Annotated in this window: 110 protein-coding genes (1 of these 110 running past the window's edge); 68 read left to right on the top strand and 42 right to left on the bottom strand. The window is 57.7% G+C overall.

Annotated features, from left to right (window positions below):
- The first annotated feature begins 527 nt into the window (after positions 1 to 527).
- The 4 genes from GOW93_RS16160 to GOW93_RS16175 all read left to right on the top strand — a co-directional run bounded on the left by GOW93_RS16160 (position 528) and on the right by GOW93_RS16175 (position 4,469).
- Positions 528 to 1,334, top strand: coding sequence for a glycosyl transferase family 90 (locus GOW93_RS16160; RefSeq protein ID WP_170386599.1), 807 nt, complete (start codon positions 528 to 530; stop codon positions 1,332 to 1,334).
- Positions 1,335 to 1,514: 180 nt separating this feature from the next.
- Entirely contained in the window at positions 1,515 to 2,036 is a 522-nt protein-coding gene (locus tag GOW93_RS16165) for a hypothetical protein (protein ID WP_174819129.1), read from the top strand.
- A gap of 113 nt (positions 2,037 to 2,149) precedes the next feature.
- Positions 2,150 to 2,881, top strand: a complete 732-nt coding sequence (locus GOW93_RS16170) for a metallophosphoesterase family protein (protein ID WP_170386601.1) — start codon at positions 2,150 to 2,152, stop codon at positions 2,879 to 2,881.
- Positions 2,882 to 3,020: 139 nt separating this feature from the next.
- A complete protein-coding gene (locus GOW93_RS16175) occupies positions 3,021 to 4,469 on the top strand; it encodes a mannose-1-phosphate guanylyltransferase/mannose-6-phosphate isomerase (protein WP_170386603.1) in 1,449 nt (482 codons plus the stop codon).
- Positions 4,470 to 4,576: 107 nt separating this feature from the next.
- Here the strand turns inward: GOW93_RS16175 and GOW93_RS16180 are convergent, their stop codons facing one another.
- The 4 genes from GOW93_RS16180 to GOW93_RS16195 all read right to left on the bottom strand — a co-directional run bounded on the left by GOW93_RS16180 (position 4,577) and on the right by GOW93_RS16195 (position 9,963).
- A complete protein-coding gene (locus GOW93_RS16180; protein WP_170386606.1) occupies positions 4,577 to 5,743 on the bottom strand; it encodes a nucleotide sugar dehydrogenase in 1,167 nt (388 codons plus the stop codon).
- Between the two features lie 122 nt (positions 5,744 to 5,865).
- Positions 5,866 to 7,281 carry a polysaccharide biosynthesis/export family protein gene (locus tag GOW93_RS16185; protein ID WP_170386609.1) on the bottom strand — a complete coding sequence of 472 codons (1,416 nt, stop codon included), beginning with the start codon at positions 7,279 to 7,281 and terminating at the stop codon, positions 5,866 to 5,868.
- Complete coding sequence (locus tag GOW93_RS16190; protein ID WP_254443630.1) at positions 7,271 to 7,930, bottom strand: YjbF family lipoprotein; 660 nt, start codon at positions 7,928 to 7,930, stop codon at positions 7,271 to 7,273. The genes GOW93_RS16185 and GOW93_RS16190 overlap by 11 nt, the downstream gene beginning before the upstream one ends.
- The gene (locus tag GOW93_RS16195) at positions 7,909 to 9,963 is read right to left on the bottom strand and encodes a YjbH domain-containing protein (protein ID WP_174819130.1); all 2,055 of its coding nucleotides are present in this window, start codon (positions 9,961 to 9,963) and stop codon (positions 7,909 to 7,911) included. The genes GOW93_RS16190 and GOW93_RS16195 overlap by 22 nt, the downstream gene beginning before the upstream one ends.
- Positions 9,964 to 10,339: 376 nt before the next feature.
- Here GOW93_RS16195 and GOW93_RS16200 point away from each other — a divergent pair, with 376 nt between their 5' ends.
- Entirely contained in the window at positions 10,340 to 10,585 is a 246-nt protein-coding gene (locus GOW93_RS16200; RefSeq protein WP_170386614.1) for a hypothetical protein, read from the top strand.
- 72 nt (positions 10,586 to 10,657) lie between these two features.
- Here GOW93_RS16200 and GOW93_RS16205 read toward each other — a convergent pair whose 3' ends face one another.
- A complete protein-coding gene (locus GOW93_RS16205) occupies positions 10,658 to 12,760 on the bottom strand; it encodes a GumC family protein (RefSeq protein WP_254443633.1) in 2,103 nt (700 codons plus the stop codon).
- A gap of 129 nt (positions 12,761 to 12,889) precedes the next feature.
- A complete protein-coding gene (locus GOW93_RS16210) occupies positions 12,890 to 13,576 on the bottom strand; it encodes a sugar transferase (RefSeq protein WP_170386620.1) in 687 nt (228 codons plus the stop codon).
- Between the two features lie 439 nt (positions 13,577 to 14,015).
- On the opposite strand from GOW93_RS16210, the gene GOW93_RS16215 reads away from it, so the two are divergent.
- From GOW93_RS16215 to GOW93_RS16245, 7 genes are all read left to right on the top strand, one after another.
- The gene (locus GOW93_RS16215; protein WP_170386623.1) at positions 14,016 to 15,596 is read left to right on the top strand and encodes an ABC transporter substrate-binding protein; all 1,581 of its coding nucleotides are present in this window, start codon (positions 14,016 to 14,018) and stop codon (positions 15,594 to 15,596) included.
- Positions 15,597 to 15,698: 102 nt separating this feature from the next.
- Positions 15,699 to 17,264, top strand: a complete 1,566-nt coding sequence (locus tag GOW93_RS16220) for an ABC transporter substrate-binding protein (protein ID WP_170386626.1) — start codon at positions 15,699 to 15,701, stop codon at positions 17,262 to 17,264.
- A gap of 83 nt (positions 17,265 to 17,347) precedes the next feature.
- Positions 17,348 to 18,325 carry an ABC transporter permease gene (locus GOW93_RS16225; protein WP_170386629.1) on the top strand — a complete coding sequence of 326 codons (978 nt, stop codon included), beginning with the start codon at positions 17,348 to 17,350 and terminating at the stop codon, positions 18,323 to 18,325.
- Positions 18,322 to 19,272 carry an ABC transporter permease gene (locus GOW93_RS16230; protein ID WP_170386631.1) on the top strand — a complete coding sequence of 317 codons (951 nt, stop codon included), beginning with the start codon at positions 18,322 to 18,324 and terminating at the stop codon, positions 19,270 to 19,272. Before GOW93_RS16225 ends, GOW93_RS16230 begins: the two co-directional genes overlap by 4 nt.
- Positions 19,273 to 19,276: 4 nt before the next feature.
- Positions 19,277 to 20,986 carry an ABC transporter ATP-binding protein gene (locus GOW93_RS16235; RefSeq protein WP_170386634.1) on the top strand — a complete coding sequence of 570 codons (1,710 nt, stop codon included), beginning with the start codon at positions 19,277 to 19,279 and terminating at the stop codon, positions 20,984 to 20,986.
- 117 nt (positions 20,987 to 21,103) lie between these two features.
- A complete protein-coding gene (locus GOW93_RS16240) occupies positions 21,104 to 24,367 on the top strand; it encodes an adenylate/guanylate cyclase domain-containing protein (RefSeq protein ID WP_170386637.1) in 3,264 nt (1,087 codons plus the stop codon).
- Positions 24,368 to 24,383: 16 nt separating this feature from the next.
- Positions 24,384 to 25,547, top strand: coding sequence for a hypothetical protein (locus GOW93_RS16245; protein WP_170386639.1), 1,164 nt, complete (start codon positions 24,384 to 24,386; stop codon positions 25,545 to 25,547).
- Here the strand turns inward: GOW93_RS16245 and GOW93_RS16250 are convergent.
- On the bottom strand, positions 25,544 to 29,125 hold the full coding sequence (locus tag GOW93_RS16250) for a flavoprotein (RefSeq protein ID WP_170386642.1): 3,582 nt from the start codon (positions 29,123 to 29,125) through the stop codon (positions 25,544 to 25,546). The genes GOW93_RS16245 and GOW93_RS16250 overlap by 4 nt on opposite strands.
- A 427-nt stretch (positions 29,126 to 29,552) precedes the next feature.
- On the opposite strand from GOW93_RS16250, the gene GOW93_RS16255 reads away from it, so the two are divergent.
- Positions 29,553 to 30,659, top strand: a complete 1,107-nt coding sequence (locus GOW93_RS16255) for a saccharopine dehydrogenase family protein (protein WP_170386645.1) — start codon at positions 29,553 to 29,555, stop codon at positions 30,657 to 30,659.
- A gap of 18 nt (positions 30,660 to 30,677) precedes the next feature.
- Positions 30,678 to 32,174, top strand: a complete 1,497-nt coding sequence (gene amaB, locus GOW93_RS16260; protein ID WP_438826199.1) for an L-piperidine-6-carboxylate dehydrogenase — start codon at positions 30,678 to 30,680, stop codon at positions 32,172 to 32,174.
- A 36-nt stretch (positions 32,175 to 32,210) separates the two neighbouring features.
- Here the strand turns inward: amaB and GOW93_RS16265 are convergent, their stop codons facing one another.
- Entirely contained in the window at positions 32,211 to 33,788 is a 1,578-nt protein-coding gene (locus tag GOW93_RS16265) for a DUF5928 domain-containing protein (RefSeq protein ID WP_170386650.1), read from the bottom strand.
- Positions 33,789 to 33,930: 142 nt separating this feature from the next.
- On the opposite strand from GOW93_RS16265, the gene GOW93_RS16270 reads away from it, so the two are divergent.
- Positions 33,931 to 34,749 carry a sulfotransferase family protein gene (locus GOW93_RS16270; protein WP_170386653.1) on the top strand — a complete coding sequence of 273 codons (819 nt, stop codon included), beginning with the start codon at positions 33,931 to 33,933 and terminating at the stop codon, positions 34,747 to 34,749.
- 196 nt (positions 34,750 to 34,945) lie between these two features.
- Here the strand turns inward: GOW93_RS16270 and ilvD are convergent, their stop codons facing one another.
- Complete coding sequence (gene ilvD, locus GOW93_RS16275) at positions 34,946 to 36,778, bottom strand: dihydroxy-acid dehydratase (protein ID WP_170386654.1); 1,833 nt, start codon at positions 36,776 to 36,778, stop codon at positions 34,946 to 34,948.
- A 107-nt stretch (positions 36,779 to 36,885) separates the two neighbouring features.
- Between ilvD and GOW93_RS16280 the strand changes: the two genes are divergently transcribed.
- From GOW93_RS16280 to GOW93_RS16295, 4 genes are all read left to right on the top strand, one after another.
- The gene (locus tag GOW93_RS16280) at positions 36,886 to 37,449 is read left to right on the top strand and encodes a helix-turn-helix domain-containing protein (RefSeq protein ID WP_170386657.1); all 564 of its coding nucleotides are present in this window, start codon (positions 36,886 to 36,888) and stop codon (positions 37,447 to 37,449) included.
- On the top strand, positions 37,427 to 37,723 hold the full coding sequence (locus GOW93_RS16285; RefSeq protein WP_254443634.1) for a CBU_0592 family membrane protein: 297 nt from the start codon (positions 37,427 to 37,429) through the stop codon (positions 37,721 to 37,723). Before GOW93_RS16280 ends, GOW93_RS16285 begins: the two co-directional genes overlap by 23 nt.
- A gap of 78 nt (positions 37,724 to 37,801) precedes the next feature.
- Entirely contained in the window at positions 37,802 to 38,656 is an 855-nt protein-coding gene (gene sseA / locus GOW93_RS16290) for a 3-mercaptopyruvate sulfurtransferase (protein ID WP_170386660.1), read from the top strand.
- On the top strand, positions 38,656 to 39,840 hold the full coding sequence (locus GOW93_RS16295) for an aromatic amino acid transaminase (protein ID WP_170386663.1): 1,185 nt from the start codon (positions 38,656 to 38,658) through the stop codon (positions 39,838 to 39,840). Before sseA ends, GOW93_RS16295 begins: the two co-directional genes overlap by 1 nt.
- A 67-nt stretch (positions 39,841 to 39,907) precedes the next feature.
- Here GOW93_RS16295 and GOW93_RS16300 read toward each other — a convergent pair whose 3' ends face one another.
- Positions 39,908 to 41,233, bottom strand: a complete 1,326-nt coding sequence (locus GOW93_RS16300; protein WP_170386666.1) for an ammonium transporter — start codon at positions 41,231 to 41,233, stop codon at positions 39,908 to 39,910.
- Positions 41,234 to 41,266: 33 nt separating this feature from the next.
- Positions 41,267 to 41,605, bottom strand: coding sequence for a P-II family nitrogen regulator (locus GOW93_RS16305; protein ID WP_170386669.1), 339 nt, complete (start codon positions 41,603 to 41,605; stop codon positions 41,267 to 41,269).
- 257 nt (positions 41,606 to 41,862) lie between these two features.
- On the opposite strand from GOW93_RS16305, the gene GOW93_RS16310 reads away from it, so the two are divergent.
- Entirely contained in the window at positions 41,863 to 44,046 is a 2,184-nt protein-coding gene (locus GOW93_RS16310) for a transglycosylase domain-containing protein (RefSeq protein ID WP_170386672.1), read from the top strand.
- A gap of 58 nt (positions 44,047 to 44,104) precedes the next feature.
- Here the strand turns inward: GOW93_RS16310 and leuB are convergent, their stop codons facing one another.
- A complete protein-coding gene (leuB, locus tag GOW93_RS16315) occupies positions 44,105 to 45,208 on the bottom strand; it encodes a 3-isopropylmalate dehydrogenase (RefSeq protein ID WP_170386675.1) in 1,104 nt (367 codons plus the stop codon).
- Between the two features lie 91 nt (positions 45,209 to 45,299).
- On the opposite strand from leuB, the gene GOW93_RS16320 reads away from it, so the two are divergent.
- The gene (locus GOW93_RS16320; RefSeq protein ID WP_170386678.1) at positions 45,300 to 45,827 is read left to right on the top strand and encodes a redoxin domain-containing protein; all 528 of its coding nucleotides are present in this window, start codon (positions 45,300 to 45,302) and stop codon (positions 45,825 to 45,827) included.
- 119 nt (positions 45,828 to 45,946) lie between these two features.
- On the opposite strand, the gene GOW93_RS16325 is transcribed toward GOW93_RS16320, so the two are convergent.
- From GOW93_RS16325 to leuC, 5 genes are all read right to left on the bottom strand, one after another.
- Positions 45,947 to 46,990 carry an endonuclease/exonuclease/phosphatase family protein gene (locus GOW93_RS16325; RefSeq protein ID WP_170386681.1) on the bottom strand — a complete coding sequence of 348 codons (1,044 nt, stop codon included), beginning with the start codon at positions 46,988 to 46,990 and terminating at the stop codon, positions 45,947 to 45,949.
- Positions 46,987 to 47,817, bottom strand: a complete 831-nt coding sequence (locus tag GOW93_RS16330; RefSeq protein ID WP_170386684.1) for a hypothetical protein — start codon at positions 47,815 to 47,817, stop codon at positions 46,987 to 46,989. Before GOW93_RS16330 ends, GOW93_RS16325 begins: the two co-directional genes overlap by 4 nt.
- A 330-nt stretch (positions 47,818 to 48,147) precedes the next feature.
- Positions 48,148 to 48,753 (bottom strand): 3-isopropylmalate dehydratase small subunit, encoded by a 606-nt coding sequence (gene leuD, locus GOW93_RS16335; RefSeq protein WP_170386686.1) that lies wholly within the window; start codon positions 48,751 to 48,753, stop codon positions 48,148 to 48,150.
- Positions 48,754 to 48,795: 42 nt separating this feature from the next.
- The gene (locus GOW93_RS16340) at positions 48,796 to 49,350 is read right to left on the bottom strand and encodes an HdeD family acid-resistance protein (protein ID WP_170386690.1); all 555 of its coding nucleotides are present in this window, start codon (positions 49,348 to 49,350) and stop codon (positions 48,796 to 48,798) included.
- A 37-nt stretch (positions 49,351 to 49,387) separates the two neighbouring features.
- Positions 49,388 to 50,791 carry a 3-isopropylmalate dehydratase large subunit gene (gene leuC, locus GOW93_RS16345; protein WP_170386693.1) on the bottom strand — a complete coding sequence of 468 codons (1,404 nt, stop codon included), beginning with the start codon at positions 50,789 to 50,791 and terminating at the stop codon, positions 49,388 to 49,390.
- A gap of 242 nt (positions 50,792 to 51,033) precedes the next feature.
- Here leuC and GOW93_RS16350 point away from each other — a divergent pair, with 242 nt between their 5' ends.
- From GOW93_RS16350 to GOW93_RS16365, 4 genes are all read left to right on the top strand, one after another.
- Entirely contained in the window at positions 51,034 to 52,386 is a 1,353-nt protein-coding gene (locus tag GOW93_RS16350; protein WP_170386695.1) for a mechanosensitive ion channel family protein, read from the top strand.
- Positions 52,387 to 52,551: 165 nt separating this feature from the next.
- The gene (gene rsfS / locus GOW93_RS16355; RefSeq protein WP_058276550.1) at positions 52,552 to 52,911 is read left to right on the top strand and encodes a ribosome silencing factor; all 360 of its coding nucleotides are present in this window, start codon (positions 52,552 to 52,554) and stop codon (positions 52,909 to 52,911) included.
- A 44-nt stretch (positions 52,912 to 52,955) separates the two neighbouring features.
- Entirely contained in the window at positions 52,956 to 53,426 is a 471-nt protein-coding gene (rlmH, locus tag GOW93_RS16360) for a 23S rRNA (pseudouridine(1915)-N(3))-methyltransferase RlmH (RefSeq protein ID WP_170386698.1), read from the top strand.
- A gap of 1 nt (position 53,427) precedes the next feature.
- A complete protein-coding gene (locus tag GOW93_RS16365) occupies positions 53,428 to 53,913 on the top strand; it encodes a flavodoxin family protein (RefSeq protein ID WP_170386701.1) in 486 nt (161 codons plus the stop codon).
- Between the two features lie 3 nt (positions 53,914 to 53,916).
- Here the strand turns inward: GOW93_RS16365 and GOW93_RS16370 are convergent, their stop codons facing one another.
- A complete protein-coding gene (locus GOW93_RS16370) occupies positions 53,917 to 54,264 on the bottom strand; it encodes a hypothetical protein (protein WP_170386866.1) in 348 nt (115 codons plus the stop codon).
- A gap of 35 nt (positions 54,265 to 54,299) precedes the next feature.
- Positions 54,300 to 55,010: a DUF599 domain-containing protein gene (locus GOW93_RS16375; protein WP_170386704.1), complete on the bottom strand. Its 711-nt coding sequence runs from the start codon at positions 55,008 to 55,010 to the stop codon at positions 54,300 to 54,302.
- Positions 55,011 to 55,090: 80 nt separating this feature from the next.
- Between GOW93_RS16375 and GOW93_RS16380 the strand changes: the two genes are divergently transcribed.
- The 8 genes from GOW93_RS16380 to GOW93_RS16415 all read left to right on the top strand — a co-directional run bounded on the left by GOW93_RS16380 (position 55,091) and on the right by GOW93_RS16415 (position 63,009).
- Entirely contained in the window at positions 55,091 to 56,539 is a 1,449-nt protein-coding gene (locus tag GOW93_RS16380; RefSeq protein WP_170386706.1) for an FAD-linked oxidase C-terminal domain-containing protein, read from the top strand.
- Between the two features lie 25 nt (positions 56,540 to 56,564).
- A complete protein-coding gene (locus GOW93_RS16385) occupies positions 56,565 to 57,665 on the top strand; it encodes an FAD-binding protein (RefSeq protein WP_170386708.1) in 1,101 nt (366 codons plus the stop codon).
- A 4-nt stretch (positions 57,666 to 57,669) separates the two neighbouring features.
- Complete coding sequence (glcF, locus tag GOW93_RS16390; protein WP_170386710.1) at positions 57,670 to 58,992, top strand: glycolate oxidase subunit GlcF; 1,323 nt, start codon at positions 57,670 to 57,672, stop codon at positions 58,990 to 58,992.
- 118 nt (positions 58,993 to 59,110) lie between these two features.
- Entirely contained in the window at positions 59,111 to 59,902 is a 792-nt protein-coding gene (locus GOW93_RS16395; RefSeq protein ID WP_254443636.1) for a trypsin-like serine peptidase, read from the top strand.
- Complete coding sequence (locus GOW93_RS16400; RefSeq protein WP_170386713.1) at positions 59,899 to 60,714, top strand: trypsin-like serine peptidase; 816 nt, start codon at positions 59,899 to 59,901, stop codon at positions 60,712 to 60,714. The genes GOW93_RS16395 and GOW93_RS16400 overlap by 4 nt, the downstream gene beginning before the upstream one ends.
- Positions 60,715 to 60,836: 122 nt before the next feature.
- Entirely contained in the window at positions 60,837 to 61,304 is a 468-nt protein-coding gene (locus tag GOW93_RS16405; RefSeq protein ID WP_170386716.1) for an Hsp20 family protein, read from the top strand.
- Positions 61,305 to 61,498: 194 nt separating this feature from the next.
- Entirely contained in the window at positions 61,499 to 62,203 is a 705-nt protein-coding gene (locus GOW93_RS16410) for an SDR family NAD(P)-dependent oxidoreductase (RefSeq protein ID WP_170386735.1), read from the top strand.
- A gap of 134 nt (positions 62,204 to 62,337) precedes the next feature.
- On the top strand, positions 62,338 to 63,009 hold the full coding sequence (locus GOW93_RS16415; protein WP_170386737.1) for a hypothetical protein: 672 nt from the start codon (positions 62,338 to 62,340) through the stop codon (positions 63,007 to 63,009).
- A gap of 258 nt (positions 63,010 to 63,267) precedes the next feature.
- On the opposite strand, the gene GOW93_RS16420 is transcribed toward GOW93_RS16415, so the two are convergent.
- Positions 63,268 to 64,743, bottom strand: coding sequence for an NAD-dependent succinate-semialdehyde dehydrogenase (locus tag GOW93_RS16420; RefSeq protein ID WP_170386739.1), 1,476 nt, complete (start codon positions 64,741 to 64,743; stop codon positions 63,268 to 63,270).
- A gap of 270 nt (positions 64,744 to 65,013) precedes the next feature.
- Here GOW93_RS16420 and GOW93_RS16425 point away from each other — a divergent pair, with 270 nt between their 5' ends.
- From GOW93_RS16425 to GOW93_RS16455, 7 genes are all read left to right on the top strand, one after another.
- A complete protein-coding gene (locus GOW93_RS16425) occupies positions 65,014 to 66,093 on the top strand; it encodes a hypothetical protein (RefSeq protein WP_170386741.1) in 1,080 nt (359 codons plus the stop codon).
- Between the two features lie 248 nt (positions 66,094 to 66,341).
- Positions 66,342 to 67,460 carry a hypothetical protein gene (locus GOW93_RS16430; protein WP_170386743.1) on the top strand — a complete coding sequence of 373 codons (1,119 nt, stop codon included), beginning with the start codon at positions 66,342 to 66,344 and terminating at the stop codon, positions 67,458 to 67,460.
- Between the two features lie 55 nt (positions 67,461 to 67,515).
- On the top strand, positions 67,516 to 69,447 hold the full coding sequence (locus tag GOW93_RS16435; RefSeq protein ID WP_170386745.1) for an AAA family ATPase: 1,932 nt from the start codon (positions 67,516 to 67,518) through the stop codon (positions 69,445 to 69,447).
- On the top strand, positions 69,444 to 70,202 hold the full coding sequence (locus tag GOW93_RS16440; protein WP_170386747.1) for a hypothetical protein: 759 nt from the start codon (positions 69,444 to 69,446) through the stop codon (positions 70,200 to 70,202). The genes GOW93_RS16435 and GOW93_RS16440 overlap by 4 nt, the downstream gene beginning before the upstream one ends.
- Complete coding sequence (locus tag GOW93_RS16445; RefSeq protein WP_170386749.1) at positions 70,199 to 71,536, top strand: DUF6638 family protein; 1,338 nt, start codon at positions 70,199 to 70,201, stop codon at positions 71,534 to 71,536. The genes GOW93_RS16440 and GOW93_RS16445 overlap by 4 nt, the downstream gene beginning before the upstream one ends.
- Position 71,537: 1 nt before the next feature.
- Entirely contained in the window at positions 71,538 to 71,804 is a 267-nt protein-coding gene (locus tag GOW93_RS16450; protein WP_170386751.1) for a hypothetical protein, read from the top strand.
- 10 nt (positions 71,805 to 71,814) lie between these two features.
- Positions 71,815 to 72,459, top strand: coding sequence for a DUF1523 family protein (locus tag GOW93_RS16455; protein WP_170386752.1), 645 nt, complete (start codon positions 71,815 to 71,817; stop codon positions 72,457 to 72,459).
- A gap of 29 nt (positions 72,460 to 72,488) precedes the next feature.
- On the opposite strand, the gene GOW93_RS16460 is transcribed toward GOW93_RS16455, so the two are convergent.
- The 6 genes from GOW93_RS16460 to GOW93_RS16485 all read right to left on the bottom strand — a co-directional run bounded on the left by GOW93_RS16460 (position 72,489) and on the right by GOW93_RS16485 (position 79,711).
- Complete coding sequence (locus GOW93_RS16460; RefSeq protein WP_170386754.1) at positions 72,489 to 73,583, bottom strand: flagellar basal body P-ring protein FlgI; 1,095 nt, start codon at positions 73,581 to 73,583, stop codon at positions 72,489 to 72,491.
- Complete coding sequence (locus GOW93_RS16465; protein ID WP_254443639.1) at positions 73,580 to 74,590, bottom strand: flagellin; 1,011 nt, start codon at positions 74,588 to 74,590, stop codon at positions 73,580 to 73,582. Before GOW93_RS16465 ends, GOW93_RS16460 begins: the two co-directional genes overlap by 4 nt.
- Positions 74,590 to 76,041, bottom strand: a complete 1,452-nt coding sequence (flgK, locus tag GOW93_RS16470; protein ID WP_170386756.1) for a flagellar hook-associated protein FlgK — start codon at positions 76,039 to 76,041, stop codon at positions 74,590 to 74,592. The genes GOW93_RS16465 and flgK overlap by 1 nt, the downstream gene beginning before the upstream one ends.
- 33 nt (positions 76,042 to 76,074) lie before the next feature.
- Positions 76,075 to 77,370 (bottom strand): flagellar hook protein FlgE, encoded by a 1,296-nt coding sequence (locus tag GOW93_RS16475; protein ID WP_170386758.1) that lies wholly within the window; start codon positions 77,368 to 77,370, stop codon positions 76,075 to 76,077.
- Positions 77,371 to 77,468: 98 nt separating this feature from the next.
- Positions 77,469 to 78,305, bottom strand: coding sequence for a flagellar motor protein MotB (locus tag GOW93_RS16480; RefSeq protein ID WP_170386760.1), 837 nt, complete (start codon positions 78,303 to 78,305; stop codon positions 77,469 to 77,471).
- 86 nt (positions 78,306 to 78,391) lie between these two features.
- Positions 78,392 to 79,711, bottom strand: coding sequence for a FliI/YscN family ATPase (locus GOW93_RS16485; RefSeq protein WP_438826198.1), 1,320 nt, complete (start codon positions 79,709 to 79,711; stop codon positions 78,392 to 78,394).
- Between the two features lie 105 nt (positions 79,712 to 79,816).
- Between GOW93_RS16485 and GOW93_RS16490 the strand changes: the two genes are divergently transcribed.
- From GOW93_RS16490 to GOW93_RS16530, 9 genes are read left to right on the top strand one after another with little or no spacing between them, the layout of a single operon-like run.
- A complete protein-coding gene (locus GOW93_RS16490) occupies positions 79,817 to 80,203 on the top strand; it encodes a FlgB family protein (protein ID WP_170386764.1) in 387 nt (128 codons plus the stop codon).
- A gap of 10 nt (positions 80,204 to 80,213) precedes the next feature.
- Positions 80,214 to 80,600, top strand: a complete 387-nt coding sequence (gene flgC, locus GOW93_RS16495; protein ID WP_170386765.1) for a flagellar basal body rod protein FlgC — start codon at positions 80,214 to 80,216, stop codon at positions 80,598 to 80,600.
- A gap of 11 nt (positions 80,601 to 80,611) precedes the next feature.
- Positions 80,612 to 80,902, top strand: coding sequence for a flagellar hook-basal body complex protein FliE (gene fliE, locus GOW93_RS16500; RefSeq protein ID WP_170386767.1), 291 nt, complete (start codon positions 80,612 to 80,614; stop codon positions 80,900 to 80,902).
- A gap of 4 nt (positions 80,903 to 80,906) precedes the next feature.
- The gene (locus tag GOW93_RS16505) at positions 80,907 to 81,179 is read left to right on the top strand and encodes a flagellar biosynthetic protein FliQ (RefSeq protein WP_170386768.1); all 273 of its coding nucleotides are present in this window, start codon (positions 80,907 to 80,909) and stop codon (positions 81,177 to 81,179) included.
- Positions 81,179 to 81,889 carry a flagellar hook-basal body complex protein gene (locus GOW93_RS16510; protein ID WP_170386770.1) on the top strand — a complete coding sequence of 237 codons (711 nt, stop codon included), beginning with the start codon at positions 81,179 to 81,181 and terminating at the stop codon, positions 81,887 to 81,889. Before GOW93_RS16505 ends, GOW93_RS16510 begins: the two co-directional genes overlap by 1 nt.
- A gap of 22 nt (positions 81,890 to 81,911) precedes the next feature.
- Positions 81,912 to 82,697: a flagellar basal-body rod protein FlgG gene (flgG, locus tag GOW93_RS16515; RefSeq protein WP_170386772.1), complete on the top strand. Its 786-nt coding sequence runs from the start codon at positions 81,912 to 81,914 to the stop codon at positions 82,695 to 82,697.
- Positions 82,697 to 83,113, top strand: coding sequence for a flagellar basal body P-ring formation chaperone FlgA (gene flgA / locus GOW93_RS16520; protein ID WP_170386774.1), 417 nt, complete (start codon positions 82,697 to 82,699; stop codon positions 83,111 to 83,113). The genes flgG and flgA overlap by 1 nt, the downstream gene beginning before the upstream one ends.
- Positions 83,113 to 83,844 (top strand): flagellar basal body L-ring protein FlgH, encoded by a 732-nt coding sequence (gene flgH, locus GOW93_RS16525; protein ID WP_170386776.1) that lies wholly within the window; start codon positions 83,113 to 83,115, stop codon positions 83,842 to 83,844. The genes flgA and flgH overlap by 1 nt, the downstream gene beginning before the upstream one ends.
- A gap of 12 nt (positions 83,845 to 83,856) precedes the next feature.
- Complete coding sequence (locus GOW93_RS16530) at positions 83,857 to 84,375, top strand: flagellar basal body-associated FliL family protein (RefSeq protein ID WP_170386778.1); 519 nt, start codon at positions 83,857 to 83,859, stop codon at positions 84,373 to 84,375.
- Positions 84,376 to 84,403: 28 nt separating this feature from the next.
- On the opposite strand, the gene GOW93_RS16535 is transcribed toward GOW93_RS16530, so the two are convergent.
- The 7 genes from GOW93_RS16535 to GOW93_RS16565 form a co-directional block, all read right to left on the bottom strand.
- A complete protein-coding gene (locus GOW93_RS16535; protein ID WP_254443641.1) occupies positions 84,404 to 84,790 on the bottom strand; it encodes a hypothetical protein in 387 nt (128 codons plus the stop codon).
- Positions 84,787 to 85,875, bottom strand: a complete 1,089-nt coding sequence (gene flhB, locus GOW93_RS16540; protein ID WP_170386780.1) for a flagellar type III secretion system protein FlhB — start codon at positions 85,873 to 85,875, stop codon at positions 84,787 to 84,789. The genes GOW93_RS16535 and flhB overlap by 4 nt, the downstream gene beginning before the upstream one ends.
- Positions 85,872 to 86,645, bottom strand: a complete 774-nt coding sequence (locus tag GOW93_RS16545) for a flagellar biosynthetic protein FliR (RefSeq protein WP_170386781.1) — start codon at positions 86,643 to 86,645, stop codon at positions 85,872 to 85,874. Before GOW93_RS16545 ends, flhB begins: the two co-directional genes overlap by 4 nt.
- Positions 86,642 to 88,669, bottom strand: coding sequence for a flagellar biosynthesis protein FlhA (flhA, locus tag GOW93_RS16550; RefSeq protein ID WP_174819136.1), 2,028 nt, complete (start codon positions 88,667 to 88,669; stop codon positions 86,642 to 86,644). The genes GOW93_RS16545 and flhA overlap by 4 nt, the downstream gene beginning before the upstream one ends.
- Before the next feature lie 69 nt (positions 88,670 to 88,738).
- Entirely contained in the window at positions 88,739 to 89,431 is a 693-nt protein-coding gene (locus tag GOW93_RS16555; protein WP_170386783.1) for a lytic transglycosylase domain-containing protein, read from the bottom strand.
- Positions 89,432 to 89,504: 73 nt separating this feature from the next.
- Positions 89,505 to 89,933, bottom strand: a complete 429-nt coding sequence (locus GOW93_RS16560; protein WP_170386784.1) for an Lrp/AsnC family transcriptional regulator — start codon at positions 89,931 to 89,933, stop codon at positions 89,505 to 89,507.
- A gap of 36 nt (positions 89,934 to 89,969) precedes the next feature.
- Positions 89,970 to 91,199 (bottom strand): MFS transporter, encoded by a 1,230-nt coding sequence (locus GOW93_RS16565; RefSeq protein ID WP_170386786.1) that lies wholly within the window; start codon positions 91,197 to 91,199, stop codon positions 89,970 to 89,972.
- 197 nt (positions 91,200 to 91,396) lie between these two features.
- Between GOW93_RS16565 and GOW93_RS16570 the strand changes: the two genes are divergently transcribed.
- The 7 genes from GOW93_RS16570 (at position 91,397) to GOW93_RS16600 (ending at position 96,180) form a co-directional block, all read left to right on the top strand.
- Positions 91,397 to 92,011 (top strand): ribonuclease D, encoded by a 615-nt coding sequence (locus GOW93_RS16570; protein WP_170386788.1) that lies wholly within the window; start codon positions 91,397 to 91,399, stop codon positions 92,009 to 92,011.
- Positions 92,008 to 92,970 carry a KpsF/GutQ family sugar-phosphate isomerase gene (locus tag GOW93_RS16575; RefSeq protein WP_170386790.1) on the top strand — a complete coding sequence of 321 codons (963 nt, stop codon included), beginning with the start codon at positions 92,008 to 92,010 and terminating at the stop codon, positions 92,968 to 92,970. Before GOW93_RS16570 ends, GOW93_RS16575 begins: the two co-directional genes overlap by 4 nt.
- A gap of 15 nt (positions 92,971 to 92,985) precedes the next feature.
- A complete protein-coding gene (gene lptC / locus GOW93_RS16580) occupies positions 92,986 to 93,585 on the top strand; it encodes an LPS export ABC transporter periplasmic protein LptC (RefSeq protein ID WP_170386792.1) in 600 nt (199 codons plus the stop codon).
- A gap of 3 nt (positions 93,586 to 93,588) precedes the next feature.
- Positions 93,589 to 94,080 (top strand): LptA/OstA family protein, encoded by a 492-nt coding sequence (locus GOW93_RS16585; RefSeq protein WP_170386794.1) that lies wholly within the window; start codon positions 93,589 to 93,591, stop codon positions 94,078 to 94,080.
- The gene (gene lptB / locus GOW93_RS16590; protein WP_170386796.1) at positions 94,080 to 94,838 is read left to right on the top strand and encodes an LPS export ABC transporter ATP-binding protein; all 759 of its coding nucleotides are present in this window, start codon (positions 94,080 to 94,082) and stop codon (positions 94,836 to 94,838) included. Before GOW93_RS16585 ends, lptB begins: the two co-directional genes overlap by 1 nt.
- 252 nt (positions 94,839 to 95,090) lie before the next feature.
- Complete coding sequence (hpf, locus tag GOW93_RS16595; RefSeq protein WP_170386797.1) at positions 95,091 to 95,654, top strand: ribosome hibernation-promoting factor, HPF/YfiA family; 564 nt, start codon at positions 95,091 to 95,093, stop codon at positions 95,652 to 95,654.
- A gap of 61 nt (positions 95,655 to 95,715) precedes the next feature.
- Positions 95,716 to 96,180: a PTS sugar transporter subunit IIA gene (locus GOW93_RS16600; protein ID WP_170386799.1), complete on the top strand. Its 465-nt coding sequence runs from the start codon at positions 95,716 to 95,718 to the stop codon at positions 96,178 to 96,180.
- A 65-nt stretch (positions 96,181 to 96,245) separates the two neighbouring features.
- Here the strand turns inward: GOW93_RS16600 and GOW93_RS16605 are convergent, their stop codons facing one another.
- Positions 96,246 to 96,761, bottom strand: coding sequence for a CAP domain-containing protein (locus GOW93_RS16605; RefSeq protein ID WP_170386801.1), 516 nt, complete (start codon positions 96,759 to 96,761; stop codon positions 96,246 to 96,248).
- A gap of 169 nt (positions 96,762 to 96,930) precedes the next feature.
- Here GOW93_RS16605 and GOW93_RS16610 point away from each other — a divergent pair, with 169 nt between their 5' ends.
- Positions 96,931 to 97,530: a L,D-transpeptidase gene (locus tag GOW93_RS16610; RefSeq protein ID WP_170386803.1), complete on the top strand. Its 600-nt coding sequence runs from the start codon at positions 96,931 to 96,933 to the stop codon at positions 97,528 to 97,530.
- A 140-nt stretch (positions 97,531 to 97,670) separates the two neighbouring features.
- On the top strand, positions 97,671 to 97,853 hold the full coding sequence (locus tag GOW93_RS16615; protein WP_010442520.1) for a hypothetical protein: 183 nt from the start codon (positions 97,671 to 97,673) through the stop codon (positions 97,851 to 97,853).
- A gap of 90 nt (positions 97,854 to 97,943) precedes the next feature.
- Here GOW93_RS16615 and hemH read toward each other — a convergent pair whose 3' ends face one another.
- Together hemH and GOW93_RS16625 are read right to left on the bottom strand one after the other, a co-directional pair.
- Entirely contained in the window at positions 97,944 to 98,993 is a 1,050-nt protein-coding gene (gene hemH, locus GOW93_RS16620) for a ferrochelatase (RefSeq protein WP_170386806.1), read from the bottom strand.
- A 56-nt stretch (positions 98,994 to 99,049) separates the two neighbouring features.
- On the bottom strand, positions 99,050 to 99,880 hold the full coding sequence (locus tag GOW93_RS16625) for a methyltransferase domain-containing protein (protein WP_170386808.1): 831 nt from the start codon (positions 99,878 to 99,880) through the stop codon (positions 99,050 to 99,052).
- Between GOW93_RS16625 and GOW93_RS16630 the strand changes: the two genes are divergently transcribed.
- From GOW93_RS16630 to GOW93_RS16645, 4 genes are read left to right on the top strand one after another with little or no spacing between them, the layout of a single operon-like run.
- Complete coding sequence (locus GOW93_RS16630) at positions 99,861 to 100,625, top strand: double zinc ribbon domain-containing protein (protein ID WP_170386810.1); 765 nt, start codon at positions 99,861 to 99,863, stop codon at positions 100,623 to 100,625. The two genes, GOW93_RS16625 and GOW93_RS16630, sit on opposite strands and share 20 nt — an antisense overlap.
- Before the next feature lie 35 nt (positions 100,626 to 100,660).
- Positions 100,661 to 100,918: a glutaredoxin 3 gene (grxC, locus tag GOW93_RS16635; protein ID WP_170386812.1), complete on the top strand. Its 258-nt coding sequence runs from the start codon at positions 100,661 to 100,663 to the stop codon at positions 100,916 to 100,918.
- On the top strand, positions 100,918 to 101,748 hold the full coding sequence (locus GOW93_RS16640) for a carbon-nitrogen hydrolase family protein (protein ID WP_170386814.1): 831 nt from the start codon (positions 100,918 to 100,920) through the stop codon (positions 101,746 to 101,748). The genes grxC and GOW93_RS16640 overlap by 1 nt, the downstream gene beginning before the upstream one ends.
- 14 nt (positions 101,749 to 101,762) lie before the next feature.
- Positions 101,763 to 102,203, top strand: a complete 441-nt coding sequence (locus tag GOW93_RS16645; RefSeq protein ID WP_170386816.1) for a MarR family winged helix-turn-helix transcriptional regulator — start codon at positions 101,763 to 101,765, stop codon at positions 102,201 to 102,203.
- A 151-nt stretch (positions 102,204 to 102,354) separates the two neighbouring features.
- Here GOW93_RS16645 and GOW93_RS16650 read toward each other — a convergent pair whose 3' ends face one another.
- Both GOW93_RS16650 and ubiG read right to left on the bottom strand, forming a co-directional pair.
- Positions 102,355 to 102,939 carry a hypothetical protein gene (locus tag GOW93_RS16650; protein WP_170386818.1) on the bottom strand — a complete coding sequence of 195 codons (585 nt, stop codon included), beginning with the start codon at positions 102,937 to 102,939 and terminating at the stop codon, positions 102,355 to 102,357.
- 21 nt (positions 102,940 to 102,960) lie between these two features.
- Positions 102,961 to 103,707 carry a bifunctional 2-polyprenyl-6-hydroxyphenol methylase/3-demethylubiquinol 3-O-methyltransferase UbiG gene (gene ubiG, locus GOW93_RS16655; RefSeq protein ID WP_170386820.1) on the bottom strand — a complete coding sequence of 249 codons (747 nt, stop codon included), beginning with the start codon at positions 103,705 to 103,707 and terminating at the stop codon, positions 102,961 to 102,963.
- 48 nt (positions 103,708 to 103,755) lie between these two features.
- Between ubiG and pip the strand changes: the two genes are divergently transcribed.
- The 6 genes from pip (at position 103,756) to infB (ending at position 111,044) form a co-directional block, all read left to right on the top strand.
- On the top strand, positions 103,756 to 104,733 hold the full coding sequence (gene pip, locus GOW93_RS16660) for a prolyl aminopeptidase (protein ID WP_170386822.1): 978 nt from the start codon (positions 103,756 to 103,758) through the stop codon (positions 104,731 to 104,733).
- Complete coding sequence (locus GOW93_RS16665) at positions 104,730 to 105,551, top strand: ABC transporter substrate-binding protein (protein ID WP_170386824.1); 822 nt, start codon at positions 104,730 to 104,732, stop codon at positions 105,549 to 105,551. The genes pip and GOW93_RS16665 overlap by 4 nt, the downstream gene beginning before the upstream one ends.
- Positions 105,552 to 105,711: 160 nt before the next feature.
- Positions 105,712 to 106,302, top strand: coding sequence for a ribosome maturation factor RimP (gene rimP / locus GOW93_RS16670; protein ID WP_170386826.1), 591 nt, complete (start codon positions 105,712 to 105,714; stop codon positions 106,300 to 106,302).
- Entirely contained in the window at positions 106,302 to 107,915 is a 1,614-nt protein-coding gene (nusA, locus tag GOW93_RS16675) for a transcription termination factor NusA (protein WP_170386828.1), read from the top strand. The genes rimP and nusA overlap by 1 nt, the downstream gene beginning before the upstream one ends.
- Before the next feature lie 22 nt (positions 107,916 to 107,937).
- Positions 107,938 to 108,561: an RNA-binding protein gene (locus tag GOW93_RS16680; RefSeq protein ID WP_170386830.1), complete on the top strand. Its 624-nt coding sequence runs from the start codon at positions 107,938 to 107,940 to the stop codon at positions 108,559 to 108,561.
- Between the two features lie 8 nt (positions 108,562 to 108,569).
- A complete protein-coding gene (gene infB / locus GOW93_RS16685; RefSeq protein WP_170386832.1) occupies positions 108,570 to 111,044 on the top strand; it encodes a translation initiation factor IF-2 in 2,475 nt (824 codons plus the stop codon).
- On the opposite strand, the gene GOW93_RS16690 is transcribed toward infB, so the two are convergent.
- The 4 genes from GOW93_RS16690 to tdh all read right to left on the bottom strand — a co-directional run.
- Positions 110,972 to 112,585, bottom strand: a complete 1,614-nt coding sequence (locus GOW93_RS16690) for an adenylate/guanylate cyclase domain-containing protein (RefSeq protein ID WP_170386834.1) — start codon at positions 112,583 to 112,585, stop codon at positions 110,972 to 110,974. The genes infB and GOW93_RS16690 overlap by 73 nt on opposite strands.
- A 193-nt stretch (positions 112,586 to 112,778) precedes the next feature.
- Positions 112,779 to 113,603: an alpha/beta hydrolase gene (locus GOW93_RS16695; protein ID WP_170386836.1), complete on the bottom strand. Its 825-nt coding sequence runs from the start codon at positions 113,601 to 113,603 to the stop codon at positions 112,779 to 112,781.
- A 3-nt stretch (positions 113,604 to 113,606) separates the two neighbouring features.
- On the bottom strand, positions 113,607 to 114,488 hold the full coding sequence (locus GOW93_RS16700) for a tryptophan 2,3-dioxygenase (protein ID WP_170386837.1): 882 nt from the start codon (positions 114,486 to 114,488) through the stop codon (positions 113,607 to 113,609).
- A 63-nt stretch (positions 114,489 to 114,551) separates the two neighbouring features.
- Positions 114,552 to 114,617, bottom strand: partial view of an L-threonine 3-dehydrogenase gene (gene tdh / locus GOW93_RS16705; RefSeq protein ID WP_170386874.1) — the 3' portion only. Its footprint extends 963 nt past the window's final position; only the last 66 of its 1,029 coding nucleotides appear in the window; its start codon lies beyond the right edge, outside the window; the stop codon is at positions 114,552 to 114,554.

The following is a 114,617-nucleotide window of genomic DNA, read 5'->3' on the forward strand; positions in this document are numbered from 1 at the left end:
GAGCAGCCCGGTAGCTCGTCAGGCTCATAACCTGAAGGTCAGAGGTTCAAATCCTACTCCCGCAACCAAAATAAACTATATAATATCAGATAGTTAGACCTGTAGCGCGCGGAGATTGCTGCGTTTGTAGTTCCAATACCCAGCGCTACTTCGGTGCTACCCGGTGCAACAAAAAACATGAACCCTAGAAGATTGGAAACTTGCCGTCATTGTACGCAAGTACTCGCTCAGGACAAAAACCAATGCGGTTGGCCCAAGGAAGAATGTTTACTTGCAATGCTCGAGTAGATCTCATGATCTGCCTAAGATTGACCAATTTCTTCGCTGTAAGTAATTGGGGCAAATAAAACTCAGTTTTACGGAAAACGGATGAAGCATCGCTGCAAAGTCAATTACTTAATGGAATGGTCGCGCCATGCGGATCGTCTCACCTATTGCGCGCGTGGCATTTTCCATTGGATGACGCCTTATGCTCTGTGCAGCCGGCAAACAGAAAACTGTTAAGGGACGTAAAGTCGCGGCCTGATTTGGACGACATTGAAGAACGTGTTGCCTATTACAACAAGTTGTCATTGCACTTTGGTGCCTCCGATGCCCCCCTTGTGTCAGAAATAGAGAGTGAACGAGGTCGATATTTTCTGGATCTCATTGAGCACGCGAAAGGTTTTGGCGCGGATCGTCGGCTGAACTATCTTTTCGGTGACATCAAACTGGTCCCACCCGTGCCGAAGATTGTCAAATCGAGACCGATCTCCGACTCCAATGAAAATTCCGTAGTCCTCAATCTGAACAAGAACAGGCATTTTTCGTGGACGCCCGACCCTATTCCATTTCGTGACAAAAAGCCGGCAGCAGTTTGGCGCGGGACGGCGCGAACAAAGGCTCGCCGAATTCTGGCGGATAAGTTTTATGATCACCCTGAATTCGGTATCGGCCACACGGGCAAAGAAGTTAGCGGTCGTCGGCCCAAGGGCGCTTTGACACATGGGCAGCAAAAGCAGTTCAAATATTTCATTTCTCTTGAGGGCAATGAAGTCGCCACGAACCTAACATGGGGTATGGCATCGAATATGTTGGTGATGTCGCCTCGGCTGCACTACGAAACTTGGTTCATGGAAGGGCGGTTACAACCGGACAAGCACTTTGTCTTGTTGCGCGACGATTTCAGCGATCTTGAAGACAAAGTTGCATATTATAATGACAACCCGGAAGCGGCAGAGGCCATAATATCCGAGGCCCATAGGTGGCTTGACCAATTCTCAGACCCATTGAAGGAGAGAATGATAGGTGCCAGAGTGCTGCAGAAGTATTTCCTCCTGTCCGGCCAGATTTGACGTACCAGATTGCCACCAAAGACATTAGAGATGTTCCGTGCGAGTTGGGACTAAGAAGATAAATAGAAACACCTTTAAATCGTAGGTTTATTCCCAATTTTCAACACAAGTAGCGCATAGCCGAGGCATTGCGGGTCCCCAAACCTAATCCAGACCATCACTGGATCTGGAGAATGGACTATGCCAACTTTCGTCAACTGTATTTTCAAAACACAAGTTAATGTTTGGAGCGTGCTTACCGGTTCGACCCATTGGTTTTTGGCTATCGTCTGGGTCTTAGCTGTATTGAGTTGGACGCTTTTTGTACCCTTACGCGCGGACGCTCAGCAGTTCTACATCATTGGCAACGACCGTGGTGGTTATTTGCATGATCGCCTAAACGAACTTGAGGAACTGAAGCGAAATGGTGTTCAGGTCGAAATTCGTGGGCGCGTCTGTTATTCCACTTGCACAATGTTTCTGGGGTTGCCCGAGACTTGTGTAAGTCCAGATACAATTTTTGGGTTTCACGGCCCGTCGCGCAGTGGCCGCCGCCTGAACGAAGAAGATTTTGATTACTTTAGTCAGATTATGGCCGACCACTACCCGGAACCTCTGAAAACTTGGTTCATGAAAAAAGCCCGCAATCGAATCAATGGCGTATTCAAGGTAAAAGGCAGCGAGCTAATACGAATGGGTGTGACCGCTTGCCAAACCGCCTGAGCCAGGTATTGCCCAGAGTTCAGCCCAAAGGTAACACTTGTTGAACTGACATCAGAACCGTACTGCGGACAACAGTTTGCATCGCGGCCAACTGAGCAGGAGACCAGCCTATTGTGTTTACCTCGCTTTTCAAACGTTTTCGGCAGCGCGGCTCTTTCCTGCCGCCGAACCCGGACAGTCCACTTTACGTAATCGGTGACGTTCACGGCTGCATATATCAACTGGAAAAGCTTTTGGCCTTGGCCCCGCAGGATCATCGCATTGTTTTGGTAGGTGACTATGTGGACCGAGGGGAGCATAGCGCAGAGGTATTGCGCCTGATTAGCGCGCGCTCTGATCTGACTTGCCTAAAAGGCAATCATGAAGAGATGATGCTGCGCTTTCTGAAAGACCCAAGGGAGCAGGGGGCCCGTTGGTTGCGCTATGGCGGGCTTCAAACTTTGGCATCGTTCGGCGTGCGCGGGGTCCGGGCCGAGATGGGCGGGGATGAGTTGACAGACTGTAGAGACAGAATCCAAGAGGCTATTGGTGACCCGTTGTGCGCATGGATGGAAGAGCTAAGCACTTGGGTCCTCTCCGGTAACATTCTTGTGGCACACGCTGCCGCCGATCCCGAGATTCCGGCTGACCAACAATCTGACGATACTCTTATCTGGGGCCATCCGTCGTTCCAATCCAAGGTCCGGCGCGATGGCGTGTGGGTCGTTCATGGCCATACAATCGTCGATACCGCCCGCGCGCGGCAGGGACGGATTTCCATTGATACCGGTGCTTTTGCAACAGGAGTAATGAGCGCGGTTTGCCTCGATGGAGCCGAACCCAGGTTTCTGACCGCACAAGCCTGAACTTCGTAGCCCGGTGCTGTCAGCTTTGATGTGGCGTGGTGGCGTGGCTTCGTTATTCTTGGTAAATCACCGCAATACCTTGCCACGGTACTTTGCTTTTAATAGGACTTTTCTAAATAGATCGGATGTCGAGCTTACTATGTTGATTACTCCCATTCTCCTGTGCGGAGGGTCTGGCACGCGTCTCTGGCCGTTATCCCGAAAGAGTTATCCCAAGCAATTTGTTCCCCTTGTTGGGGAGGAGACTCTTTTTCAGGCGTCTGCGCGTCGGTTGTCGGGCGGGTCTGATGGCTTAGACTTTGCGTCACCTGTGGTTCTGACCAATTCTGATTTTCGATTTATCGTAGTGGAACAGTTGCAAGCCGTTGGAACTGACCCCGGTGCCATTTTGATTGAGCCCGAAGGGCGCAACACTGCGCCTGCGATATTGGCAGCTGCGCTGCGCGTTGCGGCCAAGGACCCAGGCGCGATCCTTCTGGTTGCTCCTTCCGACCATGTTGTGCCTGATACAGCGGCTTTTCATGAGGCGATCGCCCGCGGGCTTGAGGCTGTGGCGCAAGGGCAATTGGTAACGTTCGGGATTACCCCGACACACCCGGAAACTGCTTATGGCTATCTTGAACTGACGCATGCGGCAGGTAAAGACAGCGCTCCTGTTCCGCTGAAACAATTTGTTGAAAAACCGGATTTGGCGCGGGCAACTGAGATGCTGGAGGCCGGAAATTTCAAGTGGAATGCGGGGATTTTCCTGTTCCGCGCCTCGGACATGATTGCCGCTTTCCAGGCACATGCACCCGCGCTGATAGCACCGGTAGAAGCGGCAGTTCAAACAGCCACGCCTGATCTGGGCTTTTTGCGTCTGAACCCGGAACCCTGGGCACAGGCCGAAGATATCTCGATCGACTATGCCGTTATGGAAAAGGCGACGAACCTATCGGTTGTTCCCTTTGATGCAGCTTGGTCCGATCTGGGCGGCTGGGATGCGGTCTGGCGCGAAAGCGGGCCGGATTCCGATGGCGTCGTGACCAGCGGCGGCGCGACAGCGATTGAGTGTCAGAATACGCTTTTGCGGTCGGACAGCGATCAGATGGAGCTTGTTGGGATCGGACTGGAAAACATTATCGCCGTGGCGATGAACGATGCCGTTTTGGTGGCGAATTCCACACGCGCGCAAGACGTCAAAAAGGCTGTGGCGGCGCTGAAGGCCAAGGGCGCCTCTCAGGCCACCGATTTCCCCAAAGATCACCGCCCATGGGGATGGTTCGAAAGTCTTGTGGTTGGTGACCGGTTCCAGGTGAAGCGCATCCAAGTTCATCCCGGTGCCTCGCTGAGCCTGCAGAGCCATGTGCACCGATCGGAACACTGGATCGTTGTTGAGGGCACGGCCCGTGTGACCATCGACGATCATCAACAATTGGTGACGGAAAACCAGTCGGTCTATATTCCCGTAGGGGCCACCCACCGGATGGAGAACCCCGGCAAGGTCCCGATGGTGTTGATCGAGGTTCAGACGGGCACGTATTTAGGCGAGGACGATATTGTTCGATATGAGGACAAATACGCACGTGGTCAGGGAGCCAAAGGCTGATAACCGGTGCAAGTATGAATAGACGTGCAACAAGGCCCCTGTTTGAAGGGGCCTTTTTTGATTTGGGCCGATGGCGTTTGCCGTGCGCAACTTTTGACAGGTTTGTTCTAATCTGCGCCGAACAGGTCTCGGGTAAAGACCTTGTCGCTTACATCCTTAATCTCGTCCGCCAGGCGGTTGGCAACAATCAGGTCAGCTTTCTGTTTGAAGGTTTCCAGATCGCGGATCACAGGTGAGTGGAAGAAGTGGTCCTCATTAAACACCGGCTCGTAGACGATGACCTGAATGCCCTTGGCCTTGATCCGTTTCATGATGCCCTGGATCGAGCTTTGGCGGAAATTGTCGCTGCCTTCCTTCATGACCAGCCTGTAGATGCCTACTGTTTTTGGTCCTCTCATCAAGATTTGATCGCTCAGGAAATCCTTGCGGGTGCGGTTGGCGTCGACGATGGCGCGGATCAGGTTTTGCGGTACGTGGCTGTAATTGGCCAACAGTTGCTTGGTGTCCTTGGGTAGGCAATAGCCACCATAGCCGAACGACGGGTTATTATAGTGGGCACCGATGCGCGGATCGAGGCTGACACCTTCGATGATCTGACGCGAATCCATGCCACCGGACAGCGAATAGCTGTCGAGCTCGTTGAAGAATGCCACCCGCATAGCGAGGTAGGTATTGGCGAACAGCTTGATTGCTTCGGCTTCATCCGTATCGGTGAACAACACCGGCACGTCCTTGTCCACGGCACCTTCCAACAGCAGATCAGCAAAGACCTTCGCCCGGTCCGAGCGTTCTCCGACGATAATCCGACTAGGGTGCAGGTTATCGTACAGCGCCTGCCCTTCGCGAAGGAATTCCGGAGAGAAGATGACATTTTCGGTTCCGAGACGCTTGCGCGCGTCGGCCACAAAGCCGACCGGAATGGTTGACTTGATGACGATCACAGCGTCGGGGTTCAGCGCAGTAGCTTGTTCAATCACCGCATCGACCGAGCTGGTATCAAAATAGTTGCTGCGCGGATCGTAATTTGTGGGGGTGGCCACGATCACGAAATCCGCGCCCTGAAATGCGGTCTCGGCATCGGTTGTAGCTTTCAGATCGAGTGTACGGTTGGCCAGGAAATCCTCGATCTCGGTATCCTGGATCGGGCTTTGGCGCTGGTTGATCAGGGCTACACGTTCCGCGGAAATGTCCAAGGCAACCACTTCGTGATTTTGTGCCAACAGGACCGCATTGGACAATCCCACATATCCGATCCCGGCTATCGCAATCTTCATATTACAGTTCCTTGTGTCTTCAGGGTCCGTGCATTCGGAGTGAACATAACCATGTTTTTGCAGACTGATAAGCTGCGTGTGACATCTTGGCCCTGCGCTAGGGCGGATTGAAATTGTTCGGTTCAGTTCACGGCAGCGTTGACCGGTGTTGTTATGAGGGATGGTGTGATTTGGCTGATGGTGCGGCCCCATCGTGTGACAGGGTTTTCCGCGATGAATATGATGTCGTTGTCGCGCAGTTCGAATTGTGCTGCAAGGGTGAGTTGCGCAGCATTGCGGGTGTCGAGGTGCCATGCGGTGACGGCTCCGAACTCGCGGGGGTCTTCTGAGGCACGCAGAACGTAGACCTCAGAGGCATCGCCGGTCTCTTTGGCGATACCGCCACCAGAGCCGTAGAGCGCATCGGCCAGGGTTGCATTTTGGTTGAAGGGCAAGGGGTAGCGGCCCTGGGTGCGGACCTCGCCCGACAGATAGACGTAGTCGCGGTCGATGGCGTCCAGTTCGATGGACTGGAGAAAGTTGTCGCGGCGCTCGTCCAGGTCGGCGCGGCGCAGGTTGATGGCAGTGTTCAGTTCCTGCAGCGCGGTCTGGCGGCCCTCCAGCACGGTCTCGCGCAGGGCGATCTGCTGGGCAAAGTAGCGCTCGGCGCGGTCGAGGTCATAGTCGCTGTCGACAAAGACCGAGTCATCGGCGATCAGGTTGAGGTTCTGCAGTTCGGTGCGGGCATAGAGGTCTTCCAGTGGGATCTGGTAGACGTTTCCTTTTCGGTAAATGCGCACTGATGTATTGTCGATATCACGGACCGAAACCGAGCCCGCCTCCGACAGCGCCTCGCCCAGGGTCAGCCGGGTCAGGGTGATGGGTTGCAAGCCGGGCCGACCGACGGCGCCGCCGACCGAGACGCGGCGGGAATTGAACTCGGCAATCTCGAGGCTGAAGGTGGGGTCTATCTGGTTCTCGACCAGGCGCTGGAACAGCTGCGCCTCGGCCTCATCGACGGTCAGATCAACTAGGCGGATGCGGCCGACATCGGGGATGTTGATGGATCCGTCATCCTGCACGGTATAGCCGTTGCGGCTGTTCTGCGCGGCCAGCAGGCCCGACAGCTCTCCGGTGGTGCCTTGGGTGGAGGGTGTTGACAGCACCAGCACATCGCCGATGCCGATAGTATAGGGGCCGGGATTGACCTGCGGCGGTGGGTCAAGCCGCAGCCCATCGCGCGATCCGTTCTGGGTAGACGGTGCCTCGGGCAAAGGGCCAGTGCCGCGCAAGCTGGCGGTGGAGCCGGAACCGCCCGACAGATCAAACACCGAGGGCAAGGTCTTGGGCGCATAAGGCGAGCGGTTGGCCACCATCACGGTTTCGGGCGTCACGGGCACGACGCGAACCTTGCCGGCATCCGACACGCCTGCGCTCACCGACGGGCTGCGATAGATGGTCGAGCATCCGGCGATCAGGCCGCTCAGGGCCAATGCACTCAGGAGAAGGGGAATATGGCGCACGCGCTGGCCTCCGCTGTTCAAAATCTTAACTCTCATCGGGCACCACCTTTATGACCATGTTGCCCAGGAAATCGCCGGTCCATTGCGAGGACTGGACGATGCGGCCGGTGCTGTCCTGCACCCAGTAAATGTTGGTGAACTGCTGGGCCAGCCCATAACAGTCTTCCTGCTGTTTTTGCGTGGCGACGGGGGTGCCCTGCAAAACAACGGTGTCGGGACCCAGCGGGGTGATCCGACATCTGTAGGCGTGCAGCTCGATCTCGTCATCACCGTTGAGAAAGCTGTGGAACCGCTCGGCGTAGCCCAAACCTCCGGTTAGGATCAGATCAACGCTCTGGCGCAGATCCGACCCGGACATGCCGCCGCCGAAGCCGATGGCCGAGGTCAGCATACCCCGCTCCATCGTGATGGTGGCCCCGTCCGCGGTCAGCCAGGTCTGTACACCGTCACGTTCTGTCTCCAGCAGCATGACACCGGCAAGATCGTGTTTGGGAAAGCCGACCTCAAGCCGAGGCGGGATCGGGCGGCGCGCAGCCAACGCCTCGGCGCGGGGGTGAAACCGGGGCGCGCTGGGAAACAGCGTGCCTTTCAGCAGATCGACATCTTCCTGCACTTCGCCGCAGGAGATCAGCAACAGGGCCAGCAGGGCGGTGCGCAGGGCCGTCATCGCCAGAACCTCCCCCAACCGCGGGACAGGTTCTGCGCCCGCGCCTCGCGGGTCACGCCGTAAAGCCGATTGCGCATGCTCAGCCGTGCGCCGCCGTCCCGCAGGACCGGGCGGATAGTTTGGGCGAGCTTGTTGCGCGACGGGCGCCCGGTCAGCCATGAGACGGGGATTTCCAGCCGGATGCCCTTGTCGAACGAGCCCTCACCGAATTCCTCGGAACTGACATTGGTCAAGGTGAAGAAAGCGCCGACCTTGAAGCCGTTGGTGAACTCGCGATCCAGCGCAAAGGTGGCGCCGTAGTCGCCGGCCAGATAGCGCCCGACATCGACCTGCGCGTGATACTCGCCGGGCAGATCGTAATAGGCCGAGGCGTGCCCGGTGGCGACAGTGTAATTCTGAAAGCCAAACAGCACGTCAAAGTCGCGCTGCGCCACGTAATTGGCCTCAACGCCAAGGGCCAGGCGGCTGTCGGTGGGATACCAGAGCAGCTCGGTCGAGAGCCCGCCGAACATGGTCTCGAGATAGCCCAGCGTGGTGCGGGCATAAAGATTGGTGCCGGGTCGCCACAGGTACTCGGCGGTCAGGTGCTCGATCCGCAGGTTGGATTCGCGGGCATAGATTGCCCAGTCCGAGCGCACATGCGGCAGCGGTGAATCCGAAACACGGGTGCTGTCATCCAGCGTGCTGAAGATCGGCAGCCGCAGGCCGGTGGACAGGGTAAAGCCGGGCGTCAGGGTGTAATCCAGCCCCAGCGCGGCCCCAACCTCGTACCGTAGCGGATCATCAGGGTCGAAGAACGAGAAGTTCAGATAGGGCCCGAACCGGTAGGAAAAATGCGGGAAGGCGTCGGTGAGGATGCCGCCATCGACCAGCGGAATGGTGTCCGAGACCTCGGCTCGGGCAAAGCTGCGCCAGGCATTGTCGGGATCGTGTTCCAGCTCATAGAGGTCGTCACGGTTGACGCGTACCGCGCTGAGCGGCACGCCGCGCGACATCAGCGCGATGTTGAACTGTTCGGTCTGCGGCGGTTCCTCGTTGGCCAGCACGCGGGCGGTGCGTCCCAGCGCCTGGGCGGCTTGGCCATAGCGGGTGTTCTCGACCCCGACCTGAACAGTGTCGCTGCTGTCCGACAGGTAGACCAGCCGCAGCCCTTCCTGATCTAGCGCGCGCTGCAACCGGCCGCGGATGTCGCTTTGGGTGCGGTCCGCGGCGGCGGCAACCTGCGATCTGGGCCGCAGTGGCGGCGGCGCGGCGCCCTGCCCACCGGGGGTCACCGCTTTGCGCGGGTTGATGAAATAGCTGAAAGTCAGCCCCAGCGTGGTGCCATAGAGGTAGGATGTGGTTAGCTGCGTGCCGTTCTTGAACCGGTATTGTACCCCGAAATTGATCGGCGAGTGGATGTCGAATCCGATATTGTCGCCTTCGGCGGTGTAGAGATCGGGGGAATACTCGGCCAGAAATGTCAGCCGGTCGTTTTGCTGCCAGCTGGCGCCGCCGAACAGGGCTGCGTCACCGCGAAACCAGTTGCCGAAATCCAGCTGGCCGGTTTCCCCGTCATTCGAGGAAGGCCGGGTCTCGAAACGGTCGCCGAAGATGCCCAGCGGGTTCGCAAACGCGCCGCGTCCGGCCATGCGTCCCCAGCCGATGCCGCCGGTCAGTTTGAACCGGTCGTGAAAGGTCTTTGTGGCCACGAAATACTCTGCGGCATAGACGCCGGTGCCGCCGAAATCGCGCAGCCCCATCACGATGGCCGGGCCGTGTTTGCTTTCTTCGCGCAACCGGAAATGGAAGTCGAAGCTGCGGTCGTAGCGGTCGCCGACCGCACCGTCGAACCCCTTGATATAGGCATAGCGGAAACTGCCAAGCGCCCAGGGCAGCATCTGGAAGGTCATGGTGCCTCGCGCGGTGTCCCGGAATCCTGCGGCAGTGAAGGCCAGGGTACCATCCTCGAACATCTCGGCGGTTGGGATCTCGAGCAGACCAGGCGTGCCATAAGTTGAGACTGACTGCGCCTCTGCGATGCCTGCCGCCCCCGCGCATACCAGTGCCAATAGATTGTTCCGCCGGGCTGTTGCTGCTCGATTTTTCACGTCATTTATCGCTTCCTGCCTTGCGCCTGACTAGCGGCTTTTGCGGAAGACATCTTGTTCCAAATCACCACCGATAAATGTTCTGAATAGGTGTGGCACTTGTGCAATCTAAGCGGGTATCGTTTTCAATTTTTTTGCTTATTTATTGGCAGCATAGTGCGTTAAGAATGGTCCGTAACAAGGTTGAGTGAATTGATATCTTGCGAGAGATACTATTTTTCAAATAACTGAATTAACGTGATTTTAAAAGAAAACTTCAAATCTCTCACCGATGTGGCATTCTCAGATTCGGATGGGATAGATAGAGTTCAGCAACTCTAGTTATAGGAGATTAACGATGATCAGAACGACCCTTTTGATGCTTGTCGTTTCAACCAGCAGCGTGTCCGCGCAGAGCGTTGCCGAAAATGCGACCGCGACACAGGGTAACGGGGGCGCGGCGGAGGAGGCAGCAGCAGCCGGTGTGACCGGGTTTGTTCCGCTCGTGGCCCCGGCGCTTGGTGTGGTTGCAGCCGCCGCAGGTGTGGCCATTGCTGGCGGCGGTGGTGGCGATGCCACCAACAGCACGGTCAGCACCAACTAGGCCTCGGGCTTTGAACCCCAAAAGAAAAAGCGCGCCATTCAGGCGCCCTTTCTTCTGCACCGATGCTCGTATTTAATTGGTGTAATAGCTGCTTGCGTAAATGCCGTAGGAATAGCCGTAATGTTCGGCGCTGCGGGGGTTGATCTGGCCCAGAATAAGGCCGGTAAAGCGCTGGTTGTCGGTATGGAACAGGCGCATGGTCTCGGCAACATCCTGTTCGGACGTGCCGTTCCACTTGGTCGTCAGCAACACCGCATCCGCGCTGCGCGCGATCAGGCGCGCGTCAGACACCAGCAGGGTTGGCGGCGTGTCGATAAGGATGATGTCGTAGATTTGGCGCATGTCTTCCAGAAATTGCCGGAACCGATCCGAGGCGAACAGATCCGCCGCATTGGCCGAGGTCTTCTCGCCAACCATAACGTCACAACCCAGCAGCGGTTCTTGAAAGATGGCGTCCTGCGCCGCTAGCTCTCCGGAAAGAACCGACACGATCCCTTTTTGCGGCACGTCCTGCAGCTGCGCTGTCATGGTCAAGCGCCGGATATCACCCTCGACCAACAGGACCCGCTTGCCGATTCCAACAAAGTTCTGCGCCAGTGCCAATGTGTTCGTGGTTTTACCCTCACCCGGCAAGGATGACGTGATCACCACGACCTGCGGCGGGTGGTCCACATTGGACAGCATCAGCGAGGTGCGCAGGTTGCGCACCGCCTCAGCGGTGGCCGAAGAGGGCTTGTCGGCGAGATACTCCAGAACCTTGCGGTGCCCGCGGCCTGGAAATATCGGGATCTGACCCAGAACGCTGTAGCCGGTTTTGCGCTCCAGTTCCTGCGCGGACCGAAAACCTTTATTTCGTGCCTCGATCAACAGCACGATCGCCGCGCCCAGCAAAACGCCCAGAATGGCCGAAACTGCGAGGATCAGGGACTTTTTTGGCTCGGACGGGATGCTGGGGATCACTGCACGCGACAATTGTCGGCTGTCGGCTTTCTGAATGCCTTCCTGCGCCGATGTTTCTTTCAGTCGGGCCAGGAAATACTCATACAGCAACCGCACCGCTTCGGCCTCGCGTGCAAGTTGCTGCAGTGTGATCAGGTCTGCACTTTGCTGCGCGATCTGCTGGCGCAGTTCTTCGGCAGAGTGCGTCAAGGCCTGAACCTGTTGCGCCGCCCGCTGGGCTTCAATTTCTTTGTGCGCCGTCAGGCGCTGAAAGGCGGCGTCAAAGGCGGCTACGCCACCGCCGGTGTTTTCGATCCTTGCGAAAAGGCGGTGCAATTGCGGGTCCTGGCTGACCTCGGCCTGCGCCGCGCGGCTATCGGCCATGCTAAGGGCGTCAAACCGTGCCTGTGCCGTTGCGCGGTTCGTCTCGGCCGCCACGCGGCGTTCGCGCAGATCCTTCAGCTGAACCTCCTGCACTTGCAGAGCTTCAGGAGAGATCAAGGCCGTTTTCGAGTTGAACTCATTGATCTTCGCCTCGGCGGCTTCCAGTTCGATCTGCAGCTCGGCAACCCGGTCGGTCAACCAAGCAGTCGCCTGTTCGGTTGCTTCGAATTTCACTTCGATCTGGTTCAGGACGTACAGTTCGACAATGGTGTCCGCGATCTGGGCCGATTTTTGCGCCGCTTCTGTCTCGACCGTCACAGTGAACACCAGGCTCTGCGGTATGTTGCGCACCGATATCTTCCGCAGCAGGGCAGAGATCACATCGTCACGGGTCAGCTGTTTGGTCAGCGCCTCGGGCGCTGGTTCAGTGCTGGTCTGAATCCCGAACAGAGATTGAACAAACTGCTTTGTCCCGCTGAGCGCTGAGGCTGGCTGAAGCGCGGCGTTGAACTCCGGATCGGATACCAGATCCAGCCGGTCTACAACCTTGCCCATCAGGCCGCGAGATTTTAGTACCTCCAGCTCGGAATAGACTTCCGCCGTATCGCCAGCCAGACCGCCAACCACGCTTTGCAGATTCACAACGCTGGACTGATCAGTTTCCAGCATGACCACAGCGGTGGATTTGTACAACGGCACCGCGGCAACAAAGGCGTAATATGCCCCGAACACAATCGCCACGGCGGTGGACAATGCAATGATCCACTTGCCGCGCCACAAAGTATCCAGCAGCGCGACCAGATCAACCGCGTCGCCTTCGGGGGTGTCTGAGGTCGTTGGCCGCGCCGTCATCAACGGCGCTGTGTGTATCGGAGATTGCTTCATAGCGAGCTTAAGATTCCAAATGTTCAGCACACGCATAACGCGTGTAATTTCGTTCTATACAGTCCCCATAATCGAGAAAAAAGAGCCGCAAATCCGCTACCGCCCCGTTCGCAAAACCAATATGTGAAACGTGCGAACAATGATCTTAAGGTCCATGACAAAGTTGCGTTGGGTAAGATAGTCGACATCCATTGCTACCCGTTCGCCATAGGTGACTTCGTTGCGCCCCGAGACCTGCCACAATCCGGTGATCCCCGGTTTTTGCACCAGATAGGCTGACGCTGAACTGCCGTATTTGACCAGTTCTGTGGCTACAACAGGGCGCGGTCCGACAAAGCTCATCTCACCCTTCAGCACGTTCCAGATTTGCGGAAGTTCGTCCAAGCTGGTCTCGCGCAATAGACGACCTAGTTGGTTGATCCTGGGATCGTGGATCAGCTTGTGATCGCGGTCCCATTCCGCCGCTGCCTCGGGGTGGGCGTCCAGATAACTTTGCAATCGCGACTCGGCATCTACGACCATGCTGCGAATCTTCCAACATTTAAATGGTTTAGCGTCTTTCCCCACACGGGTATGGCCAAAAAATCCCGGCCCCCCATCCTGACGTACGAGGCACCACAAAACCAAAACTACTGGTATCACAGCAGGCAACAGCAGAATCGCGAGGACAATGTCAAAAACGCGCTTTCCCGCTCGGGAATACAGGCCAAAGGGCTCTGCTATTTCGCTAGACGTTTTCGTTGAACTGTTTTTTAAAGTTATGGAGGAAGTGAAATCCAACATCAGAAGTATCCAGCAACCTCACCGCAACTGTACTTGGAAGAAGTACTTCAGCGGGACATCGGATATGCTCCAATCGTAAACAAAAGCTTAAGATCGAAAGTGACTCTTCGGATAGGTTGCTCCGCACCTCTGCAACTGCTGTTCTGTAATCGCATTCGCGTAAGGCGCTTAAATTTCTTCAATTTGCAAATTACACCTATAGGTAGATCAGTGATAAGCGGCTGAAGGGTTGAGTTTCGAAGGAAGCGGATGAAGTTTCGACCGACGCCACCTTACGTCTGTCCCATGGCGAATTGCCTAACTTGCCCTTAGGTCGTCGCGCCCGTTCACAATCTAGTGTTGCAACGATCAAAATGATCTGGATGATCGGATGCACCACGGTCGCAGCACGCGGTCAGCCGTCGCAATGACGGCGCTAACAATAATTGGGGAGAAATAAATGAAGCTAAGAAATCTGATGATTGCCGCCAGTGCGACGGCACTGATGGCGGCTGGCGCATCGGCTGAAACCCTGCGCTGGGCGCGGGCTGGTGATGCGCTGACACTGGATCCGCACTCGCAAAACGAAGGTCCGTCACACACCATTCGCCACCAGATGTACGAACCGCTGATCATCCGCGACGTGACCGGCGCGTTTGAGCCTGCACTGGCGACCGAGTGGGGTCCCAAGGCCGACGATCCGAACGTTTGGGTTTTCAAACTGCGTGAGGGCGTAAAGTTCCACGACGGTGCGGATTTCAACGCCGAAGACGTGGTGTTCAGCTTTGAGCGCGCCAAGCAGCCGAATTCCGACATGAAAGAGCTGATCGGTTCGATCACCGAAGTGCGTGCGGTTGACGATTACACCGTCGAGATTGTCACGGATGGTCCGAACCCGATCCTGCCGTCGAACCTGACCAACCTGTTCATTCTGGACAAGGGTTGGGCCGAGGCGAATGACACAGTCAATGTTCAGGATTTCGAAGGCGGCGAAATCACCTATGCCACCACCAATGCCAACGGTACGGGGCCCTATATCCTTCAAAGCCGCGAGCCTGACGTCAAGACGGTGATGGTGCGCAACGACAATTATTGGGGCATTGACCAGTTCCCGATGGAAGTGACCGAGATTGTCTATACCCCGATCCAGAACGCTGCGACCCGCGTGGCCGCGATGCTGTCGGGTGAGGTGAACTTCCTGCAGGATATGCCAGTGCAGGACATTGAACGCGTCAATGGTGCCGATGGTCTGATGGTTAAGCAGGCTCCGCAGAACCGCGTGATCTTCTTTGGTATGAATCAGGGGGCTGATGACATCGAAGCGGACAACGTTGATGGCAAGAACCCTCTGGCTGATGTGCGTGTGCGTCAGGCGATGTCGATGGCGATCAACCGTGATGCGATCAAGCAGATCGTGATGCGCGGCCAGTCGCAGCCTGCAGGCATGATCGCTCCGCCCTTCGTGAACGGCTGGACCGCTGAGATGGATGGTGAGTCCTCCACCGATCTCGAAAAGGCCAAGGAACTGATGGCCGAGGCAGGTTACGGCGATGGCTTCTCGCTTCGGCTAGACTGCCCGAATGATCGCTACATCAACGACGAAGCGATCTGTCAGGCGGCCGTTGGTATGCTGGGCCAGATTGGCGTGACTGTAAATCTGGACGCCAAGCCCAAGGCGCAGCACTTCCCGCTGATCACCGATGGCAAGACAGACTTCTACATGCTGGGTTGGGGTGTGCCGACATATGACTCGGAATACATTTTCAACTTCCTTGTGCATGGGCGCGAGGACGATATCGGCACATGGAACGGCACCGGCTATCAGGACGATGCGCTGGACGAAAAGATCAAATCGCTTGCCTCGAATACCGATCTTGATGCTCGGAATGCCGACATCGCCGATATCTGGCGTGTGGTGCAGGACGAAGCGCTTTACATCCCCATTCACCACCAGGTTCTGAATTGGGGCATGGCCGAAGGTGTGGGCATCGAAGTGGATGCCGAAGACCAGCCCAAGGTCAAATACTTCACGATGAACTGAAGTAACTAGTTCAGTGACTTGGCAGGGCGCGATCTTCACGCCCTGCCTTTTGCGTTATCCTTCAACACCGCCCCTGTGCGGGACACTCACGGAGATTTCGCCATGATCCTTAGAAACAGTGCCATTGGTCTGGCAATGTTGGCTGCAACCAGCGTACTTGCCGCCGAGTTCAAATGGGCCTCGACCACCGATCCGCAGACGATGGACCCGCACGCAGTTAACTCGGCCCCGGTTCTGGGTTTTCTCAATAACGTCTACGAAGGGCTTGTCCGCCGCGACAAACACATGCAGGTCGAACCAGCACTGGCGGTCAGTTGGGAGCCGATCGGCGATGGTGAAGGCTGGCGTTTCAACCTGCGTGAAGGCGTAACCTTCCATGATGGCAGCACATTTGACTCTCAGGACGTACTGTTCAGCTACCAGCGCGCCTCGGGCGAGGCCGCCGATACCCGCAGCTGGTTCGCACCGATCAGCGAGGTGATCGTGGTCGATGACTACACGGTCGACTTTATGACCACCGCGCCGAACCCTCTGTTTCCGTCGTCCATCGCCAACTGGATGATCATGGATCAGGGCTGGGCTGAGGCCAATGATGCCGTCGTTCCGGACAAAGAGGCCGGTAATTACGCCACGCTGAATGCCAACGGCACTGGCGCATTCAAAATCACAGCGCGTGAGCCCGGTTTGCGCACGGTTGTGGAGCCATTTAACGACTGGTGGGGTGAACCAGAACACAACATTACCCGCGCTGAGTTTACGCCGATTCAGAACCCGGCTACCGCCGTCGCGGCGCTGTTGTCCGGCGATGTTGACATGATCAACCCGGTGCCGATTCAGGACGTGGCGCGCCTGCAAGGCAACGATGAGGTGGATGTCATTCAGGGGATCGAGGCGCGCGTTATCATGCTGGGGTTTGATCATCAGGCGGAAACGCTGAAATACACTGATGATGCGGGTAAACCCAACCCGTTCCGCGATCCGCGCGTGCGCAAAGCCGTGGCGCAGGCGGTCAATGTTGATGCCATTCTTGCCACTATCATGCGCGGCAATGCCGAGGCGGCCTCGCAATTGGTCAGCCCTGCAATGAGCGGCTATTCCTCGGCCCATGCTGATCGCCCAGCCTACGATGTCGAGGCCGCCAAGGCATTGTTGGCTGAAGCGGGGTATGCAGACGGCTTTTCCTTCGGATTGAAATGTCCAAATGACCGCTATCTGAATGATGAGGCCGTCTGTCAGGCTGTGGTTTCTATGTTGGCCCAGGTCGGTATCACGGCCGAATTGGACGCCATGCCCGTGCGCAATTACTGGCCCGAACTGCGCGAGGACAATTACGACATGTACTTGTTGGGCTGGAGCCCCGGCACATTCGATGCTGAACATCCGGTGCGGTTCCTTGTGGCGACACCCAATGAGGAAAAGAAACTGGGCAGCTGGAATTTCGGTGGCTTCTCGAATGCGCGGGTGGATGAGTTGTTGCCGGTGATCCAGTCGGAATTGGATGAGGCCAAACGTCAGGCCATGCTGGACGAGGTCACGCAGATCATTCAGGACGAGCAGGTCTATGTACCGCTCTACGTGCAGCCCTTGGTCTGGGGTGCGCGCAGCAATGTCGATCTGACGCAGCGCCCGGACAACTTCTTTCTGCTGCGCTGGGTAACGGTGAACTGATGGAACGTCGCGTCTGTCTGTTAGCGATACCTTGACCATCTGGTCAAAGCCAGCCTAGAGAGACCGATCAACGAGGGAAACGAATGTTCGCATATATCGTCCGAAGGATGTTCCAATCCGTGATCGTGTTGCTGGTCGTGGGTCTGGTCGCATTTTCGATGTTCCGTTTTGTCGGCGATCCGATCGACAACATGCTGGGGCAGGAACGCACACAGGCCGACATTGACCGGCTGCGCGGTGAGCTTGGATTGGATAAGCCTTTCCCGGTTCAGTACTTCAAGTTCTTGCAAGGCGCAGTGCAGGGCAATTTCGGCGTTTCGTATCGCCAAGGGCGCCCGGTCTCAACGATTATTGCCGAACGCGCGCCCGCAACGCTGGAACTGGCCTTTGTCTCGGGCTTTCTGGCCATAACCATGGGTATCGCGCTGGGTGTGTTTACGGCTATCCGGCGACGAGGGGTCGCGGCGAACATCATCATGACCGTGTCGCTAATTGGGGTGTCGCTGCCAACGTTCCTGATCGGGATATTGCTGATCTACATTTTTTCGGTCGAACTGGACCTTCTCCCCAGCTTCGGGAGGGGTGAAACCGTTATGCTTGGCAATTGGTCAACAGGCTTCCTGACGGCCTCGGGGCTGAAGGCGCTGATCCTTCCGGCGATCACGCTGGGCCTGTATCAGATGACGCTGATCATGCGGTTGGTGCGGTCGGAAATGCTTGAGGTGCTGCGCGCCGATTACGTCCGGTTCGCCCGCGCCCGAGGGTTGTCAGACCGGGTGATCAATTTCCGCCACGCGCTGAAAAACACTCTGGTGCCGGTGATCACCATTACCGGTTTGCAACTGGGCTCGATCATCGCTTTTGCCATCATCACCGAGACGGTGTTCCAGTGGCCGGGCGTCGGTCTGTTGTTCATCAACGCGATCCAGTTTGTCGATATCCCTGTTATGGCCGCCTATCTGATGCTGATCTCGGTCATGTTCGTGTCGATCAACCTGATTGTCGATCTTCTTTACTATGCCATTGACCCGCGCCTGCGTGTCGACGCGAGGGCCACATGACCGATATTCTCGATACTCCAAAAGCCCCCGAAAAATCGCGGTTCGCCAAGTTCTGGGACAGCGACTTTGCATGGTCCTTCCGGCACTCGCCAGTGGCGATCATCGCGACTCTGGTCGTGGCCATTCTGGTGCTGTCTGCGATCTTTGCGCCGCTCATTGCGCCCTATAACCCGTTCGACCCGGCCTCGCTGAACCTGATGAACGGATTTACGCCTCCGGGCACACCCAACGCCTTCACGCAGGAAACCTTCCTTCTGGGCACCGACGATCAGGGGCGTGACGTGTTTTCAACCATCCTTTACGGGATGCGGATTTCCCTGTTCGTGGGGGCCGCGGCGGTGCTGCTGGCTTTGATCATCGGCATCGTCCTTGGGTTGGTCGCGGCTTATTTCGGCGGCTGGATCGAGACGGTGATCATGCGGGTTGCCGATGTGCAGCTGACCTTCCCGGCTATTCTGGTCGCCATGCTGATCTTTGGCATCGCAAAGGGCGTCACCCCGCCCGAATACCGCGATGAGATGGCGATCTACGTCCTGATTGTCGCCATTGCGCTGTCCGACTGGGTTCAATTTGCCCGTGTGGTTCGCGGCGCGGCGCTGGTTGAGAAGAACAAAGAATACGTCCAGGCCGCCCGCCTGATCGGGCGCGGGTCGTTCCCGATCATGTTCCGCCACATCCTGCCCAACGTCCTCAGCCCGGTTCTGGTCATCGCCACGATCTCATTGGCACTAGCGATCATTGCCGAGGCGACGCTGAGCTTCCTTGGCGTGGGCGCACCCCCGACCCAGCCCTCGCTGGGTACGCTGATCCGCATCGGGCAGGGTTTCCTGTTCTCGGGTGAGTGGTGGATTCTGTTCTTCCCGGCCTGCACTCTGTTGGCGCTGGCCCTGTCTGTTAACCTGCTGGGCGACTGGCTGCGCGATGCGCTGAACCCCAAGCTGCGGTGATTTCATGAGCCTTCTGACGATCAATGACCTGACGGTCGAATTCCCCACCCGCCGCAAACTGTTCACCGCTGTGGATCATGTGGACCTGTCGGTTGAGCCGGGTGAAATCCACGGGTTGGTGGGCGAATCCGGTGCCGGTAAATCCACCATCGGTGCCGCGATCATGGGGCTGCTGGACCGCCCCGGCCGGATTGCCAGCGGTATGATCAAACTCAGCGGTGATCAAATCAGCGGTCTGGATGCCGAAGCGATGCGTGGTCTGCGCGGCAAGAAAATCTCGATGATCTTTCAGGATCCGCTGACCTCGCTGAACCCGCTGTTCACAGTGCGCGAGCAACTGGTCGAGACCATTCAGGCGCATTTGGGTGGGTCGGACGCCGAGGCGAACAAACGTGCCCGCGACCTGATCGATCGGGTAGGGATTCCCGATCCCGACACGCGGCTGGATCAGTACCCGCACCAGTTCTCGGGCGGGATGCGGCAGCGGGTAGTGATCGCGTTGGCATTGTGTACCGAGCCCGACGTGATCATCGCGGATGAGCCAACCACGGCGTTGGATGTGTCGGTTCAGGCGCAGATTCTGGACCTGATCAAGGAATTGGCGACCGAACGACAGGTGGGCGTCATCCTAATCACCCACGACATGGGGGTAATCGCCGACACCACCGACAAGGTGACGGTGATGTATGCGGGTAAGGTGGTCGAAACCGGCCCGACCGCGCAGGTCATGGGCCAGCCCAGCCATGAATACACCAAGTCGCTGATCGCCGCCGTACCGCGCCCGACGCTAAAGCTGCACCGCTTTCCGCAGATCAGCTATGGCGGGCGCGAGACGCGCTTTGCGATCGAGGACATGGCGCGGCACTGGCCCAAGGTTGACAACGACACCAGCAAGCCCGTGTTCGAAATCCGCAACCTGACCAAGAAATTCCTGCAAAAGCGCGGGCTTCTGCCGTGGGACCGCACATATTTCACAGCTGTTGACGATGTCAGCTTTGATATCCGCGCAGGCGAGGTGTTTGGCGTCGTGGGCGAATCCGGTTCGGGCAAGTCAACCGTCGCACGGATGATTGCGGGGCTGTACCCGGTCGATGGCGGCAGCATCACGTTTCAGGGGCAGGTGGTCAGCGATCTGACCAACAAGGCCGCGCAGGATGCCTATCGCAAGAACATCCAGATGATCTTTCAGGACCCGTATTCCTCGCTCAACCCCCGAATGCGGGTGGACGATATCGTGGCCGAGCCAATCCGACATCACCGGCTGATGGAGGGTGCTGATATCAAGCGCCGCGTTGATGAGCTGTTGGATCAGGTCGGGCTGGGCCATGAAGCCGGAATGAAATACCCGCATGAATTCTCGGGCGGGCAGCGTCAGCGCATTTCGATAGCTCGTGCTTTGGCGACGCAGCCGCGGTTTCTGATCTGTGACGAGCCGACCAGCGCGCTGGATGTGTCCATTCAGGCGCAGATTCTGAACATCCTGAAGGACCTGCAGGAACATTTGGGCCTGACTCTGCTGTTTATCAGCCACGATCTGCCGGTGGTGCGCCAGATGTGTGACCGTGTCGCAGTGATGAAGCAGGGCAAGGTGGTCGAGTTGCAGGACACCAACGACCTGTTTGCCAACCCGCAAACGGATTACGCGCGTGAATTGCTGCGGTTGATGCCCAAGCTGGATGATCTGTCGACCGAAGGGTTGAGCCCCGAGATTTGATGCCGCAATTTCGGGCATTTGCGCGAACATAAGTATTAATTTTGTTAAGCATTGCAGACTCATGCGGGTCTGTTGTGCTAGGACTGTTGCTGAAGTTGGGGGCTTCAGAGGGGCGACATGTCTCAGGATATAAGAGACTGGCTGAGCGTACTCGGACTATCTGACTACGCGCAAGCCTTTTTGGATAACAAAATTGATTTCGCTATTTTGCCCGATCTGACGGGCGAAGACCTGATCGAAATCGGAGTAACCGCTGTAGGCGACCGCCGCAGGCTGCTGCGCGCGATTGCCGAGCTTGAAACTGTCGAAGCTGTTCAACCCTATGAGCCCGAAACCCCTTTGGAACCTGCCAAACGGCAGGTCACGGTCATGTTCGCCGACCTCACCGGTTTTACGAAACTGACCAGTGAACTGGATGCCGAGGACATGCACGCGTTGTTGAACGCGTTTTTCGCCAAGGTCGACCATGTGGTCGAAAAGTTCGGTGGCCGCATCGACAAACATATCGGTGACGCCGTGATGGCGGTGTTCGGCGCGCCGATCTCTCATACCAATGACACCGAACGGGCGGCGCGGGCGGCGCTGGAAATCCACTCGGTGCTGCCCGGCCTGAACCCGCCGGTATCCTGCCATATCGGCATTGCCTCGGGGCAGGTGATTGCCAGCACGACGGGCAGCCAGGCGCACACGGAGTACACGGTGACCGGCGATGGCGTGAACCTGGCGTCGCGCATCACCGACATGGCGGTGCCTGGTGAAACTCTGGTGTCACACGACATTCAGCGTGCGTTAGGGCCGCTATTTGTTGGTGAGTCCATGGGTGAAAAGGCGATCAAGGGACTGACCGAACCCGTCGAGCTATGGCGGCTGGACCGCATGGCCCGCAACATCCGGTCTCGGCGGCACCGCTTTGTCGGGCGCGAACGGGAAATGTCGCTGTTCTCGGCCACGTTCGACAGGTGCCAGCAACATGGCAAGGGTGAAGTTCACATCATTCTGGGTGAGCCGGGGATCGGTAAGACGCACCTGTCCGAGCAGGTGGCCGAAATGGCTGCTGGGTTAGGTTACTCGATCCACAACGGCGTGGTCATGGATTTCGGTACGCGCGAGGGGCATTCGGCCATTCAATCCGTTGCCCGCAGCATTCTGGGGCTCGAGCCGATGGCTGATGCGGCCACCTGCGCCGAAATGGCGAAACAGGCGGTTGGAAAGGGCTGGGTCTCGCCCTCGAATGCGGCCCATCTGAACGCGCTGCTTGAGCTTGAACAGGACCCGGGTCTGGCCGAAGTATACGCGGTTATGGATAACGCAACGCGTTTGCGTGGACGACGTCAGGTGATTGACGAACTGATCGAGGCGCGCAGTCGCGAAGCGCCGATGCTAATCCAGATTGAAGATATTCACTGGGCGGCGCCCGAAATCCTGACCGCCTGCGCTCATATCGCCGCAACTACGCGCGATCTGCCTTGTGTGCTGCTGATGACCAGCCGGGTCGAAGGCGACCCGATCGACCGCGAATGGCAGATGAGCACCGATGGGGCGCTGATCTCAAAACTGGAGCTGGCTCCGATGGGCGACGAACAGGCCCGCAAGCTGGTCGAGGAGTTCACCGGCATTGATCCAGAGTTACTGGATGCCTGTGTGAAGCGCGCCGGAGGTAATCCGCTGTTCCTGGAACAGCTTCTGCGCAATATCGACGTGCTGAAACGGGAATCCGTTCCGGGCAGCATTCAAGGCATTGTGCAGTCGCGGCTGGACGCGCTGGACCGACCAAGCCGGTCGGCGATTCAGGCGGCATCTGTATTGGGGCAGAGGTTTTCACCCGATGTGTTGAACTTTTTACTGGGTGAGGGGCATCTGGATGTCTCGACCTTGATTCGAACGGCCCTGATCCGCGAGGCCGGTAGCGATCTGATGTTTGCTCACGCGCTGATCCGCGACGGGTCTTACGCAACGCTGGTGAAATCGGAACGTGCGCGGTTACACCGGCAGGCTGCGAAATGGTTTGAAGATCGCGACGCAACTCTGCGGGCACAACACCTTGATCGGGCCGGTGCCACCAATGCTGCGCAAGCCTATCTGGAAGCGGCCGAGAAACTGATCCAGGCTTTTCAGTTTGATGAGGCCAGCCCCCTGATCGAGCGGGCACTGGAATTGCCTGCTCCCTCTGGTGTGCGGTTTGGTTTGCTGTGTGCCCGTGGCGAAACCCATCGGTTGCAGGGTTTGTCAGATGACGCGCTCCGCGAGTTTAAGGAGGCTGCCGAGCTTGCCGATACAGATGAACAGATCAGCCGGGCGCATATCGGATTGGCGCAAGCCGCACGGCAGGCAAGTCTGTACAGCGAGGCGCTGGAAAGCCTTGATCAGGCTGAGGTCGCAGCAGAACGCAGCGGGTCAGAGCGTGACGTTGCACAGATCAATTACGTGCGGGGTAACATCTATTTCCCGCTGGGTCGGGTCGAAGATGCGCTGCGCAGCAACGAAAAGGCTCTGACACTGGCGCGCAAACTTGAATCGGCGCGGCTGGAGGTCGGGGCGCTGAGCGGGTTTGGCGATGCCAATTTCATGAACGCGACGATGCGCACGGCGGCCAAGTTCTACACACAGGCCGTGGAACGTGCCCGAGAAAAGGGTCTGGTCCGTGATCTGGCTGCGAACCTCCATAACCTCAGCGTAGCGCGCAGCTACACCGGCGATGTGGCGCAGGGGAAGCGGGACGCGGAGGAAGCCATCGAGGTTTCACAGAAATACTTCGCCTTTGTGCCGGAATGCGTGGCCCAGACTTGTCTGGGCGTGGCGCATACGTTTCTGGGGGAACTGGATCAGGCGCTGGAAACCTTTGCCATTTCCGCGGACATCGCCAACCGTGTGGGCGCCAAGCGACTTGAGGCGCAGGCTCTTGAGCATCTGGCCCGTACGCAGGTCTATGCCGGGCAACTGGATCAGGCCCGAAAAACTGGACGACACGCGGTTGAAATCGCACTGGAACATGGTCGGAATTTTGTGGGACCCAAAGCCTTGTCTGCATTGGCAATGGCCGAAACAGACCCGGACGTTCAGGACCGTCACCTGAAGCTGGGAATGCAGATCATTTCCGAAGGCTGCGTGGGCCATAGCCATCTGCATTTCTACCCCGATGCCATTGCCGTCATGTTAGGGCGGCAGGAATGGGACAGGGCCTCCGAATATGCAGAAGCTTTGGCCAAATTCACCGCGGATGAACCCCTGCTGATGGTCGATCTGTCCATTCAGCAGGCGCGGGTGCTGGCCGAATGTGGCGGCTGGGGCATACCCGTGATCGCGCATGAAGGGTTCGAGCAACTTGGCGCCCGGTTCCGCAAGATGGGAATCACGCAGACGTTGGTCGGGCGACTGGACTAGGCGGGTGAGGAGCAGAATGAGCATCGAAAAGAAGGTCTGGTGGATTTCGGGTGTCGTGACGCTGATCCTCGCCGTGCTGTTGTTCAATCTGTGGGTGGCGTTGAACCATTTCGAAGAGGATCCGACGCAACTGCCTGATCAGGCTGCGGTCGATGACTATCTGGCAAAGCTGGGCAATGTGCCTGAATATCAGGTGAAAACCGGTATTTTCATTAAATCCTTCAGCTTTACCGGCGCAAGCGACGTGTATGTCACCGGCTATGTCTGGCAGCATTACGAGGACGGCGCGCATGACGCGATCAAACCGGTCGACGGTGAGGTTGGGTTCATCCTGCCCGAAGCCGTGGACGCGGCGAACGGCGTGATCGAAGAGGCCTATCGCATAGATCAGGGTGGCTCGGAACTTATCGGCTGGTATTTCGAGCAAACCTTGCGCCAAAGCTTTGATTACACCAGTTATCCCTTTGACCACAAAACCGTCTGGGTCCGGTTCTGGCCCAGAGAATTTGAAGTGGCGGTCGCACTAATTCCCGATTTCAAATCCTATCCTGCCACCGGCCCAGATGACATTTTCGGTATCGACAACCGCATCGTCATGGGCACGTGGGAGCGTGAGAACACCTATTTCGATTATCGGCTGTCGGATTTGGGTACAACGCTGGGCATCCGCGACGCCGAATTCCAGACCAACCTGCCCGAACTGCATTACAACTTTGTCATCAAGCGCAATTTCGGAAATGCCTTCATCGTTCACATGATCCCGCTGATCGTGGTGACGATGCTGCTGTTTGGGGCGGTGATGACCGTCACCCGCCGCCCCGATCTGGTCGAACGGCATGATTTCAGCACCTCAAGCGTGATCGGCACCTGCTCGGTCCTGTTCTTCGTAATTCTGTTGGCGCATGTGCAGCTACGCGAAGGATTTGCCGGATCGCCTGTGATCTACATGGAATCGTTCTTTTTCCTGATGTATTTCTTGCTGCTTGCGGTGTCGGTGAACACATACCTGTTCGCCTCTGAGGCGGTGCCGTCGCTGCGCTTTGTTCACTATAAGGACAATCTGATCCCAAAAGCCGCGTTCTGGCCCTTTGTCCTGCTCTGCATGGTGGCGATCACGGCCTATAACCTAAGCCTCAAGGCTGATCCCGAAGATGAGACCGTGATCGAGGTGCAGAATTAGGTGGGCGGCTGAAACCCCGGCTTTGGTGTGCCTGTAGCCATGTCCAACGTGTATTCCGCGACGATTCCGGAGCTACCCTCCTCCCACTGATCCAGATATTTGGTGGGATGCGCGATCACGTAAGTGTAGGCTGGCTTCTTCACGCCGTCGATCAGCACGTTGATCCGCTTGCGGACATATACATTCTCGGGCGAGTTGGGACCGTGATAGCCTTCGAGCTTGTCCAGTTCCTTCATTCCCGTGGATGAGACACGATAGACCTCACCCCGAACCGGTGTGCCGCGACCCTTTTGGTCGACCAATGTGGCCATCCGGTGCAGGAATCCGCAATTGGGGTTGTCGCAATGGGGCTCGTGCGGAACGATCAGGGGCATCGGTTGGCGGGTTGTAGCCTCGCCCACAAAATCATCCAGCACTTCGGCATGGGCGTTGTGATTGGGGAAACCCCGCTTTAGCGAACCATAGGTAAAGTAAAGATAGGTTTTCTCACGATCCTCGATCAGGTCATCTTCGTCTTCTTCCTCGATCTCGGTCAGGGTATGGGTGTTCGCCCAATCCTCAAGCATCGCCCGAATTTCTTCCGAGACCTTGGCGTCTCTGGCGCTTTGCAGGAAGTGGATGCAGGAACTGGCGTCGATATCCTTGGCGCCCAGCAGGATGTTCACCATCTCGGCCGAATTGTTCATCACCGCCACATGCAGGCTGGTAAAGCCGTGATCGTTGGTGGCGTTGACATTAATACCCCGGTCGATCAGTGCTTGCGCGGCCTCAAGATCGGGCTTGCCTAGGTCCTGACCGTTTTCATGCAGCTCTCCTTCGCCGCCCGCCGCGTAATGCAGCAGCGTGTCGCCATTGCTGTCATCCACGATGTCGATCCCAGCCATGCCATTATCGATGGCCTGGAACACGCGGCTCCATTGGGCGAACTCGTCCGAGGCAGCGGCTTCCTGCGCCCATTTGCAGATATTATGTTCCTGATCGGCCAGTTCTTCAAAGGCTTCGTCCAGAACCTCCATGATTTGATCCGGGGTGGCCATCATACCGATCCCCATCATGCCGTTGGACAACCGCCCCTTGCGGGGGCCAACCAGATCAATGCCAAGATCGCGCAGTTTCTCGACATTGTTCTGGGTGGTGACGTTGTTCCACATATTCGTGTTGCACGCGGGGCAGAGGATCACCGGCTTGTTCCGGTATTGCCACGCCACAAAGACCGAGGTTAGCAGGTTGTCGGCGATCCCATTGGCGATCTTGCCCATCGTGTTGCAGGTCACCGGGGCAACGATCACGCAGTCGGCCCAATCGCACAGCGCAAGGTGTGAGGCGCGCAGGGGCATGCCGAATTCGATATACCGGAAGTTCCATTCATCATCGTCCCGGTAATAGTCATTGTGCGAGATGCATTTCTCGATACGTTCAGCGCCGAAATCGCGAAAGAACTTTTCGGCTGAGACTGATGGGATCAGTTTCACGTTGTGCCCAGCTGCTGTGATGCGTTCGACCAGTTCCGGCACTTTATCGGCGGCTGAAGACCCACAGGCACACAGCAATACGTTGCGCTTTTCGGTCGGGGCATCAGTCAGTCCACCCTTGGGATAGCCAAAGATGTTCTTGTCCAAGCTCGGGGATTCATGACGCAGCAAAACGGGAAGCCCGGCCTCGTGCACACGGTCCTGCAGACGACCTTCAAGGATCATATCGACAATGTCTTTGCGTCGGCCCAGACATTCGCCCTGGAAAAACAAGTAGGGGGCGGTTTCTTTGCCGGTCAGCACGTTCAGTTGCCGCCGCATCTTCATGACATTGGCACCGTGCCCTTCGATGTCGATCAACTTGACGCTGGTGATGCCGATATTCGCCAGAATACTGCGCAACATGTAGGACCACGGGTCCTCATCCGCGTAAAACAGCACAATCGGGTTGGTCGCGACGATCCGGGCCACGTCGGTGGGGTCTTCTGGGGGCTCATGCTCCTCGATCACCAGCATGGCGGGGTTCTCCAGATCGCGCAAACCGCGGAAGATATGCCCGCTTGGGGCCTGCCACACCTGCGAGGTTGCGGGGCTCATGTCCACCACGGTCACCAGATCGGAGTCTTCGTCGTAGGCGATACAGAGGCACCAGAACTCTTCCAGCAAGGCCGTTTCGCGATATACATTCTCGGGCGGACGAATGACTTCGAACCCAAGCACGCGGTTAAAGTCGATGTTGATCATCAGGTGGCAGTCATCATCGCTGTTCAGCAAGTGCAATTGATCACGAAACCATCGTTCGGGGGTTATCTCCTCGGGGTCAGGTCGCAAGGCGTAACTGTGGAAAGTGCTGCCCAGATGCACATGGGGTGTCTGGCTCAGATACCGTTGCGCAAGATTGTGCATTTCCTTTGCGGTGGATACGCGGCTGAGAGCGTCGGTGAGATTGGCCTGCGTTGCGATCAGCAGCTTGTCTTCGTCAACTTGTTCATCCCCAAGGATCGCAAGACTTTCAGCCAGCACTCCCAGCGAGTTCATGTTCGGGCTGGCCCGTCGGAACAGGTTGCGCCGTTTCTTGGGGTCTTTGGCCAGATACAGGGTGCTGTCCACATAATTGCAGTCCTGTTGCAGCGTTTGCAGGTTGGTCTTGACCGCCTCGCGCGCCGAAAACCGCAGAATGCCCCGTGACCGCATCGAGGTTCCGTCGCGGTCCGACATCCCAGCCCAAAGGCGATCAATCGTGGTGACCCACAGCTTGCCATATTTCTCGGGGTGTACATCCATCATATGCACCAAGCCGGTGCTGGGATTACATTTAGCGATGATGGCAAAGTGACCGCCGGGCATGGTTGGATTGCCGTGGGCGACACCAACCTGAAAATTCGCCACCAGAATGTCGTTGTCCCCGCCCAGACGGTTGGATTCGTCGATCGCCTCAAGCAGCAATTCGACAGAGGTCGTGGCTTCATCCATGAAGTAAGCCTGAACCTGTACCCGATCGCGCAGGCCCTGCGTGTGGATGAAGGTACAGGCGACGTCGTAAAGTTCACCCAGCGAAATGCCGTCATTGACCACGAAAGACGTGGGCAGGGCGCATTCGCGGAAGATGTCGTTGACCTCGCAGCTGAACCCCAGCGCCGACATGCTAAGCGCCGCCGCCGTCACGCTGCAGCAGTTGATGGGTTGCTGAAAGTTCTGAAGATGCACACTGACCAGATCGCCGAACAGGGTGGCGTAGCACCCTTCGCGAATCCTAGTCGGGATTTCGAACCACTGGTTACTGGAAAGGTAGGCCAGCTTTGTTCCGGGCGTGGCCAGCGCCTCGAGGCTGACGGGAATGTCGAAAATCTCAAGGTGTTCCTCGTAGAAATAGTCGCCCGTATCGGCCGTTGCTAAAACTGTTCCTTCTTGGCGCAACTGAACGACACCGCTGAGGACCACATACATGCCTTTCGATGGCAGAACTGTATCCTCGGCCACCTCGAAACACTCGAAATGTGGCTGGATATTCGAAGGATCATCTGCTGGTAGGATCTCGTGTATCAGCGCCCAGTCAGCCTTGGTGGGATCATAGGAAATGGTGTTTTCAATTGGATCTTTAGGCACGTCTGTTTCCCCCTGAACTTCAACGTTAATTTGGTCAAAGAACCAACGCTGAAATGTGTTGCAGGCGTCAGGCAATGTTCGGTCAAACTAATTTCCAAGACCGGCCCGACGGGGCATTCTGCGCTGGCCGGGCCGAACGGCCGCAGGAATTGGTGCGAACAAATTGGCCCAATTGATTGCACCGTATCGTATTCGGGCGCAAAAATCACCGATGGTCTTGTTTTGATTAAATGAGTTCCACGTCCCTTGTGATTTTGGGTAATGACCGTCGTGTCGAACATGCTTTGGTTGCCTCAAGGAGAGAATGCGACGACATGACGGATAGTTCGTCATAATGACGTAACTTCCCGCGTTTTCGTCAAGAATACCCCTGCAGATCGAACAGCCCACCCCTCATACTTTCCTTAAACGAAAGAGGAGGCGCGTTTTGAGCTGGAACATTTGTGTCATAGGCGCAGGCAAGATCGGTCAGATGATCGCCAGCCTGCTACAAGGATCGTCGAACTATTCGGTTACAGTGGCTGATCGCGATCTGGCGGCGTTGTCTGTGCTGAACAAGCAGGGGATCGCGACCCGGCAGATTGATGTGGGGGATGAGGCGCAGCTGACCCAGGGACTGGTTGGATTCGATGCTGTGATCTCGGCGGCTCCGTTCTTTCTGACACCGAAGATTGCCAAAGCCGCCAAGACGGCGGGCGCGCATTACTTTGACCTGACCGAAGATGTTGCGGCCACCAATGCCGTGCGTGAATTGGCCAAGGACAGTGATACTGCCTATATGCCGCAATGTGGTCTGGCACCGGGGTTCGTTGGCATTGCGGGTGCATCGCTGGCGGCTGAATTCGACGAATTGGACAGTCTGCATATGCGGGTAGGGGCATTGCCGCTCTACCCCACCAATGCGTTGAAATACAACCTGACTTGGTCCACGGACGGGCTGATCAATGAGTACTGCAACCCGTGCGATGCCATCGTGAACGGTGAGCGTGTGAAAACCGCGGCGTTGGAAGACTATGAGGTGCTGGGCCACGATGGCGTGGAGTACGAATGCTTCAACACGTCCGGCGGGCTGGGCACTTTGCCGGAAACGCTTGAGGGCAAGGCGCGGGCGGTGTCCTATCGCTCGATCCGCTATCCGGGCCATTGCGATATCCTGAAGCTGCTGCTCAAGGATCTGGGGCTGGAACGTCGTCGTGACCTGCTGAAGGACATCTTCGAAACGGCGCTGCCGCGTACTGATCAGGATGTTGTGCTGGTTTATTGTACCGCAAAGGGCATGATCGACGGTGCGCTGCGTGAGAAATCGCTGATCAATAAAAGCTTTGCGCGCACCATCAACGGACAGGTCTGGAGCGCCATTCAGGTCACCACCGCCGCGGGTGTTCTGGGTGTGGTCGATCTGATGCGCACCGGCGCGCTGCCCGCAAAAGGGTTCGTGCGGCAAGAACAGGTGAACCTGTCCGATTTCCTGAACACCGAATTTGGCCGGCTTTATCGCGCCGGTGACGTAACCGAACAGAACAAGGCGGCCTGAATTATGAAAGACATCGTTATGACAGCACAAACCACCCTCGCAAATCTGGACCTGACCGAGGCCGAATTGACGGGGGGAAGCCTGAAAGTGACCTCGCCCATCGACGGTTCTGTGTTGGCCGAAGTTCATGAGACGTCCGCCGCCGAGATGGAGACTGTCTTTGCCAACGCGAAAGCCGCGTTCAAGGCATGGCGCACCGTTCCCGCCCCGCGTCGGGGTGAGTTGATCCGCCTGCTGGGCGAAGAACTGCGCGCTGCCAAGGACGATCTGGGTGCGCTGGTCAGCTGGGAGGCAGGTAAGATCACGTCGGAAGGTTTGGGCGAAGTGCAGGAGATGATCGACATCTGCGACTTTGCCGTAGGCCTGTCGCGGCAGCTTTATGGCCTGACAATCGCCTCCGAACGTCCCGGCCACCGGATGATGGAGACCTGGCATCCAGCAGGTCCGGTCGGTGTGATCTCGGCCTTCAATTTCCCCGTCGCCGTCTGGTCGTGGAATGCGGCGCTGGCATTGGTCTGCGGCGATCCGGTGATCTGGAAACCATCCGAAAAAACCCCACTGACCGCGATGGCCTGCCAAAAGATCTTCGAACGCGCGCTGGCTCGGTTTGGCGACGCGCCCGATCACCTGTTGCAAACCCTGATCGGAGGTGCCGCGCTGGGCGAGGCGCTGGTGGCCAGCGAGGATGTGCCGGTGATCTCGGCCACAGGCTCGACACGCATGGGCCGCGCGGTAGCTCCCATCGTAGCGCAGCGGTTCGGCAAATGCATTCTGGAACTGGGCGGCAACAACGCGATGATCGTTGGCCCTTCGGCGGATCTGGAAATGGCAGTGCGGGCGATTGTGTTCTCGGCTGTGGGCACCGCTGGACAACGCTGCACCACGCTGCGCCGTCTGATCGTGCACAATTCGATCCGCGAAGAATTGGTGAGCCGTCTGAAAAAGGCCTATGCAGGTCTGCCCATCGGTAATCCACTGGTTGACGGAACATTGGTTGGCCCGCTGGTAGACGAGGCTTCGGGTGCAGCAATGGCCGCTTCGCTAGAGGCCGCCAAAGTCGAAGGCGGCACCGTGTTTGGTGGTAATCGCGTGACCGAGGGCGTCCCGGCAGGCGTGTATATGGAGCCCGCCATTGTTGAGATGCCCGACCAGACTGCGGTGGTGAAAACCGAAACCTTTGCCCCGATCCTTTACGTCATGGGCTATGACGATTTCGACGATGCGCTTGAGCTTCAGAACGACGTGCCGCAGGGCCTGTCGTCCTGCGTATTCACCCTGAATATGCGCGAAGCCGAGCAGTTCCTGACCGCAGCCGGATCTGATTGCGGCATCGCCAATGTCAATATTGGGCCGTCAGGGGCCGAAATCGGTGGCGCGTTTGGTGGTGAAAAGGAAACCGGAGGCGGGCGCGAAAGCGGCTCGGACGCGTGGAAAGCCTATATGCGCAGGCAGACCAACACGGTGAACTACTCTGACGAACTGCCGTTGGCCCAAGGCGTGAAGTTCGACATTTGATCGAACAACCCGGCGGCGCCCGATGGTGCCGCCGGATCAGTCCGCAAACAGGTAGTCCAGTTGCATGACGACCTGTGCAGTGTCGGGTGAGACGCCAAGAAATTCGGAAATGACGATTTCGTTCTCAGCCTTGGAGTTGCCTTCCCGGATACGCAGATACCCGTCGAGCCCGGCCCCCCGGATCAGTTCGGATTCGTAAGCCAGTGAGTTGCGCAGGGCGGGTACAAGCCGCGCAACGGTATCTGTCGGGCTGTTCTCACCGGCCAGTCCAACCCGGCGCGCGTGGCCGATCAGGTAGTCATCGGAATACTCGCAGTCGATCTCCAGCACATGGGCCTTGGCTTGGTCCGAGCAGAAATCCTGAATGATATCCAGATTGGCGGGATCCACGCAGATCACCAACCTGTCTGTCCGGAAATGATCGAACAACATCCGCACCACCGCGCGCCGGTGACGAGACCGTTTAAGCAGAGTCGTCTCAATCCCACCGAGATCGGGCAGCGGGGTTTCTTCTTCGTTGAACAGGTATTCGACACAGGGAATATCGGTTTCGGACACGATCTGATCGACCAATCGCTTGGCGACGTGCCATTTCTTACAGGCAATGATGAAAATCTCGCGTTCGGGACCAAGTGTATTGCCCGCTTCCCAGAACCGTTGCCCAAAGCGGCGACCGACACGCCCGCGCCCGGTCAGGAAACCATAAAGATTGCGACCCTCGTTCGAGATTTTAAACTCGACCCCTTCACTGGCATAGAGTTTGCCCAGACGTTCTTTCAACTCATGCGCTTCGGGGCTGATTTTGCGGGCAAACAGATAATCCTGCCCCAGTAGCATGTCGTAGTGATCGTTGTAGAACGTGACCGGCATCCCGTAATCCGAAAACATCAGGAAAGTAGGCGTGCGGTTCTCGATCTCAAGCTTCGGGATCAGGTGCCGGACAAGGGTTTGAAAGAACGTTTCGTCGGGGATCCATGTGGTCGAGAAAAAGCGTTTCACATCGGGGCGCTGTTGTAGGAAGTCGAGGATCATCTCGACCGTGCGGCGGCGCAGGCACCACCACTGACTGCCGATCATGACCTGAATATCCTTTGGTATGTCTCGTGTCAGGCCAAAGCGTTTCTGCAGGTCGTATGAGGCATAGAACAGTTTGCTCTGGGTGCGTTCGTTGAAGAAATGACGATAGATCAACCGATCTTCTTTCATCCCGGTCTTGATCCAGTTGCTGGCAAAGAAATCGTGGCTTTCGACGAAATCCTTGTCGTTCTGGTCCAGAAACCAATGGGCGTATTCGGCTGTCTTGATGGCCATACAGTCGCCAGACAGCATGTAGAAATGTGTGGCTCGTGGAAATGCGTCCACGGCGGCCTTCTGGGCGTTCAGCGTTGCCTGTACCAGAGACCATCCGCCCCATCCGCATTTGATACGTTTGGCCGCAAATGCCACATTGGGATTGTCTTTCAGAGCGGCGCGAATGCGGTCATAAGCCTCTGCATTGGCGCGCGCATCAAAGTGAATTGCCATACAGTCGCCTGCGGCGGTCAATTGCTCGGCCTGCGCGATGATCGCGTCAGGATCTTTATGGCACAATAGAATATAGGCAATTTTTGCCATTATGTTTCTTCGACATCCGTTTCTGCCTGATTCCAAACGTGATACTGAGGATGAGCGATTGAATAAACAGAATATTTTTGGTTCTGTGTGTGCAAAAGCGATTGTGTTTATTGAGTTCTGATCCGTTAAGGAGGCGCAGCATATGGGTTTTCCCGGCACATGGATGACCGAAAGTGAAAGCATGGTTTACCGTGTCGTGCCGAAATGCGCCTGTTCGACCATTGGGCAAATCATGTATTTTTCCGATCACGGGCAATTCTATGATGGCGATATCCACGATGCTCAGAATGGGATGCACAAATGGGCCTTTGGCGACAGCCAAGACCCGATTTCGGAAAATGTGCGTAACCACAGCTCTTATTCCTTCACCTGCGTGCGCAATCCCTACACCCGGATTCTGAGTTCGTTTTTTGACAAAATCTGCGGCATTCAGCGTAACGGTAAGCGTTATCGTGGTAACCTGGTGCCGACACTGATCTACAATTATGGGATCGAAGTAGGCGGAGATGACGGCAAAAGCGACTTTGACCAGATCGCCAGTTTCCGTCGGTTCCTGTTATTCTCCCGGGACACGATCCGGTGGCGCAGGCCGATGGACCCCGACATTCACTGGTCGGCAATGTCAGGCCACGTGTCCACCTTCATCGTGAATGGTGGGCGGTATGACCGCATCTTTTGGACCGAACAATTCAATGATGGGATGCAGGGTGTATTGGACAATCTGGACACACCGCATGCCGTGAACCTGTCAGAGATTCCTCGGTTCAACGAGTCCGAAGGCCATGGCCCCAAGCGCGCGCATCCGGTTGAGGATTACTTCGACGATCTGTCGATGCATTTGGTGTATGAAATTTACAAACAGGATTTTGATCTGTTCCGGTACGATTTCGAAAATCCTGCAAACAAGATGCCGATTGGCGAAATTGATCTGGACGAAGTTCACGCCAAGTTGGGTGACTGATCCGCAAGGCAGATACTCCCGCCCATCGTCAATGTCTCTGACGAGATATCTCCTCTGGTTGGGCCCGGCGCCGCGCAATGCGCGGCGCCGGGCTCAAGTTCAAACATAGTATCGGCGAAACCGATGGTGTGTTTCGGACGCGGGAGCGTTTTCTGATTTGGAAAGGTAGGCTTTGGAACCTGCCTACCTCGACAGGTTAGACCTGACGCACAGCCCCTTTTGCCGCGCTGGTGGTCAGCTTGGCATAGGCCTTGAGCGCCGTGGACACCTTGCGTTTGCGCGGTTCGGCTGGTGCCCAACCTTTTTCGTCCTGCTCCTCGCGACGCGCTGCCAGTTCTTCGTCGGACACGGCAAGATGGATGGAGCGGTTGGGGATGTCGATCTCGATCTTGTCGCCCTGACGCACCAAACCGATCTCGCCACCCTCGGCGGCCTCTGGTGAAACGTGGCCGATCGACAGGCCCGAGGTGCCACCCGAGAAACGGCCGTCGGTCAGCAGCGCACAGGCCTTACCTAGCCCTTTGGATTTCAGATACGAGGTGGGGTACAGCATTTCCTGCATGCCCGGGCCGCCACGCGGGCCTTCGTAGCGGATTACCACCACGTCGCCCTCTTTGACCTTGCCGGTCAGAATGTCGTTTACGGCTTGATCCTGGCTTTCGCAGACATAGGCCGAACCGGCGAAGGTCAGGCTATTGGCATCCACACCTGCAGTTTTCACGATGCAGCCGTCACGAGCGATGTTGCCAAACAGAACCGCCAAACCGCCGTCCTGGCTGAACGCGTGTTCCTTGGAGCGGATCACGCCGCCTTCACGGTCGATGTCCAATTCCTTGTATCGGTTCGACTGGCTGAACGCCTGCGTGGTGCGCACGCCACCCGGGGCGGCCTTGAACAGCTCCTGCGCCTTGGGGTTGTTGGCGACCTTGATGTCCCAGTTGGCGATTGCCTCGCCCATGGTGCCGGAGTGTACCGTGCCGCAATCGTCATGCAGCAACCCGGCGCGGCTGAGTTCACCGAGGATCGAGAAGATGCCGCCAGCACGGTGGACGTCCTCCATATGCACGTTTTCGGTGTTTGGCGCGACTTTGCACAGACAAGGCACTTTGCGGCTGAGCCGGTCCATATCCGCCATGGTGAAATGCACCTCGCCCTCATGCGCGATGGCCAGAAGGTGCAGAACGGTGTTGGTCGAGCCGCCCATGGCGATGTCGAGGCTCATCGCGTTCTCGAAGGCTTCGAAGGTGGCGATCTCGCGGGGCAGGAAACCCTTTTCGTTCAGATCATAGTGGCGTTTGGTGATCTCGACGATCCGGCGACCGGCTTCAAGGAACAGCTCTTTGCGATCCGCGTGGGTGGCCAGCGTCGAACCGTTGCCCGGCAGTGCCAGACCCAGTGCCTCGGCCAGACAGTTCATCGAGTTGGCGGTGAACATGCCCGAGCACGATCCACAAGTGGGGCAGGCGTTTTCCTCGATATGCTGCACCTGTTCGTCGGTGTACTTGTCATCTGCCGCTGCAACCATCGCATCCACAAGGTCGATCTTCTTGACGTCCAGATCGGTGATGTCGATCTTGCCGGCCTCCATCGGCCCGCCCGAGACAAAGATGGCCGGAATGTTCAGACGCATCGCAGCCATCAGCATGCCGGGGGTGATCTTGTCGCAGTTCGAGATGCAGACCATCGCGTCGGCGCAGTGGGCGTTGACCATGTATTCCACCGAATCCGCGATCACCTCGCGCGAGGGCAGCGAATACAGCATCCCGTCATGGCCCATGGCGATGCCGTCATCCACCGCGATGGTGTTGAACTCTTTGGCAACGCCGCCTGCGGCTTCGACTTCGCGCGCGACCATCTGGCCCAAGTCCTTCAGGTGCACATGGCCGGGGACGAACTGGGTGAAAGAGTTGACGATAGCGATGATCGGCTTGCCGAAGTCGCTCTCAGTCATGCCGGTGGCGCGCCACAGGCCACGGGCACCGGCCATGTTGCGGCCATGGGTGGAGGTTCTGGATCGGTACATTGGCATGATGCTGTTTCCCTTTTGCCCCGGTTGCGATATTCGGGATGCGTACGTTATAGCGCACGTACCACATGTGCGCTATAACGCACAAGAGGATTCGAAAGACGATTGATATGGCACCGGAAGACATAACGCTGAAACTACGGGATGTACGCGCGGCTGCAGGGCTGAGCCTGTCCAAGGTTGCTGAAATGACCGGCGTCAGCAAAGCCATGCTGGGCCAGATCGAGCGTGGTGAATCCAGCCCGACCATCGCGACGCTGTGGAAGATTGCCAAAGGATTCCAGCTGCCGCTCAGTGCGCTGATCGGATCGGCGGCGCTGCGCGACACTGCTACGCCGGACGTGTTCCGCACCGTGACCTTTCCCGGCAGCATCGAGGTCAAGATCGTCTTTCCCTTTGATCCCGCCCTGAGGGCCGAAACCTTCCACGTCGATCTTGCGCCGAACCAGAGCCACGAATCCGCTGCCCATGCCACCGGCGTGACCGAGGAGGTCTTTGTTCTGAACGGCTCGCTCGAGATTCTACGGGATGGCGAATGGGTGCCGCTGCAGGCTGGGCAGGGACTGAGGTTTGCGGCGGACCTGCCGCATGGCTACCGCGCGGGCGAAAAAGGCGCGGCGTTTCTGAACATGCATCATTATGCACAGCTTGATGCGCTGGCCGCGATTGGCTGAGACCATGGCCGCGTTTCTCAATAATTTGACACTGGCCGATGCCATCGGGTCTTTCGGGGCTCTGATTGTTGTAGCCGCCTATTTCGCTACTCAGATGCGGATGATGAATTCCGAGGACCTGGCCTTTCCGGTGCTAAACCTCGCCGGGTCGGTTCTGATTGTTTACTCGCTGCTGCAGAATTTCAATCTGGCCTCGATGCTGATCGAGGGGTTCTGGATTTTGATCAGCTTGATCGGGATCGTCCAGTTTTTCCGACTGAGAAGCACGCGATAGCCCCGTAAGACCCCTTCCAGTCTTGAACCCGCATGTCCGCACGTATAGGGACAGATCAAGCGCTTTGGGGAGGCTTTGATGAAGGACGATCCGAAAACCCTCGTTTCAACCGAATGGCTTGCAGCTCATATCAAGGATCCGGACCTGCGAATTCTGGATGGGTCCTGGTATCTGCCGCAACAGGGGCGGGACGCCAAGGCGGAATATGACGCGGCGCACATTCCGGGCGCGCGCTTTTTCGATATTGATGAAATTTCCGACCTGCGCTCGGATCTGCCACATATGGCGCCTCCGGTTGAAAAGTTCATGTCGCGGATGCGGGCAATGGGCGTAGGAGACGGTCATCAGGTTGTGGTCTATGATGGTGCCGGGCTGATGTCCGCCGCGCGTGTCTGGTGGCTGTTCCGCCTGATGGGGCAGGAAAACATCGGCGTTCTGGATGGTGGGCTACCAAAGTGGCAGGCCGAGGGTCGAGAGATCGAAGATCTGCCCCCTGTCATCCGCGACCGCCACATGACGGTGCGCGTGCAGAACCATTTGGTGCGGGATGTGACACAGGTCGCAGCCGCCGCCAAGCTGGCTGATCATGAGATCATCGATGCCCGTTCTGCCGGTCGCTTTGTCGGAACCGAGCCGGAACCGCGTGAAGGGCTGCGCTCGGGCCGTATTCCGGGATCGCGCAACGTGCCTTTTGGTGAACTGCTGAACAAGAACGGTACCATGAAATCGCCCGACGACTGCCGTGCTGTGTTCGAGGCCGCAGGTGTGGACCTTTCAAAACCCGCCATCACCTCTTGCGGGTCGGGTGTGACAGCCGCAATCCTCAGCCTTGCGCTTGAGCGCATGGGCAAGAAAGATCATTCGCTTTATGACGGCTCCTGGGCCGAATGGGGTGCCTTCCCGACCCTGCCCGTCGCAACCGGAGAGAACTGATGTTCGAACATCTCAAACCGCAGCCCGCCGACAAGATTCTGGCGCTGATGCAAATGTACCGCGACGATCCGCGCGATCAAAAGATCGATCTGGGTGTCGGTGTCTATAAGAATGCCGAGGGCGTGACCCCGGTGATGCGCGCGGTAAAAGCCGCCGAACAGCGCATTTGGGAAGAACAGGAAAGCAAGGCCTATACAGGTCTGGCGGGTGATCCGGCATATTCGGACGCCATGATCAGCCTGATCCTGGGTACCTCCGTGGCACGGGGAAACATTGCCGCCGTGGCGACTCCGGGCGGCACCGGTGCCTGCCGCCAGGCGTTTGAGATGATCCGCATGGCCAACCCCTCGGCGCGCGTGTTCGTGTCGAATCCGACTTGGCCGAACCACTTGTCGATCCTGAACTATCTGGGGATGGAGACGGTCCAGTATCGTTACTTCGATGGCGAGACCCGTGGCGTCGATTTTGACGGTATGGTCGAGGATCTAAAAACCGCCAAGGCGGGCGACGTGGTTCTGCTGCATGGCTGCTGTCACAACCCGACCGGTGCCAACCTGAATATGGTACAGTGGCAGGAGGTCGTGGACCTGATTAACGCGCAAGGCCTCGTGGCGATGATCGACATTGCCTATCAAGGCTTTGGCGACGGCCTGGAAGAGGACGCGCAGGGTGCGCGTCTGGTGGCCTCATCCGTCAAGGAATGCCTGATCGCGGCGTCCTGTTCCAAGAATTTCGGAGTCTACCGCGAGCGTACCGGCCTGCTGATGGCTATCAGCGCCGACGCCGGACAGACTGCTCTGAACCAAGCCACGCTGGCGTTTCTGAACCGCCAGAACTACTCGTTCCCGCCGGATCACGGTGCGCGGGTTGTGACCACGATCTTGACTGACGACGCGCTGCGCGCTGATTGGGCCGCTGAACTGGAAGAGGTGCGCCTGTCCATGCTGGGTCTGCGTCAGCAACTGGCCGATGAATTGCAGCGCTTGACCGGCTCGGATCGGTTTGGCTTTGTGGCACAGCATCGTGGCATGTTCTCGCGTCTGGGTGCTGCGCCCGAACTGGTCGAAAAGCTGCGCGCTGATCACGGCATTTACATGGTCGGTGACAGCCGCCTGAACATCGCCGGTCTGAACGCGACCACTGTTCCGATTCTGGCGAAGGCAATTGTCGACGTCGGTGTCTGAACCAATCAGTGAACAAAAGAAAACCCGGGCGCAAACGCCCGGGTTTTTTTGTTGGATGGGTTGCGGCTTAGCCCTTCGAAAACTCTGGGTAGGCTTCCATGCCCAGTTCGCCCATGTCGAGACCGTTGATCTCTTCTTCTTCGCCGACACGTAGGCCGGTGGTGGCTTTGATGACCGAGAACAGCACATAGCTGACCACGAAGACAAAGGCACCGATGGCTGCAAAGCCGATGATCTGGGTCACAAAAGATGCGTCACTGTTGGTCCATGCGACAATGAATGTGCCCCAGAAACCGGCGATCAGGTGAACCGGGATCGCGCCAACAACGTCGTCGATCTTCATGCGGTCCAGCATTGGAACAGCGAAGACCACGATCACACCACCTACAGCACCGATGATCAGCGACTGGAACAGAGACGGCGCCAGAGGTTCGGCGGTGATCGACACCAGTCCGGCCAGTGCGCCGTTCAGGACCATGGTCAGGTCGACCTTGCCGAACATCAGCTGCGTCAGGATCAGTGCGGCAACGGCACCGGCGGCTGCAGCCATGTTGGTGTTGGCAAAGATGCGGCTGATGTCGGCAATGTCACCGATCGTGCCCATGGCCAGTTGCGAGCCACCGTTGAAGCCGAACCAGCCCAGCCACAGGATGAATGTACCCAAGGTCGCCAGCGCCAGATTCGAACCGGGGATCGGAACCACTTTGCCGTCTTTGTTGTACTTGCCGATCCGCGGACCCAGCACGATGGCACCGGCCAGCGCTGCGAAACCACCTGCGGCGTGGACCAGAGTCGAACCAGCAAAATCGCTGAATCCCATCTCGGACAGCCAACCGCCGCCCCACTGCCAGGACGCCTCGATCGGGTAGATGATACCGGTCAGGACGATCACGAACAGGAAGAATGGCCACAGTTTGACACGCTCGGCCATGGTACCCGACACGATAGAGGCGGTGGTGGCGCAGAACATCAACTGAAAGAAAAAATCCGATCCGACCGAGGCATAGGACAGATCGGCATTCACACCGTCCAGCCCGACAGCCTCTAGCGATGCGGGCGAGATAGCGCCCAGAACGCCACCGATCATCCAGCCGTCACCGGGGTACATCAGCCCGTAGCCAACCAGCCAGTACATGATGGCTGCAAAGGAAAACAGGCCCATGTTCTTGACCAGCTGCATGGCCACGTTCTTGGACCGCACCAAGCCAGCTTCAAGCATGGCAAAGCCAGCGGCCATCCAGAACACCAGAAAGCCACCGACCAGGAAAAGCAGTGAAGTCAGGATAAATTGCGTGTGCTGCGCGGTCTCGCCGCCAGCGGCCTCTTGTGCAAGGCCCATCTGCGGCAACGCGACGATCGCGGCAGCAGGGATGAGGGATTTCATCAGGTTCATGTGTCTTCCTCGAATGCTAGTGAGTGGCGGCGCTTAGAGCGCCTCTTCGTTGGTTTCCCCGGTCCGCACGCGCATGGCCTGCTCGACGTCGAGGACGAAAATCTTGCCGTCGCCGATCTTTCCGGTTTTGGCAGTTGTGGTGATGGTTTCGACGATCTGGTCGGCCATCGCGGCTGGCACCACGATTTCCAGTTTGATCTTGGGTACGAAGTTAACGGCGTACTCGGCGCCGCGATAAATCTCGGTGTGACCCGACTGCGAGCCAAAGCCCTTAATTTCGGTCACCATCATGCCGCGTATGCCTGCGTCGGTCAGTGCTTCGCGCACCTCCTCAAGCTTGAACGGCTTGATAGTCGCAATGATCAGTTTCACGTCTTTCCCCTCTTCTGCTTCGGCATGGCCGGTATTTTGCACATGCAGAAAAAAGCGTGCCTGAGGTCAGTAAGGAACGATTCACAGGGTCGAATGTTGGGGTAAACAGGGCCGAGGTGCACAATTTTTGCACAAATTAACGTATTCGATTAAAAATTGAGCAATGCGGAGAGGCCGCATACGGGAAAATCATACCTCTACTTCACACGCACGACAGGGTATGGTGCGTCAAAACGAAAACCGGGCAGAGTTTGAGCATGACTGAGTCCAGGCGCCGCAAGACACCTCTAGTTGCGGATAAAAGATACCCGTCGAAAGGGCGCAAACCCAAGACGACAAAACGTACGGCGAAACCCGCGGGTAAGAAGGCGGCCGCGCGTAAAACGACGACTCGCAAGACGACGCGGAAGAAGACCCGTAAGAAATCTGGTGGCAACGGGGGTGGGTTTTTTCGCCGCCTGTTCCATTGGATCTGGCGTTTGATTTGGCGCATCACATGGCGTGTGGGTGCGGTCGTCGGCATACTGCTCGCTTTGGCGGTCGGGGTTGTCTACACCACGCTGCCCGATGTTGATGCCCTGTTGGATGGCCGTGCGCGTGGTTCGGTCACCTTGTTGGACCGCGATGGCAAAGTGTTCGCTTGGCGCGGAGATCAGTTCGGTGGTGTAATTACCGCGGACACAGTCTCACCCCATCTCAAGAATGCTGTCGTTGCCACCGAGGATAAGCGGTTCTACCGCCATTTCGGTGTCAGCCCCCGTGGTGTCGCCAGCGCCGTGCGTATTAACCTGAGCGAAGGGCGCGGGCCGCTGTCCGGTCACGGAGGCTCGACCATTACCCAGCAGACGGCCAAGCTGCTGTGTCTGGGGGTTCCTTATGTGCCCAGCGAATGGGACTCCGAGGCCGCCTATGAATCCGATTGCCGTCAAGGCTCGCTTTGGCGCAAGGCCAAAGAGGCGGTCTACGCGATGGCGATGGAGGTGAAATACTCCAAGGACGAGATTCTAACCATCTATCTGAACCGGGCCTTCCTGGGTGCGGGTGCGCGCGGCTTTGAGGCTGCGAGCCAACGGTATTTTGGCATTTCCGCAGCCGAGGTGAACCCGTCTCAGGCGGCTATGCTGGCCGGTCTTCTGGTGGCACCGACACGATATGCGCCGACGAACAACCTGCAACGGTCGCAGGATCGGGCGCGGCTGGTCATCGGGCTGATGGAGGCGCAGGGCTATCTGACAGCCTCGCAGGCCAGCAAGGCGCGCGGCAACCCGGCGCAGCTGTCCGAGGCCGCGGCCGCCCGGGCCGGGGGATATTTCGCCGATTGGGTCATCACCGAACTGCCCAGCTTTTTCGGCTCCGACACCACCGATGATGTGGTGATCCGTACCACATTGGACCAGCGCCTTCAGAAATCGGCAGAAGAGGCGCTGAAATACATTTTTCAGGAAAAGGTGCGCGAAGGCTCTAAGGCGCAGGCCGCGATTGTCGTGATGTCAGCCGATGGTGCCGTGCGGGCCATGGTCGGCGGTCGCAAGACGCGGGTATCGGGCGCGTTTAACCGGGCCACACAGGCGCTGCGTCAGACCGGGTCGTCCTTCAAGCCGTTCGTATATGCGACGGCGCTGGAACTGGGGTATTCGCCGCTGGATACGGTGATGGACGAACCCTATTGCATCAATATCCCCGGATCCGGGCAGTGGTGCCCCAAGAACTATACCAATAAGTATTATGGCCGGGTCACGCTGGCAGATGCGCTGAAGAATTCGCTGAACATCCCAGCGGTGAAAGTGGCCGAGGTCGCCGGGCTGGACAATGTCCGCACTGTGGCAAGTGAGTTTGGCATCGAAAGCGATCTGGCCGAAGGCCCAGCGCTGGCGCTTGGCGCTTCGGAAAGCACACTGATCGAGATGACCGGGGCCTATGCGGGTATCCTGAACGGTGGCTCGGCGGTGGAGCCTTATGGTCTGACCGAGCTGAAGCTTCTGGGCGATGATGCCCCTCTGATGGTGACGACCACGGGTATTGGCGAGCGGGTGATCAACGACAAGGCGGCCAAGCAACTGACCTGGATGATGGAGCGCGTGGTGTCCGAGGGTACTGGTGGACGGGCTCAGTTGCCGGGATGGCAGGTGGCGGGTAAGACCGGCACGACTCAGGCGGCGCGTGATGCGTGGTTTATCGGGTTTACTGCGGATTATGTTGCCGGTGTCTGGATGGGCTATGACGACAACACACCTCTGTCCGGAGTGACCGGTGGTGGCCTGCCCGCCGAAATCTGGAAGGAAACCATGCTGCGTGTGACCGAAGGGATGACTCCGACGCCGCTGCCGATGCTGGCACCTGATCCGCCGCAACGGACCGCCCAGCCGCAAAGGCAGCGCCGACGTCAGGGCGGGTTCGAGAACGCCATCAATAATTTGCTGAATAATATTTTCGGCAACTGAAGCACAAAAAAAAGGCGGTGTACCGACACCGCCTTTTTCGTTGAAATCAGAGGTCCGATTAGAGGCTGCTGTCCAGCGCCGCCAGAATCGCGTCACCCATCTCGGTGGTCGAGACCGGGGTCACGCCCTCATCGGCCAGAAGATCACCGGTGCGGACACCGTCCGCCAGAACCTTCTCGATCGCGGCTTCCAGACGGTCTGCTTCTTCGCCCTGATCAAAGCTGTAGCGCAGCGCCATGGCAAAGCTGAGGATACAGGCAATCGGGTTGGCCTTGCCCTGACCCGTGATATCGGGGGCCGAGCCGTGCACGGGCTCGTACATCGCCTTGGGGCGGCCATTGGCCATCGGTGCGCCCAGAGACGCCGAGGGCAGCATGCCCAGCGAACCGGTCAGCATCGCGGCACAATCCGACAGGATGTCGCCGAACAGGTTGTCGGTCAGGATCACGTCAAACTGCTTGGGCGCGCGCACCAACTGCATCGCGCCGTTATCGGCATACATATGGCTCAGCTCAACCTCAGGGTAATCCTTCGCCACGCGTTCCACGACCTCGCGCCACAGAATGCCCGATTCCATCACATTGGCCTTCTCCATCGAGCAGACCTTTTTGTTCCGGCGCATCGCCAGTTCAAAGGCCGAGCGCGCAGCGCGTTCGATCTCGGATTCGGTGTAGCGCTGGGTGTTGATACCCACGCGTTCATTACCTTCTTCGAAGATACCGCGCGGCTCGCCGAAATAGACGCCCGAGGTCAGCTCGCGCACGATCATGATGTCCAGACCGGCGACGATGTCTTTTTTCAGCGACGAGAAATCCGCCAGCGCGTCAAAGCACTGTGCCGGGCGCAGGTTGGAATACAGGTCCATTTCCTTGCGCAGGCGCAGCAGGCCGCGCTCGGGCTTGAGGCTGAAATCCAGATCGTCGTATTTCGGACCACCGACCGCGCCCAGCAGAACAGCGTCCACTTCTTGCGCCTTGGCCATGGTCTCATCCGATAGCGGTTTTCCGTGCGCATCATAGGCGGCGCCACCGACTAGATCCTCGCTCACGTCAAAGTGAAGGCCGCGCTTTTCGCCGAACCAATTGATGATTCTGCGCACTTCTGCCATGACTTCCGGGCCAATTCCGTCTCCGGGCAGGATGAGGAGCGAGGGGTTGGACATGAACGGTCTCCTTGCGTTTCGTCGCAAAGGCCCTAGCGTCTGCGCCGCATCGGGTCAATGAGACGAACCCGCCAATTCACGAGGAAAACACATGTTGATACCGGGAAATCCAGTCCCCGCGCTAAAAATCGAAACCGTGGGCCATGGAACGTTCGATCTTGACGCTGACAAGGGCGAGAACGGCACACTGGTGATTCAGTACCGTGGTCTGCACTGCCCAATCTGTATCAAGCAGATGAAAGAGGTCGAAGCGGCGCTGGACGATTTCGCAGAACTGGGGATCGAGGTGATCATGGTCACCACTGACACGGCAGACCGCGCTGCAGAAACGGTCGAAAAGGCCGGGGTATCGCGGTTACGCGTTGGCCATAGTTTGCCAATGGCAACAGCGCGCGATGACTGGGGACTGCATATCTCGACTGCGCGCGAAGGTAGTGCCGAGCCCGCCCTGTTTGCCGAACCCGGGCATTTCTTCATTTCTCCCGAGCGGACGTTGTACTACGCGTGGCAACAGACAACCCCCTTTGCCCGGCCCGCAATGTCCGACATTGTCGGCGGCCTGAAGTTCACTTTGAGCAACAATTATCCGCCACGCGGGACATATACCGGCGCGCTTTGAGGGCCATCTTTCAGCCCTTAGTTTAACAAATGTCAGACCCAGCGCATGCAACGGGTCTGACGCAAAGGGTGCGGAGTGGTCAGCCAGACCGGAGGCAATTGGCGTTGAGATCTGAAGGGTCAATTCAAAGGTCTGTCGGGTACGGCCACGTCGACCCAAACCAACCGATGTCTGCTGGCCTGCGAAGCTGCCTCGTGCAAGGATGTGCCCTCTTCAGGCCAGATTATGCCTGCACCCGTGACCTGCAGCCCGACAGAAGGCAAAACATAGTCCACCCGCATTTCCCCCACAGCTTTCCAGTCCACTGTAGTTAGCGCACCAGTGGAATCAGCGGGCATCGGGTCCTGCAGGCGTGGATCGGCCAGCAGGGTCTGGATTGCTTCTCTACGTCCTTCTCCGCGCTCAGGGTCCAGATTCGCGTCCCCTGCGATCACAAACGGGGCGGTGGGCCTGCGCCCCAGTTTGCCGTCCAGAACCAAAGACCAGAGGCGGATTTCATCGCGGTTGCGCAGTCCGTTGCGATCTTCCGGCCCGTCAAATACCGGTGGCGCGGCATGAAATGTCATAAGGCTTAAAACGCCGATAGGCGTGTCTACAGGCACGATCCAATGGGCCAAAGCGGACAGGCGCTGAATGCGCTGAGCGTCTTCCGAAGGGAATGGCCCGTCTTCGGTGGCTGGCAAATGTGCATCCGGAAGGTCACGCCAGAGTAGCCCGGTGAAGTCCTGCACGTCGGCGGCGTGAATTGGGTAACGCGACAGCACCACAAGCCCGCCTTGGCCGGTGAAGCGGCCCCAGCCCTGCGCGTCGGCCGGGCCGTAAACTCGCCCGTCTCCATTCAGGTCCAACGACGTTTCAAGACCGGCATTGGGTTGGGCAGAAAAGTGGTAAGGGTAATCCAACCCAGCCGCTTGCAACCGCCTGACCAGAGCCGTCACGGCCAAACCATCCATATCCCAGTCGATGCCCTGCAGTGCGAGGATATCAGGATGCGCGGCCACCAACACATCAACAACCGCCTGCACCTGCGCATCACCGCGCCGAATATCGCGCAGCAAAAGGCCTGGCCCGTCGCGGCTGAGTTCCGTGTTATAGGTGGCGATACGAACTGTTTCTGCCTGCGCTATGACCGGCAGCAACAACAGCAGAAGGATGCGGATCATGCGGCCTGTGTAGACTCAGCAGTGGAATAAGCGCGGCGTTTTTCGACGATCAGATTTGCGATGCGCAATGTCGCCATACCGCGCATGATCATACTTGCAGGCAGGAACGCCCAGGCGCTTAAGGTCCAGATCAGGGTCTGAGGATTGCTCAGCGAGATCGGGTTTGCGTAAATTGTCAGCAGTTTGATCAGTGCCGGGATCAGGAATGGCAGCAACACCCCGATCGAGATGTTCAGGCGCCCGTCACGTTGCAGGCGGTTAACGACGTCACCGCCGTTGGTCGGGTCGAACAGCGGCAGATTCGTCCAGACATTAAAAGCACCGTTGCCAGTGGGCCAACCGCGTATCTTTACCGCGTAAGCAAAGCTTGCAATCGTCACCAGCGCCGCTACATAGGCCGCGCTGGCTGAGATACGGACCAGTTCAATCAGAGACGGGCTGGCATCTGATGGCAGCATCAGGATGATCAGCCGGACCGGCGAGTAAGGGAAGTCGACTATGTTGGCGACACCCAGCCCGACGGCGTAAATCGCAGCGGTCAGATCGGTCGGCGCATATATGTTTTTACAGATCAGTGTCAGGAACGTGACCATGGTCATCAGCCCGACAAAGCGCAGCCGGTTCACAGGCGGTGCGTCGCGGAATTCGATAAAGCTGGGGAAGGCTGAGTTATATTCGGCGAAGGTCAGAAAGAATGCGAGAATGGCGAGAAAGACGACGATCTCGGTGCCATTCGTTGACGATACGGGCAGGTACAACGCGGGCGTCAGCACCATCAGTGCGACCAATATTCCACGAATCGTCGCCCCAGTTGTGCGCGCAATCACTATCCGAACCCTTTCCAAACCGGATTAGCCGATTCTTTGCCGACCTAGTTCCAACTTGTGCCCGCCGCGTTTGTTTTTGACGGTTGCCTCTATATTGCCAACATTGACGATAAGCGGCATTTCGCTCAAGCCAAGGCGCAGAAAACACGCCATTTAGGGCAAAAAGATGGCGCAACTGGTGCGGTATTGCATCATTTCTGACGCAAATCCGACGTGTATACCAATGTGATGCCTATATGTTGTGGTTTGGTGGTTCCATCACCCAAGAAAGAGAATGGGGCCGCATTTGCGACCCCATTAGGTTGAGTAATTCAAAACTCTTTCCCAGAATCACACCCAGGGACGAGCTTGGTTCGCGTGATCTTCGAACTTGTCGATGTGGTGGTCTTTTTCCATTGTCAGGCCGATGTCGTCCAGACCGTTCAGCAGGCAGTGCTTGCGGTGCGGGTCGATGTCGAATTCGATCTCGACACCATCCGACGTGGTGATCTTTTGATCTTCCAGATGCACGGTCATGCGGGCGTTTTCGCCCTTATGCGCGTCATCCATCAGGATCGCATGATGCTCTTCCTCGACAACGATGGGCAGGATGCCGTTCTTGAAGCAGTTGTTGAAGAAGATGTCCGCAAAGCTGGTTGAGATCACGACCTTGATGCCGAAATCCTTGATCGCCCAAGGTGCATGTTCGCGCGACGAGCCGCAGCCGAAGTTGTCGCCTGCAACCAGAATCTCGGTTTGGCGATAGGCGGGTTTGTTCAGGACAAACTCTTCGTTTTCCTGCCCGTCGTCGTGATAGCGCATCTCATCAAACAGCACGACGCCAAGGCCGGACCGTTTGATGGTTTTCAGGTGCACTTTTGGGATGATCATATCTGTGTCGATATTGATCAGTGGCATTGGGGCGGCCACCCCGTGGACTTTTTCAAACTTTTCCATGTTCACACTCCTGCGGGAGAGGGCCGCGCCCATGCCCCGCGTTTAAGCTTGTTTCGCTTCTGTAGTTTCGTCTTTGGGGGCGTCCTTGACGAAGAACGCCATGAAGACCAGGCCGAGCCCGTTAAAGATCATCTCGATGCCCAGCAGGATGCCCAGCAATTGCAGCAGCACAGCCGGTTCTGCGGCGGCAAAACGCCAGATCAGGATCGCCAGAACGATCGACATGATGCCCGAGATCAGCGTCGCCCAGAAATACTGTGTTCCACGCATCTGGAACGACAGGATCACCCGAGCGATGCCGCCTGCCATGAACAGGATCAGACATACGGTAGCCAATGTGACTGTTCCCTGCAGCGGGTGATCCAGAAAGGACCAACCGAGGAACAGCATGACAACGCCCATGATGAGCGACAGAATCTTGTTACCGGTTCCCTCGATGGTGAAACCGCCGACAACTTGCAACGCGCCCGAGATCAGCAGCAACACACCGGTTACCACTGTCACGGCAATCGACGCCACCGCCGGTGCGCCCAGTACAAAGATACCAAACGCTATCGACAGAAGCCCCAGCAGGAGCCATTTGATCCAGTCACTCATGTCTTCAATCCCTCAAATATCTAGATATGAGGGCACCTTACATCAATTCACGGACGTCTGTCAGCCGTCCTGTGAGTGCCGCTGCGGCAGCCATGGCGGGGCTGAGAAGGTGGGTCCGCCCACCGCGACCCTGACGGCCTTCGAAGTTGCGGTTTGAGGTCGCGGCACAGCGCTCGCCCGGCTGCAACTGGTCGGGGTTCATCGCCAGGCACATCGAACATCCGGCCAGGCGCCATTCGAACCCGGCCTCTTTGAAGATATCTGCCAGACCTTCTTCTTCGGCCTGAGCGCGGACAAGACCTGAACCCGGCACGACCATGGCGCGCATCCCGTCCTTGATCTTCTTACCTTTCAAGATCTCAGCCGCGGCGCGCAGGTCTTCGATTCGACCGTTGGTGCAGGATCCGATGAAAACAGTGTCGATTTCCACGTCGCTCAGCTTTTGACCAGCTTCCAGCCCCATGTATTCGATCGAACGACGGGCCGCGTCGACCTTGCCGCCTTCGAAATCCTCGGGATGCGGTACGGAGGCAGTGATCGGCAGCACGTCCTCGGGGCTGGTGCCCCAGGTCACGACCGGCGCGATGTCTTCACCACGCAGGGTAATGACCTTGTCGTAATGCGCGCCTTCGTCGGTGTAGAGTGTTTTCCACCAGTCCATTGCGGCTTCCCACTGAGCCCCTTTCGGTGCATGGGGGCGGCCTTTGACATATTCAAAGGTGGTCTCATCCGGTGCGATCAGACCGGCGCGGGCGCCGCCTTCGATGGCCATGTTGCAGACGGTCATGCGGCCTTCCATCGACAGATCGCGGATCGCTTCGCCGCAATATTCGATGACATAGCCGGTGCCGCCGGCGGTCCCAGTTTCACCGATCACGGCCAGAGTGATATCCTTGGCGGTCACGCCCGGCTGCAATTTACCGGTGATCTCGACCTTCATGTTCTTGGACTTCTTCTGGATCAGCGTCTGGGTGGCCAGAACGTGCTCAACCTCGGACGTGCCGATGCCGTGCGCCAAAGCGCCAAACGCGCCGTGGGTGGCGGTGTGGCTGTCGCCGCAAACAACGGTCATGCCGGGCAGGGTCCAGCCTTGCTCAGGGCCAACGATGTGCACGATGCCCTGACGGACGTCATTCACCGGGTAATAGTGAATACCGAAATCCTTGGCGTTCTTGTCCAGTGCTTCGACCTGAATGCGTGATTCCGGGTTCTCGATTCCGTTCACGCGATCAGGCGTGGTGGGCACGTTGTGATCGGGCACGGCGATGGTCTTTTCCGGGGCGCGCACCTTGCGGCCCGCCATGCGCAGGCCTTCGAACGCCTGCGGGCTGGTTACTTCGTGCACCAGGTGGCGGTCGATATACAGCAGGCAGGTGCCATCGTCGGCTTCATGCGCGACATGGGCATCCCAGATCTTGTCATAGAGTGTTTTGGGGGACATTGGTCCTCTCCCGTATTTAAATGAGAAATAGCTGGCGAGTGGCTGGACGCGCCTTATAGGCGGGCCAGAACCGTGCGGGCGGCCCCAAAGAACCGTTCACGCAGGCGCGTGCGGTCTTGCAATGTTGGTGCAGGGGCCAATGTGAGTCTCATGCGCACCAGATATATCGGGCTTTGCCGTCAATCAAGGTTCAAAACCGCGGCAGGGTTGCATCGCCCTGCGCAGGTGTTCAAGTTGGCGATATGAATAAAGACCTTATCCCCAGCTCGCTGTCGGACCTCTACGACAACATGGTCGCGAGCTTTTCCGAGCAATTTGCAGAACTTGTCGAGCTGATCGTGACGCCGGGATGGCGACAACACCAGCTTTTCATCATTCTGGTCCTGTGGGCAGTGGCCTATGTTCTGAATCTGGTGACCCAAGGACGATGGGAGGCCTGGGCCCGGGCGCGCACCGGCTGGCCCAAGTGGCGGCTGCGCGTTCTGGTGCAGCTGATGCAGCGACTGACGCTGGTCTATTTCGTGGTGATCTCATGGGCACTGTATCTGTTGATGCAGCAGGTCACATGGCCTTCACGCAGCTACATAATCGGCGTGGTTGCGACTCTGGCGCTGGCGTGGCTGGCTATTGCGTTGGTTGCGAGGCTGGTGCGTAACCGGACACTGCGGAAGATATTCAAGTGGGTCATGTGGATCTACGCAACACTGGTTGCCTTGAATCTGACCGACGACGTGGCCGGTTTTCTGGACGGGGTGGCGATTTCCATAGGTGATCTGCACATCTCGGCGCTGGGTATCATCAAGGCGGTTTTGCTGATCGGTGTTTTGCTGACATTGGCCCGCATCGGCACCCGTGCGGCTGAACGGGGGTTGCAGAACAATGACGATATCACCCCGTCGATGCAGGTGCTGCTGGCCAAGGGCATTCAGGTGCTGCTTTACGGCGCGGTGTTCATGGCGGCGATCCGCACGCTGGGCTTTGACCTGACCGGTATCGCGCTGTTGTCTGGTGCGATTGGTGTGGGTATCGGGTTTGGCCTGCAAAAGGTGGTATCGAACCTGATATCAGGGATCATCATTCTGATGGATCGTTCGATTAAACCCGGCGATGTGATCTCGTTGGGTGACACGTTCGGTTGGATCAACGCGCTGGGCGCGCGCTATGTTTCGGTCGTCACGCGGGATGGGCGGGAATATCTGATCCCAAACGAGGATCTGATCACCAATCAGGTGGTGAACTGGTCGCATTCAGACAAATTTGTTCGGCTTGATCTGAATTTCGGCACCAGCTATGGCGATGACCCCCATAAGGTACGCGCCACTGCGGTCCGATCCGTGAAAACAGTCGCTCGGGTGCTGAGCGGAGGCTCACATGAACCTGTCTGTCACATTATCGGTTTTGGCGACAGTAGTGTTGACTACGTTTTGCGGTTCTGGATCAGCGATCCGACCAAGGGGCTGACCAATATCCGGGGCAATGTCTATCTGGCTTTGTGGGACGCGTTTCAGGAAGAAGATATCTCATTGCCCTTCCCGCAGCGCGAGGTGCGCATACTGCCCGAAGACGCAGACGCGCAACAACTCGCCAAAGAGTGAGCCTGCATCACCGCCAGAAACTGCCTGTTCATTGAATTGTTGCAATCCCCTTGCTACCTTAATAATACCCCGGCGCCGGGGTTCTGGCGGCGCGCAGCAAAGGAGGACTATGTTCTGTCTCTACATACCCAGGCGGGTTTGCCCGCCGATGATCGGGCCAGTGTAATGGCTCACTCTCAGTCAATCAGCGACAAGCTGCTTGAACGTATCCTTTCCTCACTTTCCGATGACAAGGCCGAAGACGTCGTGCAGATCAACCTGCAGGGCAAATCCTCGGTTGCGGATCACATGGTGATTGCCTCGGGTCGGTCGACCCGTCAGGTCTCGGCCATGGCAGAAAAGCTGACGGATCGCATCAAGCAGGAATTCGGTTTCACCTCGAAGGTCGAAGGCAAGGATGCCGGCGACTGGGTGTTGATCGATACGGGCGACGTGATCGTCCATATCTTCCGCCCCGAAGTGCGTGAATTCTATCAGCTGGAAAAGATGTGGCTGCCTCAGGGCGGCAGCGCCTCGGCCAACTGAGGCGCCATCCCGGCCTGCATTAACAGGTCGGAGGCGAGAGATATATGCGTATCAGCATTTGTGCGGTCGGGCGATTGCGTGCCGGACCGGAGAAGACCCTGCTTGACGATTATCTGACACGATTTGACCGGACCGGGCGTGGCTTGGGCCTTGGTCCAGCACGGGTGATCGAGGTTGAGGGCAAGAAAAACGCAGGGATGGGCGCCGAGGCCGCCCTGCTGCGCAAAGCGCTGCCTAAAGGCGCGGTGATCTGTACGCTGGATGAGCGGGGGCGTGTTATGTCCTCACCTGATTTTGCCAAGAAACTGGGCTTCTGGCGCGACGCCGGGCGGCAGGATCTGGCGCTGATCATTGGCGGAGCCGACGGGTTAGACCCTAGTCTGCGCGCCGAGGCCGACTTTTCCATCTCATTCGGGTCGATGGTCTGGCCCCATATGCTGGTCCGTGTGATGCTGGCCGAGCAACTTTACCGGGCCGCAACCATCCTGTCGGGCGGCCCCTATCACCGGGTCTGACATGGCGCAGCTTTTGATCGTTTACCATTCGCGCACTGGCGGAGCCCGGCAGATGGCCGAAGCGGCGGCCGCGGCAGGGAGTGACGAAGCCGATGTTGTGTTAAAAACCGCAGATCAGGCCGGGCCCGAGGATTTGCTGGCCGCAGATGGCTATATCTTCTGTGCGCCTGAGAATCTGGCGGCCATTTCGGGGCTGATGAAGGAATTCTTCGACCGTTCGTATTATCCCGTCTTGGGCAGAATCGAAGGCCGCCCTTATGCGCAAATGATCTGCGCCGGGTCCGATGGAGAAAACGCGGCGCGCCAGACCGCCCGCATCGCCACTGGTTGGCGGCTGAAAGAGGTTCAACCGCCGCTGATCCTCTGCACCCATGCGCAGACGCCCGAGGCGATACTGGCCGAAAAGACCATTCCCGAGGAGCAGCTTGAGCAATGCCGCGAGATTGGTGCAGCGATGGCCGCAGGGCTTAGCATGGGCGTGTTCTGAGCTTCAGTTCAGACCCACAACCGTGGTGCCTTCGTTCCAGCCATCGACATTGCAGCGCGCCTGAATCTGGACCTGCGTGAGGCCCTCGGGAACCACAACGCCACTTAGCGAACGGGTGAATGGTTGCTCATTTTCATGCGGATGATGCAGCACGCGCATGCCCAGTTCATTGCCATCCATATCCAACACGCGCCAACCATCGGCATAATGATCCCAGCCAGTATCAGGGTGCCGGATCGTCACATCAAATCGCCATGTATCGCCGCTCTGACGGGCAGAGACATTTTCGATCACTGCAGGATCGGCAAAAGCGGGGCTGGCTAACAGGGTGCCGAGAATCAGATATCGCATAAAGAGACCATAGGCGGCGAAGCGGGGCATCGCCATCACGACTCTGTGTTGGGTGGCAGGGTCAGCAATACCGAACGTGAATGAGACGCAAATTCCCGCCGATACAGTACGCCGAAGGTGACGAGGGTGCCGATGATCAGTGCCACGGGCCCCAGAATCCACGTGACCGACGCCAGCGCGAAATAGGTCGCGCGTAAGGCGCGATTGAAACTGCGTGCTGCTGTGACACAGATCTCGGCCGCTTGCGCAGCACGGGGATAGGCCTGCGGGTCTTCCGAATCGTTTGGCACGGCAGCCATCAGCACCCCGCAATAGCCGAACAGGCGATGCGCCCAAACATATTTCAAAAACGCATTGGACAGAAATGCCAGCACGACCAGAATCTTAATCTCCCAGACCAGCGCCGGGGCGCTGCCGATGGCCAGATCCTGCGCCACCCCGGCCAGACGTTCAGTATTGCCCAGCAAAGCCAGCCCGCCACCAATGGCAATCATTGTGGTCGAGGCGAAAAACGTGCTGCCCTGCCGCATGCTGGCCACCATTTGCGCGTCGAACATGCGCGGTTGACGCGTCACCATCTCGCGCATCCAGTCGCGACGGAAATCATCCATCATCATCGTAACAGATTTCCGGTTAGGTGAAGGGTTGTCGATCCGCCACCCGATCCCCTGCCAGGCAAAGAACAGCAACAGAATGGCGGCATAGTCGAGCGGTGAAAACACCAGGGCGCGTTCGATCCAGGTCATGGTCGTGACACTACGTGTGGATGAGGGAACTTGCCAGATAGAGAAATTGGTAATAATAATTTACCAAAAGGGGGTTCGCCATGGACATGCCAACACCAAACCCTGACATCCTTCGACGCAAAGCTGAAGTTTTGCGCCGGTTGTTGCAGGTTTTGCCGGAAGATGCGGTGATTCATGACCCGGCAGAGACGCGCGCCTATGAGTGCGACGCGTTGACAGCCTATCGCTGCCCTCCGATGCTGGCGGTCCTGCCGTCCAGCACACAGCAGGTCTCGGACGTGCTGCGTATCTGCCATGAAGAAGGTGTGCCTGTGGTTCCACGCGGGTCTGGCACGTCGCTGGCGGGCGGGGCGCTGCCGACTGCGGATTGTGTCATTCTGGGAATTGCCCGGATGAACGAGGTGCTGGAGACCGATTATGATAACCGCTTCATCCGTGTTCAGACCGGCCGCACCAACCTGAGCGTGACCGGTGCGGTCGAGGAAGAGGACTTTTTCTACGCGCCCGATCCGTCCTCGCAATTGGCCTGTGCGATTGCGGGCAATATCGCCATGAACTCGGGCGGGGCGCATTGTCTGAAATATGGTGTGACCACCAACAACCTGATGGGCGTGAAGATGGTCCTGATGGATGGCAGCGTCGTCGAGATTGGTGGCGCGCATTTGGATGCGGGTGGTCTGGACCTGCTGGGTGTCATCTGCGGGTCCGAAGGGCAGTTGGGCGTGGTGACCGAGGCCACGCTGCGCATTCTGCGCAAGCCCGAAGGGGCGCGGCCCGTTCTAATGGGTTTCGATGACAACGAGGTCGCGGGACAATGTGTGTCCGACATCATCAAGTCGGGCATCCTGCCGGTGGCGATCGAGTTCATGGACACGCTCTGCATCAAGGCTTGCGAGAATTTCGCCCATGCGGGGTATCCGGATTGCCACGCGTTGTTGATTGTCGAGGTCGAAGGCTCGGAGGCTGAAATCGACGATCAACTGTCGAAGATCATCGAGATTGCCAAGCGTCATAACCCAGTTGAACTGCGCGAGAGCCAGTCGGATGAGGAAAGCGCCAAAATCTGGTTGGGTCGGAAATCGGCCTTTGGGGCGATGGGGCAGATGAACGATTATATGTGCTTGGATGGCACGATCCCCGTGACTTCGCTTCCCGAAGTCCTGCGCCGGATCGGAGAGTTGAGTGAAGAATATGGCCTGCCTGTCGGAAACGTATTCCACGCAGGCGACGGCAATATGCATCCGTTGATCCTGTTTGATGCCAACAAACCCGGCGATCTTGAGAAATGCGAGGCGTTTGGTGCCGACATCCTGAAGCTTTGTGTGGATGTGGGTGGCTGCCTGACCGGCGAGCATGGGGTGGGTATCGAAAAGCGGGATTTGATGTCTCATCAATACGCGCCTGAGGATCTCGAGGCGCAGATGGCCGTCAAGGATGTGTTTGATCCGAACTGGTTGCTGAACCCTGCCAAAGTTTTCCCTCTTGATGTATCCGAATCCCGTCGGGAAGTGCGGGTTGCTGCGGAATAGCAGGCTCTAACAAAGAAGAATGACGATGAAACCTGAGACAGAGGCCGAACTGGCCGAGATGGTGGCGGGGCTGACGGAACCGGTGTGGATTGCCGGTGGCGGTACACGCGGAGTGGATGGGCCGGAGACCACGCTCGGGACCTCGGGGTTGAGCGGAATTACCCTCTATGAGCCCGGTGCTCTGACCTTGGTGGCTAAAGCGGGTACGCCCGTGAGCGAGATCGAGGCCGCATTGGAGGCCGAAGGGCAGCAACTGGCGTTTGAACCGATGGACAACCGGGGTTTGCTAGGCACCAGCGGCACGCCGACCATTGGTGGTGTTGTGGCGGCCAATATCTCGGGTCCGCGCCGCATCCAGGCCGGGGCGTGCCGCGATTTTCTGTTGGGTGTTCGATATGTCGACGGTACTGGACAGGTCATCAAGAACGGCGGCCGGGTAATGAAGAATGTCACCGGCTACGATCTGGTCAAACTCATGGCCGGATCCTGGGGAACGCTCGGAATCTTGACCGAAGTCTCGCTGAAAGTACTGCCTAAGCCCGAGGCGATGTCGACATTGGCCATTCAGGTGGCGGATATCGAGACAGCGGTTCAGGCCATGTCTGCAGCGCTGGGTTCTCCGTACGAGGTCAGCGGTGCCGCATACAACCCACAGGACAGTTGTACCTATCTGCGGGTCGAAGGGTTTTCGAAATCGGTGGCTTATCGAACCGATCAGTTGAAATCAGCACTGTCAGGATTTGGTGAGATCATCGAGACCCAAGACCCATCCAACCTGTGGCAGGCACTGCGCGATGTTGGCCCGTTTCGTGGCACTGATGGCGATGTCTGGCGGGTATCGGTCAAACCAAGCGATGCACCTGCGATCGCTGCGCGGTTGCAGGCAGACCAGCTTTTGTTCGATTGGGGCGGAGGCTTGATTTGGGTACAGGTTCCCAGCGGCACCGATCTGCGCGCCCGATTGGGGATGTTTGATGGTCACGCGACGCTGGTGCGGGCTGATGTGCAGACTACCGAAGCTCTGGGTCGCTTTCAGCCTGAGATGGCCGGAGTTCAGGCTCTAACAAAAGGAATTCGACAACGTTTTGACCCGCGCGGTATCTTTAATCCGGGGCTGATGGGATAGGTCGATGCAAACGACATTCACTGAAGAACAACTGCAGAATCCGGCAATCAAGCGTTCGAATGACATCCTGCGCAGTTGTGTCCATTGCGGGTTTTGCACCGCGACTTGCCCGACTTATCAAGTGCTGGGGGACGAGTTGGACAGCCCGCGCGGCCGTATCTATCTGATCAAGGACATGCTGGAGAATGAACGGGTTCCAGATGCGAAAACGGTCAAGCATATTGACCGCTGTTTGTCGTGTCTGGCCTGCATGACGACCTGCCCCTCGGGCGTGCATTACATGCATCTTGTCGACCATGCGCGGGAATACATCGAGGCCAACTACAAGCGCCCCTTCACGGATCGCGTGCTGCGCTGGGTGCTGGCGAAGATCCTGCCTTATCCGATGAGGTTCCGCTGGGCGCTATTAGGCGCCAAGCTGGGGCGCCCGTTCCGTTTTTTGATGCCTGATGCACGCCTGCGGGCGATGCTGGACATGGCGCCGAAACACATCCCTCCGGTCAGTCGCAATGATGACCCGCAGAGTTTTGCGCCCAAGGGACCGCGTACCAAGCGGGTGGCGCTGATGACGGGATGTGCGCAAAAGGCGCTGAACACCGACATCAACGACGCGACGATACGCCTGCTCACGCGGCTGGGGTGCGAGGTTGTGGTCGCCGAAGGCGCCGGATGCTGTGGCGCGCTGACCCATCACATGGGCAAGGTGCAGGACAGCCACAAAGCGGCAGAGGCCAATATCCGAGCCTGGGTTGCCGAGATGGACAACAACGGCCTGGACGCGATCGTCATCAACACCTCAGGCTGTGGCACCACCGTCAAGGATTACGGGCATATGTTCCGCAATGATCCGCTGGCAGAAGATGCGGCGCGGGTGTCGGGCATAGCGATGGATATCAGCGAGCTATTGGTGCAGCTGGACCTGCCGGAAGGCGCCGACAAGGGCTTGACCGTTGCCTATCACGCGGCCTGTTCCCTGCAGCATGGGCAAAAGATCAAAACCCACCCCAAGGACCTGTTGAAGAGGGCCGGTTTTGCTGTGTTAGAGCCTGCTGACAGCCATTTGTGCTGTGGCAGCGCGGGCACGTATAACCTGATGCAGCCTGAAATCTCGGGCCAGTTGAAACGTCGCAAAGTCAAAACGCTTGAGGCGAAAAACCCCGATGTGATCGCTGCGGGTAATATCGGGTGTATGATGCAGATCGGATCTGGAACTGACATTCCCGTCCTGCATACGGTTGAGCTGTTGGACTGGGCCACCGGAGGGCCCAAACCCCGAGCAATGCAGTCGGGGCATTCGTTTGGGTCTGACGTGCCGATACTGAAGTAACCGCCGCTGATGCAGTGGTGCATCACTAGCCGACCGAAACAGCATTCAGAGCAGCCGCCCTATTTTCGCCCAACCAAGCCCGTAGAAAGATAGATCAAAAGCAACGTCGGAGAACCGTTTGCGAAACTGGATCAGGGCTTTAGCGTTGGCTGTTATGCCGATGGCCGCGATGGCGCAGGATACCGGGCTGAAAAGTCTGGACACTACGGATGCCGGGCGCGCCTGGATGGCTGTGGGCCGTCTGGATATCAACGGGGCCGGGTTTTGTACCGGTACGCTGATTTCGCCGACTTTGGTCCTGACCGCTGCACACTGTCTGTTTGACAAGGCGACCGGACAGAGGATTGATCTGTCTGAGGTCGAGTTTCTTGCGGCGTGGCGTCTGGGCCGTGCGTCAGCTTATCGGGCTGCGCGCCAGGCCGTCATTCACCCGAACTATAGCTATGAACACGAAACCTCGGCCGCGCGGTTGCGCAATGACATTGCCTTGATCGAACTGTGGCAACCCATTCGCAACACCGCCATTGTTCCCTTTGACACAGGCAATCGACCGCATCGGGGCGAAGAGGTTGGTGTGGTGTCATACGCGCAAGACCGGGCTGAGGCACCTTCGCTGCAAGAGGTCTGCTCGGTCATGACTCGCAGGTCCGAAGTTATGGTGATGTCTTGCGATGTCGAGTTCGGCTCATCCGGCGCGCCGGTTTTTTCTTTCGCCGAGGACCGCCCGCGCATCGTGTCTGTGGTGGCGGCCAAAGCTGAATTCAATGGACAGCGCGTCGCCGTTGGCACTCCGGTTGAAGGGTCGTTGCAGTTGTTGCACGCAGAATTGTCTGCTGGACGCGGGTTCCGTGCTGCACCGCCCAGTGGTGCGACCAGCAGAAACATTGGCGCGAGGTTCATCAAGCCATGACGCGGTTCTTTCTGGGCATCCTTTTGTGCTTATCGGTTCTGTCGACCACGTCGCATGCCCAAAGCGCCAAGCGCAAGTTGACGGACCGCGAGGACCTCTATGGTTGGGAAGCTATCGGTCGGCTGGACATAGGCGACCAGGGTTTCTGTACCGGCACATTGATTGCCCGGGATTTGGTTTTGACCGCAGCTCACTGCGCGGTAGACAAGAGAACGGGTAGGCCATTCGCGCCCGGTAAAGTGACTTTCCGGGCGGGTTTGAGCAACGGTAAGGCTTTGGCTGACCGGAGTGTTGTTCAAATCGCTGTGCATTCGGATTATGGCAACCACCCGCACCTGTCGGCTGCTTTCGTCCGAGCGGATGTGGCTTTGATGCGACTTGAGCAGCCTATTCCCCATTCCGTAGCCGATCCATTTGCCCTTCACAGCGGACGTTTGGCCGGAAATGAGGTCAGTATTGCCTCCTACGGGCGTGGTCGGTCCGAGGCGATCACGCGGGAACGTTCCTGCCGAATTCTGCAACGGCGTCAGGGGCTGATTACCTTTAACTGCGATATTACCTTTGGGTCATCAGGCTCGGCCCTGCTGGCCCGAAACGGCCCGCGTTGGCAAATCTTGTCGGTGGTGTCCGCTGTTGGAAACGATGGGCGTCAGAAAGTTGGTTTTGGCATGGAACTGGCCGGTATCGTTGAGGAATTAAAGGCTGATCTGCGCCGTGACGCGCCCAAGCCGCAGGCGTCAATTCGCCGATTGCAGGTGGGAACTGACAAATCCAGTTCTGGTGCGAAATTCATCTCCTCTGGCGGGTCTTGAACTCGATCAAAATGCTCCCCATGTGAACTGTACCGGGTCGCCAAATACGGGACTCGGCATACTGAACCGCCCGTCCAAATGGAGGGCAAAACACAGATCGCTCAGACATGAGGATATGACACATGCGTACATTTGATTTTGCACCGCTGCACCGCGCCACCATTGGTTTCGACCAGATCGCAGACATGATGGACCGCGTTTTGACCAATGACGTGGCTCAGCCCAGCTATCCGCCTTACAACATCGAAAAAACAGACGTCGACGCCTACCGCATCTCGGTTGCTGTCGCCGGTTTTTCGGAAGACGACCTGTCGGTCGAAGTGAAGGAAAACGCGCTGATCGTTGCCGGTAAAAAAGCCGCCGAGGACAAAGAGCGCAGCTACCTGCACCGTGGCATCGCCACCCGCGCGTTCGAGCGCCGCTTTGCGCTGGCCGATCACGTGCGTGTCACTGGCGCGAATCATGAAAACGGCATGCTGAACATCGACCTTAAGCGCGAGGTGCCAGAGGCACTGAAACCGCGCCGGATCGAGATTTCTTCGGCCAAGGCCATCGAAAAGGATGTGGTTGACGCCAAAGCCGTGAACTGAGGCCAAAACACACCGCGATAGTCCCGCCTCTCTGGACTGTCGCAGACTGCACGCCCCGCGCACCTCCAGGCGCGGGGCGTTGTTTTTGCGGCAACAAGTGGCGGCTATGCGGACAATGCTGCCGTTCGCTATGTGGTTTGGCGGCTTCGTGATAGGATTGCTCGTACTCGACATGCTTTGAGGAGAATTTCACCATGGGGAGGAAAGTATGTGCAATCATCGGCTTTGGTCCGGGCCTTGGGGTTGCTTACGCTGAGACCTTCAATCAAGCTGGATACAGTCTTGGTCTGCTAAGCAGGTCGGGCGCGAGATTTAACGGAGAGGAAGCGACCAATACATCGGTTCGAGCCTATGAATGCGACGCGGGCGACCCTGATAACCTTAAGGCGGCTCTGACATCCGTTCAAAGCGATCTTGGTCTCATCGACGTCCTAATTTACAACGCAGACCTCGCCCAGTTTGGAGCTTTGGAGGATGTTTCAGAACTCCAGTTCGAACAAAGTTGGCGTGTTGGAGCACTGGGTCTATTCGCCGCTGCCAAGGCTTTAGGACCTCAAATGTCCGAACGTGGCTCCGGCGCAATCATCGTATCTGGTGCCACTGCAGCGCTCCGGGGGAACGTATGGACAACAGCATTTGCCCCCTCGAAGTCTGCCCAGCGCACACTGGCGAACGCGCTCGCCAAGCAACTGGGTCCGAAAGGCGTACACATTGCGTATTTGGTCATCGACGGCGTAATCGACACGGAAGACACCCGAACGAACTTCGCTCCCAACGAACCCGACGAGTTCTTTATCGATCCCCAGCACATTGCAGAAACGGCGTTGATGCTTGCGCATCAAGACAAATCTGCTTGGACGTTCGAACTCGATATTCGGCCATTCGGCGAGAAGTGGTAAAGGTACGGGCGATCCATTGGCTGCTTAGCGGACAAAGCTGCATTTCAGAGCGTTCTAGGAATTGTTCATTGTCTACCCGCTCGCGATAAGCGAGAAGTATACCTGCCAGAAACATGCGATAGGTTTATCGGTCAATGAAGCATTTGACGAGAAAAGTTGATGGCCGTAGATACGCCATACTGACTAACCCGCTACCTACAGAAATTCAGAACGTCCTTCCAGTTTTCCAATCTGCCTATCAGGAGCTTTGGGAAAACTGGATCGATCTTCAAAAAAATGGCCTAAAAGTCGACGTCGCGGTCAAAGACGTACATGGATTAACGCCACAGCTAATAGGCGACCATGAAATGGGTGTTGGTAAGTTCCGATTGAAGGCTCTTTACGTTGACTTTCGTCAGTTCTGGATGCAAAAATCTCCTATTGAATTCAACAAGGTATGCAACCTTCTATATAAGCATACTGAAAGCGATGTCGGTCGTGACACCATCAAAATTCTTAAGTGCTATTGGAAGAAGGAACCCATTCTATTTGATAAACACTCTGTCTCTTCCAAGGACTTAATAGACGCAGTTTTCAACGGTGAGCTTTTCCATCGAGATGAAGGGAAGATAGACAATGTTTCCGGAGGCCATACGATGATTGCTGATGAATTTCTGGCCTCTGCTCTTTTCTTTGCCGTCTATGATAGAATTGCTGTGCTACAGCGCCTCAATACTCTCCTTTTTTTAGCCTATCAGGGTAAACCGGCAATCGTTCTTTCAGATGCAATTCGATTTTCAGAACCTTACGACGGTCAACCTTGGTGACAAGGACAGCGAATCGACGAACGATCTAATTATCTGGAAACGATCCAACCGGTACTCGCTGGGCTAACAGCATGCTGCGTGAGCAAAGCATTAGCCCCGCTGATTGGCAGCATTGGGCTCACTGCAGACATTGCCGGTCATCCCAAACGCCCCGACCGAAGTCAGCCCGGGCTGTGTTTCGGCTCCGTCCATTGAAAGATGGCAACGCTTTGGATGCGCTTTAGAGGCAAGCGCACCCAAATAAATGGACCGGGTGGATCAGACCGACATGCAGACGTATTTCATCTCAAGATAGTCTTCCATGCCGTGATGGCTGCCTTCGCGACCCAGGCCGGATTGTTTGACGCCGCCAAACGGGCCCAACTCGGTCGAGATGATGCCGGTGTTCACGCCGACGATGCCATACTCCAGCGCTTCGGCCACTTTGTAGACGCGGCTCAGGTCCTTGGCATAGAAATACGAGGCCAGACCAAAGATCGTGTCGTTGGCCATGGCGATAACATCGTCCTCATCTTCAAACTTAAACAGTGGTGCCAGCGGACCAAAGGTTTCGTCCTGCGCAACCATCATGTCCTGAGTGACGCCGGTCACGATGGTCGGCTGGAAGAAGGTGCCGCCCAGATCATGGGGCAGACCTCCGGTTAGAACCGCGCCGCCCTTGTCGGTCACGTCCTTGATATGCTCTTTGACCTTTGCCACCGCATCTTCGTTGATCAGCGGGCCGGTGGTGGTGCCTTCGGAAAGGCCGTCGCCGACACTTAGCGCTTCAACGGCGGCTTTCAGTTTGGAGGCGAACTCATCATAGACACCCGCCTGCACGTAGATTCGGTTGGCGCAGACGCAGGTCTGTCCGTTGTTGCGGAACTTGCACAGCATCGCACCTTCGACGGCTGCATCCAGATCGGCGTCGTCAAAAACGATGAACGGCGCGTTGCCGCCCAGCTCCATCGAGCATTTCATCACCTGATCCGCAGCCTGACGCAGCAGAATGCGCCCCACTTCGGTTGATCCGGTAAAGGTCAGCTTGCGTACGCCAGGGTTTTCGCAGAATTCCTTGCCAGTCTCGCTGGCTTGTGTAGATGGTACCACGTTGAATACACCTGCGGGCACGCCCGCCTTCTCGGCCAACACAGCCAACACCAGCGCCGACAGGGGCGTTTCGGTGGCCGGACGTGCAACGAAAGCGCAGCCCGCAGCCAGCGCCGGGGCAGCCTTACGGGTAATCATCGCATTGGGGAAATTCCAAGGGGTGATTGAGGCCGCAACACCAATCGGCTGTTTCAATACCGTAATCCGTTTATCACGCTGGTGACCCGGAATGGTCTCACCATAGACGCGTTTCGCCTCTTCGCCGAAGAACTCGATGAAGGAGGCACCATAGCCGATCTCACCCACCGCCTCGGCCAAGGGTTTTCCTTGTTCGGCGGTTAGAATTTTGCCCAGATCCTCGGCATTATCCATCATCAGGTCGAACCAGCGACGCAGGATCGCTGCGCGTTCCTTGCCAGTCAATTTGGCCCATTCCTTTTGCGCAGCCTCAGCTTGTGCGATCGCTCCGGCCACCTGCGCACGGCTGACATCTGCCACCTCGGCCACCACGTCACCGCGGGCCGGATTGGTCACTGCAAAGGTGCCGTTGTCACCATCCACCCACTGACCGCCGATATAGGCCTTGGTCACTAGCAGATCGGGGTTCTTCAAAAGGGATTTCAGATCGGTTATCGCGTCCAGCATGGGTCAGCCTCCGGCAAGAAATTGGGTCATCGCACCCAATCAGGTGGGATATTGAATGTCTATGTCCACAATGGCCGACGGATCAATCCAGATTTGATCAAATTCTCCAATTTGCGAATTAATTTCGCATCCCGGCTTGGTCAAATTTCGCGCCTATCTTTTTCGGGCTGAGTTTGTCAAAGTTTGGCGAAATATTGGACCCAAGGGGATGTAAATCATCATAACATTCCCTATCTTATTGGGTAATTAAAGAAAAAAGGGATAGCAGAGATGTCGAACCATCAATTTGATGCCTTGATCGAAGAAACTCAGAACAAGGTACGCGAAAGCCAGTCACAAATTGAAAGCCTGACGTCGCGGATCGACGCCGCACGCGCCAAGATCGGAACCGCTGAGGCGGATATCGACATCGAAAACGCCACTTTGGAAGATGTACATGCCCATACCGAGGTGATGAACGCCAACATCGCCGAGCTGATCATGGGGCTGGACGATGTCACCAATGCGTTCTCTAAAGATTTCGACGAGATGCGCTCGAAAACCGGTTGGGAATCGTTCGTTGGTATTTTCGCCAAGGCCAAGTCCGAGTCCATGCGGCAAGAGCGGATGCGCACCGCCAATATCGATGACAAGCTGCAGGACCTGATTGCGAAATCCGACGTGATCGTGAAGCTGCTGGAAGGGCAGTTGGCCGTGTTGGAGGAACAGCGCGTGAAGGTTGAGGACAACCTGACCGTCACACTGGACGACCGCGAGGCAACCGTGGCCGAGCTGGAGGCTTTGCGGGCCGAGATTCAAGGCATGGATCCGACGATAATCACGCTGGAGAACAAGATCAGCGTCGAACAGGACGCCGCCGCGCGGACCCAGCTTGAGACCGAGCTGGCCGAGCTGAACAAGCAGTACAACGCCAAGGTTCAGGAAGAGCAGGTCAAGCTGGCCAAATCGCAGACGTTGGAGCGCTATATCGAAAAGGGCAAGACTTGGGTCGATTCACTGCAGAACCAGGCGGCGACGCAGATGGTGCTGATCAACAAGTTGCAAACAGACACGCAACAGCGCGTGGTGCTGTATGACGCCCTGACCAAATCGCTGAAAACCGCGCAGCAGCAGGACGTGGCCCACCGCATAAACGAGATCGGCGTGCAGACGGATCAAGAGGCGCAAACCGCCATGGCCGCCATCGGCACCGCGACCAACCAGAAGATGGCCGACATGCTCGAGGCGCACGAGGACCACATGGTCTTCGCCCGCGACGTGCTGGAGAAAAAGGCCAAGGCGGATGAACGCTTTGCCCGCCGGTTTGCCTCGATTGTCGAGAAGCACGATAAGAATTTGTATGGTGGGTGAACTGTCAAAGCAGAGCGGAAACAAACTCCTTTGGATCGGCTGTGCACTGGTAGTTTGGCCGTTTGCGACAATGTTCCTGCTGTGGCTTTATGCTAGCACTGAAATTGGAAAGGATGTTTCGCTCCTATGGGGTTTCCTTACTTGGTTGTTAGGAACTGCAAGCGTTCCAATCGGACTGTTGTTGATTGTTTGGTTTCTTTCAAAAAAGTTGATTTCCACAGTTACAGTTTGGCGCTCAGGTATCTCCGATGACTGACCCCACCCAAGACCATGTCGGCCTGACCGACACCTTCGCCTCACGCCGCTATTTCCGCAAGTTTGAGGTGATCACCGTCCACCTCCTGCGCGTGGCCGCGACGATGGAGGCTGAGGGCGCGATCAGCAAACAAGAGGTGCGGATCGTGTCGCGCTACCTGTCGGGGCTGCTCTACACGTTCCGTGCGCTCAGCATGAAATACCTGCTGGTCGGGCGCGATACGGGGCGGTTCTTTGGCAGCCTTGCGATGGACAAGCGCGACAGCGGGTTTCCGGTGGCGGCCGAGTTGCTGACCATGGCCAACGACGCGCAGCAGGCGCAGGTGCATCTGGCGAATATGCCCTCGGAAGACGATCTAAAAACCGACATGGTTCGTACCATCATCGGGGATCAGGAAATCCCCACCAAACTGCAGTTCGCGCTGTCCCAAAGGCTCTATTACGAGGAATTGCTGAAAGGAGAGCTGTTCTGGGCCCGCAACGATCCCGAATGTCACTGGATCGGGAATGAGGGTGACCGGCGCAAGTTCATGATCCATTGGGCGGTCTACGACAGCCAGATCAACCTGCCGGTCATCTACCTGATGCAGCTTGAGGACAGCGGCAAGACCGCCCTGCCCAAAGATCAACGTCGCTGGCCCGAGGTGCAGGCCCATCTGATGGCGCAATCCTTGGGCGGGCTGAAACTGGTGACCATCGCCAAGGGCTTCGATCAGGATTTCGACGACCTGCATCCCAAACACATGCGCCGCATCCATGTGGGGCCGATGTATTCCTCGGCCTATACCGAGCAATCCGGCCCGTTACGGCAGGTGCTGGAGGATGCGCAGGCGCCCGAAGGTCAGGACTGGTCGCTAGCCTGGACCACCGAAGAGCTGCAAAGCGAAGAGGTGGTCGAAGAGCGCGCCGGATGGTTTTCGACCGTCGAGCGCGAGGTGTTTGCGTTGGACCCGTTCGGCGGGCAGGGGGCCGAGACCGGAGCGACACGGACACAACGCTCAATCATCCTGCCCCAGCGCCCGTTTCAGGTACTGGCCGAGCGCAACCCTCCGGGCTTTGCCGATGTGCGCAAGTTCGTCGTCAGCAAGACTGGGCAGGTGTTGAGATATTAGATTTCGCCTTCGGCGAGAGTATTTTTGAAAAGATGAAGCAAGGGCGGTTTTTGAAATGAGTTTGACGTCAGATCAGATGGAATTACGCGAAGTCGACATTCGCAAGCATTATCCGGCCGCGACCGCCTTGCTGAACGGGTTCGAACATGCACCGCGGATTGTAAAGGTCGTTGAGACGTCGACGGAACGGTCGCCGGGGGTGCCGACTGGGCGGCGCTTCCGGTCCACGACGCCGGGGTTGGTGACACGGCGCACCGTGCGCACGGATGGGGTGCATCTGGTTGAACGGATTGAGGCCTCGGATGATGGCGATACGTTGGTCTCGCCTCCTCAAGCGACGACACAGCAGGCGATCCGCCGCGCTATCGCCATCGCTCTGGCCGTGGGTGAGGCTTATGCGGAACAGACCCCGCTGGCCGATCTGAAACGCGCGAATCTGGCCGGGGACTTGTCCGCCGCGCGTAAAACCGAGTTCTCGGAGCTGCTGACGGCGGAGGCGCTCATTACGTCGCACGTGTTCGGTAACGCGCTGGCTTACCTGATGTCCTCGCATTTGGGCGAAACAACTGTTGATATCGGCGAGATCGAAGAGGTTCTGACCGATAATGGCCAGCTTGCCCTGCACGGCGCGCTGTGGGAGCTGGACCAAACGCTCGCCAAACACGCCCCGAACGACGCCCACCTGATTGCGGCCACCAGTGCCCATGCGGAACAACTGATGGATAAGGCGGCCCTGCGCGCCCAGTCCGCTGGCCATCTGGCCCCATTCCAGAACGCTGCCTGGCATATTGAGGCTGATGATCTGACGATCCGGGGGTTTGAACCGGCCTCCAAAGCCAAATCCACCACCCTGACCATGACGTTTAAGAAACCGAACGAGGTGGTGGGCAACCACATCGCCAAGTATCAGGCGATGAAGCTGGCCAAGATGGTGATGGCCTACGACTTCGACCGACGCCTGAACCCGTTTGCCGAGCTTGGCGGCTTCATCTTTACCTTCATGGGCGACGGCAAACCGGGCACCGGCAAGACCACCCTGATCCAGATGATGGCCGGGCTGATCAACGATTACTGCCAGAACGCAGGCTATCCGTTCCGCTATCAGAACCTGAGCACCGACAATATCGACAGCTATCAGGGCAAGTCCGGCCAGAACGCCAAAGCGTTTATCAACACGATCATCGACCCCTCGGTTATCGGCTTCGGCACCATCGACGATATCGACCAGCTGGCGGGTAAACGCGGCGACCGGCAGTCCTCGGCCGGGCAGCTGGAAATCACCGCCGTGCTGATGGAGAGCTTTGCGGGTGCTAATACCGTCGTGCGCGGCAATTGCACCTTTGGCATGTTCTCGAACTATCCCGAGAATGTGGACGACGCCCTGCGCCAACGGGCGGGTGCGCGGTTTCTGGTGGACGGCCCGCAAACGCGCGAGGATTACATCGACATCCTGCACCTGCTGATGGGCCGCAACCACGACATCCCTCTTGGTGAGCACGAAGCCTATGCCGCGCAGGAGATCAAAAAGGCCGTCGCCGCCAGTTTCGAAAGCCACTCTCGCCCGCATGAAGACGCTCTGCTGCAGGTCTACGACCAAGTGTCCGGCGAGATCGGCCAGATGGACACGATCGCCAAGCTGGGCACCTACCTCAAGGCGATCCAAGCCGCCGATGAGCGCTTTACCGGCCGCGCGATCAAGAACATCACTGACGCGGTCAAGGTCCGCGCGATGGATTTTGAACTGCCCGACGAGTGGATGGAAAACCCCGACCTGTTCCTGTTCCGCGATTACGACACCAAGAAGGCCATGATCGAGGACCTGCGCCAGCCGATCACGGTCGAGATGGTGATGCAAGAGATCAACCGCTACGCCGACAGCGAGTTCCGCTATGCCGACAAGAGCGACGAGGTCGCCATCGAGAACGCCGTCCGCGAGATGGGCCGGATGGAAGAGGCCAAGCGGCGGTATTTGGAGGAACGGGGGTGAAGAAGGAGGAGCTATACAAGCAAAAACCATTTGTTGTTGGGGGTTTGCTTTCAGTTCTAATCATTGGGGTTTTTGCTTATTTCTTGTCAGTTGGCGAGGTATGCGATTGGGCGAATGTCTGCGAGACGAAATGGCAGTATTTACAGAGTGCTTCTCCCAATGAAATAGGAGACACTCTAGCCGGATTTGCCGGGACACTAGCGTTTATTTGGATTGTCGTGACGGTTTGGTTGCAAGCCGAAGAGCTACAAGAGCAACGAAAAGAATTTGTCAAAATGGCTGACGCTCAATCCAATCAGTTCAAATTGATATCCAGCCAACAAGAAGATGTAAATCAAGAAGCTGTTCTACTTGGAGTCAAACGCCGACTTGAAGAGCTTGATCGCGCCAGTGTCGGTTTTTTTGTCAGTGGATTGCAGCCGCCCCATAACTATAGTCAACTGAGTTTAGTGCCCAGAAAGAAGAATTTAGAAGTCGAGAAGTACTACTTAGCACTGAATGACCATCTAAGTACTGCAGCCCAGCTTCTTGCCGAAGGGCGAGTAAATCTGGAAATGAGCAATGATAACGGTTTTTGTGGCCAGAAAGCTCAGATCATTGAAGCGCTCTCGTACTTGAAGGGGCTGCTCTTGAGAAAGAGCAATCTCTCCCTTGCAGGGAAAATGTACCAGAGCGATCTAAAGATCGGAAATACTGTTATTCTGTTAGATAAAGTACTGGCTCTGCATTCCGAAAGCGACGGTCGCTCCTTATGATCCGCCTCATCGAAAAAGGCCTGATGTTCGGCAACCTCGTCCACATCTCCAGCCCGGCTCTGGTCGAGCGGTATAACCGCGCGCTGCAGCATCTGGCGGGCAAGACCACGGCGCTGACGGATTTCCATGTCGATATCTCGGGCTATTCGCCGGAGGTGGGGATAGAGTTGGGGGACGAGCTTTACCTCAACCCTAACGGAGTCAACCGGCAGTTCATCCTGCTGACAACCGAGCAGAAGCGCGCGCCATTGCTGAACGTCAAATTCTCGACCTCGCGCGATATCCTGCGCGAGTTCATCGAGATGAATGAGGCGCAATTGTTCGCCCTGACCGCCACCGATGCCGTGGCCGGAGAGCTGGTGAACTCGGTCTTCAAGCTCACCGCGCCGCGCGACCTGCTGAACCTGCGCAAGATCGAGATCGAGGCCGACACGGTCGGCGGCACCCTGCGCAAGGCCGAGCAACTGGCAGGCATGGTCGAACGGTTCAAAACCGAAGAGGACGCCTGGTTCGACGATGTGCTGATCGCCAAGATGATCGAAACCGCCAAGGAAACCGGCGACGTCACCCGCAATCCGGTCCATCTGCGCCACACCGCATTTGAGCAGCGCAACTTCTGGACGGCGCATTTCGGCGGGCTCTACCTGTTCCCCGATCTGGATTATCCGGCAGCGATTTGCATGGGCGAACGGCCTGATGACGTGCCGATCGAGCACGTGTTTGAACCCACGCAGAGGCACCGGATTGCGGCCTTTCTGAACGACAACAATCTGGTCGAGACGATCATTGAGGCGCGCGGTGTGAACGCGGCCGCCGTTCTGCAGCAAAAAATGGACTTTCTGACTGTCCACGCCGCCGCAGACGCAGGCGTCGACCTGACCGGACTGGACCGCAGCGATATGCGCCGTCTGGCCCGGAACCACGCCGACCGCCTGCCCGAGGCCTTTCACGGCCTTGCTCAACTGTTGCGCTGGGCCAGCGATGGCGGGCCATGGCCGCGCATCACCTCGGATCATCCGGCCTATTTCTACACATTGCGGGCCGCCGATACGCCGAACCGCGATCTGGTGAACATGCTGTTGACCGAACTCGCCCCGCTGGACCCGCGCCAGATGTTCATCTGCCATAAGGAGCTGTTCTACAGCACCTACAAAACCTGGCCCGAGACCAAAAAAGCTTATGTTGCCGACTTCCTCGCGCGCGAGTATCAGGTGGACAAGGCAGGCGCCCGCGCCGCACTGTTCGGGCACGAACCGGATATGAGCGGCAATGACCGGATCAGTGAAGACATCATTGCACGTGTCGGTCCCTGGGGCGCTGTGAGAAAGGGTTGAAATGTTCGGAGCGCTACGCCTTTTTCTGATCCTGCTGATCGTCCAGACAATCGCCTATTTTGCACTGTCACTGTACTCGCGCGGTGTGCGTCGCCGGAAACTGGAAAACTGGTGGGATGAAAAGGGCAAGACGGGCAACAAAGAAGCATTTGTCGCGCGTGGGCTGCACGTCTATGACAATTCTTTCCGGCGCAAACTGATCCTGGGTGTCTATATAGTACCTTGGGTGGCAATCGGCGCGCTGATCTATATCGTGAATTATATGTGAGGTTTACGACATGGCCTATTTGAAATGGGCGTTCATCATCATCTTCTGGGGCACGATTGCCGTGGTCCTGCAATACTCGCTGCCACAGCGTGATATCGTTCGGATCGTCAATACCTATGAAGAGCGGCAGGATCTGAACGACTGGACCCGTATCTTCTGGTCTGAACCGGATGATCAGTCGACCAGCCTGTCAAACCGCGACGTGCAGTTCATTCAGGCTGTGCGCGCGAACGGTAAACCGATTGTTTACCGGAACGAAGACACCAGCTGGGGGTGGCCGCCCTATTTCAAGTTCGACACAGCCAATCTCTATACCGAAGCCAATGATGCGATTTCGAACAAGAATGAGCCGGAATGGGTTGTTGTAACTCACTATGGCTGGCGAAATGAGTTCATGTCTATTTTCCCCAACGCGGTGTTCATCAAGCATGTCGACGGCCCGGATGTGCGCATCATTCCATGGTTCAACATCATTTTCCTGACAGTGTTCTTTGCGCTTGTGTGGGCGATATGGGTGCGCTGGCGCAGGTTCCGGCAGGCAAAGATCGACCCTATGCTGGAAAACGTCGAAGATGGGTTCTACGCCGCAGGCGATGCCATCGAAGAGAAACGCCACGGATTGCGTCGTTGGCTGGATAGTTGGAAGTCCAAGTAAATCGTTACAGTCCTTCCGAGCGGTGAAGTTCACCTAACGATGAATTCGGCATGAAGCGCCCCTGCGGCTTTGATCGTTTTGAGAATGTCGATCATATCGCGGGGCGACACGCCCAACGCGTTCAGCCCGGCCACGACCTCGGACAGTGTGGTGGCCTCGGGGATTTCGGCCAGCCCGGTGCCTTCTTCCTCTTCGATACCGGCGAATGTGCGGGGGACAACAACCGTTTCGCCGCGCGCAAACGGGTTTGGTTGGACAGCGATCGGAGATTCCTCGACCGTCAGGGTCAGGTTGCCTTGGGATACCGCAACGCGCGAAATTCGCACCTCTTGCCCCATGACGATGGTGCCCGAGCGTTGATCGACCACCACGCGCGCCTTGGTTTCCGGTTCAACCAGAATGTTCTCAATCCGTCCCAGCGCATGTGCGGTCGAAATCGCCTGCGTTGCCGCGATGTTCAATTCGACCGTGCCGGAATCCCGCATGATTGCCACCGCCCGGTTGAATTCGGTGTTAATGGCGATCTCAATCCGGCTGGCAGTGGTAAAGTCGGGTTCTCGCAATGCCAGTCGCATCTGCGTCAGCGTCGACAGGTCAAAGTCGATCTCACGCTCGACCCGCGCGCCCGAGGGGATCACGCCAGAGGTCGGTACGCCCTGCACGACAGATGCTGCCTCGCCCTCGGCCACGGCGCCTCCGGCCAGAACCGTGCCTTGTGCGACTGCGTAAATTTGACCGTCCGCGGCGTTGAGTGGCGTCATGATCAACGTGCCACCCAGCAGACTTTTTGAATCGCCGATGGCCGATACCGTCACGTCGATCTGCCCGCCAACCCGTGAAAATGGGGGCAAGCTGGCGGTAACCAGTACAGCGGCCACGTTCTTGGGCCGAAAGTCTTCGCCGTTCACGTTGACGCCCAGCCGCTCGAGTATGTTTGACATGATCTCTTCGGTAAAGGGCGAGTTGCGCAGACCGTCACCGGTGCCGTTCAGACCCACAACCAGACCATAGCCCACCAGATCATTGCCCCGCACCCCGTCGAAATCCACAAGGTCCTTCAGGCGGATCGTGCCAGCGCAGGCAATCCCGGGCAGCAGCATCAATAGAAAAGCGAGAAGTTTCATCTGAGGAAGTTCACCAGCGACAGGTTCGCGTTGCGAACGGTGACGGAATACAGGCTCTCCAACTGGAATTGGACGGTCTGCAGCTGCGTGGCAGTCTCGTATGGGTCTGCGGCGATCAACTTGTTCCGGCTGAATTCCAGGCTGGTCTGCGCCGCATTGTTGCGCGTGGCGGCCTGTTCTATCCGTGCCTCTGCCGAGCCGACTTGAGCGCGCAAGTTAACCACATCGTTCTGTGTATTGGCCAGATTGCCCCCCAGTTGCGTAAACAGGGCAGTGCGCTGGTCTCGCGGCAGGTTCAGGGCATCGTCGGACACCAGCGCTGCAACGGCAATATCCCGTATTGCATCCTTAATCGCGGGGTCGGTGGCCGTGATCGTTAGACTGACACTTTCATTCTCGGATATCTGCATTGGTGCCAATGCGGTGCCCGAGCCCTGATAGATTATTGCGTCAAATCCGGCGGGGTCATTAAACCAGTCTTCTGCCGCCTGACGAATATCCGCCGTTGTGGTGTATCCGCTCAGTTCTGCCGCAAGCGCCGTCAACATCGTGTCGGTTGAGGGCAGAGGGGACATGTCGGTGGCCGTACCGGAATACAAACTGCGCCCACCCGCGCGTGTGTTCAGTGCCGATATGATCGTGTCCAGCTCGTTGCGGGCCTGAACGGATGCGTTTTCATGGCTGACCGCTTGATTCGATGTGCCGAAAGCCAGCAGGGATGAGGTGAGCTCGGATACGGATTCGTTGATCGTGGTCAGGCTCAGCTGCATGGCGTCTGTAAACAGTCCAGCCTCGGCAGTTGATACCTGATAGGCGTTCAGCCGCGACAGGCTGCGATCCAGATCCAGCATGTGAGAGTAATCACCATCCAATCGCCCGGACACGTCCTGAACCTTGCCAGTGGACATCTCATAAGACAGAGTTTCTATCTGGTTTCTAAGCTCGGTCGAGCGGGTCTGTAATGTCATGCCCCGCGCCAGATCGCCAATAGACGTCAAATTCATCATCACAGCCTCAACAAGGTTTCCATCAATTCATCCACTACCGAGATGACTCGCGCATTCGCGGCATAGGCCTGCTCGATCTCGATCAGGTTCTGTAATTCCTGTTCGGTGTCCACGCCCTGTTCCGCCTCGATTCTGGCCATTTCCAGCTGTGCGCTGTTGGCAAAGGCCAGGCGTTGGCTGGCGGTATGGGCGTCCGAGCCGGTTCTAGACATCAGCGCCTCGGTCAGGTCCGAGGCGCGCATGTCACCGGTTCCAAAGGGCGACTCCGCGATGGGCCGCGTATTACTGAGAACAGCGCCGAAAGCTTGCAATTGCGTGGCATCGCCCGGATCGCCAGGGGTCACTGCACCTAGCCCATCGCGCAGGCGCCAGCTGTCGCCGCCATTGTCGGGATCGACAATCGTGTTCAGGCTGATACGCGACGCCAGCCCCTCTGGCGCAGTGACATCGAACCGGGTGCCAGCATCCGTGAAAAGCCCTGGATCCGTGGGCAAAGCGGTAGGGTCCAGACCAGGTGTTTCGAACCGTTCAATCAAGTCCCGCGCGACCGAGTCGAGATTAGCTTGCGCTTCAACCGCCAGCTCATCGCGGATTTCGAGCTGTGCCATCAGCGCACCGCCACGTATCTGACTATTGTCACCGCTGGTGCGCACCGGGTTTCCGTTCATCTCCAACCCCGACAGCAGCCCATTGCCCACGGTTATATGTGGTTTGGTGTCGCCTGTGGTGGTAAAGGAAAACTCGGCGGCGGTGCCGTCCAAAAGGATCAATCCACCATCAGAATATAGAGAAATCTGATCGTTCGCCCGTGGCACTGCATTTACCGGCACCAACGCGTTGACCTGATCGACCAGTACTTGCCTCTGATCCAGCAAGGCACCGATATCGCCGCCCGAATGTTTAACCTGTGGGATTTTGGCGTTCAGCTGTTCAATATCCTTGAGGGTCTGGTTCAGGCTGTCCACCAGCCTGCCAATGGTTCGATCCGCGTCCGAGCGTAGCTGCCTTACGCCCTCAGACGCCTCATTAATGCTGTTGGCCAGATCGCGACCAGTGCGGGCGACCTGATCCAGGCGTTCGGACGAATCCGGCAGGCTGGCGGCTGTTATAAGGCTGCTATCAAATGCGGCTAGCCGATTGGCCAGCGATGTGGGGTCATCGACTGTGCCAACGAGGCCTTCTACACTGGTGTGAAAGTTGGAAACCGCAGTCTGATAAGCCAGATTTGCATCAGTCTCGCGACGATTGGCGGTCAGGACAGGGTCGTGATTGCGGACCACGCCGAGCGTGCGCACCCCGGTGCCCGAGATGGCGTTTGTCGTAAGTTCCAGCGACCTGCGGGAATAGCCCGGTGTCAGCGCATTGGCGATATTGTCCGACACAACGGAAGTGCCCCGGCTGGAGGCCGTCAGGCCGCTGACTGCGTTGTTGAATGCTGTCGACAAGTTCATGAGACCGCCCCTCTTTCCAGACTAGAATCCAAATCAGCGCTTGAGGTTGGTGGTTTCCTGCAGCATCTCATCCACTGTCTGAATCACCGTCGCGCTTGAGGAATAGGCGCGTTGGGTCTGAATCAGCGAGGTTAACTCGGTCGCGATGTCTGTGGTCGATTCTTCGCGCGCGAAGGATACAAGGTCACCTGTCGGGCCTTCGCCAGCGTTCCACAGGAAGAAGGTGCCGCTTTCACGCGACGGCGCATAGGTCTGGCTGTCGAGCGCGGTCAGGCCATTTGGGTTCGGAACGTCTGCCAGCGGAATCTGGAACATGCGTCGACTGACACCGGTGTCATAGAACGCATAGACATAGCCGTTTTCATCCACCTGAACGCTGGTCATCGTGCCCACAGCTGAGCCGTCGCGTGTGATCGAAACCGGCGCAAAGGTGTCCGACAGCTGCGTGATGCCGTCCGGGTCGCCGATTTGGCCGATATTGACCTCCATCGGGCCACCGGCCACGTTCACCACAAGGCTGCCGGTGGTTGGATCGTAAGCCCCGCCAGATACGGTCGTCACAATTGCCAGCGTGCCGCCAGCTGTCCGGCTGTCCGTGAAGGTCAGCGTATATTCTCCGATCACCGCTCCGCCCGAGGCCGAATCGCGCAAAATCATGGTCCATTCGTTACTGCTGCCGGCTGCGGGCACGGTTGGCACAAGCTCGATATCGACGCTTTCGGACTTGCCCAGGTTGTCGAAATACTCAACCGACAGGGGCTGCGTATCACCCGGCGCGCCGGCATCGGTTGCCGTTGCCGGCAGGTTCATGCGCAGGTTCATTGCCGTGGTCGGAGAGCCGGACAGCTGATTGACGCTAAGCTGGATGGGCTCCAGCGCCGCCGGAGTGTCCCGTGGGACCGCCGGAATCGTTCCGTCCGGATTGGCGCGCCAGCCCAGCAGGACAAGGCCGGATTCGGTGACCAGATACCCTTCTTCATTGGTTCGGAACGATCCGGTGGTGGTCAGCTGCATCTCATTCGATCCGCCCGCAATCTGCGAACTGGGGCGCACCGGCAACATGCCTCGGCCGCGTACCGCAAGATCGGTCGAGTTGTCGGTGGTCACCAGCGATCCGCGCTGGTCGATCAGGCGCTGACTGGTGGTTCTGACCCCGCCCGCCGAATAACTGCCGCCCTGGCCCGACGTGACCATCGAATGAAAATCCGTTTCGACCCGTTTGTAGCCGAAGGTCGAGGAGTTCGCGATGTTGTCCGAAATGGTGGCCAGCCGGTTGGCGTTGGCCTTCAATGAGGCCACACCGGCATTCAGCGAGGAGGAAATCGTCATTGGCACGCCCTTCTGTTGCGTCAATCTTTGATGCAACAGCTAGCGCACTGCCCCTTAACAGCGCGCTAACAGGTAAAATGCTGTCTATCCTCTGATCATCAGGTCTCGCGCAGGAAGATGATCTCGATCCGGTTGTTGCGCACGGCCATCGGGTTTTCATCTGACAATTCCCGGTCGGCGTGGCCGGTCACGCGATCCAGCCGCGAATTCGTGAACCCCTTATCTTCAAGCAATTGGCGCACCACCTGCGCGCGTGAAGTCGAGACATCCCAGGACGGGTCGCGCGCCAGAACCACGGGGGAGGCGCTGACATGGCCTTCGACTGCCACATCATTGGTCACCAGATCCGAAGACCGCGCCACCAGCAGCGCCAGCGCTCGCATCATCGTCGTTGGCTCATCCGTACCCGATTCGAACAACGGCTGATCCTCGGTGTCGAACAGCTCGACCACTAGACCTTCGTCGGTGACGCGCGTGACGATGTGTTTCAGCACCTTGTCCGAGACCATGCTCTCCCCGGTATGCCCCAGCAGCTGGGCCTCGAGCGTCGAGAAATCGTCGGACACTTCTTTACCACCATCCGGATGAACTCCGATCGAACCCCGTGCCTGCCGAGCGACCGTGGGGTGCCGTTTCGCAGCCCCCGAGCCATCCATCACCATTGTCTTTTCGGAAAACATGTTATTGCCGCCAAAGGCACCGTCACCGCCGCCCGAGACCGGATTCACCGGAATCGTCGGCGAGAAGTAATCCGCCAGCCCTTTGCGCTGTTTCTCAGTCGTTGCGTTCAGCAGCCACATCAACATGAAGAACGCCATCATGGCCGTGACAAAGTCGGCATATGCGACCTTCCACGCGCCACCGTGGTGGCTATCGCCACCTGACACACGTTTCTTCTTGATGATGATTGGCGCCGCATTCGATTGCGCACCCATCTCCACCACCTTTTTTATCACCCGACTACAGGCGTAGCCGGGCAGGTCTTAAGGTGGGCTTAACACTTAAAACTGTCCGGACTTCTCTAGCGCGGCAGGGTGGCGCTGGCCCGCCGCAGGATCAGTTGCAGGTGGTTGAAGCTGTTCTGGATACCATCGGGTTCAGCCTTGCCGAAGAACGCATCCAGTTCCTCGTGCACCCGCACGGCCTGATCCAGTAACGGGTCTGCGCCCTCAGTATAGAGCCCGGCCTTGATCATCACCTCGGATTGCTCATAGCTGCCGACCAGTTTGCGAGTTTCCGAGATCATCTGGTTTTCACCTTCGGAGGCCGCACCCGGCAGGCTACGCGAGACCGAACGGCTGAGATCTATGGCAGGGAATCGTCCACGCTCGGCAATGTCTCGGCTCAGCACGATATGCCCGTCCAACACGCCGCGCAGGATATCGGCGACCGGCTCGTCCATGTCCGACCCGGCGACCAGAACGCTGAACACGGCGGTGATATCGCCCTGATCTGCGGTGCCGGGTCCGGCGCGTTCGCTAAGCCCGGCAATCAACGGGGTGACCGACGGGGGAAAGCCGCGCAGCGAGGGCGCCTCGCCCATCGCTACGGCAATCTCCCGATGCGCCTCGGCAAAACGCGTCACCGAATCGGCAAGGAACAGCACGTTCAGCCCTTGATCGCGCAGGTACTCGGCTACCGACATTGCCGACCAGGCGCAGCGTCTGCGTGCCAGCGCCGATTGATCCGAGGTCGCCGCCACCACGACCGAGCGTTTCATCCCTTCGGCCCCCAGCGCGTGTTCGACGAACTCATTCACCTCACGCCCGCGTTCGCCCACCAGCGCGACCACGACCGCATCCGCCTGCATCGACTTCGCCAGCGCCGCCAAAAGGGTGGATTTGCCGACACCCGATCCGGCGAACAGGCCGATCCGCTGCCCCTGCACTACGGGCAGCATGGTGTTGAGCATGGCCAGCCCGGTCTCCATCCGCGCGCCCAGCGGCTTGCGCGCCACGGCCGGGGGCGGTGCGCGCATGATGTCCTGCTCCTGCATGCCCGACAACAACGGCATCCCGTCCAACGGTTTGCCGAACGGATCGACCACCCGCCCCAACCAGTGCATTCCCGGCGCAAAAGCGGGTGTCTGGTCCAGAATCACCCGGTCGCCCAGACAGACCCCATCCGGGGCGGCGGTCGGCATCATGTGAATCACCCCGGCCTCGACATGCAGCACTTCACCCGGCAGATCCGGCCCGCTGCGCCGCCGCAAGGTCAGGTGGTCGCCGATCCGCGCCTGCCCCTCAAGCCCCTGTATTTCAATGACCCCGCGCGCCACGCCTGCAACGCGGCCCATATGGCGCACAGCGGACAGACGGTCGAATTCACATTTCAGAAGCATCGGGTCGAGATCGGACATCGTGGGTTCTCCAACGGGTTTCTGAAAACGCTTTCTAAAGGAATCGGGGTTAAGCCTTGATTGAAATTGATCGAGGGAGAAGCCCCGATGTTCTATGACCTGAACGTCTTTAAGACAGCGCACGCAATGGCAACCCATGCCGGGCAACGGCAGGCCGTCATCGCGCGCAACATGGCCAATGCGGATACGCCGGGCTACCAGCCGCGCGATATCGAGGGTTTTCAGAAAGCATTCGAAAACTCGGGCCGCGAGGTCGCCATGACCGCCACGCGGGTCGGTCACCTGAATGGTGCCTCTGGCCCTCAACCCTGGGCCGAATATGAGACCACGCCCTCGGGCGACCCCAACGGCAACGGTGTGTCCATTGAGGAAGAGATGTTCAAAGCGGTCGAGGTCAAGCGCCAGCATGATCGCGCGCTGACTATCTACAAATCCTCGATGAACATTCTGCGCAGCAGCCTTGGCCGGTTATGAGGAGCAAGACATGAGCGATTTTTCCCATTCCCTTGCCGCTTCGACCAGTGCCTTGCGCGCGCAATCGGCACGGCTGCGGCACGTGTCCGAGAATATCTCGAACGCCGACACGCCGGGTTATCGCCGCAAGACTGTCCCGTTCCAGACGGTGCAAAAAAACGGGCAAGAGGTGGTGCAGGCCGGGCGCGTCAAGCTGGATCGCCGCGACGGGTCGCGTATCTATGATCCCAGTCACCCGATGGCGGATGATACCGGCCACTATCGAGGCTCAAACGTCGATCTGATGATCGAAATCGCTGACGCGCGCGAAGCGCAGCGCAGCTACGAAGCCAATCTCAAGATGTTCGACCAGTCACGCCAGATGTCGTCGAGCCTTATGGAACTTCTCAGAAAATAAAGGACACCAGAATGGATATCCGAGCCCTAAATGCCGCCCAGAATTATGCGGTGGCACGCCCTGCAACGCAGGCCGATCCCGATCACGCCGGAATGGCACAGGGGCTGCGCAACACGTTTCAGGACTTTGCCGCGACACTGCAACACTCCGAGCAGATGTCTAAGGCCGCCATGACCGGGCAGGCCGATCCGCACGCGCTTGTGCAGGCGCTGGCGCAGACCGAACTGGCCGTCGAAACCGCCGTGATCGTGCGCAACAAGGTGGTCGAAGCCTATCAGGAAATCCTGCGGATGCCGGTCTGATCGGATGCTGAGCGAAGGTCTTTTCTATGACATCGTGCGCCAGTCGCTGTGGGTCGCGGTCATCACCTCGGTTCCTATCCTGGCGGTGGCGCTTGTATCGGGCCTGATCGTGGGTCTGTTTCAGGCGCTGACCTCGGTGCAGGAAATGACGCTGACCTTCGTGCCCAAGCTGATCGCCATCGTCATCGTGTTCTGGATCTCGATGGGGTTCATGACGCAGACGCTGGTGACCTTTTTCACCACAACTCTCATCCCACTTATCGCCGGAGGTCGCTGATGGATACCGCCTATACCACCCTGTCCCGCCAATCGGGCCTGATGAATGAAATGCGGCTGGTGGCGAATAATATCGCCAATGCCAACACCACCGGATACCGCGCGCAGGGTCTGGTGTTTTCCGAGTTTGTCCGCGACTTGCCGGGCAACCCGTCCCTGTCCATGGCACGGGCCGAGGCGCGCAATACCTCCTTGCAGCAGGGTCTTTTGACCGAAACCGGCGGCCAGTTTGATTTTGCCATCGAAGGTGATGGCTTTTTCATGGTCGAAACGCCATCCGGCAACCGGCTGACCCGGGCCGGGGCGTTCTCACCCAGTGCCGAGGGTGATTTGGTCACAATGGACGGCCACCGGCTGCTGGACGGCAACGGCGCACCTGTTTTCATCCCGCCGGATGCTGCGTCGATTGACGTGGGCAGCGATGGCACACTGAGTATCGAGGGGCAATTGCTGGGGCAGATCGGCGTCTATCGTGTGGCCGATCCCAAAACGCTGGTGCGAGAAGGCAGCACACAGTTCCGCGCCGAGGGCGAAATTGACCCGATCGAAAACCCCGTGGTCCTGCACCGTTTCCTCGAAGGTTCCAATGTCAACGCGGTCGAGCAGGTGACCCGGCTGGTGGAAATCCAGCGCGCCTATGAGCTGGGCCAAAGCTTTCTTGAAACTGAAGACGAACGCCTGCGCGGCGCGCTCAAGGCGCTAATGCGCTGACCTGTGAATAGGAGATATTGATATGCGGGCTTTGAAAATCGCGGCAACGGGCATGACTGCGCAGCAGATGCGGGTCGAGACGATCTCGAACAACCTCGCGAACACCAATACTACCGGCTACAACGCGCGCAGGGCCGAGTTTGCTGACCTGCACTATCAACAGATGGCGCGGGCCGGGACGGTGAACGCCAATGACGGTACCGTTTTGCCCACCGGCATTCAGCTGGGCCTGGGTGTGCGCCCTGCGGCGGTGACAGTGCAGCTGGCGCAGGGCGGGTTGTCGGCCACCGGCAATGATCTGGACGTCGCCATCGAAGGGCGCGGTTACCTTGAGGTGACGTTGGCCAACGGCCAATCCGGATATACCCGCGATGGTAGTCTGAAACGCTCGGCCGAGGGGCTTATCGTAACCTCCGACGGGTTTGCCGTTGCGCCGGAAATCACAATTCCCGACGATGCTCGGTCAATCTCGATCAACGCCTCGGGTGAGGTTTATGCCTATTTCGACGATACCGCCGATGGCCAGTTGCTGGGGGAATTCACACTGGCCAGTTTCTCGAACGCAAAGGGGCTCGAGGCGATTGGCAGCAATCTGTTCAAGGAAACCGAAGCCTCGGGTGCACCGGTGGTTGCAACACCGGGCGAGGATGGTTTGGGTACACTGCGGCAGGGTTATCTTGAGGACAGCTCGGTTGATGCAGTGCGCGAAGTGACAGAGCTGATCGAGGCGCAGCGCGGATATGAGATGAACGCCAAGGTCATTTCCGCCGTTGATCAGATGATGGGCGCAACCACGCAGGTGCGGTGATGCGGTTCCTGATCTTGATACTCGTGTGGTTGTTGCCGGTTTCTGCACTTGCCGAAATTGTCGTTCCAACCCGCACCATCCGCGCGAAGGAAATAATCTTGGCGACCGATCTGGAACTCAAACCTCAGCAGGTTGCCGGAGTGGTTGCCAACCCTGCGTCTCTGATCGGGCAAGAGGCTCGTGTTGCTCTTTATCCCGGTCGCCCCATCCGCGCCGGGGATGTGGGGCCTCCTGCCTTGGTGGACCGCAACGATCTGGTTGTTCTGAGATTCGATCGCCAGCCTTTGTCTATCACAGCAGAAGGCCGTGCACTGGGTCGTGGTGCCGCCGGAGATCGCATTCGGGTCATGAACCTGTCCTCTCGCACCACCATTACCGGGGTAATTCGCCCGGACGGTCAGATCGAGGTGAAATGATGTCAGTACTCTCAAAATCTCTGTTGTGCACCGTGCTGGTAATATCGGCCTGCGGACGGGTGGATCATCTGGGAAAACCACCGAGCTTTACCCCGAATGAGGATTCGCCCGAGCATGTCGCCATGCTGTGGCCGGGTCTGCCGTTACATACACAGCCGCAGCGAAACGTCGATCAGTCCTCGTTGTGGAGTGGCGGGCAGAACTCTTTGCTGGGCGATCAGCGGGCGATCAAGAAGGGCGATATCCTGACGGTCGTGATCGAGCTGGACGAGAAAGCCGAGTTCTCGAATGATACGGAACGCTCGCGCTCGGCGTCTGAGACTCTTGGGATCGTCGGTCTGTTTGGCTTGCCGCAGCGTGCGAACAAGCATTTACCGGAAGGTGCCTCGTTGGCGGACGCTGTTGAGATCGACTCGTCCTCGGAAAGTGCAGGCGAGGGGTCGGTCAAGCGAAAGGAAAAGCTGACGCTGAGGGTCGCTGCCACCGTGATTGACGTGTTGCCAAACGGTGTGCTGTCGATCTCGGGCTCGCAGGAATTGCGTGTGAATTTCGAACTGCGCGAGCTGTTGGTTCAGGGTTACGTGCGTCCACAGGACATCTCTCGCAAGAACGAGATCACTTATGACAAGATTGCCTCGGCCCGCGTGTCCTATGGCGGGCGCGGACAGATCACCGATGTGCAGCAGCCGCGATATGGCCAGCAAATCCTTGATGCGCTGCTGCCATACTAAGGAGCGATTGTGATGAAGAAACTGCTACCCGTCGTGTTTTTGCTGATCGGGCTGGGGGCTGGGATTGGGGTTGGGACAATGTTTTTGCCCTCAGGTGAAATTAAAGAGGCTGCAAAACAACAAGAATCTGAGGGAAAGGCGGACGAACCCAAAGAAAAACCTGCCAAAAAGAAGGGTGGCAAAGTAGACAAGAAAGGTCAGGAGAGCGACTTTGAATACCTCAAACTGACCAAGCAGTTCGTTGTACCCGTTGTGGATTCAGAGCGTATCGCGGCGCTGGTCACCATGTCTCTGAGCCTTGAGATGACCCCAGGACTGACCGAAGCTTTTTACGCGGTCGAACCCAAGCTGCGCGATGGGTTTTTGCAGGTCCTGTTCGACCACGCAAATACGGGCGGGTTCGATGGAGCGTTTACCAATTCTGACAATATGCAGGTGTTGCGAAAGGCGCTACTTGAAACCGCGCGCAAAGATCTGGGCGATGATGTCTCGCAGGTTCTGATCATGAGTGTCAGCCGCCAGGATGTTTGACTCTGGGCGGCCCGGTATTACGGGCCGACTAAAACTCTGAGAATTTCTTGGCTAGTGCGCGTTTGCGCGCCTCATTCCGAGCGTTGGACAGGTTTAGGAGCGCTTGCTTACGGCCAAATGCCGTGCCTAATGCCTCAATCGCTGACAGCTTTTGCGCCCGCAGCCGGGCAAGGTCCATATTCAGTTGCCGGCGCGTGGCGGACTCCCAGCCATTCCACAAGACATCGGTGCCGGTCACGCGATAGCCCTCGGCCGAAGCGCTATCCAGCCGAGACTGTTTTGCCTGCGAGTCCAACCGTATCAGTTGCTGCTGCACGCGCGCCTCCGCTTCGATCAAGGGACGCAAATCGTTGTATTCCTTTTGAAAGGCGGCTTCGGCAATTTTACCAAGCTCGGACAGTTCTCTCTGTTTCATCTGATCTGCCCTTTTGCCCGTTTACGCATCGCCTCGGCGAACCGTATCGCTGCGGCGACAGGGCGAAAGTACTCTTCCGCGATTTCCTGCCCGATCTCCACCGAAGCATATAAGGCGCGTGCCGTGGGCGGATCGGAGTGAATGGGGACGCTGGCCTCAATAGCACTTGCGCGGATCGTGGCAGCCACTTCGTCAACGCCCTTGGCCACGCATTCCGGGGCAGAGCCCGCTGTTCGGGCCCATTGTAGTGCCACCGCGTAATGTGTTGGATTCACGATTACCACGTCGGCCTTTGGAACGTCGGCCATCATCTGGTTGGCGGCAATCTCCCGAGCGCGTTGGCGGCGCTGCTGCTTGACATGCGGATCGCCTTCGGCGTCTTTGGTCTCGTCCTGAATTTCTTTGCGTGACATGCGGTTCTTGCGCATGTGTTCGGCGTGTTGCCACAGGTAATCTACCGCACCGATTACCAGTGCTATGGCAATGACGATGAACAGAAAGCGGAACAGGAGGGCCATCATCAGCATTACCGAAGACCGGGCAGGTGCCGCGCTGGCCGAAAAAATTTCGTTCAGATTTGCCTTCAGGAACAGCGCCAGGCAGGTGCAATAGATCACCAGTTTGACAAAGCTCTTGGCGAATTCGAAAAGGCCGCCTCGGCCGAATTTGTTTTTCGCGTTCGAGATGAGAGAGATACGAGAAAACTTCGGCTTCAGCTTGCTGGGTGCGAATATCAGTGCGCGCTGGGCAACCAAGTTTAGCAAAACGGCCGAGGCGGGCAGGGCGAACAGGATCGCGACCGATAGCAAGACCGTTTTCAGTATTCCTCCAGCGGGGTTGGTGGCGGGGCCATCGATCAACAATGGGGCGATTTCGTCGGCCTGCTCGATCAGGACAACAAATAAGGCTCCCATGTGTTGAACGCCGAATTGCGCGGCAGCGAACAACGCAATGAGTAACCCGGAATAGGCCGCGACTACGGAGAGGTCGTTGGACTTGGCGACCTCACCCTTTTCACGTGCTTTCTGTAGCTTCTGCGGCGTTGGCTCGTATGACTTATCGCTATCGTCGTCCTGTCCGCTCATCTTGGGGGCTCAAGCGGGTTTAGAATGAAGGTGATCAGAGCATCGGACCAGACCGAAAGGATCAGAGGCGCACCTGCGAACAGCAGGAACAGGCCCGCAAAAGTAATCGCCGGAGCGCCGACAAACGCCACCATCAGTTGCGGCATCGCGCGGTTGATGACCCCAAGCGCGAGGTTATAGATCAGCGAGGCGATAACAAACGGCATGGCTAGCGCAAATGCCAGCCCAAAGCTGCGCGCGATTTGCTGCACGCCCCATTGCGACAGGTCGGGGGCCAAGGGTGCAGTGCCTATCGGAAAAAGCGTGTAGCTGTGGATCAGGAACTGTGCCGCTCGGATGTGTAGGCCAAGCAGAACTGCGACTGTCAGTCCGGCCAGTGTCAGCAAATGCCCCATAGCGGGGACCGGGTCAGCTGCTGCTGGGCCCAGGATCTGAGACAGCGATGTCGCCTGGGCCGCAATCGACCCCGCCGTTTGCAGGGCCAGCACGAATAAACGCAGCGATATTCCCAGAGCCACCCCGATCAGCACTTCGGTCAGGACCTGGCCGACCATAGGCAACAAGTTGGGTTCCGTAGATGGCGCTAGAACTGCGGGTGTAACGATCATGGTAAAAGCTACAGCAATCCCGAACCTGACGCGGGTCGGGATGCTCCGCTCGCCAAAGGCGGGCAGCAATGAGACCATGGCAGAGACGCGTAGGAACACGGTAAAAAGGTGCCACAGGCCCTCGCCCAATTGAGGCAAAAGTTCTGGCGGCAGCGCGATCACGCGGGCACCGTTCCGACCAGCGCCGGACGCGCCTCGAGCCCGATTTCCTCAAACGACAACACAGGGTTGGTCACGCCGCGTGCGTGCGCAATAGTCCGCAACAACCTGCGCCGCCGCGTCGAAGTGACAAAGGCAGGGAACATTCCGTGATCAGTAGAGTGCGCCACGCTGTCGACCACATTGTCGGCCAGCTTGTTGAACAGGGTCGGCGGCAGTGCGACGTCCAGGCCCGAAGTAGGTGTATCGACCTGATAGGTGGTGAAAGTATCTTCCCATTCCGGTGCCAGCTGGATCAGAGGGATCGAGCCGTCTTCGCGTTTCATCTCGGCCACCAGTTGGAACCCCAGCCGTTGGCGAACCAGTTCGCAGATTCCTTCGGGTTGTGTGGTGGTCAGACGTGCTTCGGCCACGCTTTCCAGAATCAGGGCCATGTTGCGGATTGAAACGCGTTCATCCAGCAACAGCCGCAGCACTGCATGCAAAGTGTCGATCGGTACCTTGTCGGGGATCAGCTCATCCAGCAGCTTGCGGTTGGCTTCGGCCCGAACCGGATCGCTGAGGCGCGTCATCTCGGACAGCAGGCGTCGCAGGGATTTCAGTGTTAACAAGCGCGAGAAGTTCTGTTTTATGATCTCAAGCAGATGCGTTGCCAGAATCTCGGGTGGAGAGACAATGGTGGCCCCGCTCATCGCTGCGGCCTCCTGATCTTTGGGTAGAATCCAACGGGCGGGGGCACCGTACACGGGTTCGGTCACATCGTTACCCTCGGGCAGCAAGTCGCGATCATCCTGAACCAGTGCCAGCACAAGATCCGGGTTCAAAACCCCGCGTGCCTGTTCGACGCCATGTACCTTGATCACGTAGGTCCCCAAAGGCAGGTCGGCCCGGTCGGTCAGGCGGATATCTGGAAGGATCAAACCAAAGGTTGAGGCCACGTAGGTGCGCATATTGGCAATCCGCGCGTCCAGCCCGGTTCCGGGGTTCAGGACCATGCTGACCAGATCGGGCGCGAATTCCAGATGCACGTCGTCCAGATCCAAAATGTCTCCGATGGCCTGAGACAAAGGCGCGTCATCCTGCGGCGCTGGGTCCAGCGTCTTGGCCTCTTCGATCTTTTGTTTGCGGTGGACGTTATAGGCGGCATAGCCCAACACGCTTGCACCCAAAATGAATGGCAGAAAGGGCAGGCCGGGGACCAGCGCAAACAGAACCATCAGGATCGCGACCGTTCCCAACGCCGCCGGGTGTCGCCCTAGCTGCGAGAAAATTGCATTGTCGGTCGCCCCCTGCGTACCGCCCCGCGCCAGTAACAAGGCAGACGCGATCGAGATGATTACAGCCGGGATTTGCGAAACCAGCCCGTCACCTACGGTCAGGATGGCATAGGTTTCAAACGCCGAGGAAATCGGCATGCCATGCACAATCACGCCCATGATCAGGCCCATCACAAGATTCAGCAATGTGATAAGCAACCCTGCAACCGCATCGCCTTTGACGAATTTCGACGCCCCGTCGAGCGAGCCGAAGAACGTCGTTTCCTGCTGTTCCCGTTCGCGACGTTCTTTGGCTTGCTGGTGGTCGATGGCCCCGGCGGACATGTCACTGTCGATGGCCAGTTGTTTGCCGGGCATCCCGTCCAAGGCAAACCGCGCGCCAACTTCGGCCATGCGCGCGGCGCCTTTGGTGATGACCATGAAGTTCACGATAAGCAGCACGCCAAACACCACGAGGCCCAAGAATATGCTGCCGCCCATAACAAAGTCGGCAAAACCTTCGATCACATCCCCGGCGGCATTTGGCCCGGTGTGCCCCTGGCCGATGATTAGCTTGGTCGAGGACACATTCAGAGACAATCGCAACATTAGCGAGGCCAGCAGGATCGTCGGAAAGGACGAGAAATCCAGAGGTCGTTCGATGAACAGTGTCAGCGTGAAAATCAGGATCGCCAACGCGAACGAGGCTGCCAGCCCCACATCCAGCACCCAAGCAGGCATTGGCAGGATCATCATCACGATGACTGTCATCAACGCCAGCGCCAAAAGTACGGTCGGGGAAAACAGGGAACGGGCGTCGAGTTTTGGCACGCGGCTCTCCTAGTTGAACGAGATAAAGGCTGTGGCTGTGCCGGTTGGTGGAACAAGTGACCCCAGCGCACCGCGGCCAGATTGCGGCAGGTTCAATGGGATCAGGGGGCTGGTCGCTGCGGTGAACGGGTCGCGCATCTTTCGTTCGGGGGTGGTATAAGGCTGATCCAGTTGCGCTAGCACGGTCTGAAATCGACCGGAATAAGCCTTGGCCAGGGATGGTGTTCGGGAATGATAGGCCCCCACGGCAGCGGGCCAAGAGCCAAGCTCGACATAGAGGTCTTTCAGGAAACGCGCGGCGTAGGTGGCGTTTTCGTCCGGGTCGAACATAGCGTCGATGGAGCGGAAGGCCTTGCCGTGCCAGCGGTAGTTGATCTGAAAACAGCCGATATCGAAACTGCGCTTACCTGCCTTGAAGATGTTGAAGACGTAGGATTTTGCCTCGAATTCAGACGTGAACCAGAACCCCCGACCTTCGACATTGATGGTCCACGGCCAGGGCTCCAGCCGCCCATCTCGCAAGCGCCCGGTTTCCACACGCGCAATCGCGCGCATCACGTTCAGCGGGACACCTTCGGTTTTGGCCGCACGGCGAGCGGCGGTGTCGCACATCGCGGCAACACGGGTATCGGGCATGGTGATGCCCTGTTGAGCCACGCAGAGCGCAAGGAAACTCAGGCCAAAGATCAAGCGATAGGGCATTCTGCCGGTCCGGGATTCTGATCAGTCCCGGCCAAGCTAGGCCCGCTACGGTTTACAGAGGGTTATCAGCCGCTCAGTTTCGATCAATCCTCCGTCCGAAGACAACGCTGGTATTGGTACGCAGAACGCCGGGAATTTTAGCCAGATCGTCGACCAGAATATCCAGATCTTCAATCCGCGGGGCTTCGGCCGACAGCAGCAGGTCAAACTCGCCGTTTATGGAGAGGCAAAGTTTAACCTCGGGGTAGGCCTCGAGCCGTTTGATGATGCGTCTGGTTTCTTTTTGCTGCACTTCCAGCAACACGACCACCTGTACGCGCGGCGTGTCATCAGGGCTGCTGAGAACCACAGAATATCCCGCGATCACCCCCCTTTCTTCCATGCGGTTGATGCGTTCATGCACGGTGGTCCGGGCCACACCTAGTTTCGCGGCGATTTTCGAGGTCGACTCGCGGGCGTTGTGTTGCAGGGCGGCGATGATGCGACGGTCTAGCTGATCCATGATGCTTCAAGGTGTAATGCACAGGGTGCGGGGGGCTCAAGGCGTGTCAGCCTGTTCTTTTAGAACGGCTTTCGGTCGCCTTGGCCAGATTAAACAAGCTGCTATCAGGCCGGGCGCGGCGGCCAATGTCATCCAGCCGAGCGTGGCCGGCGTGCTTGTTGTGGTCATGATCCAACCGGCAAGTGGATACAGCACCAGCCAACAGGCATGTGACAGAGTGAACTGGGCGGCAAATACTGCCGGTCGATCCTCAGGCCGGGCCGAGCGGGTCAGCAATCGCCCGGACGGTGTCAGCGTCGCGGAATAGCCGAACCCGATGCAGGCCCAAAGCAGGAAGAGGCCAGTCAGTGATATCGGGACCAGCGCAAACAAGATGGCCGAGATGCCCATGGCGAACGTGCCCAATGTGGCCCCGATCATCATGACGCTGCGGTCCATGTACCTGTTCAGCAAGCCAGGCAGAACCAACGCGGCCAGCATCGAGCCGCCGCCAAAACCAGCCAATGCAATCGCGACCGCGCTTTCACGCATGCCCAGATCGGCACGCACGATGACAACCGTGTTGACGATGATCATTGCGCTCAGCGCCGCTGCCGTCCAGGTCAGGGCCAGCAACCCGCGCAGGCGGGGAGTGCTCAGGTAAAGGCGAATGCCGCGTGTGGTTCGGTCGTATATGCCCCGACGCTGGGACGGTTTGGGTGAGGGTAGAACGACCGACACAACCAAAAGTGCAGAAGCGATAAAGCCTAGGCCGGTGCCCCAGAACAGGCTGTTGAAACTGACAAATAATAGCAGCGCTGCCGCCAGCATCGGACTCAATAAACTTTCAAGATCGTAGGCAAGACGCGACAGGGATAAGGCGCGTGTGTAATCCTGTTCATCCGTCAGCACATCGGGGATGGTGGCCTGAAAGGCTGGCGTGAACCCGGCTGAGGCCGATTGCAGGACAAATATCAGCACATAGACCTGCCAGATCTCAGTTACGAAAGGCAGGCAGACGGCAACAGCCGCGCGAACAAGGTCCAGCGCCACCAGCATTCGGCGGCGATCAAGCCGTTCTGCGAAGGCCGCCGCGATGGGAGCGATGACCACATAGGCCACCATCTTGATCGTCAGAGCTGTGCCCAGAACCAGCCCAGCGGCGTCCCCGGCCAGTTCATATGCCAGAAGGCCCAGCGCAACGGTTGCCAGCCCAGTACCTGTCAGCGCCACAACCTGAGCGGCAAGTAGGTGGCGATACACCCGGTTTTTCAGGACGCTCAGCATCGGTGGTAGAAACCTTTTTACAGTTTGGGCGAGCCAACGTAGCCAGAATTGCGACGGTTCGGTTCGCCAGAGTATTTTCCCGCCAATGCCCTCGGGGTCAAGAATTCTGCGCGTTTCAGATGTATTGTATTGATAGCGTTGAGTTTGCGAGCCAAACCCCCTATCTCGGGTGCGATATCGCATAAAGGAAAAGCCCCGTGGCGAACCACCTCTATAAAAACGACCTGCCGGACGGGTTGGATATGGGCCCAGTTGTGGCCATTGACTGTGAAACCATGGGGCTGAACCCGCATCGTGATCGTCTGTGCGTGATCCAGATGTCGGGCGGTGATGGCAACAGCCATATCGTGCAAGTGGAAAAAGGGCAGACCGAAGCGCCAAATCTATGCGCAATGTTGGAAAACCCCGACGTGCTGAAATTGTTCCACTTCGGTCGGTTTGACATTGCCGCGATGTATCATGCCTTTGGTGCTTTGGCCGCGCCTGTTTACTGTACCAAGATCGCCAGCCGCCTGGTACGCACCTATACCGACCGCCACGGTCTGAAGAACCTGTGCCAGGAATTGATTGGCGTTGATATCTCGAAACAGCAACAGATGAGCGATTGGGGCGCCGAGACGCTGACCGAGGCACAGCTGGACTATGCGGCCTCGGATGTTCTGTATCTGCACCAGCTGCGTGAAGCGCTGGATGGGCGACTGGCACGAGAAGGCCGCACCGAAATGGTGCAAGCCTGTTTTGACTTCCTGCCGATGCGTGCGAAGCTCGACCTCGCCGGTTGGCCCGAAACGGATATTTTTGCACACTCATGACCGATACCGAAGCATTCCTGAGAACCGCCCGACAGGTCATCACTGACGAAGCCCGTGCGCTGGACGTGCTGGCCGACAGCCTGAACGAGGACTTTGCCGAAGCCGTGCAGATGATTCTGCAGGCCACAGGCCGCATTATCATCAGCGGTATCGGCAAGTCGGGGCATATCGGCCAAAAGATTGCCGCCACACTGGCCAGCACCGGAACACCGGCCTATTTCGTGCACCCGGCGGAGGCCAGCCATGGCGATCTGGGTATGGTGTCCAAAGGTGACGTGGTTCTGGCGATCTCGAATTCCGGTGAGGCACCTGAACTGGTCAACTTGCTGGCTTTTACCCGCCGCTTTGGCATTCCGTTGATCGGCCTGTCCAGCAAGCCTGAAAGCACCCTGATGAAGCAGTCCGATGTGCACCTGCTGATCCCCTCAATGGGCGAGGCCTGCGGCTTTGGCATGGTGCCTTCGATTTCAACCACGCTGACGCTGGCAATGGGCGATGCGCTGGCGATTGCGTTGATGAAATACCGCGATTTCAAACCCGAGGATTTCCGTGCGTTCCACCCTGGCGGCAAGTTGGGCGCTCAGCTTTCTACTGTTCGCGACCTGATGCACGAAGATTTGCCGCTTGTTCCTGCTGGCACACCCATGAGCGAGGCGTTGCTGGTAATGAGCCAGAAGAGCTTTGGCGTCGTCGGCGTAACCGATAGCGAAGGGCGCCTGTTGGGCATCGTAACCGATGGCGACCTGCGTCGGAACATGGACGGGTTGCTTAACAAGAGCACCGAAGAGGTCATGACCCGTGATCCTCTGACCATTGCCCCCAATGCAATGGCAGAAGAGGCTGTTTCGATCATGAACGACCGTAAGATCACGTCGCTGTTTGTGGTAGACCCCGAAACACAGGGACCGGCACAGGGCCTGCTGCACATCCACGACTGCCTGCGCGTCGGGCTGGGTTAGGCGGAGGGTAACGCGGTGGACGGACACTCTCGCAGGGTACAGTTTCTCAAGGTATTGCTGCCGCTGGTGGCCATTCTGATGCTGTCCACTGTGTTCTTGCTGTCGCGCACTATCGAAACCAACGTGTCCGTTCCTTTTAGCCAAAAAGACATTGATGAACGCCTGAGCGATCAGGTCGTGACGCATCCAAAATACCGGGGCACAACACGAAAAGGTGAGGAAGTTCAGATCGAAGCGATCCGAGCGACGCAAGGCAGTGAAGGGTCGGTTCCGACCGCAGCCGAATTTCAGGGTCGGTTGGGTCTGTTGAGCGGCGGCGTCATAACATTGGATTCCAATTCTGGAATGATCCGGCCCGACCAGAATACCGCAACGTTTGTTGGCGATGTGATTATCACTTCGACGGATGGCACAGAAATTACCACCGATCTTCTGAACACGTCGCTGGACGAAATTCGTGGGGATGCGCCTGGGCAGATTAATGGTGCCGGCATCATCGGAAACTTTACCGCAGGCGGCATGAGTTTCGGGGCGAACAAAAAGGATGGCCCGGTCCATATTATTTTTACAGACGGCGTTAAACTGATATACGAGCCGCAAAAAGCAGAAAGATAACTTGTGTTCGATTTTCGATTTGTCCCTCTTTGTGTAGTGCTGAGTGCCAGTGCCTTTTCTGCGATAGCGCAGGAAGCGCAGGTTGCTTTTGGCGCTGTCAAAGCCGACCCCACCTTGCCGGTCGAGGTGACCTCGGAATCGCTGAACGTCAATCAAGAGGACGGGTCGGCCGAGTTTCTCGGAAAAGTTATCGTCGTTCAGGGTGAAATGCGCCTGACTGCCGAACGGGTGTTGGTCGTCTACAACGAAGAACGTTCGGGAATTGAACGTATGGAGGCGACCGAGGATGTGGTTCTTACCAGCCCCCCCGATGCCGCGCAGGGTGATTGGGCCGAATACACCATCGACTCGGGCGTGATCGTTATGAAGGGCAATGTGCTGCTGACGCAGGGGCCAAGCACCATCAGCAGCGATCAGATGAGCGCTAACCTGACCACCGGCACGGCGACGATGACCGGCAACGTCAAAACCATCCTGCAGCAAGGTGGCAACTAATGGCGCGGCCTGAACTGACTGTGGCCGAAGGCAAATCGGGCCTCAGGATTGAAAAGCTGCGGAAATCGTACCGAAAGAAGACCGTGATCCGGGATGTCTCAATGACGCTGGATCGGTCCGAGGTCGTGGCACTGCTCGGGCCGAACGGTTCGGGCAAGACGACGACCTTCTATTCGGTCGCGGGTCTGGTCTTTCCCGAGGCAGGCACGGTCACGATTGACGGGCAGACGGTAACCACCCTGCCGATGTATCGCCGAGCGCGTTTGGGGATCGGCTATTTGCCGCAGGAGATGTCAATTTTTCGTGGCATGAGTGTTGAAGACAATATCGCCTCGGTTCTCGACATCACGGTAAAACACGCCCATCGCCGCAAGGAGAGACTTGAGGAACTGCTGTCGGATTTCTCGATCGAACATTTGCGCCGCGCGCCAGCCTTGGCACTGTCAGGAGGTGAGCGTCGCCGTGTTGAAATCGCGCGCTGTCTGGCCGCTGACCCGAAATATTTGCTTTTGGATGAACCCTTTGCGGGAGTTGACCCCATCAGCGTGGGTGATATCCGCCACCTTGTCGCCGACCTGAAAAAGCGTGGCATTGGCGTGCTGATTACGGATCATAACGTGCGGGAAACGCTGGAAATTGTGGACCGCGCTTATATCCTGCATGATGGGCAGGTTCTGATGTCGGGCACTCCGGACGAAGTGGTGGAAAATGAAAACGTCCGTCGCGTCTATTTGGGTGAAAATTTCCGGATTTCATAAGGTTGCGCAGAAATGTGCCGAGTGCATGGCGGAAATCACGTATATACACGTCTGTTTTGATTGACTCTTCCGCCGTCTCTTGCCTCAATTGGGTCATGGCATTTCTACGGTTCCCGTCTGGATCACGATGCCCCTTCGTCGAAGGGCGGAAGGTTCGGCTACCACAGGAAATGTCTCTACCCCCCACCCGATAAAAACACACACGTCGCGTAACGTGACGTCAGAATGGGTGTGAATTGTGAAGGAGATCACATGCGTTACCAAATCAGCGGAAAACAGATCGACATCGGTGCGGCGCTGCAAACTCACGTGCAGACCGAACTGGGCGAGGTTGTGGGCAAATATGCCCAGCGTCCGACAGATGCCAACGTCGTCTTTTCCCGTTCAGCGCATGAATATGTATGCGAAACCACCGTGCATCTATCTACTGGCCTCACCGCGCAGGCTAAGGCTCACGCAACCGAAATCTATGCGGCCTTTGAGGGTTGCTGCGACAAGATGGAAACCCAGTTGCGCCGGTATAAGCGGCGACTGAAAGACCATCACAAGGATCGTGCTGAACCTGTTGAACTCTTTGGGGCGTCGTCTTATATCCTCGCCTCTGACAAGTCTGACTCGGCTGACGAACCCGATTCTCTGCAGCCGATGATTGTGGCTGAGATGGAAACTAAAATCCCATCGTTGAGTGTTGGTGAAGCCGTTATGCAGATGGAACTGGCTGGCGCTCCGGTGCTGGTGTTCCGGAATGAAAACAAGGACGGATTGAACGTCGTATATCGTCGGGAGGACGGTAATATCGGCTGGATTGATCCGTAACAGGCAAGAATAGCAAAGGCGTGCCCCTGTTTCTGCGGGGGCGTCGCCGTGGAGCGTAATCATGGAGCTTTCGAGCATACTGAAGCCCGAAGCAGTTCGCGTACTGTCCGCCGCTTCCAGCAAGAAGCGGCTGTTTCAGGAAATTGCCGACGTGGCTGAGGTGACCCTTGGTCTTGACGCTCAGGTTGTTGTTGACGGGCTGCTCGAACGGGAAAGCCTAGGGCCGACCGGTGTTGGCCACGGTGTGGCCCTGCCGCATGCCCGCATGTCAGAGCTGGAAAGCGTTTCCGGCGTATTCGTCATGCTTGAGAAGCCGATTGATTTCGGATCGGTCGATCGCCAGCCGGTTGATATCGCCTTTGCGCTGTTTGCGCCGGAAGAGGCTGGCGTGGATCACCTGAAGGCGCTGGCGCTGGTGTCCCGTACCCTGCGTGATACCTCGGTTTGCGCCAAGTTGCGGGCCAATCCGGATCCGGTCAAACTCTATGCAATTCTGACCGAAGCGCAGTCGATGCAGGCCGCATAAGTTCTTGAAGTTACAAAAAAGCCCCCGGTTTTTGGAGGCTTTTTTGTTTTTGGAAATGGTTGTCGTTAACCGCCAGTACCCATTTCCAGCGTCCACCAGATTTTACCGCCACCTTCCTGATGCCAGGCAAAGCCCATCTGCGTGGCTTTCGGATCCATGATCACCGAACGTGGGCCAGGCTCCTGCATCCAGGCGGCCAAGGTCTCGGTCTCGGTTTCATAGGTCTCGGAAATCGCTTCGCCGAGGAAGGTGCCAAAATATCCGACGCGCGCGGCCCGGTCGATCGGCGATGACCCGTCAGATCCAAAGTGCCAGGGGCGGTTCTGGCGCGCCATGTCCTTGGAATGTGTGGCCGCCGCGGCGTTGAGCTGGGCGTTCAGTTGCACTGGTCGAAGCCCCTGCGCCTGACGCAAAGCGTTGACCGAATCCAACATACGGAACTGAAGTTTTTCCGGGTTGCCCCGGATTTTGTAGACCGTCGGCAGCGGGCGACCGTCCGCTCCATAGGTTGGAGTACTGCTTGGGGTACATGCAGCCAGCGCGAAAAAGCAGGCAATAAGTAAAGAAAGGATACGCGTCATGATCGACCTGATTATTGAGTTATCCTACGGCATAGCGCGACCGACGGACTTGGGCAAACGCACATTTAGCCGGTTCCGCGTGAATCTGCCGGTTTGATTTGCGACTGAAGCATTCTGGCAATAGAATGCGACAGATTTTCAGTTTGGCCTTAGCAAAGGACCGTTCGTCATGGTCAAGAAACATATTCAAAAATCTACGCGCCGGGGTTTTCTTGCCGGAGCGTCCGCCGTACTGGCCTCACCTGCGATAGCTCAATACATCCCCGGTGATCCACTGCGCCCTGCGCCAGAGCCAGAGCCGCAAGTGCGCCGCAACATCTCGGGTTTTCGTGCACTGGACTGGCAACCCTATTTCTCGAACACGAGAAACGGCGCCATTTTGGTCGATACCGTGTCGCGTGCCCTGCATTATTGGTCGGATGACCAAAGTATCTACAAACTCTACCCTTCCTCGGTGCCATTGACCGAGGAATTGACCCGCCGCGGCCGCACCAGCGTGATCCGAAAAGTGGAAGGACCCAGCTGGTCTCCGACGCCGTCGATGAAAAAGCGTAATCCAGAATGGCCGGACTACATTCCACCGGGTCCAGATAACCCGTTGGGAACACACGCTTTATACCTGAGTTGGAAATATTATCGCATCCACGGAACGCATGATACGCGCAAAATTGGTCGCAGATCGTCGAACGGTTGCATCGGATTGTTCAACGAGGATATCCAGGAACTGTTTTCAATGGCGAAAGTTGGTACGCAAGTGTTGCTAATTTGACGACAAATTCGCGCACGAAGCCGCTTGCGACGCAAGTTCTAATTGCATTCCAGTCGCATAGCTGATTAGTAAAAACATACGAGGTAAGTCTTGGGTGCGCGGTTTCGCTGTCTGGAGCCGTGCAAATTCTGGAGGTTAATATGAAAAAACTCGTTCTCGCCGCTGCACTGACCGCTGCTGCTTCGACCGCATATGCCGGTAACCTGGAAGAGCCGGTTGTTGAAGCACCGGTTGTTGTTGAGGAAACTCAAGGTTCGTCGCAGGGCATCATCCTGCCGCTGATCCTGCTGGTTGTTGTTGCCGCAGCTGTTGCAGCAAGCTAATTTGACGAGCGTCATCTAGAGAAAAGGCGGTGGATCGCTCCACCGCCTTTTTTCATGCCTGATTGACCGAATGCTGATGAATAGGACCGGTTAGTCCAGCCAGCCCTTTAGATTGTCTTCGATCACCTTGCCCAGGGCCGCGATGTGCGAATCATCATCGTTGAGGCAAGGGATATAGGTGAAGCTCTCACCGCCTGCTTCCTCGAAGCTTTCCTTGATCTCTTCGTTGATCTCTTCCAGTGTTTCGATGCAATCGGCGGAAAACGCTGGTGCGATGACGGCGATATTCTTTTTGCCCTGTTTGGCCAGTTCGGCCACGTGATCGACGGTATAGGGTTTCAGCCATTCCTCAGGTCCGAATCGCGACTGGAATGTTGATACGAGCTGATCATCAGACCAGCCCAGACGTTCCTTCAACAGCCTAGATGTCTTGGCGCATTGGCAGTGGTATGGATCGCCCTGCTGCAGGTACCGCTCTGGCATGCCGTGATAGGAACAGACCAGAATGTCGGGTTTGGTCTCCATCGCCGCATAAGCCTTTTCCACCGATCCGGCCAAAGCGTCGATATAGGCGGGTTCGTCGAAATAGGCAGGAACGGTACGGGTGGCGGGCTGCCATGCCTCTTCCATCAGGGCGCGAAAGAACTGATCATTGGCCGTGGCGGTCGTGGCACCCGCGTATTGCGGATAAAGCGGGAAGAACAGGATGCGGTCGCATCCCGCGGCCACCATCTCGCGCACTTTGGATTTGGTCGACGGGTTGCCGTAACGCATACAGAATTCGACCAGCACCTGATCGCCATAACGCGCCTGCATCGCGTCACGCAGCTTGGCGGTCTGGTCTTTGGTGATCGTCATCAGCGGGCTTTCGCCCTTGTCGTGGTTCCAGATCGATTTGTAGGCCTCGCCCGAACTGAAGGGGCGTTTGGTCAGGATAATACCCTGCAGGATCGGTTGCCATTTCCATTTGGGATAGTCGATGACGCGCTGATCCGACAGAAACTCGTTCAGATAGCGGCGCATCGGCCAATAGCTGTAGTCGTCAGGTGTACCCAGATTTGCGAGCAGGATGCCGACACGGCCCATTTTGACCTTGGGGTGGTCTGTCGGTGCATGATCGGGACGAGTGGCATCAAACATTTCAAGCTTCCTGAGATTTCTCTGTACCGGCTGAGATAACCGGAAATGGGCAGTCGTCAATCGGACAGTTTGCCTTCTTTTGTTCCTAACGCATCCGCAAGGCGCGCTTTGGCCGATCCGGGGCGCAACGGTTTCTGCTGGCTTTCGTCGGGTGACCAGCCGGTCAGACAGATCAGTTCGAAAGTTGCCGCCAAGCGACCCTGAGATGTGGTGAAATGTTCGGCATAGATCTGCTGCGCACGAGCAATGACCTGCCGCCGTGTGGGTCGCTTCATGCGATCAGTCAGGCTGTTGGTTTCTCCCATCGCACGCAGGTCGTGCATCAGGTGAGTCAGGTCGCGGTATTCCGCCGTCAGACGCGCGGTATCGGCCACCGGCAGCGCAAACCCCGCCCGTTGCAGTAAACCGCCCAGATCGCGCAGTTCAGCCATCGGCGCGATGCGGGGGCTGAGGCCGCCGGTGACATCGATCTCGGCCTGCCCGAGGGCGGCGCGCAGCTCGTGCAGGGTTTCGCCACCCAGACACACCACCAGCAACAACCCGTCGGGCCGCAGCGCGCGGTGGCATTGGATCAGTTGCCCAACCGGATCATTGGCCCAATGCAGCGCCATGGCGTGTATCACCAGATCATGCGCGCCGGGGGTCAGGTCCAGTACGTCTGCATCCTCGACGATCCGTGCATCGGGCAGCACGTCTTGCCAGATATGCGCAAACGGCGTCACGATCGCCGGGACCGTAAAGGTTTTATTAACCATGGAGAGCCGATCCTGTACCTCGTCCACGGCGGCGTGGTGCAGAAACAGCGCCTCGTGCTGCGCGCGGGCGCGATGCCGGTCTAGGGCCAAGCGGTCAAATAAAGAGGGTGCGGTGGAGTCAGGCAGCTTCATAAGGCGCAATTATCGCATACGGCGGCGAATTCAAACCGCTGTTGAGCTGATATACCCGCCGCGTTGTCTGGGTTGCGGGGAATTGACTGAGTCGGATTTCGGGCTCTGCGGTACTTGCTGGCGCGACACACCGTTTATTGGCGGGTTAGTATGTCATAGTTGCGGAGTGCCCTTGCCAGGCGAGGCAGATGGTCACAGGATCGAGTGCGATGACTGCATGAAAACACCGCGCCCGTGGAAAGACGGGCGGGCGGCGCTGCTCTACCACGGGCGGGCCCGGTCGTTGATTCTGGCCTTGAAACATGGGGACCGGCCCGAGCTGGCACGCCCTGCTGCACTTTGGATGGCGCGGGCCGGGCAGGGTTTGTTTCACGATGACATGGTGATTGCGCCGGTTCCGCTGCATTGGTCGCGGCTGCTCCGACGGCGGTATAATCAATCCGCACTTCTGGCCCGGCATTTGGGGCTGCAGACCGGGCTGGACGTTTGTCCGGACCTTCTGCAGCGCCGGGTTCGAACACCGGTCCTGGATGGCAAGACGGCGACTGAGCGGGCAGAGGCTCTTTCTGGTGCGATAGCGCCGCATCCCAGGCGGCAGCACTGGCTGCAAGGACGGGATATATTGCTTGTGGATGACGTCATGACCTCGGGCGCGACATTGGCGGCCTGCGCGCGTGTCTGCCTTGCAGCGGGGGCAAATCATATTTTCGTGTTGGCTCTGGCGCGCGTTGCCAAGGATGCCTAATTCGCTCAAGATTGTGCGAAACCAAAGGGACGAAAATGAAACCGGTTGAAATCTACACCTCGCCGCTGTGCGGCTTTTGCCATGCGGCCAAGCGTTTGCTGAAACAGAAAGGCGTCGAGTTTACAGAGGTCAATGTGTTGACGAATCCCAAACGTAAGCCCGAGATGATCAAACGCGCTGGTGGCAAGCGCACCGTGCCGCAGATTTTCATTGGAACGCGGCATGTGGGCGGCTGTGACGATCTCTATGAGCTTGAGAGGCAGGGCAAGCTGGATCCTCTGCTGGCGGCGTAATGAAATCTGCGCTGCTGCAGCTTTGTTCGTCGGATGACCCGGCCGAAAACCTGGCCACCGTGCGTGACATGATGGCCGAGGCTGCAAGTCAGGGCGCGCGGTTCATCCTGACGCCCGAGGTGACAAACTGCGTCTCGACAAGCACGACGCGGCAGCGCGAAGTTCTGCAGCACGACGAGGATGACCAGACGTTGGCGGGATTGCGGGATCAGGCCGCCGCGCTGGGCGTCTGGCTGTTGATCGGTTCCCTTGGAATCAAGACCCATGATGCCGACGGGCGCTTTGCCAACCGTTCTTTCATGATCGACCCTCAGGGGCAGATCGTGGCGCGGTATGATAAGATTCATATGTTCGACGTGCAGGTCTCGGAAACCGAAACCTTCCGCGAGTCTAAAAACTACCGCCCCGGCAATAAAGCGGTGATTGCCGAGACCGATTTTGGCAAGGTTGGCCTGACTATTTGCTACGATATCCGCTTTCCACATCTATACGCCGCGCTGGCGCAGGCGGGGGCGCGAATCCTTACCGTTCCGGCGGCGTTTTCACCGGTCACCGGTGCTGCACATTGGGAATCGCTGTTGCGAGCACGCGCGATTGAGACCGGCTGCTGGGTGCTGGCCCCAGCGCAGACAGGCGAACACCCGAAAACCCGTGGTAAGACGCGCTTTACATACGGTCACAGCATGGTTTTAGCCCCGTGGGGAGAGGTCGTCATCGACGCAGGGACCGATCCAGGCATTCACTTTTTCGATTTGGATGATAGTTCTGTGACAGAGGCGCGCCGTCGGGTGCCCTCATTGACTCACGTGCGGCCTTTCGACGGGCCCTGACCCAGAACCGAGCTATGACGGACGAGAAAAATGCCCTTGCGGTCACGCTGTTCAGCGAGATCCTGACCGCCGATCAATTGTTGCGCAACCGGCTGAGCCGGGTGCTGCCGAAGGGCATGGAAATCTCGCATTTCTCGGTGCTGAACCATCTGGTCTTTGTCGGCGACGAGCGCACCCCGGCGCAGCTGGCCAATACATTTCACGTTACGCGCGGTGCGATGACCAATACGTTGGCCAAGCTGGAATGGGCCGGATACATCCACATTCGCCCCGACTGGGACGACGCCCGCCGCAAGATGGTCGCAATCAGCCCCGCCGGTAAACGGGCGCGGGATCAGGCGATTTCGTCGATAGCCCCGCTGATCAACCGCGTGGTCGGAGAGCTGGGGCTGGAGCGGGTCCGCAGCACGTTGCCTGTGCTGCGGGATTTGCGGTTGCAGTTGGAGGGGGAGTAGGGGCGAAATCCGTTGTCCTATGTCAGACCGAAGACTACCGCGGTCAGACGTGAAGTCTAAGAATTTTGGCTTCTTGGTACTTAACGAGGCACTGTTCACTTTTTGCCCTTGGGTTTTAAAACGATCTGCTTTTAAGCACAGGTTTGTGTATTCACCTTATTCCCAAGATCAACGCATCTAGAAGCAGCTGCAAATCATTGGCCTGCATTTTTGGGTTGCCTTGCAAGCCAACCCCAGCGGCAGCCGCCGCCGCGAATAGAAGACAGGATTCTATTCCATCCACGCCCTCATATTTGCCACCATGGACAAGCCATATAAAATAGTCCCCTTTTTCGTCTTCATTAGTGGCGTTAATTCTTCCGACGTTGCATCCTTCGTTAGAGAGTTTGTGTGAAGCAAATATATCTATCGTCTCTTCGGTCGGTTCTAAACCGAATGGATCCACAAACTTGCCTTCCGAAACTATTTTAGGGGCGATAAAGACAGCAAAGAACTCCGCCCTAATCAGATCATACTTGTTTGAGCTTGAGGACAGGTATCGATCCGCAATTTCCCGAACCGACTCAGAAACTTTTGGATCGCTTACATAGCCATACAGCGGAACGCCTTCATGCTCATACACGAACCCACCTAGTGCGTTTCCTGCTTCTTGCGCTGAGACACGTGGGCAATTGAATAAGGTAGCAGCGGAAACAGCTGCACAACAAAATATTGTGCGCCACAGCGCGTATTTCAAAGATCGAATCAAATATCTACCTCAACCTGGCTTCACACTCGCCGTCACATAATTCACGCTCAGATCCCGGTCCGAGATCGACCAACTCCACAGGATCGGGTTGAACACGAATCCCTTGCGGTCTACCGGCTCCAGCCCGGCTTGGCTCAGCAGGTCGAACAGCTCATCCGGGGTGATGAATTTGTTCCATTCATGCGTCCCGCGAGGCAGCCAGCGCATGACGACCTCAGCCCCGAAAATCGCCATCGCATAGGATTTCGGGTTGCGGTTGATGGTTGAGCAAATCTGCAACCCGCCGGGTTTCAGTAGTTGCCGCGTGGCTGTCAGATAGGACAGCGGGTCCGCTACGTGCTCGACCACTTCCATGTTCAGAACTACATCGAATTGCTCGCCCGCCTCGGCCAACGCCTCGGCGGTGGTATGGCGGTAGTCGATGTCCAGCCCGGATTGCTCGGCGTGAATGCGCGCGACGGGCAGGTTGCCCTCGGCTGCATCTGCACCAGCGACCGTAGCGCCCAAGCGGGCCATCGGTTCGCTCAGCAAGCCGCCGCCGCATCCAATGTCCAGCAAACGCAGGTCCTGAAAGGGGTTTGGCGCCTTCAAATCACGGTCAAACTCGCCCGCAATCTGTTGTGTGATATAATCCAGACGGCACGGATTCATCATGTGCAGCGGTTTGAATTTTCCGTGAGGGTCCCACCACTCTGCCGCCATCGCTTCGAATTTTGCGATCTCGGACGGGTCCACAGTGTTCGGATGCGCTTGCATTCCTGTCTCCGTATGCTCTTTTACGTTTAAGGACTATATAGGGCCATAATGGACAAGTACCCGGACCAAAAGCGCGCAGTTCAATATCTGCACCCGCCGATCGACCCCTTCGATCAGCGCATGCTGGATGTGGGCCAAGGCCATCGCATCTATATGGAACAATGCGGAAATCCGAAAGGGATACCGGTTGTGGTGCTGCATGGAGGACCCGGTGGCGGCTGTAGCCCGGCGATGCGGCGGTATTTTGATCCCGATGTCTATCGGGTGATTCTGTTTGATCAACGCGGTTGCGGGCGCTCGCGGCCACATGCGTCGGTGACTGACAACACCACTTGGCATCTGGTGGCCGATATCGAACGGCTGCGGACCCTGCTGGATATCGACGATTGGATTGTGTTCGGCGGCAGTTGGGGGGCGACCCTGGCTTTGATCTACGCTCAGGCACATCCTGATCGGGTCGCTCGTTTGGTGCTGCGCGGTGTGTTCCTGGCTACGCAGGCCGAGCTGGATTGGTTCTATGGCGGCGGTGCAGGCAAGTTCTGGCCCGAGCAATGGGCCAAATTCACCGCTCTGCTGACCGAAGATGAGCTGTCCGACACGATCAGAGCCTATAACAAGCGCTTGTTCTCGGGTGACCGCGCCACAGAGATTCTGTACGCGCGGGCCTGGTCGGCCTGGGAAAACGCGCTGGCATCGGTCCACGCACCGGGTGGCGTCGGAGAAAGCCCCGGCGAATATGCCCGTGCCTTTGCGCGGCTTGAGAATCACTATTTCATCAACGGTGCTTTCCTTGAGAAAGATGGCCAGATTTTGGATCAGATGGACAAGGTCGCCCACATCCCCGGCCATATCGTGCAGGGGCGTTACGACATGATCTGCCCACCGCAAGCCGCCTGGAGCCTGGCTGAACGCTGGCCCAATGCAGAGTTGAAAATGGTGCGCAATGCAGGCCATGCCCTGTCCGAACCCGGAATCAGCGCCGAGCTAGTCCGCATCATGGACCGCGTGGCCGAGGGGGTGGCATGACTCGGATGGACCGTCGTGCTCTGTTCGCCTCGGGTGCTGCGGCTGCGCTGCTTGCAGCCACGGGCGCGTCTTTAGCGGATACGCCGAAAAAGGGCGGCACATTGCGGTTGGCTGTGCCGCGCGATGACAGCCTAGAGCAGGTGGCCCGGGGCGCCGTGTTCGACACCCTGACCGAGATCGCGCCCGACGGCACCTTGCGCGGTGAACTGGCAACAGGCTGGCACACCGATGCCCACGCGCGTATCTGGCGCTTTGACTTGCGCCAAGGCATCACGTTCCACGATGGCGCGGCGCTGGCAGTAGAAGATGTGGTCGCGGTTCTTCGTGAGGTTGGACAGGCCGAGGCGCTGACGACCGACTCGGTGCGGTTGGAATTGGCCGAGGCCAATCCGGGCTTGCCCTTCTTGCTGGCCGACAGCCGCTTTGTCATCACGCGGGACGGGCAGGGTGTGACGCCTCTGCCCACAGCCAACGGCACTGGATGCTACCGTGTGGAACGGGCCGAAGATGATCGACATTTCCTAGGACGCAAGGTGGCGGGGCACTACAAGGACGGTGCGGCCGGGTGGGCCGAGGCGTTCGAGATTATCGTCATCCCCGACGCCCGCATCCGAGCCGAGGCCCTGCGGGACGGTTATGTGGATGTTGCGGCGCTGCCCGCGAGTGATGATTTGAGAGGCCAGCGCGGCCTGCGCTATCACCCCAGCGAATCGGACATGGCGCTGGCCGTGGCCCCGCATGTGGGTATGCCGCGCCAGATCGGGGCGAGACGCGCGCTGGACGACGGGCGTATTGCCGAACGGTGGTGGCGGGCGTAAATCCGTTCACGACGCCTGCCGGGGGTTGCAGTTTCGACAAACCCTGCGTATATGCAGTTTCAACAGCGGCGTGTCGGGCTTCGGTCCGGGGCTCCACCGGAAAAGATCGACGGGCCGCGCGCCCGTTTTTTTGTGCCCGTATGACAGGGTAGAGAACCTGATGACAAACGACCTGATAGCCAAAGCTGCCATTGACAGGCGACTGGCCGAGATCATCACCCCCGTGATTGAGGATCTGGGGTATGAGCTTGTCCGCATCCGCCTGATGAGCGGTAAGCAGACCACACTGCAGATCATGGCTGACAAGCCCGATGGCGGCATCGAAGTGGATGACTGCGCCGAAATCTCGAACGCGGTCAGCGCCACTCTGGATGTTGAGGACCCGATTCTCGACGCATACACGCTGGAAGTGTCCAGCCCCGGAATCGACCGCCCTTTGACCCGTCTCAAAGATTTCGAAACGTTCGAAGGGTATGAGGCCAAGATCGAAACCGCCGAACTGATCGACGGTCGTCGCCGCTTCAAGGGTGAACTGGCGGGGATCGAAGGGGATGAGGTTCTGATCAACATCCCCGAAGGCTCCGAGACGATCACCATCGGTCTGCAATTCGACTGGCTGAGCGATGCCAAGCTGGTCCTGACCGATGACCTGATCAAGGAAATGTTGCGCCAGCGCAAAGACGCCGGTGCCCTGAACGAAAACGCTTTCGACGAGATTGAGACCGAAGGGTCCGAAGAGGAGACGAACTGATGGCAATCACCTCAGCCAACCAGCTGGAGCTGCTGCAGACCGCCGAGGCCGTGGCCCGCGAAAAGATGATCGACCCCGGTCTGGTTGTCGAAGCGATGGAGGAATCGCTCGCTCGCGCCGCCAAAAGCCGTTACGGCGCCGAGATGGACATCCGCGTGTCGATCGACCGTAAGACCGGCAAGGCGACCTTCACCCGCGTTCGAACCGTGGTCGAGGACGAGGAACTGGAAAACTACCAGGCCGAGATGACCGTCGAACAGGCGAAACAGTACATGGAGTCGCCTGAAGTTGGTGATGTCTTCGTGGAAGAAGTACCGCCGGTAGAAATGGGCCGTATCGCTGCCCAGTCGGCCAAGCAGGTCATCCTGCAAAAGGTGCGTGAAGCAGAACGCGATCGTCAATACGAAGAATTCAAGGATCGCGCAGGCACCATCATCAACGGTGCTGTTAAGCGCGAGGAGTTCGGCAATGTCATCGTCGATCTGGGCGGTGCCGAGGCCGTTCTGCGCCGCAATGACAAGATCGGCCGCGAAAGCTATCGCCCGAATGACCGCGTGCGTGCCTATATCAAGGAAGTCCGCCGCGAGGTGCGTGGCCACCAGATCTTCCTGTCGCGCACCGCGCCGGAATTCATGGCCGAGCTGTTCAAGATGGAAGTGCCGGAAATCTATGACGGCATCATCGAGGTCAAGGCCGTGGCCCGTGACCCCGGTTCGCGCGCCAAGATCGCTGTGATCTCGTATGACGGTTCGATTGATCCCGTCGGTGCCTGTGTTGGTATGCGCGGCAGCCGCGTGCAGGCCGTTGTAAACGAACTGCAAGGCGAAAAGATCGACATCATCCCGTGGAACGAAGATCAGCCGACCTTCCTGGTGAACGCGTTGCAACCTGCCGAGGTCTCCAAGGTGGTTCTGGATGAAGAAGCTGGCAAAATCGAGGTTGTAGTTCCAGAGGAGCAGCTGAGCCTCGCCATCGGCCGCCGTGGTCAGAACGTGCGTCTGGCCAGCCAGCTGACCAACCTGGACATCGACATCATGACCGAGGCCGAAGAATCAGCGCGTCGTCAGAAGGAATTCGAAGCCCGTACGCAGCTGTTCATGGAAACGCTCGATCTGGACGAATTCTTCGCTCAGCTGCTGGTTTCCGAAGGCTTCACCAACCTCGAAGAAGTCGCCTATGTTGAGATCGACGAGCTTCTGGTCATCGACGGCGTTGACGAAGGCACTGCACAGGAACTGCAAACCCGTGCGCGTGAATTCTTGGAAGCACAGGCTAAGGCAGCTCTGGATGCGGCCCGTGCGCTGGGCGTCGAGGATAGCCTTATTGAATTCGAGGGCCTGACACCCCAGATGGTAGAGGCATTGGCAAAGGATGACGTGAAGACGCTGGAAGACTTTGCCACATGCGCCGATTGGGAACTGGCCGGTGGCTGGACCACGGTCGACGGTGAGCGTATCAAAGATGACGGTGTGCTTGAGCCTTTCGGCGTTTCGCTGGAAGAAGCACAGGATTTGGTTATGACCGCGCGCATCATGCTGGGTTGGGTTGACCCGGCCGAGCTGGAGCAAGCCGAAGAAGATGGCGAAGCTGTAGACGAGGAAGCCGAGGCCTGATCCCAGGCCTTGGGGTGCGTGCATGGGTCGCGGTGGCGTCCATAAGGATCGGTCCGAGGGGCCTGAGCGCAAGTGCATCGCCACAGGCGAGGTACAGCCGAAATACGGGCTGATCCGCTTTGTGACGGGGCCGGACGGTCAGGTCTATCCGGATGTCGCGGCGAAATTGCCGGGTCGGGGGGTCTATGTGGCGGCAGATCGTGCTGCGCTGGACAAGGCCGTGGGCAAGAAGCTGTTTGCGCGTGGGTTCAAGGCGCAGGTCACTGTGCCAAAGGACCTGACGGAAGAAGTTGAAAAGCAAGTTGCGCGCCGTGTGGTAGAATTGCTCAGCTTGGCGCGCAAATCCGGCGACGCGGTCGCAGGGTACGAAAAGGTCAAAACGTGGCTGGACCGGGAAGAGGCCCAGGTACTGATTCAGGCCGCAGATGGATCGGGGCGCGGCAAGTCGAAATTGAGCACGCCGCACTTTGGAAAATACATCGGCTGGCTGACGGCGGACGAGTTAGGGCAGGCATTTGGGCGCCAAACGGTGATTCATGCGGCCTTGGCCTCTGGTGGACTCGCCAAACGTGTTGTAGAGGAAGCGCAGCGCCTGCGTGGCTTGCGCGAAACGGATGACGGCGGCAGGGGCCGCACGGAAGGGTAAGAAGCTTTATGAGCGAGAATGACGGCAAAAAGACATTGGGTCTTCGTGGCGGGGCACGCCCCGGAAATGTGAAACAGAGTTTCAGCCACGGACGTACCAAGAATGTCGTGGTGGAAACCAAACGCAAACGCGTGGTGGTTCCCAAGCCGGGCGCCGGCAAACCGGGTGGCGGAGCGACGCCGTCGGGTGATCCGTCGCGCCGCCCTGCGGGTATCTCTGACGCGGAAATGGCACGCCGGATGAAGGCGCTGCAGGCCGCCAAAGCGCGTGAGGCCGAAGAGGCCGCCGCCCGCGAGGCTGCCGAAAAGGCGCGTGAAGAAGAACGCGCCCGCCGCCGCGCGGAACAAGAGGCCAAGGAACGCGAACAGCGTGAGGCTGAAGAACGCGCGCGCCAGAAGGCCGAAGAAGAAGATCGCAAGCGCAAAGAGGCAGAAGAAGCTGCCAAACGTGCTGCTGCCGCCCCGACCCCGGAAGAACCCAAGGCTGCCCGCGCCCCGGCCAGCAAGCCTGCTCCGGCTGCGACTCCGCGCAAGCAGGATCGCGAACGCGAACAGCGCGGCCGTGGCAAGGGTCGTGATGACAACCGCCGTTCGGGCAAACTGACACTGGGTCAGGCCACTGGTGGCGAAGGCAATCGCCAACGCTCGATGGCGTCGATGAAGCGCAAGCAGGAGCGTGCGCGTCAGAAAGCCATGGGCGGTCCGGTCGAGCGGGAAAAGGTGATCCGCGACGTTCAGCTGCCCGAGGCGATCATGGTGTCCGAGCTGGCCAACCGTATGGCCGAGCGTGTGGCTGACGTTGTCAAATCGCTGATGCAGATGGGCATGATGGTTACTCAGAACCAGACCATCGACGCAGACACCGCCGAACTGATCATCGAAGAATTTGGCCACAAGGTCACCCGCGTATCCGATTCGGACGTGGAAGACGTCATCAAAGAGGTCGAGGACAAGGACGAGGACCTACAGCCGCGTCCACCGGTCATTACCATCATGGGTCACGTTGACCACGGTAAGACCTCGTTGCTGGATGCGATCCGCGATGCGCGTGTCGTTGCCGGTGAGGCCGGGGGAATCACCCAGCATATCGGCGCCTATCAGGTTAAAACCGATGGCGGTACCACGCTGACCTTCCTGGATACGCCGGGCCACGCGGCCTTTACGTCGATGCGTTCGCGTGGGGCTCAGGTCACGGATATCGTGGTACTGGTCGTTGCTGCCGACGACGCGGTGATGCCGCAGACCATCGAGGCGATTAACCATGCCAAGGCGGCCGAAGTGCCGATGATCGTGGCGATCAACAAGGTCGACAAGCCGGACGCAAACCCGGACAAGGTGCGTACGGATCTGCTGCAACACGAAGTCATCGTCGAGAAGATGTCCGGTGAAGTTCAGGACGTCGAAGTATCGGCCATCACCGGTCAGGGCCTGGATGAGCTGCTGGAAGCCATCGCGCTGCAGGCTGAAATTCTGGAACTGAAAGCCAACCCTGATCGCGCCGCCCAAGGCGCCGTGATCGAGGCGCAGCTGGATGTGGGCCGTGGTCCCGTAGCCACCGTTCTGGTTCAGAACGGCACGCTGCATCAGGGCGACATCTTCGTTGTGGGTGAGCAATACGGTAAGGTCCGTGCGCTGATCAACGACAAGGGCGACCGCGTCAAGGAAGCTGGTCCGTCGGTTCCGGTCGAGGTTCTGGGTCTGAACGGCACGCCCGAGGCTGGTGACGTTCTGAACGTGACCGAGACCGAAGCGCAGGCGCGTGAGATTGCCGCCTATCGTGAGCAAGCTGCCAAAGACAAACGCGCCGCCGCTGGTGCCGCAACGACCCTTGAACAGCTGATGCAGAAGGCCAAGGAAGACGAAAACGTCACCGAGCTGCCGATTCTGATGAAGGCAGACGTGCAGGGTTCGGCAGAGGCCATCGTTCAGGCGATGGAAAAGATCGGCAACGACGAAGTACGCGTGCGCGTTCTGCATTCGGGCGTTGGTGCGATTACCGAGACGGATGTAGGTCTGGCCGAAGCCTCCGGCGCACCGATCTTCGGGTTCAACGTCCGTGCCAATGCTTCGGCACGGAACACCGCGAACCAGAAGGGTGTCGAGATTCGCTATTACTCGGTGATCTATGACCTCGTAGACGACGTGAAAGCCGCCGCATCCGGCCTGCTGAGCGCCGAGATCCGCGAGAAGTTCATCGGTTATGCCGAGATTCGCGAAGTCTTCAAGGTCACCGGCGTCGGCAAGGTTGCCGGCTGTCTGGTTACCGAAGGTGTTGCCCGCCGTTCCGCAGGCGTCCGCCTGCTGCGCGACAACGTGGTGATCCACGAAGGCACGTTGAAGACCCTGAAACGCTTCAAAGACGAAGTGGCCGAGGTTCAGTCGGGTCAGGAATGCGGCATGGCGTTCGAGAACTACGACGATATCCGCGCAGGCGACGTGATCGAAATCTTCGAGCGCGAAGAGGTCACCCGAACGCTGGACTGATCCGGTACGGTATAGAAATAGAAAACAGCGGCCCGAAAGGGCCGCTGTTTTTTTTGGAAGGCCGCAGGACCTCGTTGGTTTGTGCGAGATTTTCTGATTCCAGCCAGTGCCGCAATTCTTACAATTCTGTCCTGTATGAGAGGTGAGTCTGGGTAAACGTCGGCTGTGCGGACAAAGTTGCTATTTAATATTGTGGCTATGCAGCGGAATAGACCCAAACCTTTACACCGGATGCTCGCCCCCGAATTTCTTGGTAGCCAGCAAGTGTCAGTCGGTCGAGGTTCGGCACATTCCCAATTTTTTTGGATAGCACGCACCAACTCGTCGCTGGCAACGAGCTGCGCATCGAGGTCGCGAGTAAGATGTTCAATCCTGCTGGCAATATTCACGGTATCGCCGATTACACCATATTCAAGTCTGCGTTCATTCCCCATATCTCCGGCCACGACTGTGCCCCAATGAAGTCCGATGCCTACACGGATAGGCTCAAGGCCAGACAACAGTCTGTCCTCATTCCAATCCTTTAGGGCGTCGATCATCGCGAAAGAGCAATTCAATGCGTTTGCTGGATCGTCAGGGCTTGGGTCAGGCGTTCCAAAAGTCGCCATAAGCCCATCGCCTATGTATTTGTCCAAAGTTCCATTGTTGTCGAAAACGGCCTTACCCAGGCGCTCATGATAACCTCGAAGAAGGTCAATCACCTCCTCGGCGTTCGCGTTCTCACAGAGCTTTGTGAAACCCAAAATGTCAGCGAATAGCACTCCGACTTCCTGCTGTCTTGCGGTAGCAATCTTGGCATCCGAGTTGCTCAACTGGTTGACAACATTTGGCGAAAAATACCGGGCCAAACTCGCGCGTTTTCGTTCGGTCGAGAGCAAGTTCCACACGAGCCGACGGGAACGCGCCACTACGATTGCGAGGCCTGCAGAAACTATCAAAACGACCAGGAGCTCTGTCGCTGCATATCCAAGGAAAAGAAAGTTGAGGTCTGATCCAGCTTCAAGCAAAGAGTCTACAGATTGTTCCTGCAAATCTAGGTTGCTGTACACGCTAGGCTGGCTCAAAAACCACACCCACATTCCTACGCGGGCAAGAATGATGCTCAGCCCGCACCAGACAACCAGCACAGGTCGAAAGCTGAAAGACGCCTGCATCAAGAACATAAAGAAATAGAGGAAACGGGCCGAATCCATCGCAATGGCCGGTGGTAGGGGATCATCATTAAAGGGTGAGCTTAGCGTGAAGACCAAAGCCAACAGAGCGCAATCAAGGGAAACAAAAATCAGCTGGAGCCATAGTCCGGTATGACGCGTACGAGCGGCGGCGTACTGAAGCCCGCCGAGTACGACGAAGACAAAGATTTCCAGAAGATTGAAGTAATACGTCGGTCCCGTTTCTGTACTGTCGATGGCTTGCCACAAAAGAACAAGAACCAAAGCGACGGTGCGAACTTTGGCGGCCAGCAAAATGCCACGGCGTTCCTCTTCTGCAAAGGCTGCCTCGCTGCGTTCCAGCAATCTGTTTTGGATCTTATCTGACATATCCCTGGTATCTTAGACGGGCTCTCAAGATCGCCAAACCAATCTCATTTGGGAAATCCAAAGAGAAACGTTAAGACTGCTTTGGGCTCGAACCGGACATTCGAGGCTCGGTCAAAAAAGTACGGTTTGAATTGGTTGTGTTGGCTTTTTGAGGCAAAGGCCAAATCTGTCTAATGCTCAATACCCCTTATTATCACCACGTGGCCAAAAACGTCCCCGGATGCATGATGATGTCGAAATGCTGCATCCCTTTTCTCAGATCAAAACTGACCGAATGCCCTCCCTTGCGCAGCAGTTCCGCATAATCCCGACTCTGGCGGATAAACTCGGGCGTGTCGCGTTCGGCCACTGTCACGTGATAGCGCGGGCCGGGGGTGGGCAGGTGCAGGATGGGTGACAAGTCGTGCACTTCGACCGGCGTCAATTGAAGCGGGTCGTTGACGGGTGTCAGGCTGATCGGTTCCAGATCATAAATTCCGCTGATCAGGATCACATCGCGTACGCGTAGTCTTGCGCGAGCCAGTTCATTGGCCGAAGTCGCCATCACCATGGTTGCCAAATGCGCCCCGGCACTGTGTCCTGACAGGGTAATCCGCGACGGATCAAAACCCAGCGTATCGGCCTGAGATGCCAGCCACACCAGCGCATCTCGGCACTCGGTGATCATGTCACTGATGCGCGCGGTCGGGGCGAGAGTGTAATTCAGCGTCGCAAAGGCTTGTCCGCTCTCAACTATGGCAGGCGCCATCATGGCGGAGTCGCGATGGCTCAGGGCTTGCCAATAGCCGCCGTGAATGAACACGTGCAGGGGTGCGTTGGTCACGCGTGCCGGGAAGAAGTCCAGAACTTGCGCGGGGCTGTCACCATAAGAGAGGTTCTCTTTCACCTCCAACCGTGCGCGGTGCTGTGCGCTCAGCGCGGCGTAGCTGTCCAGATAAGGCGTCAGGTCGCCGCCGATCATCGAGCTGGGAGAGTATTCCTGGTCCAGCTCTTCCCGTGTGAAACCCCGGTACAGCATCGCTTACTCCTGCTCGGCATACATCAGTTCGGTACGCACATCGTAGAGATCATGGAAAAAGCGCAAATCCAAGGCCTTGCGTAGGAAAGAGACACCGCTGGACCCGCCGGTGCCAGGTTGATCGCCGATCACCCGCTCTACCGCGGTCACGTGATCGAACCGCCAGCGCTGGAACAGGGATTCCACATCCATCAGCTTTTCGGCCAGCGCATAAAGGTCCCAGTACCGATCCGTGTCACGATACACTTGCGCCCAGATTTTCACCACTCGCGGGTCGCCGGAATAGGGGTGTGCATAGTCGCGATCCAGTAGATCCTGCGGCACGTCAAACCCTTGGCGTGCCAGCATAAACAGCACTTCGTCATAGAGCGACGGTTTCGCAAGCGCATCGGTCAGCATCGCTATAACCTCTGGGTCGTGCTCATGCACCTTTAGGGTCGCGGCGTCCTTGTTGCCCAGAATGAACTCGATCTGACGGTAACCATAGCTTTGAAAACCCGATGAATTGCCCAAAGCTTGCCGAAAAGTCATGTAATCGGCAGGCGTCATGGTCAGCAGCGTTTCCCAGGCCGAGATCAACTGTCGCTGGATCGCCTTCACCCGGTCGAGGTTCTTCATCGCCTGACCGAAATCGTCCTGTTGCAGGAAGTGGCGCGTTTCGACCAGTTGATGGTGCATCAGCTTCAGCCACAGCTCGCTGACCTGATGGATGATGATGAACAGCATCTCATCGGGTTGCGCAGGGTCTTGAAAGGTCTTTTGCAGGTTCAACAGCGTCTTGAGCTGCAGGAAGTCGCCATAGCTTTTGCGATGGGTTTCCGCGAAATCAGTGACCAGAGAATCCTCGATTCCGCGTTCCAGATACCGATCATCCTTGTCGCCCATGTGCTCCTCCAAACGCCTGAGTTTCCCCTTGTTTAGGGGTTGAACCCGCACTGCGCCAGAGCGTTAGGTCCAGTCCAGCACTACCTTGCCCGACCGTCCCGATTTCATCGCGGCAAACCCATCGGCGAA

Source organism: Ruegeria atlantica (genome assembly GCF_013032455.1).
Classification (GTDB): domain Bacteria; phylum Pseudomonadota; class Alphaproteobacteria; order Rhodobacterales; family Rhodobacteraceae; genus Ruegeria; species Ruegeria atlantica_B.

Bases quoted from the DNA above. Each gene is read 5' to 3' on its own strand.
- GOW93_RS16165 (WP_174819129.1), top strand. From the start codon at position 1,515: ATGCCAACTTTCGTCAACTGTATTTTCAAAACACAAGTTAATGTTTGG.
- GOW93_RS16175 (WP_170386603.1), top strand. From the start codon at position 3,021: ATGTTGATTACTCCCATTCTCCTGTGCGGAGGGTCTGGCACGCGTCTC.
- GOW93_RS16180 (WP_170386606.1), bottom strand. From the start codon at position 5,743: ATGAAGATTGCGATAGCCGGGATCGGATATGTGGGATTGTCCAATGCG.
- GOW93_RS16185 (WP_170386609.1), bottom strand. From the start codon at position 7,281: ATGAGAGTTAAGATTTTGAACAGCGGAGGCCAGCGCGTGCGCCATATT.
- GOW93_RS16200 (WP_170386614.1), top strand. From the start codon at position 10,340: ATGATCAGAACGACCCTTTTGATGCTTGTCGTTTCAACCAGCAGCGTG.
- GOW93_RS16205 (WP_254443633.1), bottom strand. From the start codon at position 12,760: ATGACGGCGCGGCCAACGACCTCAGACACCCCCGAAGGCGACGCGGTT.
- GOW93_RS16210 (WP_170386620.1), bottom strand. From the start codon at position 13,576: ATGTTGGATTTCACTTCCTCCATAACTTTAAAAAACAGTTCAACGAAA.
- GOW93_RS16215 (WP_170386623.1), top strand. From the start codon at position 14,016: ATGAAGCTAAGAAATCTGATGATTGCCGCCAGTGCGACGGCACTGATG.
- GOW93_RS16220 (WP_170386626.1), top strand. From the start codon at position 15,699: ATGATCCTTAGAAACAGTGCCATTGGTCTGGCAATGTTGGCTGCAACC.
- GOW93_RS16225 (WP_170386629.1), top strand. From the start codon at position 17,348: ATGTTCGCATATATCGTCCGAAGGATGTTCCAATCCGTGATCGTGTTG.
- GOW93_RS16230 (WP_170386631.1), top strand. From the start codon at position 18,322: ATGACCGATATTCTCGATACTCCAAAAGCCCCCGAAAAATCGCGGTTC.
- GOW93_RS16235 (WP_170386634.1), top strand. From the start codon at position 19,277: ATGAGCCTTCTGACGATCAATGACCTGACGGTCGAATTCCCCACCCGC.
- GOW93_RS16240 (WP_170386637.1), top strand. From the start codon at position 21,104: ATGTCTCAGGATATAAGAGACTGGCTGAGCGTACTCGGACTATCTGAC.
- GOW93_RS16245 (WP_170386639.1), top strand. From the start codon at position 24,384: ATGAGCATCGAAAAGAAGGTCTGGTGGATTTCGGGTGTCGTGACGCTG.
- amaB (WP_438826199.1), top strand. From the start codon at position 30,678: ATGACAGCACAAACCACCCTCGCAAATCTGGACCTGACCGAGGCCGAA.
- GOW93_RS16265 (WP_170386650.1), bottom strand. From the start codon at position 33,788: ATGGCAAAAATTGCCTATATTCTATTGTGCCATAAAGATCCTGACGCG.
- GOW93_RS16270 (WP_170386653.1), top strand. From the start codon at position 33,931: ATGGGTTTTCCCGGCACATGGATGACCGAAAGTGAAAGCATGGTTTAC.
- ilvD (WP_170386654.1), bottom strand. From the start codon at position 36,778: ATGCCAATGTACCGATCCAGAACCTCCACCCATGGCCGCAACATGGCC.
- GOW93_RS16280 (WP_170386657.1), top strand. From the start codon at position 36,886: ATGGCACCGGAAGACATAACGCTGAAACTACGGGATGTACGCGCGGCT.
- GOW93_RS16285 (WP_254443634.1), top strand. From the start codon at position 37,427: ATGCGCTGGCCGCGATTGGCTGAGACCATGGCCGCGTTTCTCAATAAT.
- sseA (WP_170386660.1), top strand. From the start codon at position 37,802: ATGAAGGACGATCCGAAAACCCTCGTTTCAACCGAATGGCTTGCAGCT.
- GOW93_RS16295 (WP_170386663.1), top strand. From the start codon at position 38,656: ATGTTCGAACATCTCAAACCGCAGCCCGCCGACAAGATTCTGGCGCTG.
- GOW93_RS16300 (WP_170386666.1), bottom strand. From the start codon at position 41,233: ATGAACCTGATGAAATCCCTCATCCCTGCTGCCGCGATCGTCGCGTTG.
- GOW93_RS16310 (WP_170386672.1), top strand. From the start codon at position 41,863: ATGACTGAGTCCAGGCGCCGCAAGACACCTCTAGTTGCGGATAAAAGA.
- leuB (WP_170386675.1), bottom strand. From the start codon at position 45,208: ATGTCCAACCCCTCGCTCCTCATCCTGCCCGGAGACGGAATTGGCCCG.
- GOW93_RS16320 (WP_170386678.1), top strand. From the start codon at position 45,300: ATGTTGATACCGGGAAATCCAGTCCCCGCGCTAAAAATCGAAACCGTG.
- GOW93_RS16325 (WP_170386681.1), bottom strand. From the start codon at position 46,990: ATGATCCGCATCCTTCTGCTGTTGTTGCTGCCGGTCATAGCGCAGGCA.
- leuD (WP_170386686.1), bottom strand. From the start codon at position 48,753: ATGGAAAAGTTTGAAAAAGTCCACGGGGTGGCCGCCCCAATGCCACTG.
- GOW93_RS16340 (WP_170386690.1), bottom strand. From the start codon at position 49,350: ATGAGTGACTGGATCAAATGGCTCCTGCTGGGGCTTCTGTCGATAGCG.
- leuC (WP_170386693.1), bottom strand. From the start codon at position 50,791: ATGTCCCCCAAAACACTCTATGACAAGATCTGGGATGCCCATGTCGCG.
- GOW93_RS16350 (WP_170386695.1), top strand. From the start codon at position 51,034: ATGAATAAAGACCTTATCCCCAGCTCGCTGTCGGACCTCTACGACAAC.
- rsfS (WP_058276550.1), top strand. From the start codon at position 52,552: ATGGCTCACTCTCAGTCAATCAGCGACAAGCTGCTTGAACGTATCCTT.
- rlmH (WP_170386698.1), top strand. From the start codon at position 52,956: ATGCGTATCAGCATTTGTGCGGTCGGGCGATTGCGTGCCGGACCGGAG.
- GOW93_RS16365 (WP_170386701.1), top strand. From the start codon at position 53,428: ATGGCGCAGCTTTTGATCGTTTACCATTCGCGCACTGGCGGAGCCCGG.
- GOW93_RS16370 (WP_170386866.1), bottom strand. From the start codon at position 54,264: ATGCGATATCTGATTCTCGGCACCCTGTTAGCCAGCCCCGCTTTTGCC.
- GOW93_RS16375 (WP_170386704.1), bottom strand. From the start codon at position 55,010: ATGACCTGGATCGAACGCGCCCTGGTGTTTTCACCGCTCGACTATGCC.
- GOW93_RS16380 (WP_170386706.1), top strand. From the start codon at position 55,091: ATGGACATGCCAACACCAAACCCTGACATCCTTCGACGCAAAGCTGAA.
- GOW93_RS16385 (WP_170386708.1), top strand. From the start codon at position 56,565: ATGAAACCTGAGACAGAGGCCGAACTGGCCGAGATGGTGGCGGGGCTG.
- glcF (WP_170386710.1), top strand. From the start codon at position 57,670: ATGCAAACGACATTCACTGAAGAACAACTGCAGAATCCGGCAATCAAG.
- GOW93_RS16400 (WP_170386713.1), top strand. From the start codon at position 59,899: ATGACGCGGTTCTTTCTGGGCATCCTTTTGTGCTTATCGGTTCTGTCG.
- GOW93_RS16405 (WP_170386716.1), top strand. From the start codon at position 60,837: ATGCGTACATTTGATTTTGCACCGCTGCACCGCGCCACCATTGGTTTC.
- GOW93_RS16410 (WP_170386735.1), top strand. From the start codon at position 61,499: ATGGGGAGGAAAGTATGTGCAATCATCGGCTTTGGTCCGGGCCTTGGG.
- GOW93_RS16415 (WP_170386737.1), top strand. From the start codon at position 62,338: ATGAAGCATTTGACGAGAAAAGTTGATGGCCGTAGATACGCCATACTG.
- GOW93_RS16420 (WP_170386739.1), bottom strand. From the start codon at position 64,743: ATGCTGGACGCGATAACCGATCTGAAATCCCTTTTGAAGAACCCCGAT.
- GOW93_RS16425 (WP_170386741.1), top strand. From the start codon at position 65,014: ATGTCGAACCATCAATTTGATGCCTTGATCGAAGAAACTCAGAACAAG.
- GOW93_RS16430 (WP_170386743.1), top strand. From the start codon at position 66,342: ATGACTGACCCCACCCAAGACCATGTCGGCCTGACCGACACCTTCGCC.
- GOW93_RS16435 (WP_170386745.1), top strand. From the start codon at position 67,516: ATGAGTTTGACGTCAGATCAGATGGAATTACGCGAAGTCGACATTCGC.
- GOW93_RS16445 (WP_170386749.1), top strand. From the start codon at position 70,199: ATGATCCGCCTCATCGAAAAAGGCCTGATGTTCGGCAACCTCGTCCAC.
- GOW93_RS16450 (WP_170386751.1), top strand. From the start codon at position 71,538: ATGTTCGGAGCGCTACGCCTTTTTCTGATCCTGCTGATCGTCCAGACA.
- GOW93_RS16455 (WP_170386752.1), top strand. From the start codon at position 71,815: ATGGCCTATTTGAAATGGGCGTTCATCATCATCTTCTGGGGCACGATT.
- GOW93_RS16460 (WP_170386754.1), bottom strand. From the start codon at position 73,583: ATGAAACTTCTCGCTTTTCTATTGATGCTGCTGCCCGGGATTGCCTGC.
- GOW93_RS16465 (WP_254443639.1), bottom strand. From the start codon at position 74,590: ATGATGAATTTGACGTCTATTGGCGATCTGGCGCGGGGCATGACATTA.
- flgK (WP_170386756.1), bottom strand. From the start codon at position 76,041: ATGAACTTGTCGACAGCATTCAACAACGCAGTCAGCGGCCTGACGGCC.
- GOW93_RS16475 (WP_170386758.1), bottom strand. From the start codon at position 77,370: ATGACGATTTCCTCCTCGCTGAATGCCGGTGTGGCCTCATTGAAGGCC.
- GOW93_RS16480 (WP_170386760.1), bottom strand. From the start codon at position 78,305: ATGGGTGCGCAATCGAATGCGGCGCCAATCATCATCAAGAAGAAACGT.
- GOW93_RS16485 (WP_438826198.1), bottom strand. From the start codon at position 79,711: ATGCTTCTGAAATGTGAATTCGACCGTCTGTCCGCTGTGCGCCATATG.
- GOW93_RS16490 (WP_170386764.1), top strand. From the start codon at position 79,817: ATGTTCTATGACCTGAACGTCTTTAAGACAGCGCACGCAATGGCAACC.
- flgC (WP_170386765.1), top strand. From the start codon at position 80,214: ATGAGCGATTTTTCCCATTCCCTTGCCGCTTCGACCAGTGCCTTGCGC.
- fliE (WP_170386767.1), top strand. From the start codon at position 80,612: ATGGATATCCGAGCCCTAAATGCCGCCCAGAATTATGCGGTGGCACGC.
- GOW93_RS16505 (WP_170386768.1), top strand. From the start codon at position 80,907: ATGCTGAGCGAAGGTCTTTTCTATGACATCGTGCGCCAGTCGCTGTGG.
- GOW93_RS16510 (WP_170386770.1), top strand. From the start codon at position 81,179: ATGGATACCGCCTATACCACCCTGTCCCGCCAATCGGGCCTGATGAAT.
- flgG (WP_170386772.1), top strand. From the start codon at position 81,912: ATGCGGGCTTTGAAAATCGCGGCAACGGGCATGACTGCGCAGCAGATG.
- flgA (WP_170386774.1), top strand. From the start codon at position 82,697: ATGCGGTTCCTGATCTTGATACTCGTGTGGTTGTTGCCGGTTTCTGCA.
- flgH (WP_170386776.1), top strand. From the start codon at position 83,113: ATGTCAGTACTCTCAAAATCTCTGTTGTGCACCGTGCTGGTAATATCG.
- GOW93_RS16530 (WP_170386778.1), top strand. From the start codon at position 83,857: ATGAAGAAACTGCTACCCGTCGTGTTTTTGCTGATCGGGCTGGGGGCT.
- GOW93_RS16535 (WP_254443641.1), bottom strand. From the start codon at position 84,790: ATGAAACAGAGAGAACTGTCCGAGCTTGGTAAAATTGCCGAAGCCGCC.
- flhB (WP_170386780.1), bottom strand. From the start codon at position 85,875: ATGAGCGGACAGGACGACGATAGCGATAAGTCATACGAGCCAACGCCG.
- flhA (WP_174819136.1), bottom strand. From the start codon at position 88,669: ATGACAGTCATCGTGATGATGATCCTGCCAATGCCTGCTTGGGTGCTG.
- GOW93_RS16555 (WP_170386783.1), bottom strand. From the start codon at position 89,431: ATGCCCTATCGCTTGATCTTTGGCCTGAGTTTCCTTGCGCTCTGCGTG.
- GOW93_RS16560 (WP_170386784.1), bottom strand. From the start codon at position 89,933: ATGGATCAGCTAGACCGTCGCATCATCGCCGCCCTGCAACACAACGCC.
- GOW93_RS16565 (WP_170386786.1), bottom strand. From the start codon at position 91,199: ATGCTGAGCGTCCTGAAAAACCGGGTGTATCGCCACCTACTTGCCGCT.
- GOW93_RS16575 (WP_170386790.1), top strand. From the start codon at position 92,008: ATGACCGATACCGAAGCATTCCTGAGAACCGCCCGACAGGTCATCACT.
- lptB (WP_170386796.1), top strand. From the start codon at position 94,080: ATGGCGCGGCCTGAACTGACTGTGGCCGAAGGCAAATCGGGCCTCAGG.
- hpf (WP_170386797.1), top strand. From the start codon at position 95,091: ATGCGTTACCAAATCAGCGGAAAACAGATCGACATCGGTGCGGCGCTG.
- GOW93_RS16600 (WP_170386799.1), top strand. From the start codon at position 95,716: ATGGAGCTTTCGAGCATACTGAAGCCCGAAGCAGTTCGCGTACTGTCC.
- GOW93_RS16605 (WP_170386801.1), bottom strand. From the start codon at position 96,761: ATGACGCGTATCCTTTCTTTACTTATTGCCTGCTTTTTCGCGCTGGCT.
- GOW93_RS16610 (WP_170386803.1), top strand. From the start codon at position 96,931: ATGGTCAAGAAACATATTCAAAAATCTACGCGCCGGGGTTTTCTTGCC.
- GOW93_RS16615 (WP_010442520.1), top strand. From the start codon at position 97,671: ATGAAAAAACTCGTTCTCGCCGCTGCACTGACCGCTGCTGCTTCGACC.
- hemH (WP_170386806.1), bottom strand. From the start codon at position 98,993: ATGTTTGATGCCACTCGTCCCGATCATGCACCGACAGACCACCCCAAG.
- GOW93_RS16625 (WP_170386808.1), bottom strand. From the start codon at position 99,880: ATGAAGCTGCCTGACTCCACCGCACCCTCTTTATTTGACCGCTTGGCC.
- grxC (WP_170386812.1), top strand. From the start codon at position 100,661: ATGAAACCGGTTGAAATCTACACCTCGCCGCTGTGCGGCTTTTGCCAT.
- GOW93_RS16640 (WP_170386814.1), top strand. From the start codon at position 100,918: ATGAAATCTGCGCTGCTGCAGCTTTGTTCGTCGGATGACCCGGCCGAA.
- GOW93_RS16645 (WP_170386816.1), top strand. From the start codon at position 101,763: ATGACGGACGAGAAAAATGCCCTTGCGGTCACGCTGTTCAGCGAGATC.
- ubiG (WP_170386820.1), bottom strand. From the start codon at position 103,707: ATGCAAGCGCATCCGAACACTGTGGACCCGTCCGAGATCGCAAAATTC.
- pip (WP_170386822.1), top strand. From the start codon at position 103,756: ATGGACAAGTACCCGGACCAAAAGCGCGCAGTTCAATATCTGCACCCG.
- GOW93_RS16665 (WP_170386824.1), top strand. From the start codon at position 104,730: ATGACTCGGATGGACCGTCGTGCTCTGTTCGCCTCGGGTGCTGCGGCT.
- rimP (WP_170386826.1), top strand. From the start codon at position 105,712: ATGACAAACGACCTGATAGCCAAAGCTGCCATTGACAGGCGACTGGCC.
- nusA (WP_170386828.1), top strand. From the start codon at position 106,302: ATGGCAATCACCTCAGCCAACCAGCTGGAGCTGCTGCAGACCGCCGAG.
- GOW93_RS16680 (WP_170386830.1), top strand. From the start codon at position 107,938: ATGGGTCGCGGTGGCGTCCATAAGGATCGGTCCGAGGGGCCTGAGCGC.
- infB (WP_170386832.1), top strand. From the start codon at position 108,570: ATGAGCGAGAATGACGGCAAAAAGACATTGGGTCTTCGTGGCGGGGCA.
- GOW93_RS16690 (WP_170386834.1), bottom strand. From the start codon at position 112,585: ATGTCAGATAAGATCCAAAACAGATTGCTGGAACGCAGCGAGGCAGCC.
- GOW93_RS16695 (WP_170386836.1), bottom strand. From the start codon at position 113,603: ATGCTGTACCGGGGTTTCACACGGGAAGAGCTGGACCAGGAATACTCT.
- GOW93_RS16700 (WP_170386837.1), bottom strand. From the start codon at position 114,488: ATGGGCGACAAGGATGATCGGTATCTGGAACGCGGAATCGAGGATTCT.